110 protein-coding genes (2 of these 110 cut by a window edge) are annotated in these 111,488 nt (G+C 56.9%); 62 read left to right on the top strand and 48 right to left on the bottom strand.

The window, feature by feature from the left end:
• From CPAR_RS10330 to CPAR_RS10305, 6 genes are all read left to right on the top strand, one after another.
• Positions 1–52: the end of a hypothetical protein gene (locus CPAR_RS10330; RefSeq protein WP_012503260.1), read on the top strand. It extends 299 nt beyond the left edge of the window; only the last 52 of its 351 coding nucleotides appear in the window; the start codon falls outside the window, past its left edge; its stop codon occupies positions 50–52.
• 190 nt (positions 53–242) lie between these two features.
• The gene (locus CPAR_RS10325) at positions 243–1,595 is read left to right on the top strand and encodes an FAD-dependent oxidoreductase (protein ID WP_012503259.1); all 1,353 of its coding nucleotides are present in this window, start codon (positions 243–245) and stop codon (positions 1,593–1,595) included.
• 110 nt (positions 1,596–1,705) lie between these two features.
• Positions 1,706–2,785 (top strand): radical SAM protein, encoded by a 1,080-nt coding sequence (locus tag CPAR_RS10320; protein WP_012503258.1) that lies wholly within the window; start codon positions 1,706–1,708, stop codon positions 2,783–2,785.
• 195 nt (positions 2,786–2,980) lie between these two features.
• Positions 2,981–3,772, top strand: a complete 792-nt coding sequence (locus CPAR_RS10315; protein ID WP_232203908.1) for a methyltransferase domain-containing protein — start codon at positions 2,981–2,983, stop codon at positions 3,770–3,772.
• A gap of 67 nt (positions 3,773–3,839) precedes the next feature.
• Complete coding sequence (locus CPAR_RS10310; protein WP_012503256.1) at positions 3,840–5,171, top strand: APC family permease; 1,332 nt, start codon at positions 3,840–3,842, stop codon at positions 5,169–5,171.
• An 80-nt stretch (positions 5,172–5,251) separates the two neighbouring features.
• On the top strand, positions 5,252–6,226 hold the full coding sequence (locus CPAR_RS10305) for a calcium/sodium antiporter (protein ID WP_012503255.1): 975 nt from the start codon (positions 5,252–5,254) through the stop codon (positions 6,224–6,226).
• A 53-nt stretch (positions 6,227–6,279) separates the two neighbouring features.
• On the opposite strand, the gene CPAR_RS10300 is transcribed toward CPAR_RS10305, so the two are convergent.
• Positions 6,280–7,023: a hypothetical protein gene (locus tag CPAR_RS10300; RefSeq protein ID WP_012503254.1), complete on the bottom strand. Its 744-nt coding sequence runs from the start codon at positions 7,021–7,023 to the stop codon at positions 6,280–6,282.
• A gap of 158 nt (positions 7,024–7,181) precedes the next feature.
• On the opposite strand from CPAR_RS10300, the gene CPAR_RS10295 reads away from it, so the two are divergent.
• Together CPAR_RS10295 and CPAR_RS10290 are read left to right on the top strand one after the other, a co-directional pair.
• Positions 7,182–8,090, top strand: a complete 909-nt coding sequence (locus CPAR_RS10295; protein WP_012503253.1) for a damage-control phosphatase ARMT1 family protein — start codon at positions 7,182–7,184, stop codon at positions 8,088–8,090.
• Between the two features lie 51 nt (positions 8,091–8,141).
• Entirely contained in the window at positions 8,142–8,663 is a 522-nt protein-coding gene (locus CPAR_RS10290; protein WP_012503252.1) for a GNAT family N-acetyltransferase, read from the top strand.
• Positions 8,664–8,666: 3 nt separating this feature from the next.
• Here CPAR_RS10290 and CPAR_RS10285 read toward each other — a convergent pair whose 3' ends face one another.
• Entirely contained in the window at positions 8,667–9,182 is a 516-nt protein-coding gene (locus CPAR_RS10285) for a septal ring lytic transglycosylase RlpA family protein (protein WP_012503251.1), read from the bottom strand.
• Positions 9,183–9,391: 209 nt separating this feature from the next.
• Here CPAR_RS10285 and CPAR_RS10280 point away from each other — a divergent pair, with 209 nt between their 5' ends.
• The 6 genes from CPAR_RS10280 to CPAR_RS10255 all read left to right on the top strand — a co-directional run bounded on the left by CPAR_RS10280 (position 9,392) and on the right by CPAR_RS10255 (position 14,983).
• Positions 9,392–10,159, top strand: a complete 768-nt coding sequence (locus CPAR_RS10280) for an alpha/beta hydrolase (protein WP_012503250.1) — start codon at positions 9,392–9,394, stop codon at positions 10,157–10,159.
• A 54-nt stretch (positions 10,160–10,213) separates the two neighbouring features.
• The gene (locus tag CPAR_RS10275; RefSeq protein ID WP_012503249.1) at positions 10,214–10,792 is read left to right on the top strand and encodes an acyloxyacyl hydrolase; all 579 of its coding nucleotides are present in this window, start codon (positions 10,214–10,216) and stop codon (positions 10,790–10,792) included.
• 22 nt (positions 10,793–10,814) lie between these two features.
• Positions 10,815–11,468, top strand: coding sequence for a cyclase family protein (locus tag CPAR_RS10270; RefSeq protein WP_012503248.1), 654 nt, complete (start codon positions 10,815–10,817; stop codon positions 11,466–11,468).
• A 95-nt stretch (positions 11,469–11,563) separates the two neighbouring features.
• Positions 11,564–12,232, top strand: a complete 669-nt coding sequence (locus tag CPAR_RS10265) for a succinate dehydrogenase (RefSeq protein WP_012503247.1) — start codon at positions 11,564–11,566, stop codon at positions 12,230–12,232.
• Positions 12,233–12,260: 28 nt separating this feature from the next.
• Positions 12,261–14,201, top strand: coding sequence for a fumarate reductase/succinate dehydrogenase flavoprotein subunit (locus CPAR_RS10260; protein ID WP_012503246.1), 1,941 nt, complete (start codon positions 12,261–12,263; stop codon positions 14,199–14,201).
• A gap of 8 nt (positions 14,202–14,209) precedes the next feature.
• Complete coding sequence (locus tag CPAR_RS10255; protein WP_012503245.1) at positions 14,210–14,983, top strand: succinate dehydrogenase/fumarate reductase iron-sulfur subunit; 774 nt, start codon at positions 14,210–14,212, stop codon at positions 14,981–14,983.
• Positions 14,984–15,064: 81 nt separating this feature from the next.
• Here CPAR_RS10255 and CPAR_RS10250 read toward each other — a convergent pair whose 3' ends face one another.
• Positions 15,065–15,736: a fibrobacter succinogenes major paralogous domain-containing protein gene (locus CPAR_RS10250; protein ID WP_041466198.1), complete on the bottom strand. Its 672-nt coding sequence runs from the start codon at positions 15,734–15,736 to the stop codon at positions 15,065–15,067.
• Positions 15,737–15,925: 189 nt separating this feature from the next.
• Between CPAR_RS10250 and CPAR_RS10245 the strand changes: the two genes are divergently transcribed.
• From CPAR_RS10245 to feoB, 4 genes are all read left to right on the top strand, one after another.
• A complete protein-coding gene (locus CPAR_RS10245) occupies positions 15,926–16,429 on the top strand; it encodes a hypothetical protein (RefSeq protein ID WP_012503243.1) in 504 nt (167 codons plus the stop codon).
• 47 nt (positions 16,430–16,476) lie between these two features.
• Positions 16,477–16,863: a histidine triad nucleotide-binding protein gene (locus CPAR_RS10240; protein ID WP_012503242.1), complete on the top strand. Its 387-nt coding sequence runs from the start codon at positions 16,477–16,479 to the stop codon at positions 16,861–16,863.
• Between the two features lie 140 nt (positions 16,864–17,003).
• Positions 17,004–17,297 carry a FeoA family protein gene (locus tag CPAR_RS10235; RefSeq protein ID WP_012503241.1) on the top strand — a complete coding sequence of 98 codons (294 nt, stop codon included), beginning with the start codon at positions 17,004–17,006 and terminating at the stop codon, positions 17,295–17,297.
• On the top strand, positions 17,294–19,432 hold the full coding sequence (gene feoB, locus CPAR_RS10230; RefSeq protein WP_012503240.1) for a ferrous iron transport protein B: 2,139 nt from the start codon (positions 17,294–17,296) through the stop codon (positions 19,430–19,432). Before CPAR_RS10235 ends, feoB begins: the two co-directional genes overlap by 4 nt.
• Positions 19,433–19,544: 112 nt before the next feature.
• On the opposite strand, the gene topA is transcribed toward feoB, so the two are convergent.
• A complete protein-coding gene (gene topA, locus CPAR_RS10225) occupies positions 19,545–21,944 on the bottom strand; it encodes a type I DNA topoisomerase (RefSeq protein ID WP_012503239.1) in 2,400 nt (799 codons plus the stop codon).
• Between the two features lie 394 nt (positions 21,945–22,338).
• On the opposite strand from topA, the gene CPAR_RS10220 reads away from it, so the two are divergent.
• The 12 genes from CPAR_RS10220 to CPAR_RS11385 all read left to right on the top strand — a co-directional run bounded on the left by CPAR_RS10220 (position 22,339) and on the right by CPAR_RS11385 (position 34,781).
• Complete coding sequence (locus CPAR_RS10220; RefSeq protein ID WP_232203907.1) at positions 22,339–24,099, top strand: N-acetylmuramoyl-L-alanine amidase family protein; 1,761 nt, start codon at positions 22,339–22,341, stop codon at positions 24,097–24,099.
• Between the two features lie 222 nt (positions 24,100–24,321).
• Positions 24,322–25,311 carry a biotin--[acetyl-CoA-carboxylase] ligase gene (locus CPAR_RS10215; protein WP_012503237.1) on the top strand — a complete coding sequence of 330 codons (990 nt, stop codon included), beginning with the start codon at positions 24,322–24,324 and terminating at the stop codon, positions 25,309–25,311.
• A 14-nt stretch (positions 25,312–25,325) separates the two neighbouring features.
• On the top strand, positions 25,326–26,330 hold the full coding sequence (gene bioB / locus CPAR_RS10210) for a biotin synthase BioB (protein ID WP_012503236.1): 1,005 nt from the start codon (positions 25,326–25,328) through the stop codon (positions 26,328–26,330).
• On the top strand, positions 26,327–27,541 hold the full coding sequence (locus CPAR_RS10205; protein ID WP_012503235.1) for an aminotransferase class I/II-fold pyridoxal phosphate-dependent enzyme: 1,215 nt from the start codon (positions 26,327–26,329) through the stop codon (positions 27,539–27,541). The genes bioB and CPAR_RS10205 overlap by 4 nt, the downstream gene beginning before the upstream one ends.
• Positions 27,538–28,218 carry a pimeloyl-ACP methyl esterase BioG family protein gene (locus CPAR_RS10200; protein ID WP_012503234.1) on the top strand — a complete coding sequence of 227 codons (681 nt, stop codon included), beginning with the start codon at positions 27,538–27,540 and terminating at the stop codon, positions 28,216–28,218. Before CPAR_RS10205 ends, CPAR_RS10200 begins: the two co-directional genes overlap by 4 nt.
• On the top strand, positions 28,215–29,000 hold the full coding sequence (gene bioC, locus CPAR_RS10195) for a malonyl-ACP O-methyltransferase BioC (RefSeq protein WP_012503233.1): 786 nt from the start codon (positions 28,215–28,217) through the stop codon (positions 28,998–29,000). Before CPAR_RS10200 ends, bioC begins: the two co-directional genes overlap by 4 nt.
• On the top strand, positions 28,997–29,692 hold the full coding sequence (bioD, locus tag CPAR_RS10190) for a dethiobiotin synthase (protein ID WP_012503232.1): 696 nt from the start codon (positions 28,997–28,999) through the stop codon (positions 29,690–29,692). Before bioC ends, bioD begins: the two co-directional genes overlap by 4 nt.
• A 138-nt stretch (positions 29,693–29,830) precedes the next feature.
• The gene (gene bioA, locus CPAR_RS10185; protein ID WP_012503231.1) at positions 29,831–31,105 is read left to right on the top strand and encodes an adenosylmethionine--8-amino-7-oxononanoate transaminase; all 1,275 of its coding nucleotides are present in this window, start codon (positions 29,831–29,833) and stop codon (positions 31,103–31,105) included.
• 101 nt (positions 31,106–31,206) lie between these two features.
• Entirely contained in the window at positions 31,207–32,886 is a 1,680-nt protein-coding gene (locus tag CPAR_RS10180; protein ID WP_012503230.1) for an AMP-binding protein, read from the top strand.
• A gap of 22 nt (positions 32,887–32,908) precedes the next feature.
• Positions 32,909–33,418 carry a hypothetical protein gene (locus CPAR_RS10175; protein WP_156773429.1) on the top strand — a complete coding sequence of 170 codons (510 nt, stop codon included), beginning with the start codon at positions 32,909–32,911 and terminating at the stop codon, positions 33,416–33,418.
• 164 nt (positions 33,419–33,582) lie between these two features.
• Positions 33,583–34,155, top strand: a complete 573-nt coding sequence (locus CPAR_RS11320) for a class I SAM-dependent methyltransferase (RefSeq protein ID WP_232203906.1) — start codon at positions 33,583–33,585, stop codon at positions 34,153–34,155.
• The gene (locus CPAR_RS11385) at positions 34,155–34,781 is read left to right on the top strand and encodes a THUMP-like domain-containing protein (RefSeq protein ID WP_332130398.1); all 627 of its coding nucleotides are present in this window, start codon (positions 34,155–34,157) and stop codon (positions 34,779–34,781) included. The genes CPAR_RS11320 and CPAR_RS11385 overlap by 1 nt, the downstream gene beginning before the upstream one ends.
• A gap of 3 nt (positions 34,782–34,784) precedes the next feature.
• On the opposite strand, the gene CPAR_RS10165 is transcribed toward CPAR_RS11385, so the two are convergent.
• The 3 genes from CPAR_RS10165 to CPAR_RS10155 form a co-directional block, all read right to left on the bottom strand.
• A complete protein-coding gene (locus tag CPAR_RS10165; protein WP_012503228.1) occupies positions 34,785–35,732 on the bottom strand; it encodes a Ppx/GppA phosphatase family protein in 948 nt (315 codons plus the stop codon).
• Between the two features lie 57 nt (positions 35,733–35,789).
• Positions 35,790–36,659 (bottom strand): 50S ribosomal protein L11 methyltransferase, encoded by an 870-nt coding sequence (gene prmA / locus CPAR_RS10160; protein WP_012503227.1) that lies wholly within the window; start codon positions 36,657–36,659, stop codon positions 35,790–35,792.
• Between the two features lie 144 nt (positions 36,660–36,803).
• Positions 36,804–37,397, bottom strand: coding sequence for a C40 family peptidase (locus CPAR_RS10155; RefSeq protein ID WP_198002623.1), 594 nt, complete (start codon positions 37,395–37,397; stop codon positions 36,804–36,806).
• A 138-nt stretch (positions 37,398–37,535) separates the two neighbouring features.
• Here CPAR_RS10155 and lysC point away from each other — a divergent pair, with 138 nt between their 5' ends.
• From lysC to CPAR_RS10135, 4 genes are all read left to right on the top strand, one after another.
• Entirely contained in the window at positions 37,536–38,948 is a 1,413-nt protein-coding gene (gene lysC / locus CPAR_RS10150; protein ID WP_041466196.1) for a lysine-sensitive aspartokinase 3, read from the top strand.
• 191 nt (positions 38,949–39,139) lie between these two features.
• The gene (gene purM, locus CPAR_RS10145; protein ID WP_012503224.1) at positions 39,140–40,129 is read left to right on the top strand and encodes a phosphoribosylformylglycinamidine cyclo-ligase; all 990 of its coding nucleotides are present in this window, start codon (positions 39,140–39,142) and stop codon (positions 40,127–40,129) included.
• 42 nt (positions 40,130–40,171) lie between these two features.
• Complete coding sequence (plsY, locus tag CPAR_RS10140) at positions 40,172–40,870, top strand: glycerol-3-phosphate 1-O-acyltransferase PlsY (RefSeq protein ID WP_012503223.1); 699 nt, start codon at positions 40,172–40,174, stop codon at positions 40,868–40,870.
• Between the two features lie 16 nt (positions 40,871–40,886).
• Positions 40,887–41,888 carry an NAD(P)H-dependent glycerol-3-phosphate dehydrogenase gene (locus tag CPAR_RS10135; protein WP_041466371.1) on the top strand — a complete coding sequence of 334 codons (1,002 nt, stop codon included), beginning with the start codon at positions 40,887–40,889 and terminating at the stop codon, positions 41,886–41,888.
• A gap of 46 nt (positions 41,889–41,934) precedes the next feature.
• Here CPAR_RS10135 and CPAR_RS10130 read toward each other — a convergent pair whose 3' ends face one another.
• From CPAR_RS10130 to CPAR_RS10120, 3 genes are all read right to left on the bottom strand, one after another.
• Positions 41,935–42,426: a SixA phosphatase family protein gene (locus tag CPAR_RS10130; RefSeq protein WP_012503221.1), complete on the bottom strand. Its 492-nt coding sequence runs from the start codon at positions 42,424–42,426 to the stop codon at positions 41,935–41,937.
• Positions 42,423–43,544: a glycoside hydrolase family 3 N-terminal domain-containing protein gene (locus CPAR_RS10125; protein ID WP_012503220.1), complete on the bottom strand. Its 1,122-nt coding sequence runs from the start codon at positions 43,542–43,544 to the stop codon at positions 42,423–42,425. Before CPAR_RS10125 ends, CPAR_RS10130 begins: the two co-directional genes overlap by 4 nt.
• A gap of 65 nt (positions 43,545–43,609) precedes the next feature.
• Complete coding sequence (locus CPAR_RS10120) at positions 43,610–44,926, bottom strand: AAA family ATPase (protein ID WP_012503219.1); 1,317 nt, start codon at positions 44,924–44,926, stop codon at positions 43,610–43,612.
• A 129-nt stretch (positions 44,927–45,055) separates the two neighbouring features.
• Here CPAR_RS10120 and kdsA point away from each other — a divergent pair, with 129 nt between their 5' ends.
• Both kdsA and CPAR_RS10110 read left to right on the top strand, forming a co-directional pair.
• Positions 45,056–45,916 carry a 3-deoxy-8-phosphooctulonate synthase gene (gene kdsA / locus CPAR_RS10115; RefSeq protein WP_012503218.1) on the top strand — a complete coding sequence of 287 codons (861 nt, stop codon included), beginning with the start codon at positions 45,056–45,058 and terminating at the stop codon, positions 45,914–45,916.
• Positions 45,913–46,485 (top strand): KdsC family phosphatase, encoded by a 573-nt coding sequence (locus CPAR_RS10110; protein WP_156773428.1) that lies wholly within the window; start codon positions 45,913–45,915, stop codon positions 46,483–46,485. Before kdsA ends, CPAR_RS10110 begins: the two co-directional genes overlap by 4 nt.
• Before the next feature lie 218 nt (positions 46,486–46,703).
• Here CPAR_RS10110 and CPAR_RS10105 read toward each other — a convergent pair whose 3' ends face one another.
• The 5 genes from CPAR_RS10105 to ruvX form a co-directional block, all read right to left on the bottom strand.
• Positions 46,704–48,155, bottom strand: coding sequence for a hypothetical protein (locus CPAR_RS10105; RefSeq protein WP_012503216.1), 1,452 nt, complete (start codon positions 48,153–48,155; stop codon positions 46,704–46,706).
• A gap of 42 nt (positions 48,156–48,197) precedes the next feature.
• Positions 48,198–49,049, bottom strand: coding sequence for an NAD(+)/NADH kinase (locus tag CPAR_RS10100; RefSeq protein WP_012503215.1), 852 nt, complete (start codon positions 49,047–49,049; stop codon positions 48,198–48,200).
• Complete coding sequence (locus CPAR_RS10095) at positions 49,046–49,912, bottom strand: prephenate dehydrogenase (RefSeq protein ID WP_012503214.1); 867 nt, start codon at positions 49,910–49,912, stop codon at positions 49,046–49,048. The genes CPAR_RS10100 and CPAR_RS10095 overlap by 4 nt, the downstream gene beginning before the upstream one ends.
• Positions 49,913–49,920: 8 nt before the next feature.
• Positions 49,921–50,502, bottom strand: a complete 582-nt coding sequence (gene pyrE / locus CPAR_RS10090; RefSeq protein WP_012503213.1) for an orotate phosphoribosyltransferase — start codon at positions 50,500–50,502, stop codon at positions 49,921–49,923.
• A 134-nt stretch (positions 50,503–50,636) separates the two neighbouring features.
• Positions 50,637–51,062, bottom strand: coding sequence for a Holliday junction resolvase RuvX (gene ruvX / locus CPAR_RS10085; RefSeq protein WP_012503212.1), 426 nt, complete (start codon positions 51,060–51,062; stop codon positions 50,637–50,639).
• A 288-nt stretch (positions 51,063–51,350) separates the two neighbouring features.
• Between ruvX and CPAR_RS10080 the strand changes: the two genes are divergently transcribed.
• Positions 51,351–52,211: a TIR domain-containing protein gene (locus CPAR_RS10080; protein ID WP_012503211.1), complete on the top strand. Its 861-nt coding sequence runs from the start codon at positions 51,351–51,353 to the stop codon at positions 52,209–52,211.
• 206 nt (positions 52,212–52,417) lie between these two features.
• Here CPAR_RS10080 and CPAR_RS10850 read toward each other — a convergent pair whose 3' ends face one another.
• A complete protein-coding gene (locus tag CPAR_RS10850; RefSeq protein WP_012503210.1) occupies positions 52,418–52,594 on the bottom strand; it encodes a YqaE/Pmp3 family membrane protein in 177 nt (58 codons plus the stop codon).
• A 229-nt stretch (positions 52,595–52,823) separates the two neighbouring features.
• Between CPAR_RS10850 and CPAR_RS10075 the strand changes: the two genes are divergently transcribed.
• Both CPAR_RS10075 and CPAR_RS10070 read left to right on the top strand, forming a co-directional pair.
• A complete protein-coding gene (locus tag CPAR_RS10075) occupies positions 52,824–53,147 on the top strand; it encodes a hypothetical protein (RefSeq protein WP_012503209.1) in 324 nt (107 codons plus the stop codon).
• 146 nt (positions 53,148–53,293) lie between these two features.
• Positions 53,294–54,097, top strand: a complete 804-nt coding sequence (locus CPAR_RS10070) for a glycerophosphodiester phosphodiesterase family protein (protein ID WP_012503208.1) — start codon at positions 53,294–53,296, stop codon at positions 54,095–54,097.
• Positions 54,098–54,131: 34 nt separating this feature from the next.
• Here CPAR_RS10070 and proC read toward each other — a convergent pair whose 3' ends face one another.
• The 12 genes from proC to tsaD all read right to left on the bottom strand — a co-directional run bounded on the left by proC (position 54,132) and on the right by tsaD (position 64,820).
• Complete coding sequence (proC, locus tag CPAR_RS10065) at positions 54,132–54,932, bottom strand: pyrroline-5-carboxylate reductase (protein WP_012503207.1); 801 nt, start codon at positions 54,930–54,932, stop codon at positions 54,132–54,134.
• A gap of 23 nt (positions 54,933–54,955) precedes the next feature.
• The gene (locus CPAR_RS10060; protein ID WP_012503206.1) at positions 54,956–55,231 is read right to left on the bottom strand and encodes a SemiSWEET transporter; all 276 of its coding nucleotides are present in this window, start codon (positions 55,229–55,231) and stop codon (positions 54,956–54,958) included.
• Positions 55,232–55,367: 136 nt separating this feature from the next.
• A complete protein-coding gene (locus CPAR_RS10055) occupies positions 55,368–55,694 on the bottom strand; it encodes a c-type cytochrome (protein WP_012503205.1) in 327 nt (108 codons plus the stop codon).
• Positions 55,695–55,859: 165 nt separating this feature from the next.
• Positions 55,860–56,276 (bottom strand): c-type cytochrome, encoded by a 417-nt coding sequence (locus CPAR_RS10050; RefSeq protein ID WP_012503204.1) that lies wholly within the window; start codon positions 56,274–56,276, stop codon positions 55,860–55,862.
• Between the two features lie 177 nt (positions 56,277–56,453).
• Complete coding sequence (locus CPAR_RS10045) at positions 56,454–57,875, bottom strand: B12-binding domain-containing radical SAM protein (RefSeq protein ID WP_012503203.1); 1,422 nt, start codon at positions 57,873–57,875, stop codon at positions 56,454–56,456.
• Positions 57,876–57,950: 75 nt separating this feature from the next.
• A complete protein-coding gene (locus CPAR_RS10040; RefSeq protein ID WP_012503202.1) occupies positions 57,951–59,090 on the bottom strand; it encodes a pyridoxal-phosphate-dependent aminotransferase family protein in 1,140 nt (379 codons plus the stop codon).
• Positions 59,091–59,363: 273 nt separating this feature from the next.
• Entirely contained in the window at positions 59,364–60,053 is a 690-nt protein-coding gene (locus tag CPAR_RS10035) for an outer membrane protein (RefSeq protein WP_012503201.1), read from the bottom strand.
• Between the two features lie 244 nt (positions 60,054–60,297).
• Entirely contained in the window at positions 60,298–60,963 is a 666-nt protein-coding gene (locus tag CPAR_RS10030) for an outer membrane protein (protein WP_012503200.1), read from the bottom strand.
• Positions 60,964–61,216: 253 nt separating this feature from the next.
• Positions 61,217–61,864, bottom strand: coding sequence for an outer membrane protein (locus CPAR_RS10025; protein ID WP_041466370.1), 648 nt, complete (start codon positions 61,862–61,864; stop codon positions 61,217–61,219).
• 325 nt (positions 61,865–62,189) lie between these two features.
• On the bottom strand, positions 62,190–63,290 hold the full coding sequence (gene carA / locus CPAR_RS10020) for a glutamine-hydrolyzing carbamoyl-phosphate synthase small subunit (protein ID WP_012503198.1): 1,101 nt from the start codon (positions 63,288–63,290) through the stop codon (positions 62,190–62,192).
• Between the two features lie 9 nt (positions 63,291–63,299).
• Positions 63,300–63,656, bottom strand: coding sequence for a preprotein translocase subunit YajC (yajC, locus tag CPAR_RS10015; RefSeq protein ID WP_012503197.1), 357 nt, complete (start codon positions 63,654–63,656; stop codon positions 63,300–63,302).
• Between the two features lie 108 nt (positions 63,657–63,764).
• Positions 63,765–64,820, bottom strand: a complete 1,056-nt coding sequence (gene tsaD, locus CPAR_RS10010) for a tRNA (adenosine(37)-N6)-threonylcarbamoyltransferase complex transferase subunit TsaD (protein WP_012503196.1) — start codon at positions 64,818–64,820, stop codon at positions 63,765–63,767.
• 21 nt (positions 64,821–64,841) lie between these two features.
• On the opposite strand from tsaD, the gene CPAR_RS10005 reads away from it, so the two are divergent.
• The 3 genes from CPAR_RS10005 to CPAR_RS09995 all read left to right on the top strand — a co-directional run bounded on the left by CPAR_RS10005 (position 64,842) and on the right by CPAR_RS09995 (position 66,998).
• On the top strand, positions 64,842–65,069 hold the full coding sequence (locus CPAR_RS10005) for a hypothetical protein (RefSeq protein WP_012503195.1): 228 nt from the start codon (positions 64,842–64,844) through the stop codon (positions 65,067–65,069).
• 180 nt (positions 65,070–65,249) lie between these two features.
• Positions 65,250–65,537 (top strand): hypothetical protein, encoded by a 288-nt coding sequence (locus CPAR_RS10000; protein ID WP_012503194.1) that lies wholly within the window; start codon positions 65,250–65,252, stop codon positions 65,535–65,537.
• 135 nt (positions 65,538–65,672) lie between these two features.
• Entirely contained in the window at positions 65,673–66,998 is a 1,326-nt protein-coding gene (locus CPAR_RS09995; RefSeq protein WP_012503193.1) for a Clp protease N-terminal domain-containing protein, read from the top strand.
• A 287-nt stretch (positions 66,999–67,285) separates the two neighbouring features.
• Here CPAR_RS09995 and CPAR_RS09990 read toward each other — a convergent pair whose 3' ends face one another.
• Positions 67,286–68,215, bottom strand: a complete 930-nt coding sequence (locus tag CPAR_RS09990) for an OstA-like protein (RefSeq protein ID WP_232203905.1) — start codon at positions 68,213–68,215, stop codon at positions 67,286–67,288.
• Between the two features lie 87 nt (positions 68,216–68,302).
• Between CPAR_RS09990 and CPAR_RS09985 the strand changes: the two genes are divergently transcribed.
• The 3 genes from CPAR_RS09985 to CPAR_RS09975 all read left to right on the top strand — a co-directional run bounded on the left by CPAR_RS09985 (position 68,303) and on the right by CPAR_RS09975 (position 71,699).
• The gene (locus CPAR_RS09985) at positions 68,303–69,370 is read left to right on the top strand and encodes a UDP-N-acetyl glucosamine 2-epimerase (protein WP_012503191.1); all 1,068 of its coding nucleotides are present in this window, start codon (positions 68,303–68,305) and stop codon (positions 69,368–69,370) included.
• Between the two features lie 312 nt (positions 69,371–69,682).
• On the top strand, positions 69,683–70,384 hold the full coding sequence (locus CPAR_RS09980) for a response regulator transcription factor (protein ID WP_198002622.1): 702 nt from the start codon (positions 69,683–69,685) through the stop codon (positions 70,382–70,384).
• A 127-nt stretch (positions 70,385–70,511) separates the two neighbouring features.
• The gene (locus CPAR_RS09975) at positions 70,512–71,699 is read left to right on the top strand and encodes an enterotoxin (HBL) (protein WP_198002621.1); all 1,188 of its coding nucleotides are present in this window, start codon (positions 70,512–70,514) and stop codon (positions 71,697–71,699) included.
• A gap of 627 nt (positions 71,700–72,326) precedes the next feature.
• Here the strand turns inward: CPAR_RS09975 and CPAR_RS09970 are convergent.
• A complete protein-coding gene (locus tag CPAR_RS09970) occupies positions 72,327–73,148 on the bottom strand; it encodes a metallophosphoesterase (protein WP_012503188.1) in 822 nt (273 codons plus the stop codon).
• 11 nt (positions 73,149–73,159) lie between these two features.
• Positions 73,160–74,258, bottom strand: a protein-coding gene (gene prfB, locus CPAR_RS09965; RefSeq protein ID WP_198002620.1) for a peptide chain release factor 2 whose coding sequence is annotated in 2 segments (ribosomal slippage) — positions 73,160–74,188 and positions 74,190–74,258 — 1,098 coding nt in all. Because the reading frame shifts where the segments join, the coding sequence is not laid out codon by codon here.
• A 256-nt stretch (positions 74,259–74,514) separates the two neighbouring features.
• Here prfB and CPAR_RS09960 point away from each other — a divergent pair.
• The 6 genes from CPAR_RS09960 (at position 74,515) to CPAR_RS09940 (ending at position 83,133) form a co-directional block, all read left to right on the top strand.
• Positions 74,515–75,465, top strand: coding sequence for a cache domain-containing protein (locus CPAR_RS09960; protein ID WP_041466368.1), 951 nt, complete (start codon positions 74,515–74,517; stop codon positions 75,463–75,465).
• A gap of 13 nt (positions 75,466–75,478) precedes the next feature.
• Positions 75,479–76,078, top strand: a complete 600-nt coding sequence (locus CPAR_RS11360) for a solute carrier family 23 protein (protein ID WP_049755871.1) — start codon at positions 75,479–75,481, stop codon at positions 76,076–76,078.
• The gene (locus tag CPAR_RS11355; RefSeq protein ID WP_269478991.1) at positions 76,024–76,851 is read left to right on the top strand and encodes a solute carrier family 23 protein; all 828 of its coding nucleotides are present in this window, start codon (positions 76,024–76,026) and stop codon (positions 76,849–76,851) included. The genes CPAR_RS11360 and CPAR_RS11355 overlap by 55 nt, the downstream gene beginning before the upstream one ends.
• Positions 76,852–77,051: 200 nt before the next feature.
• Complete coding sequence (locus tag CPAR_RS09950) at positions 77,052–79,064, top strand: alpha-1,4-glucan--maltose-1-phosphate maltosyltransferase (protein ID WP_012503186.1); 2,013 nt, start codon at positions 77,052–77,054, stop codon at positions 79,062–79,064.
• 24 nt (positions 79,065–79,088) lie between these two features.
• Positions 79,089–82,418 (top strand): maltose alpha-D-glucosyltransferase, encoded by a 3,330-nt coding sequence (gene treS, locus CPAR_RS09945; protein WP_012503185.1) that lies wholly within the window; start codon positions 79,089–79,091, stop codon positions 82,416–82,418.
• 73 nt (positions 82,419–82,491) lie between these two features.
• Positions 82,492–83,133, top strand: a complete 642-nt coding sequence (locus CPAR_RS09940) for an alpha/beta hydrolase (protein WP_012503184.1) — start codon at positions 82,492–82,494, stop codon at positions 83,131–83,133.
• Between the two features lie 165 nt (positions 83,134–83,298).
• Here the strand turns inward: CPAR_RS09940 and CPAR_RS09935 are convergent, their stop codons facing one another.
• Both CPAR_RS09935 and mazG read right to left on the bottom strand, forming a co-directional pair.
• Complete coding sequence (locus CPAR_RS09935) at positions 83,299–84,840, bottom strand: hypothetical protein (protein ID WP_156773427.1); 1,542 nt, start codon at positions 84,838–84,840, stop codon at positions 83,299–83,301.
• Positions 84,841–85,111: 271 nt separating this feature from the next.
• A complete protein-coding gene (mazG, locus tag CPAR_RS09930; protein WP_012503182.1) occupies positions 85,112–85,927 on the bottom strand; it encodes a nucleoside triphosphate pyrophosphohydrolase in 816 nt (271 codons plus the stop codon).
• Positions 85,928–86,211: 284 nt separating this feature from the next.
• Here mazG and CPAR_RS09925 point away from each other — a divergent pair, with 284 nt between their 5' ends.
• The 3 genes from CPAR_RS09925 (at position 86,212) to CPAR_RS09915 (ending at position 88,942) form a co-directional block, all read left to right on the top strand.
• Positions 86,212–86,883, top strand: a complete 672-nt coding sequence (locus CPAR_RS09925; protein ID WP_012503181.1) for an SDR family oxidoreductase — start codon at positions 86,212–86,214, stop codon at positions 86,881–86,883.
• Between the two features lie 21 nt (positions 86,884–86,904).
• Positions 86,905–88,326 carry a tRNA uridine-5-carboxymethylaminomethyl(34) synthesis GTPase MnmE gene (gene mnmE / locus CPAR_RS09920; RefSeq protein ID WP_012503180.1) on the top strand — a complete coding sequence of 474 codons (1,422 nt, stop codon included), beginning with the start codon at positions 86,905–86,907 and terminating at the stop codon, positions 88,324–88,326.
• Between the two features lie 325 nt (positions 88,327–88,651).
• The gene (locus tag CPAR_RS09915; protein ID WP_012503179.1) at positions 88,652–88,942 is read left to right on the top strand and encodes a GIY-YIG nuclease family protein; all 291 of its coding nucleotides are present in this window, start codon (positions 88,652–88,654) and stop codon (positions 88,940–88,942) included.
• A gap of 147 nt (positions 88,943–89,089) precedes the next feature.
• Here CPAR_RS09915 and CPAR_RS09910 read toward each other — a convergent pair whose 3' ends face one another.
• Entirely contained in the window at positions 89,090–90,004 is a 915-nt protein-coding gene (locus CPAR_RS09910) for a prohibitin family protein (protein ID WP_012503178.1), read from the bottom strand.
• Positions 90,005–90,203: 199 nt separating this feature from the next.
• On the opposite strand from CPAR_RS09910, the gene CPAR_RS09905 reads away from it, so the two are divergent.
• Complete coding sequence (locus CPAR_RS09905) at positions 90,204–90,689, top strand: CIA30 family protein (protein ID WP_012503177.1); 486 nt, start codon at positions 90,204–90,206, stop codon at positions 90,687–90,689.
• Between the two features lie 41 nt (positions 90,690–90,730).
• Here the strand turns inward: CPAR_RS09905 and CPAR_RS09900 are convergent, their stop codons facing one another.
• The 5 genes from CPAR_RS09900 to CPAR_RS09880 form a co-directional block, all read right to left on the bottom strand.
• The gene (locus tag CPAR_RS09900; RefSeq protein WP_012503176.1) at positions 90,731–91,423 is read right to left on the bottom strand and encodes a methyltransferase domain-containing protein; all 693 of its coding nucleotides are present in this window, start codon (positions 91,421–91,423) and stop codon (positions 90,731–90,733) included.
• 140 nt (positions 91,424–91,563) lie between these two features.
• The gene (locus tag CPAR_RS09895) at positions 91,564–91,968 is read right to left on the bottom strand and encodes a hypothetical protein (protein WP_012503175.1); all 405 of its coding nucleotides are present in this window, start codon (positions 91,966–91,968) and stop codon (positions 91,564–91,566) included.
• A gap of 122 nt (positions 91,969–92,090) precedes the next feature.
• Complete coding sequence (locus CPAR_RS09890) at positions 92,091–92,960, bottom strand: hypothetical protein (RefSeq protein WP_012503174.1); 870 nt, start codon at positions 92,958–92,960, stop codon at positions 92,091–92,093.
• A gap of 46 nt (positions 92,961–93,006) precedes the next feature.
• Positions 93,007–93,711 (bottom strand): PHP domain-containing protein, encoded by a 705-nt coding sequence (locus CPAR_RS09885; RefSeq protein WP_012503173.1) that lies wholly within the window; start codon positions 93,709–93,711, stop codon positions 93,007–93,009.
• Between the two features lie 170 nt (positions 93,712–93,881).
• Positions 93,882–94,322, bottom strand: coding sequence for a septal ring lytic transglycosylase RlpA family protein (locus tag CPAR_RS09880; protein ID WP_012503172.1), 441 nt, complete (start codon positions 94,320–94,322; stop codon positions 93,882–93,884).
• Between the two features lie 283 nt (positions 94,323–94,605).
• On the opposite strand from CPAR_RS09880, the gene CPAR_RS09875 reads away from it, so the two are divergent.
• From CPAR_RS09875 to CPAR_RS11310, 6 genes are all read left to right on the top strand, one after another.
• Complete coding sequence (locus tag CPAR_RS09875; RefSeq protein WP_232203903.1) at positions 94,606–95,568, top strand: tetratricopeptide repeat protein; 963 nt, start codon at positions 94,606–94,608, stop codon at positions 95,566–95,568.
• Positions 95,569–95,781: 213 nt separating this feature from the next.
• Positions 95,782–97,695, top strand: a complete 1,914-nt coding sequence (locus CPAR_RS09870; RefSeq protein WP_012503170.1) for a potassium transporter Kup — start codon at positions 95,782–95,784, stop codon at positions 97,693–97,695.
• Positions 97,696–97,759: 64 nt separating this feature from the next.
• Positions 97,760–99,673 (top strand): potassium transporter Kup, encoded by a 1,914-nt coding sequence (locus CPAR_RS09865; protein WP_012503169.1) that lies wholly within the window; start codon positions 97,760–97,762, stop codon positions 99,671–99,673.
• 514 nt (positions 99,674–100,187) lie between these two features.
• Positions 100,188–100,847, top strand: coding sequence for a PAS domain-containing protein (locus CPAR_RS09860; RefSeq protein ID WP_012503168.1), 660 nt, complete (start codon positions 100,188–100,190; stop codon positions 100,845–100,847).
• Positions 100,848–100,943: 96 nt separating this feature from the next.
• Positions 100,944–102,128: a TRC40/GET3/ArsA family transport-energizing ATPase gene (locus tag CPAR_RS09855; RefSeq protein WP_012503167.1), complete on the top strand. Its 1,185-nt coding sequence runs from the start codon at positions 100,944–100,946 to the stop codon at positions 102,126–102,128.
• Between the two features lie 154 nt (positions 102,129–102,282).
• A complete protein-coding gene (locus CPAR_RS11310) occupies positions 102,283–102,561 on the top strand; it encodes a hypothetical protein (protein WP_012503166.1) in 279 nt (92 codons plus the stop codon).
• 22 nt (positions 102,562–102,583) lie between these two features.
• On the opposite strand, the gene CPAR_RS09845 is transcribed toward CPAR_RS11310, so the two are convergent.
• Entirely contained in the window at positions 102,584–102,817 is a 234-nt protein-coding gene (locus tag CPAR_RS09845; RefSeq protein WP_012503165.1) for a hypothetical protein, read from the bottom strand.
• 49 nt (positions 102,818–102,866) lie between these two features.
• Positions 102,867–104,186, bottom strand: coding sequence for a pentapeptide repeat-containing protein (locus CPAR_RS09840; RefSeq protein ID WP_012503164.1), 1,320 nt, complete (start codon positions 104,184–104,186; stop codon positions 102,867–102,869).
• A gap of 207 nt (positions 104,187–104,393) precedes the next feature.
• Between CPAR_RS09840 and CPAR_RS09835 the strand changes: the two genes are divergently transcribed.
• Entirely contained in the window at positions 104,394–105,041 is a 648-nt protein-coding gene (locus CPAR_RS09835; protein ID WP_012503163.1) for an SDR family oxidoreductase, read from the top strand.
• A gap of 153 nt (positions 105,042–105,194) precedes the next feature.
• Here CPAR_RS09835 and CPAR_RS09830 read toward each other — a convergent pair whose 3' ends face one another.
• From CPAR_RS09830 to CPAR_RS09805, 7 genes are all read right to left on the bottom strand, one after another.
• Positions 105,195–105,641 carry a hypothetical protein gene (locus tag CPAR_RS09830; protein ID WP_012503162.1) on the bottom strand — a complete coding sequence of 149 codons (447 nt, stop codon included), beginning with the start codon at positions 105,639–105,641 and terminating at the stop codon, positions 105,195–105,197.
• A 220-nt stretch (positions 105,642–105,861) separates the two neighbouring features.
• The gene (locus CPAR_RS10840; protein ID WP_012503161.1) at positions 105,862–106,119 is read right to left on the bottom strand and encodes a bacteriochlorophyll c-binding family protein; all 258 of its coding nucleotides are present in this window, start codon (positions 106,117–106,119) and stop codon (positions 105,862–105,864) included.
• 90 nt (positions 106,120–106,209) lie between these two features.
• Positions 106,210–106,572, bottom strand: coding sequence for a response regulator (locus tag CPAR_RS09825; protein WP_012503160.1), 363 nt, complete (start codon positions 106,570–106,572; stop codon positions 106,210–106,212).
• Positions 106,569–108,347 (bottom strand): ATP-binding protein, encoded by a 1,779-nt coding sequence (locus CPAR_RS09820; protein ID WP_012503159.1) that lies wholly within the window; start codon positions 108,345–108,347, stop codon positions 106,569–106,571. Before CPAR_RS09820 ends, CPAR_RS09825 begins: the two co-directional genes overlap by 4 nt.
• Positions 108,348–108,614: 267 nt before the next feature.
• Complete coding sequence (locus CPAR_RS09815; RefSeq protein ID WP_012503158.1) at positions 108,615–108,992, bottom strand: response regulator transcription factor; 378 nt, start codon at positions 108,990–108,992, stop codon at positions 108,615–108,617.
• Positions 108,993–109,150: 158 nt separating this feature from the next.
• A complete protein-coding gene (locus CPAR_RS09810) occupies positions 109,151–110,560 on the bottom strand; it encodes a sodium:solute symporter (protein WP_012503157.1) in 1,410 nt (469 codons plus the stop codon).
• A 13-nt stretch (positions 110,561–110,573) separates the two neighbouring features.
• Positions 110,574–111,488: the 3' portion of an exo-beta-N-acetylmuramidase NamZ family protein gene (locus tag CPAR_RS09805; protein WP_012503156.1), read on the bottom strand. Its footprint extends 252 nt past the window's final position; only the last 915 of its 1,167 coding nucleotides appear in the window; its start codon lies beyond the right edge, outside the window — the gene reads right to left on this strand; it ends in the stop codon at positions 110,574–110,576.

The following is a 111,488-nucleotide window of genomic DNA, read 5'->3' as shown; positions in this document are numbered from 1 at the left end:
TCCCGACTACGCCCGGCAAACCCGCTACCGCCTGATTCCCGGAATCTGGTGATTCGCTGGCCTGGTCTGTTGACCTCCGGCAATCGTCGACAGCCATGGCACTCTGCGATTCCTTACTCGGACACCAGCTCTCCTTCCATGTCACCTCCGTGTGAAATATCTGCGCTTTGCTCTTGTTTAAGGGGGTTAATCGAATATCTTGGCTGACGAATTGTTCATCCAATAAACCCCTATAAAAAATAATGCAGAAACAGGTTGATATTCTGGTGATTGGCGGCAGTGCTGCAGGTATTGTGGCTGCTACGACGGCTCGGGCGTTTTATCCCGATAAAGAGGTGATGATCGTGCGAAAGGAGCAGGATGCCGTCGTGCCTTGCGGAATTCCCTACATCTACGGAACGCTGAAAGGGGTCGATCAGGATATTATTCCGACCGGTCACATTACCGAGGCTGGCGTGGAGCTGATGATCGACGAGGTGAAGAGCATCGACAAGGAGTCGAAAACTGCGACGACTTCGTCGGGCACGGTCATTTCGTGGGACAAGCTGGTGATTGCGACCGGGTCGGTGCCGAAGGTGCCGGAGTGGCTGCCGGGCACCGGGCTTGAGAATGTGTTCACGATTCCCAAGGATTCTCACTATCTCGAACAGGTGCAGCACGCGCTGGAGAAGAGCAAGAAGGTGGTGATTATCGGCGGTGGCTTTATCGGCGTCGAGATCGCCGACGAGCTGAGCAAGAAGGGGTTCGACATCACGCTGGTCGAGCTGTTGCCGCATCTGTTGCAGATGGCTTTTGACGAGGAGCTTTCGGTGCGCGCCGAGGAGATTCTCGCCGATGAAGGGGTGAAGCTCCGGCTTGGCTGCAAGGTCGAGCGGATCGAGGGCGATGGCGCGGTGTCCGCTGTGCGGCTCGAAGGCGGCGAAGTGCTGGAAGCCGATCTGGTGGTGCTTTCGACCGGCTACCTGCCCAACACGACGCTGGCCGCCGATGCCGGAATCAAGCTCAACGAACTTGATGCGATCCGCGTGGACGAGTACATGCGCACCGAGGACAAGGATATTTTCGCCGTCGGTGATTGCGCCGAGAAGTTCAGCTTCTTCACCCGCATCGTCAAGGGTTTGATGCTCGCCTCGACGGCCTGCTCGGAGGCGCGTATCGCCGGAATGAACCTCTACAAGCTCTCCCGCCTGCGCACCTTCGGCGGCACGATGTCGATCTTTTCGACCGCGATCGGCGGAACCACCTTTGCCGCCGCTGGCGTGACCGAGCAGGTGGCCATCGAGCGCGGCTTCGACATCGTCAGCGCTTTTGCGCAGGGCATCGACAAGCATCCGAAGTCGCTGCCGAACGTGCACAGCCAGTGGGTGAAGCTGATCGTCAACCGTGAGTCCGGCCTGGTGCTCGGTGGCTCGGTGATGGGCGGCGCGAGCGCGGGCGAGCTGATTAACGTGATCGGGGTGATTATCGAAAACAAGATGACCATCCACGAAGTGCTGACCTTGCAATTCGGCACCCACCCGCTCCTGACTGGCCCGCCGACCGGCTATCCGCTGCTGAAAGCCGCCGAAAACGTGGCGCGGAAGTTGCGGGCGTAAACGTAGCGTGACTCGCATTTTGGTCGCTCGCCATCAAGTCGGGAACCTGCAACAAGCTCTCCCGGTTTTGTAGTTACGAACTGTAATCACAAGACCGGGAGCTTTGCGTTATGGCATCCTGTATCAACGATCATCTGAACCGGTACGGCGGCCTGGCTGTCGGGCGCGAGGAGGAGCAGAAGCGCTATTTCGACGAGAAGCGACTCTACGCACTGCAAATCGAAACGACCGACGCCTGCCAGCAGGGGTGCATTTTCTGCTATGCCGGATCGACGCCGCGCGAACGCAACGGGCTGAACTCCGATGAAATCCGTGGCCTGCTCCGTGATGCGGCCGCGCTGGAAATCCGCGCCATCGACTGGCTCGGCGGCGATCCGCTCGTGCGTCCGGACTGGTATGAGCTGATGCAGTACGCGCAGTCGCTGGGGCTGGTGAACAACGTCTGGACGAGCGGTTTGCCGCTGAAAAGCAAAGATGTTGCCGCCAAAGTGCACGAGGTGAGCGAGGGGGGCTTCGTGTCGGTGCACGTCGATTCCATCACGCCCGAGGTTTATGCGAAGCTGCATCGCGGCGGCAATCCGCACTTCATCGATGCCATCGTCGAAGGGGTGGACAACCTGCTCTCGCTCGGCAAGCCTGCCGACATGATGATTAACTGCATCACCTACACGTCGTTGCAAGGCCCGGACGACGCGATCAAGACCATGCGCTGGTGGTTCCGCGAGAAGGGGCTGCGCACCTGCCTCACCATGTTCAATCCCGCCGGCATGGGCGCGGAGTGGCGCTCGCTGGAGCCGGGCCTCGACGAGGTACAGCGGGTCTATACCGAGCGCGACCGCATCAACTACGGCGACGACAAAATCTCCATCGCGGCGATGGATACCGACAAATACTACTGCGGCACGATGGCTACCGTCACCTTTACCGGCGACGTCACGCCATGCTCGGTCATCCGCGACGGCGTGGCCAACATTCGCGAGATGCCGTTCCGCGACATCGTCGCCCGGCATCGCGACACGCTCGTGCACGCCGCTCTGCACGATGTCCACAACCTGCCCGCGCCCTGCGATTCGTGCGTCAATAACGCCCATTGCTGGGGCTGCCGGGCCAGTGCCTACCACTACAACGGCGACGCGGACGGCCTCGATCCGAAGTGCTGGCTGATCCGCTCAGGGCAATCATCAGACTGATTTCATTTCTAAAACAACTATGCATCATCATGGGGCTCTTGGCATTTCGGTCCGTCATCCCCGCGAAAGCGGGAATCCATGTGCTCCAGTTTCTGGTTTCCCGCCTGCGCGGGAATGACGAGGAAACAGCATTTTATTGATGCATGAATGAGCTGGAATTGGAATAACTTCAACAATCAGGAAAGAGAGGTTCAGATGACCAGAAAACTCGATGTCACGATCGGAAGCGTCAACGAAGTGTATGACGGCGCGGGCGGTATTCTCTGGGAGATGCTGATGGGCGAGCAGATTCACGTCGGCTCAGAAGCGGAAACCGACCTGCTTGCTGAAAAAGCCGGGGTCGGCGAGGACTCGCACCTTCTCGACGTCTGCAGTGCACTCGGTGGCCCGGCTCGGTATCTCGCCAAAAAGTACGGCTGCCGCGTGACCGGCCTCGACGCAACCCGTCGGATGGATGAAGAGGCCCGGCGTCGCACCGAGGAGGCAGGGTTGTCGGACAAGATCGATTACCGTTTGGGCAACGCGCTCGATATGCCGTTTCAGGCCGGAACCTTCGACATGGTGTGGGGGCAGGACGCCTGGTGCTACATCACCGACAAGCAGCGGCTCATCGAGGAGTGCGCCCGCGTGCTGAAGCCGGGCGGCACGCTCGCCTTCACCGATTGGCTGGAGACTGGCCCGATGTCCGACGACGAGTGGCAGGCGCTCAACACCTTCATGGTGTTCCCGTACATGGAGACGCTCGACGGCTACGCCGCGCTCGCCGAAGCCGCCGGGCTGACGGTCATCGAAAAGGAAGACCTCTCGGCCAGCTTTGCGCCGTCGATTCAGGGCTACCTCGACATGGTGCAGAATGACTTCCGTCAGGCGATTGTCGACAACTACGGCCAGGAGATGTACGACGCGGTCGAGCAGGGGATCACCCTCTGGCGCGACGCTTCGGTAGCCGGCAAGGTTGGCCGGGGACGATTGATTGCGAAGAAATGAGCCGGACGTAAAACACGAATTTCATGACAAGATTAAAGGTCAGCGGTTTGTCCGGTTGCATGAGGTGATGGCCGGGGAGAGCAAAAACAAAAAAGCCGTCGGCCTTGTCGGCGCAATTGCCATTGGCATCGGCGGCATGGTGGGCGGCGGAATCTTCGCCGTGCTCGGGGAGGCGGTGTCGCTTGCGCGGAAGGCCACGCCCATCGCCTTCCTCTTTTCGGGCATCATCGCGCTGCTGACTTCGTATGCCTACGCGAAGCTCTCCGTGCGGTTCCAGAGCCGGGGTGGCACAGTGCTTTTTGTCGATCAGGCGTTTGGCAGCAACATCGCGTCGGGCAGTGTCAACCTGATGCTGTGGTTGAGCTATCTCGTGACCATCGCGCTCTATGCCGCGGCGTTTGCGTCGTACGCCGGAACCTTTTTCCCGCAAATTCATTCGAGCCTTTTCCGGCACGCGCTCATCAGCATCGCCATCGTTTTGCCGACGCTCATCAATCTGGTCAGCGCGTCGTTCGTCAGCAAATCCGAGACGGCGATTGTGGCGCTCAAGCTGCTGCTGTTGCTGGTCATTCTCGGCTTCAGTCTTCCAGCGCTTGCCAGTGCGCCCGTTACCCTTCCCGCGCCCGGAGCCGTGCCGTCGATCTTCATGGCAGGCATGGTCATTTTCGTCGCCTACGAGGGGTTCGAGCTGATCGCGAACGCTTCAGAGGAGATCACCAATCCGGAACGGAACCTGCCGCTGGCGTTTTACATCTCGGTGGTTGTGGTGATTGTGCTCTACGTGCTGATCGGATTCGTGACCGTGCAGGCGGTGCCGGAGGCGCAGCTCATGCGTGCGAAGGATTACGCGCTTGCCGTGGCTGCCAAACCGGCGCTGGGGCAGACCGGGTTCGTGATCGTTTCCGTGGCGGCGCTGCTGGCAACCTTTTCAGCGATCAACGCCACGATTTACGGCAATGCGCGGCTCGGCTATTTTCTGGCGCGGGACGGCGAGCTTCCGGAGATTTTCGACCGGCAGGCGTGGAACGAGCCGGTGATGGGCGTGGTGATGACCGCCGCAATCAGCCTCGTGATTGCCAATGCGATTTCGCTGACCGAAATCGCCGTGATCGCGAGTGCGAGCTTCCTGCTCATTTTTGCGCTCATCAACGCCAGTGCGTTCAGGCTCCGCAAGGAGATCGGCGGGAACGGAGCTGTTTTCGTGGCCGGATTGCTCCTCTGTTTGGCAGCGTTGGTTGCGCTGCTTGTGCAGGCATCGTCAGCCTCCCCCAGAGCGGTTCCGGTGTTTCTTGCCTTTATTGCGGTGTCCGTCCTGTTCGAACTGCTCTACGGCTGCCGGGTGAGAAAATGTTTTCTCGGGCGCATCTTCGGTCAGGATCAGCAAGACACTTCGAAATAACACTGCCAGCGCCTCTGCTTTCTGTCTTTCCGCTTCAGTGTTGTATCTTCCGCCATTGCCAATCCATTGATCTGTTGTTTATGCTGCTGTTTTCACTTTCGGTTGTTATCGGGCTCGTTGTGCTGGTCTGGAGTGCGGGGCTTTTTGTTGATGGCTCCGCCGCCGCCGCGCGCTATTTCAGGCTTCCTCCGCTGCTTATCGGTATGCTCATCATCGGTTTCGGCACGTCGGCTCCCGAAATTGCCGTATCGACGCTCTCCTCCATGCAAGGCAATTCGGACCTCGCGCTGGGTAACGCACTGGGCTCCAACATCACCAATATCGCGCTTATCCTCGGCGTGACGGCGCTCATCAACCCGATTGCCGTGCAGTCCAGAATTCTACGAAAGGAGCTGCCGATCCTGACCGTCGTAACGGCCATCACCGCTTATTTCCTTTCCGACGGTGTTCTTGATCGGCATGACGGGATCATTTTGCTGCTCATGTTCGCCCTGTTTACCGGCTGGTCGATCTGGGAGGGCATCACGAAATCGACCGACGAGTTTGGCGAGGAGATGGAGCAGGAGCTTGAGCTGCATGAAATGCCGATCGGCAAGTCGTTTTTCCTGATCGTTGCAGGCTTCGTGCTGTTGCTGGTCAGTTCACGGATGCTGGTCTGGGGCGCGGTCGGGATTGCCGAGGGGCTGGGTGTGAGCAATCTGGTGATCGGCCTGACGGTGGTGGCCATCGGCACCTCGCTGCCGGAGCTTGCCTCTTCAGTGGTGGCCGCGCGCAAGGGGGAGGACGATCTGGCCCTTGGCAACGTGCTCGGCTCGAACCTGTTCAACACCCTGATCGTTGCCGGCATTGCCGGAGTGATCCATCCCGCAGCCATAGGTGCGACCTCATTTCACCGCGATGTGCTGGTGATGTCGCTGTTGACCGTATCGCTTTTCGTGCTCGGCTACGGTTTCCGCGGCGCGGGAACCGGGCGCATCACCAGACTCGGTGGCGCCGTGCTGCTTGGTTGCTACGTTACCTACACAGCTTATCTGCTGATGACGGCAATCGGGTGAGGGAAAAGGACGAAGGGGAAGACAGCAGTTCTTCCCCCTCATTTTGTATTTCTTTAATACTTGGCCAGCGTGATGACTGACGAGTTGCCTGAGTGCGCCTCGTGTTCAGCTGCCCATTCCTTGTCACTTGGGTAGTAGCCTTCAAAGAAATCAACGTAATCATCGCCATTTGACTTCAGGATTGTTCCTATAGCATTGCCTAATTCAACTGCCGCGTTTTTGATAAGGGTCAAAGCTCCAGCACTTGGTCCCGCCAGCGCGATTGCCGAGATCAGTGATGACAAAGAAGAGTTATTGATAGCCTCAGCGGTTTCCGTCATAGCTTTTCCAAACTTCCTCGTCTCCTCATCGGACTCCCATAACTGTATCCGGATAGCCATGCCGCCGGTAATGGTGCGTTTTGGAAACAGATTGATACCTTCGCCGATAAACTCCCGAACCTTGCCAACTCTCATGGGGATGATGACGCTTTTGGGGTCTGCATCTGCTCCCGGGTACTGGCATATGGGCTCTCCGCTCAAATCCCAGGCCCAAGCCACGAAGTACACATTGTTTTTGGAACTGAACACATTCCCGAGAAATCCGTTGAATCCTTCTGTCAGCTTTATATTTTTTAACGCAAGGCCTCTGGGCTCAGGCGACTGTGTGTACTCAAACGATTTTGGGGTAGAGGTTCGTGAAAGTTCGCTTAATTCCGAGAAGGTGGAAATTCCTTTCAGAGAGGCAAATGACTCGATAGCCTTTTTCTTTGCTGTAACAGCAAAACGGTCGATAGCGCCTGTTTGAATGAGTGCCATGGTAGTAAAGTTTTAGTTTGACCGAAAAACGCGTGAACCTTTATGGACTCTGTTTTGGTGAGATATCACCCTTTCTAAAGTAGCGTATAAAAAGCTTGTTTTCGTGCTTTTATTTATCTTTTAAAGTATTTTTAACAAAAAACAACACTTTTCATTGCATGAACAGCAAAAATAGATCGATCCCCGTAGAGTGTTATCCGTGCCTTTTTGAGCAGTTGCTTTCGCTGACGAAGATTACCGGCATGGAAGATGGGCAGGGCAAGGCGCTGTTCGAGCATTCGATGCAGCAGTTGCTTGAGAGCAATGGTGAGGGGATCGTGGTGCAGCATGTGATCCGGAGCGCCACGGACGATGCGATTGCGCTGTCGGGCCGCGATGCGGATTTCGATCCGTACTGTGACATCAAGCAGCGCTCGAACGATGTCGCGCTGGCGTTCGCCGACGAGTTTCGCGCCAGAATTCTCGACTCCCCCAAACCGCTGGAGGAGGCCGTTCGGGTTGCCGCGGCGGGCAATATCATCGATTTCGGCGCAAAACGGCACGGCTCGCTCGATGTCGAACATGAGGTGCGAACCATCGGTGAGCGGACGTTCGGGCGCTTCGATTTCGAGGCATTCTTGTCGCATCTGCAATCGGCGAAGCGCTTGCTCTACATTTGCGACAACGCCGGTGAGATCGTCTTCGACCGGCTCTTCATCGAAGAGATCAGGCGGCACTTCCCGCAACTCGACGTCACCTGCGCGGTGCGCGAGCGCCCGGTCATCAACGACGCGGTGATGGCTGACGCACGTTACGCCGGTCTCGACAAGGTGGCCACGGTGATCTCCTCCGGCAGCGTCTATCCCGGTACGCTGCTCGAAGCGGTTTCGGACGAGTTCCGTCGCCTGTTCGACGAGGCGGATCTGATTGTTTCGAAAGGGCAGGGTAATTTCGAGACCCTGCTCGACGACGCCGACGAGCGACTCTTTTTCATCCTTCGCATCAAGTGCGACCAGATGTCGAGGCTCTCGGGTATCGCCAAAGGCGAGCTGGTGCTGATGCAGGGCGGCACGCACCGGAGGGGATGACCTGATGGATTTGTCTTTTTAATGGGCGAAAGCCTGAATTTCTGAGTTGCCATGCACTCATCTTTGGTCATCAGACCCGAAATGCCCGGCGATGTTGAGGCTATCACCGCCCTCACCATCGCTGCTTTCGCAACGCTGGAGGTCAGCAATCACACCGCGCAGTTTGTCATCGAAGCGCTCCGCAACGCCGGGGCGCTGACCATTTCGCTGGTGGCAGAGCTTGATGGGCGCGTGGTCGGGCACATCGCCTTTTCGCCGGTTGTCATGTCGGATGGCACGGCTGGCTGGTATGGCCTCGGGCCGGTCTCCGTGCTGCCGGATTTCCAGCGGCAGGGTATCGGCAAGGCGCTGATCCGCGAAGGTCTCGAACGGTTGCAAGCGATTGGGGCAACGGGGTGCTGCCTGGTTGGGCATCCCGAATACTACCGTCAGTTCGGTTTCGTCAACCCAGAGGGACTGGGGCATGAGGGCGTGCCGCCGGAGGTCTTTTTTGCGCTTGTGTTCGATGGGCCGGAACCAACGGGCACTGTTTCATTTCACGAAGCCTTCATGGTCTCCGGGCCGTGCGGCTAATCGCTATCGGTAAACGGATTCGATCTTTACCCTGGCTGTCCCTTTTTCATAGAAGCCAAGCTCTTTGGCGGCTTGGGCGCTCAGGTCGATCACGCGGCCATCGACGAACGGGCCGCGGTCGTTGACGCGAACGATAATCGAGCGGTTGTTGTCGAGGTTGGTGACCCTGACGAGCATGGGGAGTGGCAGGTATTTGTGCGCGGCGCTGGGCTGGCCGGGGTCGAAGATTTCGCCGTAAGCGGTCGGCTGGCTGTTGTTTTTTTCAAGCGTTTCCCGGCCGTACCACGACGCGATGCCGGTCTCTTCGTAGGCATACACCTGCTCAAAGCTCATGGGGACGTAGAGCTTGTTGTCGATAAGATAGGGGGTGTTCTTGAGCTTGCCCAGCCGGTACGCCTCCTCGGGTGAGATTCCGGGGACGTATCGCCGTGAAGTGTAAGGCCCTTTCGAGGTCGAGCAGGCTCCGAGGGCAAGAAACAGAGCGAGCAGAAGAAGAGGAAACCGCTTGAATATCATCATGGCTTGGCGTTTTTCTGTTGACCGGATGAGCCGCGTGTGATCACTCGACGGGGTCTGTCGCGTAGGTAAAAAATAGCTATTTGAAAAAAATATTCATGAGCTGCTTTTATATTTCTGGTCATGATCTTCTCTTCGCGCGGCTTGAGAGCGGGTTATGGCATGAATTTTTTGGCAAATAGACGTTCCTTTGCATGACAGATCCCAGAGGTATGAATGAGTGTGAGGACAGGCGATTATCGGGTGTATTGATCATTCACGGCTTTACGGCAAACCTCGAAAGCGTCAGGTCGCTGTTCGAGCCGCTCGAAAGACTCGGCCTCAGCCTTTCCGCGCCGTTGCTTCGGGGGCACGGTGGCGCGTCGCCTGATGATTTGCGCGGCGTGACCTGGCAGGATTGGGTTGCCGATACCGAGGCGGAGCTCAAAAAACTTGCCGGACACGGAGGCAAAGTTGTGGTGATCGGCCACAGCATGGGGGCGCTGCTTGCCTTGCAGCTTGCCGAACGCCAACCTGAGCTGGTTGATTCGATCGTGCTTGCCACCCCGCCAATCAGGCTTGTCTCTTTGCTCGCCCCGGGTCGCCCGCTGCATTTTTTTGCTCCCTTGGTCAGCCGTGTGGTTGATCGCTGGGGCTTCTTCCCGACCTTTGCCGATCCTGCCAACGCCCTGATGCCAGAGCAATACGACTGGGCGCCGACGCGAACGATTCTGTCGATGTTCGAGCTGATTCAAGAGACCGAGCGTGTCATGAACCGTGTCCTGAAGCCGGCGCTGATTCTTCATGCCAGGCATGAAACCGTCGTTCGACCCGAGAGCGCCGAGATCATCTATCGGGCCATCGCTACGCCGCCGGAGCAGAAGTCGATTATCTGGTTCGAAAAAACCGATCATCAGATTTTCTGTGATTGCGAGCGCCAACGGGCCATCGAGTCGGTGGTCAGCTTCGTGGCGGACCGTCAGGTCGTTGACGATCGGTAGTCAGCGCCATAGCTTCGCCGCAGCTTTTATCTTTCAACCGTAAACCATCTCATCATGAAAAAGCAGTTGTTTCATGTTTTAAGCGTTCTGATGCTCGTACTCATGTCGTTTCCCTCTCACGTTAAGGCCGAGGGCGTTCACGTCGATGAAATCGGCTTCGGTTCGGGTTACGCCTGGGGGCATATGAAGTTTACCGATGCCACCAACAAGGTCATGCCTATTTTTGTGCGAGTCGGCTTCGACATGAACTCCGTGTTCGGCATGCAGGAGAGCAAAGGCACGCTTCAGCTCGCGCTCGAACCGTTCTGCAATCCGGTTTTCGAGCCGGAGTCAGGTGTCGAGACTGGCCTCAATGTCTTTTTCCGCTATCTGCACCCGATTGCTCCGTCGGTCAAAGTTGTGGCCGAGGTGGGTTCCGGGCCGATGTACCTGAGCATCGACAGCGCCGAGCAGGGTGACGGTGGCTTCAACTTTTTGAACCAGTTCGGCCTCGGCGCGCGGTTCGATCTCTCCGATCACGACGCCCTGACGCTGGGCTACCGTTTTCGCCACATTTCGAATGCCGGCACCAGCCAGCCGAACCGCGGCATCAACACCAACGCTTTGGTGCTGAGCTATTCGCTGCTGTACTGACGGACAGGCGGGCCGAAACGTCATGCGCATCGTTGATCTGAGCCATCCGATTTCGCCCGCCATGCCGGTGTGGCCGGGAACGCCTGCGCCGGAGTTTTCCGATCTCTGCACGGTAGGGCGCGATGGCTTCGGCGAGCGCTGGATGCAACTCTCGTCGCACACCGGCACGCACCTTGATGCTCCGGCGCACCTTTTCGAGGGCGCTGCTTCGCTCGACCGGATGTCGGTGGAGCGCTTCATCGGCAAGGGTGCGCTGCTCGATCTGCGGGGGGCGTCCTCCGGTCTCGTTTCGCTCGATCAACTGCGTGTCATCCAACCAAGCATCGAAAAGGCTGACTTTCTCCTGCTGCACGTTGGCTGGAGCCGATTCTGGGGAACGGCGGAGTACGACCGGAACTATCCGGTACTCTCGTCGGAAGCGGCGACGTGGCTTGCCGGGCTTGGGCTGAAGGGCGTCGGCATCGATGCGCCATCGTTCGACGATCCGGATTCGGAAGCGCTGCCCATCCATCGCTGTCTACTTGGTTCTGGGCTCCTCCTCATCGAAAATCTCACTGCGCTCGACCAGCTTGGCGACAGCGATTTCCTCCTTTCGGTGCTGCCGTTGCCCATCTCCGGTGCGGAAGCGAGCCCCGTGCGGGCTGTTGCCGTAATTCCTTCTTTCGAGATAAAATAGACGATTCGGCTTGTCATTTCGGGAGGAGGACGTTAGCTTTTGGAAGCGTTTCACAGGTTGTGTGGCCTGTCTTCTGTCACCGAACTTCACGATTTATGGATACCACCGGGCAGAGAGCATTGTCGTCCATTGCCAGCAAGGTGATTATGGCAGTTGCGGGAGTGTTTCTGCTCGTGTTTCTTTCCTTGCATCTTGGCATCAACCTGCTGTTGCTGGCCGATGACGGAGGCGTGGCTTTTTCGGCAGCAGCGGGCTTCATGGGCACCAATCCGGTGATACGGATGATGGAGCTGGTTCTCTTCGGCGGCTTCGCGCTGCACATCGCTTTCGGGGTGATTGTCAGCATCCGCAACCGCAAGTCGCGCCCGATTCGCTACCAGCACCGGAGCCTTTCCGAAACTTCGCCCTTCTCGAAGTACATGATGCACACCGGCATGATCGTGCTGCTTTTCCTCGCGCTCCATCTGATCGATTTCTACTTCATCAAGCTCGGCATCGTCGCTCCGCCTCCTGGCATCGAGCGGCACGACTTTTATCACCGCGCGGTGCTTTTGTTTTCCGATCCGACCTACTCTGCGATCTACCTGGTTTCGTTTCTCGTGCTTGGATTTCACCTGAACCATGCGCTTCAGGCTGCTGCCCAGACGCTCGGCCTGAACCATCCGCGCTACACGCCGCTCATCAAGGGGGCGAGCGCCTTGTATGCGATGATTATTGCGGGCGGCTTCATGGCGATTCCGTTGCGCTTCACCCTTTTCAACTAACGCCGCGCCGCATGGAGACCGATTGCCGATGATCAAACTCAAAGCCAACGCGCCGGGCGTGCCGCTCGCCGACCAGTGGGACGCCTACAAGGCCGGCTGCAAGCTGGTCAGCCCGAACAACAAGCGCAAGCTCGACATCATCGTGGTCGGCACGGGGCTTGCGGGCGCTTCGGCAGCGGCAACGCTCGGCCAGCTCGGCTACAACGTCAAGTCGTTCTGCTATCAGGACACGCCTCGCCGGGCGCACAGCATCGCGGCGCAGGGGGGCATCAACGCCGCGAAGAACTACCAGAACGACGGCGACAACGTCTTCCGGCTCTTTTACGACACCATCAAGGGCGGCGACTACCGGTCGCGCGAATCGAACGTCTATCGGCTCGCCTCGATCAGCCCGGAGATCATCGATCTCTGCGTGGCGCAGGGCGTGCCCTTCGCCCGCGAGTATGGCGGTCTGCTCGCCAACCGCTCGTTCGGCGGCGCGCAGGTATCGCGCACCTTTTACGCGCGTGGACAGACCGGCCAGCAGCTCCTGATCGGCGCGTACAGCGCGATGAGCCGTCAGATCGCGGCAGGCACGGTGAAGCTCTACAACCGACGCGACGTGCTCGACATCGTCATCGTCGATGGCAAGGCGCGGGGCATCATTGCGCGCAACCTCGTGACCGGCGAAATCGAACGCTATTCGGCGCACGCCGTAGTGCTGGCGACGGGCGGCTACGGCAACGTCTTCTACCTTTCGACCAACGCGATGGGCTCGAACGTCACGCCGGTCTGGAGCGCCTACAAAAAGGGGGCGGCGTTCGCCAACCCCTGCTTTACGCAGATTCACCCCACCTGCATTCCGGTGCACGGCGAGTTCCAGTCCAAGCTGACGCTGATGAGCGAGAGTTTGCGCAACGACGGGCGCATCTGGGTGCCGAAAGAGAAGGAGGATGCCGAGCTGATCCGGCAGAAAAAGCTGCGTCCGGAGCAGATTCACGAGTCGAAGCGCGACTACTACCTCGAACGCCGCTACCCGGCCTTTGGCAATCTGGTTCCGCGTGACGTCGCCTCGCGGGCGGCCAAGGAGCGTTGCGACGCGGGCTACGGCGTCGATGGCCACGGTCGCGCGGTCTACCTCGATTTCAGCGATGCCATCGAGCGGCTGGGCCGCGCCGAAATCTCCGCGCGGTACGGCAACCTGTTCCAGATGTACCAGCGCATCGTCGATGACAATCCCTACCGCACGCCGATGATGATCTACCCGGCGGTGCACTACACGATGGGCGGCCTGTGGGTCGATTATGAATTGATGACCACCGTGCCCGGCCTCTACTCGATCGGCGAGTGCAACTTCTCCGACCACGGCGCGAACCGCCTCGGCGCGTCGGCGCTGATGCAGGGGCTCGCTGACGGCTACTTCGTCTTGCCCTACACCATCTCGGGCTACCTCTCGCACGAAATCAACACGCCGCCGATTCCGACCACCCTGCCGGAGTTCCACCTCGCCGAGCGCGACGTGATCGACCGGCTCTCCCGTCTCAAAAAGAGCGGCGGCAATGAGTCAGTCGATCACCTTCACCGCAAGCTTGGCAAGATCATGTGGGAGTATTGCGGCATGTCGCGCAACGAGGATGGGCTGACCAAGGCGCTCGGCCTGATCGCAGAGCTGAAGGCGGAATTCGAAGCGGGCGTCAAAATTCCGGGCGGACTGAAGGAGTACAATCCCGAACTCGAAAAGGCGTGCCGCGTTGAGGATTTCATCGAACTTGGCGACCTGATGGTGCGAGACGCCCTGCATCGCAAAGAGTCGTGCGGCGGCCACTTCCGCGAGGAGTACCAGACCCCTGACCACGAAGCGCTGCGAAACGATGATGACTTTGCCTACGTCGCCGCGTGGGAGCACAAAGGCCGCGACGCCGCGCCGGAGATGCACCGCGAAGAGCTGCACTTCGAGACGGTGAAGCTCACGCAACGATCCTACAAATAACGCTGCCCATGAAGTTCACCCTCAAAATCTGGCGACAGAAAAACGCCACGGATAAAGGCGGCATGGTGACCTACAAGGTCGATGCGGTCTCACCCGACAGCTCGTTCTTCGAGATGCTCGACCAGCTCAACCAGCAGCTTATCGGCAAGGGCGAAGACCCGGTCGCCTTCGACCACGACTGCCGCGAAGGCATCTGCGGCACGTGCAGCCTCTATATCAACGGGCGCCCGCACGGCCCGATCAGGGGCGCGACCACCTGTCAGCTCCACATGCGCTCTTTCCGCGACGGCGAGACCATCTACGTCGAACCGTGGCGCTGCGGCGCGTTTCCTGTCGTTAAAGATTTGATCGTGGATCGCAGCGCGCTCGACACCATCATCCAGGCCGGAGGCTACATCTCGATCAACTCCGGTGGTGTGCCCGACGCCAACGCCATCCCCGTGCCCAAACCCAATGCCGACTCGGCCTTCGACGCCGCCGCCTGCATCGGCTGCGGAGCCTGCGTGGCCGCCTGCCCCAACGCCTCGCCGATGCTCTTCGTCGGCGCCAAAGTCTCCCACCTCGCCCTCCTTCCGCAAGGCCGCATCGAAGCAGAGCGCCGCGTCCAGCAGATGGTTGCCGCCATGGACAGCCTCGGTTTCGGTTTCTGCAGCAACACCTACGCCTGCGAAGCGGAATGTCCCAAAGAGATCAAAATCGCCAACATCACCCGCCTCAACCGCGAATTCCTCGCCGCCAAACTCGCCGCCGAGAAGGAGAAGAACGGAGGATTTACGATTTAGAGGGGATTTTTGATTGTGGCAGATCAATCCCCTTCAGGAGGCGACAACCGTAAGCAGTCGCCTCACGAAAAGCTCCCGTATTCAATCCTTCACACACCGGACGGCAAAGCCGTTGTTCGGGCCTACTTCGCCGCCGCGCAGGGTATTGTCGTAAAAACCGAGGGCTCGGCCGTAGGGTTTGCCGTTGGGGGCTTGAGAGCTTGTCCAGAAACGGGCGAATTTGCCGAGCATCAGAAAACCTCCGTCGGCGTCGCGGCGAGCGCCGGAGGGCAAAGCGTCGAAGCCGTTGCTTTCAGTTTCGTCGTCGGTCGAGCCTTCCCATTTTTCCGAAGATTTCAGGACTTTGCCTGCCTGTTCAGCTCCGCCGACCGCATCGGCTAAAGCCTGCCACTCCTCGTCGGTGGCGACGTGCCAGCCTTCGGGTGCGAGGCCTCGCGGGTCGTTGACCGCGAACCAGTTGTAGAGAAAGCCGAAGGTTTTGCCGTTTTCGGGGTTGTTTTCATAGCTGCATCGCGCGCCGCTTTCGAGCTTCGGCCACTTGGCAGCATCGGCTACCTCCGGGATGGGGTCGCCGTTCCGGTAGCGGGTGACCTTCAGGTTTTCGGTCATCCAGACCTTGTTGCCGATTTTGACGGTGTCGTAGGTGTTGCCGTCGATGTCGGTGACCGGGCCGCTTGTGTTGGCGTTGCAGCCGACCATGAGCAGGGTGACAAAAAAGAGCGACAGCATCGAAACTAAAGTGTGTCTGTTCATCGTTCGTTTGCTTGATTGTTTAAGGGGCGCTTTCCGGAACGCATCTCTCGAAAAGTAGGTTAACGGGCTTACGATGGTAATGTAGTGATCGTAACGCCGTTATGCTACTCCTGAGTTGCTACGGCCAGCCCTCTTTTTTTGTACATTTGCAGAAGAGAAACGGTTATCAGCCACCAATCACCACCGATCATGAGCCGGCAGGGTTTTTTCAGATTCACAGGGCGCATCGCGCTCATCACTCTTGCGGGCCTTCTCGGAGCCTGCGGTCACAAGACGGAGTCCGAGACGCCGCCTGTTGCGCCTGCGGCTGCACCGGCTCCTGCCGATTCGACCGAGTCCGATGTGACCATCGATTCCGGTGATCGTTCTTTCGAAATCACCGATAAAGTTCAGCCCTGGCCGTCGGAGATGCCTGCCGAGGTGCCCCATTTTGCAGCCGGCACGATCCGGAAGATCATCAGAACCGAGACGCCAGAGGGTAGAAGCTGGGATATGGCCATCGACGGCATCCCTTCAAATTCGGTCAAAGCGTTCGTTGATGCGCTGAAAGAGGCCGGATTCGAGACCTCTTCGCTCATCGTTCCTGAAAAGGAGGGCGACCGGGGCAGCGTGACCGGGTTGAAAGGTGAGCTTACCGTGGTGCTTATCGCTTCCGGAGGCAATGCCACGCTGTCGGTCATCCTCAAAGAGTAGCGGTGGCACTGTGCCCGGTTAACCAAGAACTAAAAAAGGACGAGCTTATGTCACGTTACGACCCCGACTGCATTTTCTGCAAGATCGCTGCCGGTCATATTCCGGCCAACCTGATCTACAAAAATGACCACGTGGCTGCGTTCCACGATCTCAATCCGGTTGCGCCGGTTCATATTCTCATCATTCCGCTGGAGCACATCTCGTCGCTGAGTGAGCTGACCGATAGCGATTCGGAGATTGCCGGGCAGATCTTGCTCACCGCGCGCGTTGTGGCCGAGAAGATGGGGGTACTGGGATCAGGCTATCGACTGGTGTTCAACAACGGAGCCGATGCTCTGCAGAGCGTCGGGCATATTCACGCGCATCTGATCGGTGGCAAAACGATGGGGTGGCCGCCGTTTGCCGGTCGTGAGGTGGCGCACGGAGATGGTTGAGCCGGTGCGCTGAGGCCCTTTTTTACAAAAAACAGCCGCTCTTCTTCAGAAAGAAATCTTTTTGCTTGGATTGTTTGTTATTTGTAATTAGTCTATTTAAGAAAATTTTTTGCCGATCTGTTATCAGGGGTTGAAGAGATATGAAGTTATCGGAATTGAAAGTCGGCGATCGTGCATTAGTGACTGCGGTTCAGGCTGAACCGGCTGTCAGGCGCAGGCTCATGGATATGGGCCTTGTGAGGGGTACGGAGCTTGAGGTACTGCGGTTTGCGCCGCTCGGCGACCCGATCGAGGTCAGTTGCAATGGCTTGCTGTTGACGATGCGGCGGAACGAGGCCGAGGGCATCACGGTCAACAAGATTGAATTGTGTAACGTACCGCAGGGTGTCGGGCCGGGACTCCGTAAACGCCATCGTTTCGGACGGCGCGCATGAGTACGAAAAAGAAGATTACCGTTGCTCTTGCCGGCAACCCGAATGCCGGCAAATCCTCACTTTTCAATGCGTTGACCGGTGCTCACCAGCGGGTGGGCAACTTCCCCGGCGTGACGATCGAGAAGCACGAAGGCTATCTCGATTATCGCGACTACCGCATCAATGTGGTGGATCTGCCCGGCACCTATTCGCTGACTCCCTACTCCCCCGAAGAGATCGTTACCCGCCGTTTCATCATCGACGAGCAGCCCGATGTGGTGGTCAATGTGGTCGAGGGCACCAACCTCGAACGCAACATGATGCTGACCGTGCAGCTCATGGAGATGGAGGTTGATCTGCTTGTGGCGCTGAACATGATGGACGAGGTCGAGGAGAAGGGATTCAAAATCGATATCGACCAGCTTGAGCTCCTGCTCGGCAGTCACATCGTTCCCACCTCGGCGCGTCAGCGCAAGGGGCTCGACGACTTGCTCGACCATATCATCCGCGTGGTTGACGGGCGCATCGAGATCAAAAAGAACAAGATCTCCTTCAGCCTTGAGGTCGAGAAGGCCATCGACAAAATTGCCGATCTGCTCTGCCATGAGCCGGAGCTGGATGAGGCCGCGAATCACCGCTGGATGGCGATCAAGCTGCTCGAAAACGACCGCGAGATCTACAGCCAGGTGCAGAAGTATCCGGTGTGGGTCAAGATCGAGTTGGCCTTGCAGGAGGCGATTACGGAGTGCGAGTTTCTGCACGGTACCGATCCGGAGGCGCTGATTACCGAGGATCGTCACGCCTTCGTGCGCGGCGCGATGCAGGAGTGTGTGCGCAAGCCGAAAGCCGCGCGTGCCACGGTGAGCGACTACATCGACTCGGTGGTGCTGAACCGGGCGCTCGGCCTGCCGGTCTTTTTCCTTGTCGTCTGGGCGATTTTTCAGCTCACTTTCACGCTCGGTGCTCCCCTTATGGAGGCGCTCGATTACTCGTTCGGCTTGCTCTCCGACACAGTTGCGCCGCATCTGCCCGCGGGCATTATTCGCTCGATCTTTGTCGAGGGGGTGATTTCCGGCGTGGGCAGCGTGGTGGTGTTCCTGCCGAACATCGTGCTGCTCTTCATGGGTCTTTCGTTCCTCGAGGCGTCGGGCTACATGGCGCGAGCGGCGTTTGTCATCGACAAAGTGATGCACCGTTTCGGGCTGCACGGCAAGTCGTTTATTCCGATGATTACCGGCTTCGGCTGCTCGATTCCGGCCATCATGGCCACGCGTACGCTGAAGAGCCGCTCTGACCGGCTGGCCACCATCATGACGATTCCCTTCATGAGCTGCGGTGCGAAGCTGCCGGTCTATGTACTGCTGGCGGGGGCATTTTTCCCTCCGACGATGGCAGCCAACGTCATGTTCGCGATCTATTTTCTTGGCATCATCATGGGGCTCTGGACGGCGTGGCTGCTCAAGTCCACTGTGCTGAAGAGCGACTCGGAGCCGTTTGTGATGGAGCTGCCGCCGTACCGCTGGCCAACCTTTTCGTCGGTCATTTTCCAGTCGAAGATGAAGGCGGTAATGTACCTCAAAAAGGCGGGCACCTTGATTCTCGGCGCGGTGATCCTGATCTGGGTGGCAAGCAACTATCCGCGCAGCGCCGAGCTCGATGCGCAGCTTGCGCGCGAATCAGCGAAGATCGAGGCTTCGGCGGTTGCGTCGGAAATCAAAGCTGAGCAGTTGCAGAAGCTCGAAGCGAAGATCGAGGCCGGTCAACTCGAATACTCGTTTGCGGGACGAAGTGGCAAGCTGCTCGAACCGCTCATTCGTCCTCTCGGTTTCGACTGGCGGATCGGCATCTCGCTGGTGACAGGACTTGCCGCCAAGGAGGTGGTGGTTTCGACACTCGGCACCATTTTCTCGATCGGTCACGCTGCCGGAGAGACGAGCTTGTCGGAGATTCTGCGCAGCGAGCCGGGCTTCAGCCGGGCAACGGCGCTGAGCCTGATGGTGTTCGTGCTGCTCTACATTCCCTGCGTGGCGGCGGTCGGTGTGATGAAAAAAGAGATTGGCGCGTGGAAGCCTGTGTTACTCTACTCAGCCTACGTGCTGGCGGTGGCGTGGGTGGCTTCGTTCATCACCTATCATCTCGCCCTGCTGTTTACGTAAAGCATCCCCGTGCCTGAAAGCAACATCGCCATCGAATCATGATCGGATTCGATGGCGATACTTTTTTGACGGGCTTTTGCTTCAGTTGCGTTATCGGTGTCAGTCCCAACTCCTACGCTGAGGCTTCGCTCTCCACCTCTTCGCTCGGGGCGTTGATGAGCCCGGCGTCTTCTGCGCGGATGATGATGTCGTCGATGGGCAGATTCATCGGCGCGGGCGTACCGTCGAGCATGGTGATCGCCACGGAGGGGTGGGCGGCCAGATGTTCGTCCATGGTCTTCTCAAGGCGCGTTTGGGTCGCTTCGTCAAGCGAGTTCCACGAGAGCCGTCCGCGGCATTTGGGGAATTTCGAGCAGCCAAGCCACAGGCCGCGCTTGCCGGTTCTGAGGTACATCGGCGCGCCGCACTTCGGGCATTCGAGGTCGGTGGTGAACGGTGGCGTTTTGATCGGTTCGATGTGGCGCTGCTTGCTGAGGTTGAGCAGGGTGTTGCACTTCGGATAGTTCGAACAGGCCAGGAACGGGCCGAATCGGCCGTTGCGCAATAGCATGTGTCCTTCGCCGCACACCGGGCATTTGACGCCGGTTTCTTTCGGTTTGGCCTTGTTGGTGGCGAGCGCCTTGATGTTTTTGCACTTCGGGTAGTTCGAGCAGCCGAGGAACTTGCCGCTGCTGGTCCATTTGACGATCATGTGTCCCTCGCCGCACTTGTCGCACCGTTCCGCTTCGCGGTTCTGCGGAATGAGCGGATCGCTTTTGCGGTGGCTCAGCACCGTTTCGAGCGGACGGTAGAAGCTGTCGAGCACCTTTTCGTACTCATCATCTCCCGATGCGACCTTGTCCAGCTCGTCCTCCATTTCGGCGGTGAACTTCACGTTGAACAGGTCGGGGAAGTTGGCCACGAGGATGGTCGAAACGTCCCGACCCAGCTCGGTCGGCACGATCTTCTTCTTCTGAAGCTCGACGTAGCGGCGCTCCTGCAGGGTCGAGAAGATTGCCGCATAGGTTGACGGGCGGCCGATGCCGTAGTTGTCCAGCTCTTTGACCAGGCTTGCTTCGGTGAAGCGGGCGGGCGGACGGGTGAAGCTCTGCTTGCGGTCGAGCTCCGACATCCTGAGTTGCTCTTCGACCGAGAGCTTTTCGGGCAGCTTGACCATCTGCTCTTTTTCAACCTCGTCGCGGGTCGATTTCTGCGCCTCGTATTCGAGCTCCTGCTGATCGTTATAGACCTTGAAAAAGCCGGGGAAGAGCACCTTGTTGCCGGTGGCGCGGAACACGAACTCCTTCTGGTGATCTTCCACGTCAACGCGCGTCTGCTCGATTTTGGCCGGAGCCATCATCGAGGCCACGAAGCGCTTCCAGATCAGCTCGTAGAGCTTGAACTGGTCTGCGGATAGATGCTTGCGCAGCGATTCAGGCGTGCGATAGACCGAGGTCGGGCGGATCGCTTCGTGCGCGTCCTGCGCGTTCTTGCCAGCCTTGCCCTGCCCGCCGAACCCTTTGTACTCTTCGCCGAACTGCTGCGAAATGTAGTCATGCGCCTGCGCGATCGCTTCTCCGCTGACGCGGGTCGAGTCGGTACGCATGTAGGTGATGAGGCCGGTCGCGCCCTCCGAACCGAGGTCGATGCCTTCGTAAAGCTGCTGCGCGGCGCGCATCGTCTTTTTCGAACCGAAGCCGAGCTGGTTGGATGCCGCCTGCTGCAAGAGTGAGGTGGTGAACGGCAGTGGCTGCTTGCGCTGAAGCACCTTTGGCACGATCTCGCTCACCGCGAACAGGCGGTCCCTGATCGCTGATACGATGGCTTCGGCCTGTTCGCCGGAGCCGATCTCCGGTTTCTTGCCTTTGACCTTGACGAGCTTCGTGCGGAAGGTTTCGCCAGATTCCGTGGTGAAGTCGGCATAAATCGTCCAGTACTCCTGCGGCTCGAACGCCTCGATCTCGTTCTCCCGCTCGCAGATCAGCCGAAGTGCTACCGACTGTACACGGCCAGCCGAAAGTCCGCGATAGACCACATTCCACAGGAACGGGCTGATCTTGTAGCCTACGATCTTGTCGAGCCCCTGCCGGGTCTGCTGCGAACGCACGAGCCGGTAGTCGATCTGCTTCGGATTGTTGACCGACTCGATGATGGCGTTTTTGGTGATTTCGTTGAAGAGCACGCGATAGACCGGTTTTTTGGCGAACTCGATCTCGTTGGAGATGTGCCAGGCAATCGCCTCGCCTTCGCGGTCGGGGTCAGTGGCGATCAGCACTTCGTTGGCTTCTCCGGCAAGTTTCTTGAGCTGCCGCACCACCTTCTCCTTTCCGGCGATCACCTCGTAACGGGGCTCGTAGTGGTTGTCGAAATCGATGCCGATCTCTTTTTTCGGCAAATCCTTGATGTGGCCGACCGAGGCGTAAACCGTGTAGTTGTCGCCCAGGTACTTGTTGATGGTTCTGGCCTTGGATGGTGACTCGACAACGATGAGCGTCCTGTTTTTGGCCGATGGAGTAGCGCTTTTTGAAGCCATGGGGTTTTGATCCCTTTTGCGTTGGGATTTGGACAGAGGGCATCGCTGCAACCTGCCGCTCGTTTCGGGCGCCGTATTGGCCCCGTCGCGAAAACTGTTGGAGCGGAACCGCGTTTCAGCGCCGCCCGTGAATGAACGAAAAGATAGGGCTTGCTTGCCAAAAAACAAATTTGGCCTTGTTGCGGTGCTTTTGCAACAGTGACGCTTGATTTACGTAACTTGGGCGCAAACGGCACTGGATGGTGACCTATTTATTGCTTATTATTCAGGGCAATTCTCTTTCTTTGTTCCGGATTTCCGGCAACAAAGAAGAGTGCTTATCATCGAATCGAAGAATAACGGGGGCAGCCGGTTTCGTGCACCGCAGCTCCAATGATCCATTGTGATACTATCAATGCCTGAACGCATATCCTTTCCGCAATTGCGCCTTCTCGGCGTGCTGGTTCTGACACTTCTTTTCGCTTCAAAGGCTTCGGCGGAGTCTTCAGGTCAGGACGACCTATTCATGCATGTTTCCAATGCTCCGGGGCAGAGCTATACCATCAAGGTGCAGGGCTACCCGTCAGAGGGTGAGTTCATGGCCGATATGGCCTCATTTGCCCGCGCCTTGCGACTCGGCAGCGTGTTCGACGGCTCGAAGATGCAGATCGACGAAGCGTTCGGCAAGTCGGTGACAAGCAGCATTCTCCGGAGTGGCAGCGAGTTTGTGGTGATCGACTCGGCGGCCGGTTCTACCCCGAAACGGGTCATTCAGCTTGCCGCTGCGCCGTCAGTGCGCGATGGCCGGATGTATCTGCCGGTCACTCAGGCTTGCCGGATGTTCTCTTTGTGGCTCGGACGTTCGGTGCGCTACGATTCCGGTGCCAACAAGATCGACGCATCTCTGGCCGGGCGCTCCATGCCGGGCGGTGGCCGTATCGGCGTTTTGCCCGCCCGCGAATCCGCGAGCTCGACTGACAACAAGCCACCGTCGTCCTCATACATACCGATACAGCCGGGTGCGGGCAGCTCGGTCGCCGGTAAAACTACGGTGAACGATATTCGAGTTGAAACGCTGGCGAACGGTGTGGTCATCCGCTTTTCGGCATCCGGCTCGAAGCGCCCGGCGTCGTTTCTCAGGCCTGATAAACAAGGCACAGCCTATTTGACCATCGAAGATGTTCAGGGCGATCCGAAAGGCCTTGCGCGTACCTTCCAGGGCGGTGTGGTCAAGTCGGTGAATCCGGTTTCGCTCGGCAATGGCGCCATGCAGTTCAACATCGCGCTTGATACCGCGGCCTTCGTTGTCAAGTCATCATCGTTCCGCTACGATGCGTCCAATAATGACTACGTGGTCTCCATCATGAGCGATGTCGACGTCGATGCGATCCATCGCACTGAAAAGGAGCGGCTGATTCAGGCGCGCCTGAGCCATGACATCGACAAGTGGAAGCTCGATGCTGTGGTGATCGATGCCGGTCATGGCGGCAAAGACCCCGGAGCGATCGGCACGCGGGGCACTCGGGAAAAGGATGTGGTGCTGAACGTTGCCCTCGATCTCGGCCGGTTTATCAAGCAAAAGTGGCCCGATGTCAAAGTGATCTATACCCGCAAGGACGACCGTTTCATTCCGCTGAAAGAGCGGGGAAAAATCGCCAACCGTTACGGCGGGAAGCTGTTCATCAGCATCCATTGCAACGCGATTGCCGGCGATCGGAAAGAGAAAGTCCGCGGTCCGGAGGTCTACATTCTCGGCCCCCACAAGACCGATTCGGCGCTCAAGGTGGCTATGCTTGAAAACTCGGTCATCACTGAGGAGGAGAACTACAAGGAGAGCTACAAAGGCTTTTCCGACGAGTACCTCATCATGAGCAGCATGGCGCAGAGCGCTTTCGCGATGCAGTCGACCGAGCTGGCACAGGCGGTGCTCGGGCGTTTTGACCGCAGGGGAAGCACGATCAGCAACGGCGTACGGCAGGCCGGTTTCATGGTGCTCTGGACGCCTTCGATGCCGAGCATTCTGGTCGAGACCGGCTACCTCTCCAATCCGTCCGAGGAAAAAATGCTTCGTGACCGCAAGTCCCAGACCTCCATCGCCTGGGCCATTTTTCAGGGTCTCCAGCAGTACCGCTCCAGCTACGAAAGCCGCATGATGGCTTCCGGCTACACCAAGTAAGGAGCGCTCTCAGCAAATCCGACGAGCGACAGTATTCAATCGTTACCGATTGGCGGGCTGTTGCTGCGTTTGTAAAGTTGTCAACCGCTAACTACATTCCGGTTGACAATTGTGCCGTCTGCTTGCTGGCGTTTTGCCTGAATCACCGACTTTTTGAAGCATGAAGCTCCCGTTCAAGAGCCATCGTGGTCTATTGCTTCGCGCAGCCCGGGAGGTGATGTCGTGAATCCGGTGGCGTCAAACATCCTTCAGCGGCTGATCGACGAGGGCGGGTTTGTTTCCGGCGAGGCGCTCTGCGCCGAACTCCGGATGAGCCGCAGCGCCGTGTGGAAGCACATCGGCGCGCTTCGAAATGCCGGATACGCAATTGAAGCGGTCAGTGGCCGGGGTTACCGGCTGGAACGGCTGACCGGTGCGCCGGTGGCGGGAGAAGTTTCGCCGCTGCTCGATACCGTGTCGTTCGGGCGCACCTTTATCGGCTTGGAGCAGGTCGATTCGACCAACGTCAAGGCGCTGGCTCTTGCCCGCGAAGGGGCGGCGGAGGGTACGGTGGTGGTGGCCGACAGTCAGACCGGTGGCCGGGGGCGGATGCGCCGCGCGTGGGTTTCGCCGCCGGGGGTGAACCTCTACTGCTCGATTGTGCTGCGTCCGCCTCTGCCGTCGGTTCGCGTACCGGAGATTCCGCTGGTGGCCGCCGCGGCGATTCATGGCGCGGTGACGCAGGAGTGCCCGGAGCTGCAAGCATTCATCAAGTGGCCGAACGACCTCATTGTCGCCGGGCGCAAAGTGTGCGGCATCCTCTGCGAAATGGAGTCCGAACCTGATTTCACGCACTTTGTGGTGGTCGGTTTCGGCCTGAACGTCAATCTCGATCCCGTACCGGATGAGTTGCAGGGCATCGCCACTTCGCTGGCCATTGAAACCGGACGGCAGGTATCGCGCGCCCGACTGCTGGCTGCCATCCTCAACCGCTTCGAGCGCCTCTACCGCGAGTGGCTCGACGAAGAGGATCTCGGCTCTCTGCTGCCTGCGCTGGAAGAGCACGCATGGCTGAAAGGTCGAGCATTGCAGATCGAGCAGTTCAACCGCGTGCTGACCGGTACCGAGGCCGGGCTGTCGCCGCAGGGGCACCTGCTCTTGCGCCAGGAGGATGGCACGGTGGTTCCGGTAGCCTCCGGCGAGGCCCATCTGCGCCCAGTCAATCATCAATAAAAAACCGGAGCGACATGAGTTCCCGATTGCATCCAGATATAGAGCGAGCCTACCGCGTACTCGAAACCGGCGAGCCCGTTTCGCTTGAACTCGCCTCGGCGCTGGGGCGGCTTCCCGAAAGCGAGGTGCTCGATCTGGTGTCGCTGGCCAACAAGGTCAAAAACCTGTACGCACCGGGGGAGGGCGGCGGTGTGCACGCCTGTTCGATCATGAACGCCAAGTCGGGCGTCTGCGGCGAGAACTGCCGTTTCTGCGCGCAGTCGAAGCACAACAGCGCCGAGGTCGATGTGTACGGACTGGTCGATGAAGCGAAAGTGCTCGATCAGGCTCGTGCGTTGCATGAACAGGGCGTCGGCCATTTCGGTATCGTCACCAGCGGGTACGGCTACCGGAAGGTAACGCCCGAATTCGAGCGGATTCTGGGGATGATCGACCTCTTGCATCGCGAATTGCCTGACCTCAAGGTGTGCGCCTCGCTCGGTATGCTTGGTGACGAGCCTGCCGCCGAACTGGCTCGCCACGGCATTGCGCACTACAACATCAACATCCAGGTCGATCCGGGTCGCTACGGCGAGCTGATCGCTGACACGCACTCGGTTGACGAGCGGATCGACACCATCCGGCGACTCCGTGCGCATGGCATCGCGGTTTGCTGCGGCGGTATTATCGGCACCGGCGAAACCATGCAGGAGCGTATCGGCATGATCTTCGCGCTGCAGAAGCTCGATGTGACGGTCATTCCGCTGAACGTGCTGGTGCCGATCGATGGCACGCCGCTGGAAGGAGCCGCGCCGGTCTCCGTGCCTGAAATCGCCAAAACCTTCGCCATCTGCCGCCTCGCCCATCCTTCGAAAATCATCAAGTTCGCCGCCGGACGCGAGACGGTCATGAAGGATTTTCAGGGATTGCTGATGCTGGCCGGGGCGAATGGTTTCCTGACTGGAGGTTACCTGACAACCCGTGGCCGAGACATGGAGGCCGACCGGCAGCTTGCCGGGCAGATCGCGCGCTTCTCATGAGCGGGATGGAGATGCAGAGCCCCCGACCGACGATGCCCATCGAAGAGCACATCGCACGGGAGCAGGAAAGGCTTCGGGCGAAGCAACGGTACCGCACCCTGCCCGAAACCGGAGCAAGGCGCGGGCCGTACATCACGGTTGGCGGGCGCGAGCTGCTGAACCTCTCCTCCAACGACTATCTCGGTCTCGGTTCGGAGCCTAAACTTCTCGCTTCGTGGATGGCGCAGGTTGAATGCGGCGGTGCAGATGGGCGGTTCGCCATGACCAGCTCCTCGTCGCGGTTGCTGACGGGCAATTTCCCGGTCGGCGGCGAGCTTGAGTCAGCCATAGCCAAAGCCTACGGCAGTGAAGCCGCGCTGGTGTTCAACAGCGGCTACCATGCCAACACCGGGATCCTGCCCTCGCTGAGCACCCGGCACGACCTGATCCTCTCCGACCGCCTCAACCACGCAAGCATCATCGACGGCCTCCGCATTGCCGAAGCCGAGTATCGCCGCTACCGCCACGCCGACTACGATCATCTCGAAGAGCTGCTCGCTTCCGCTGCCGGAAAGTACCGCCAGGTGTTCATCGTCACCGAGTCGGTTTTCAGCATGGATGGCGACCTTGCTGACCTGCGGCGCCTGGTTGATCTCAAAAAGCGCTACGGCGCGATGTTGATTGTCGATGAAGCACATGGCGTCGGCGTCTATGGCCAGCGCGGGCTTGGTCTCTGCGAAGCGCTCGGAGTGCTTGAGAATATTGATATTCTCATCGGCACTTTCGGCAAGGCGCTTGCCTCGACCGGCGCGTATGCTGTCATGAGCGGGCTGTTCCGCGAGTATCTCGTCAACACGATGCGCACGCTCATCTTCACCACCGCCCTGCCGCCGATGATGCTTTCGTGGAGTCTCGCGACCTTCACCCGTCAGCTTGAGATGCGTCGTGAGCGTGAGCACCTGCTCGGCTTGGCCGCGCGCCTGCGCGAGACGCTCGGCGATGCCGGGTTCGAGACGCCCGGTGAGAGCCACATCGTGCCGGTGGTGCTCGGCGAAGACCGCGCGGCAGTGGCGATGGCCGCGGCTTTGCGCGAGGCGGGCTACCACGCGCTGCCGGTGCGTCCGCCGACGGTGCCTGAAAACAGCGCCCGCCTGCGCCTCTCCCTGCGCGCCGACCTCGCTGTCGAGCAGATTGATGCACTGGCTTCAACCATGCAATCGTTGCGATCATGAAGGCGGAGTGGATTATCCGTCGGGGGAGCCGGAAGTTGCTGCTTTTCTTTAACGGCTGGGGCATGGATCGGCGCGTGGCCGACTGGGTTGTTTCGGCCTCGGCCGCATTCGACGGGCGGGACATCGCCGTGGTGTACGACTATCGCGACCTCACGCTTCCCGACTGGCTTGGCGAGGCGGTGGCCGGAGTGGATTCGGTCGAGCTGCTGGCCTGGTCGATGGGGGTCTGGGCGGCGGCTCGTGCAGGTCTCGAAAAGGTTGATCGCGCCGTGGCGCTGAACGGCACGCCGTGGCCGCGCGATGCGGAGAGGGGCATTTCGCCGGAAGTGTTCATGGGGACGCTCGAAGGGTGGAACGATGCCAACCGCCAGCGCTTCGAGCGCCGGATGATGACCGGCGTTCCGCAAGATGTCGTCGAGAACGTCCGCTCGGAACGTAGCTCAGCCGAGCAGAAGGGCGAGTTGCAGGCGATTGCCGATTCGCTCTCCTCCGGGCAGCGGCACTCCGTTCCCACATGGAATTATTCGAAGGCGATTGTTGGCGGCCGCGATCAGATTTTTCGTGCTGAAAACCAGCTTCGTGCATGGCGGGAGGCCGGGGTGCAGGTCGTCGACTATCCGGCGATGCCTCACTTCCCCTTTCATTACCCCGAAGTTTTGACGGAGCTGTTGGCATGAGTGGACGGGTTGACAAGCAGCTCGTTGGTCGCCGTTTCCGGCGAGCGTTGCCCTCCTACGAGCGGAATGCGGAGGTGCAGGCGTACATGGCCGGGTGTTTGCTTGATATGGTTGAACGTGCCAGAGGCCTGCCGGATCACATCGGCCGGGTGTTGGAGTTCGGGGCCGGGGCGGGGATGCTCACCTCTCGGCTCTTCGAACGCTGCTCGGCGGACGAATTTTTCGCCAATGATCTGGTTGCCGAAAGCCGCAGCTTTGTCGAACAAGCTGTTTCGGGTTGTCAAATCGGACGGACGGAGTTTCTGCCGGGCGACATCGAGCAGCTCGATCCGCTGCCCGGCAATCTCGATCTGCTCGTCTCGAACGCCACCGTGCAGTGGCTTCACGACCCGGCACGCCTGTTCGAACGGCTCGCTTCATCGGTCAGGCCGGGTGGCATCGTGGCGTTCAGCACCTTCGGCACGGAGAACATGCGCGAAATCGCCGCGCTCGGCGAGACGGCCCTTGGCTACCGGAGTCTTGACGAACTCGCGGCTCTGGCGGGCGAGGCGTTCGAGGTGGTCGAAATCCACGACGAACTGCGCCGGCAAGAGTTCGAATCGCCCGAAGCCGTCCTGCGCCACATCCGCGAAACCGGCGTGAACGGCGTTGCCCGGCGCACCTGGACGCGCACGCAACACCGCGAGTTCCTGCAACGCTACCGAGCGTCGTACTCCACCGGACGTGGCGTCGTGCTTACCTGGCATCCGGTCTGGTGCTGCTTCCGGAGGCGGGAGTCATGAGAGGTGTGGTCATTGCTGTGGGCGGCATTGACACCGGAATCGGCAAAACTGCTGCTACCGGCCAGCTGGCGCGCTACTTCGCTGAAAAGGGTCTGCAAGTGATCACCCAAAAGATCGTGCAGACCGGGTGTGAGGGCATTTCGGAGGACATTGTCGAGCATCGTCGCATCATGGGGAGCGACCTGCAGGAGGTCGACCTCGATGGCAGCACCTGTCCTTACGTCTTCCGCTTTCCGGCCTCGCCGCACCTGGCAGCCGCGCTTGAAGGAAGCGAGATCGATTTCATGGAAATTCGGCGTCGCACCTTCCGGTTGCAGTTGCGCTACGACCTCGTGTTGCTCGAAGGGGTCGGCGGGCTGCTCGTGCCGCTCACGCCGGAGCTGCTCTTCGCCGATTATGTGCGCGACGCAGGATACGGCCTCGTTCTGGTCAGCTCCTCGCGGCTCGGCAGCATCAACCACACGCTGCTCTCGCTCGAAGCGTGTGCGTCGCGAGGCATCGAGGTGCGAGGTGTGGTGTACAACCGCTTCTTCGAGGCCGACGAACTCATCGCCAGCGACACGCGCAAGGTAATTGCCGCCGCCTTGAAACGCTACGGCTTCGGCAACGCTCCGCTCGTCGATCTCGACGCGGAGGGTCGCTTGTCCGATCCAGAGGCGCTCGTCCGCATCATCAATCCGCAGAACGATTAGTGCTTTGGATACAATGCCTCGCAAATGACGGCGGAGAAAGAAATTGGGCTAAAGCCCTGATATATTTTTTGTTATGCATACACCCCGGACTAAAGTCCTGGGCAATTATCAAGCGTTTTAATTGCCGAAGTAGTAATCATGGATATGGATTTCGACCGCCACCACCTCTGGCACCCTTACACCTCGATGGCCGATCCCTTGCCGGTCTATCCGGTCAAAAGCGCCAGCGGCGTGATGATCGAACTTGAAGATGGGCGTCAACTGATCGACGGCATGTCGTCGTGGTGGGCGGCGATTCATGGCTACAACCATCCAGTGCTGAACCGCGCTGCAACGGAGCAGCTCGAGCGCATGAGCCACGTGATGTTCGGTGGCCTGACGCACGAACCGGCCATCGAGCTGGGCAAAATTCTGATCAGCCTGTTGCCCGATCCGCTCGACAGTGTCTTTTTCTGCGACTCCGGCTCGGTGTCGGTCGAAGTAGCGATCAAGATGGCGCTGCAATACTGGCGGGCGGCTGGCAAGCCGGACAAAAAGCGGTTGCTGACGGTGCGCTCCGGATACCATGGCGATACCTTCATGGCGATGTCGGTCTGCGATCCGGTGACGGGAATGCACAGCCTTTTCAGCGGCGCGGTACCGGAGCAGCTCTTCGTCGAGTCGCCGTCGTGCGGTTTCGGCGAGCCGTGGCGCGAAGAGGCGATTGAAGAGATGCGGCAGGCGCTCGAAGATCATGCGGACACCATCGCGGCGGTGATTATCGAACCCATCGTGCAGGGCGCGGGCGGAATGCGCTTCTACTCGCCGGTCTATCTGCAACGGCTGCGCGAGCTGTGCACGGAGCACGGCGTGCTGCTCATCTTCGACGAAATCGCTACCGGCTTCGGGCGCACGGGCAAGCTCTTCGCGATGGAGCGCGCGGGCGTTACCCCCGATATCGTCTGCCTTGGCAAGGCGCTTACCGGTGGCTACATGACCCTCGCCGCCACGATCGCCACCGGCCACGTCGCTGACACCATCTCCGGCGGCGATCCCGGACTCTTCATGCACGGTCCCACCTTCATGGCCAACCCGCTCGCCTGCGCGGTCGCCGTGGCGAGTCTCCGCCTGCTGCTCTCCGGCGACTGGCGGGCCACCGTCCAGCGCATCGAGCGCCAGCTCGCCGAAGGGCTCGCCCCATGCGTGAAGCTCAGTGCCGTGCGTGATGTCCGGGTGCTCGGTGCAATCGGCGTGGTCGAACTCTACCACCCGGTCGATATGGCGAGCATCCAGAAGCGCTTCGTCGAGTATGGCGTTTGGGTCAGGCCCTTTGGCAGGTTGGTCTATCTCATGCCGCCGTTTATCATCAGCGAGGCCGAGCTGGTTCGTCTCACTTCAGCGGTTTGTGAGGTTCTTGTCGAGGAATATGGATAAAATCTCTCTATATTTGAGGGAAAATTGACCGTATATATTATCGGGTCATTTTGTCCAGCCGTAACGAATCCAATCCTGCGATAACCCACAGCTGATTTATTATGACTGAAGCTCCCTGGCTCAGCCATTACGACGAGGGTGTCCCACATTCCCTCGCGCCTTACCCTCAAGTAACGCTGCCTGACCTGCTTCGTCAGAGCGCATTGGAGTTTCCAGAAGACCCCGCGCTGCTCTTTCTGGGCAACACCATTTCCTACCGGCGCCTTGAACAGGAGAGCGATGCCTTTGCCGCTGCCCTGTTTGGCTGTGGCGTGCGTAAGGGTGATCGGGTGGCGGTGCTTCTGCCCAACTCGCCCCAGATGATTATCGCCGAATTCGGCATCTGGAAATGTGGCGGCATTGCGGTAATGCTTAACCCGCTCTTCACGGAGCCCGAACTCGAACGAACGCTCGATAACTGCGAAGCCGAAGTCGCTGTCGTGTTTGCCCCGTTCTATGAAAAGGTCAATCATCTCCGGCTGAAAACTTCGTTGAAGCGGTTGATCGTCACGGGCTTGCAGGACTATCTGCCCGAAGCGGCGCGAGAGGCCTTTGTCGCCAAGAACGGAGGTGAGTCCATCCTTCCGCTGCCCGGTGACCTTGAGATGCAGGCTATGATCGAAGCTTATCGTGATGCTGTGCCGCCCGGAATCGAGCTGTCGCCGAAAGACCCGGCGCTTTTTCTTTTTTCCGGCGGCACGACCGGCAAGCCGAAATGCGCCATCGGACGGCATGAAGCGCCGGTCATCACCGGTATGCAGGTGAACGCCTGGTTCAGACCCGTTTTTGGCGATCAGCGGGTTCCATTCATGCTCAATCTCCCGCTGTATCATGTTTACCCGCAAGTTGCCATCATGAGCAGCGGTTTTATCAGGCGCTCCCCTTTGGTGCTTATTCCCGATCCTCGGAATTTCGAGCTCCTCATTACAACGATCAAGCAGCTCAAGGTGGGGGTGTTGCCGGGTGTGCCGACGCTTTTCAATGCTCTGGCTGCCCATCCGCTGCTCCAGAGTGACCCGCAAGCCCTCAGTTCACTCAAGCTGATCATCTCGGCGGCCGCACCGCTGCATCTCGAAACCCAGAGCCGTTTCGAGGCGTTGACCGGCGCCACGATCATCGACGCGTACGGCTTGACCGAAACGATGGTTTCGCCGGTCTGTTCTCCGCTGCTTGGCCGCAAGAAATACGGCTCGGTTGGCCTGCCGGCTCCGGATGTGGAGGTGCGCATCGTCGATGCCGAAACAGGCGCGGAGCCGGTTGCTGTCGGCGAGGTCGGCGAGATTGTCATCCGTTCACCCCAGCGCATGACCGCTTACTGGCGTGAGCCGGAAGAGACCGAAGCCGTTTTGCGCGATGGCTGGGTTTTTTCAGGCGATCTGGGTTATCTCGACGACGATGGCTACCTCTATATTGTCGATCGCAAAAAGGATGTCATCAAGCCTGGAGGTTTTCAGGTCTGGCCGCGTGAAGTCGAGGAGGTCATTGCCAGTCATCCCGACGTGCTCGAAACCGGTGTGGCCGGTGTGCCGGACGATTATCAGGGCGAAGCTGTCAAGGCATGGGTGGTGCTGTGCGAGGGGAGCTCTCTGGATTATAGCGAGCTGAAAGCCTGGTGTCGTAAGGAGCTGGCGGCTTACAAAGTGCCGAAGCACATCGAGTTTTGCGATTCCCTGCCGAAGTCGCCGGTTGGCAAAGTGCTCCGCCGGGTGCTTGTGGAGCGGCACAATGCAGGAGGATGTTGACTGCCAGGGAACAAACGGCGACATGAAGAGTTATGCCGAGACGACAACGAAAGGTATGCTCTTCAATTTCGAAAAGGGCTTGCAAAACAATTCATTGACGAGGCGTTGCCGCTGGACTAAGTTTGCATTTCGGCACTATCAGGGTTCCAGCGAGGTATCAGTAACCCATATTTTCGGTAATCAGAACTATGATGCTGAGATATTAGACAACCGACAACACAAGTCACCTTTTTCGTTTATCGAAGTTACGCAGGCCTGCGAAGGCGAAAATGATCATTACAGGCCGCTAGCTCTGAAAAGAGATGGTCATGTAAGCGCTTATGGACCAGTGAATAAATCCGGCACGAAAGCGACAAAAATTCATGTGGATGTAGAATCTATTGCCACTTCTCCTTCTTGCCTTTACAAAAAAGCCTGTCAATTTATTGAGGATGCTATACAACGTAAACTAGTCAAGCCATATCCGCAGGAAACAGCTGTACTGGTTTATTTTGACGATTGGGGTTTTATGTATGCAAGAAGAAGATTATAACGATAATCTACGTAGCCGTATTTACCCGACTCTTCACCAGATAACACAATTTCGATGGCTTGCTATTCTCGGTTGGTCTGGTCGGACGTTTGTGGAATTTGATCTTGAAAAAGATCTCGCATGAGCTTTAAAGTATCGCCCTTGCCGCCCCTGATTTTCCCCCCATGACTCTCGACGAACTCCACAGCCTGCTCGACCCGCAAGTGCTTGCGCTGATCGATGCTCACGCGGGCGATGACCCAGCGGATTTTGCGATGCGCTTTCATGGGCGAAGCGATTTGCCCGTGCGGGCGATGGCCGAGCAGATCGCGTGCCGCAAGAAGGCCGCCGTGAAGCTGCCGTCGTTGTCGCGGTTTCCATTGCTCTACACCAAACTCGCGCTCGAACAGGCTTCGGGCGAGCGGGCGGCGGAGTGGAAGGCGTCACTCATGCAGGGGCGGCGGGCGATTGACCTGACGGGCGGCCTCGGCATCGACACGCTGTTTCTCGCCCGGCGCTTCGAGCACGTCGTGTCGTGCGAGCGGAACGAGGCGCTGGCGCGGCTGGCGGAGGCGAACCGGCGCGTGATGGGCGTCACCAATGTCGAGACGCGCATCGGCGACAGCGCGAGCTGCTTGCAGGGTACGCCGACGATTCGTTCGACTGGCTGCTGGTCGATCCGGCGCGGCGGGAGCATGGCGGACGTTCGGCGGGCCTCGTGGCGTCGAGTCCCGACGTGGTGCGGCTGCACGACCTGATGCTGCGCAAGGCGCGGCGGGTTTGCATCAAGGCCTCGCCCGCGCTGGAGTTCAGCGGGCTTGAGCGTGCGCTTCCGGTTCTATCGGAAGTTATCATCGTCTCTGTTGATGGCGAGTGCAAGGAGGTGTTGCTATTGCTGGATCGCGAGCATGAGACGGGCCGCAAACCGGAAATTCGTGCGGTGTGCCTCGGAAGCGAGACGTTCGAGATCGCGTCATCCGGGGACGAGCCGCCTGATCGCGTGGTTGCGGAAGCCCCCGGCGCGTGGCTCTACGAGCCGGATGCGGCGATCATCAAGGCGCGGCTCACCGGCGAGCTTGCCCGTCAAATGGAGCTCGAATTTCTCAATCGCACGGTCGATTATCTCACGTCTGAACGGTTGGTCGAGCGTTTTCCCGGCAGGTGTTTCCGGATCGAGGAGTGCCACCCGTTCAGACCGAAGAGTTTCCGGAAGGAGCTTGCCGAGCTGGGGATTAAGAAGGCCGCCATCCAGCGGCGCGATTTTCCGCTCTCTGTCGAGGAGCTGCGCAAGTGCTACAAAATCGGCGAGAGCAGCGAGCGCTATCTCTTTTTCACGAAGGATGCGTTGGGCGGCCTCATCTTGCTTTCGTGCCGCAAGCCGTGAGCTTCAGCTCCGGTCGCGCAGCTTCTGAAGCTCTTGCTGCGCCACGCCGTAGCGCAGTCCCTGGATGCTGACTGTCAGGCTGCCGACACCGAGCATCAGCATGAACTGGTGCAGGATCAGCACGCCCATTGTGAAGACGTCGGCGCGTCCCTCCGGAATGCCGAACGCCACGATTTCGTCGAGCGTCATTGCGCGGAGCCGTTCGAGCAGCTCGTGCACCGCATCATACTCCAGTCTGAAGCCCTGCACCCGCATCGGGTCGAACTGCTTGTCTCCCAAGCACACCTGCGCTATAGTGGTCAATGTGCCCGCAACACCGAACACCTGCTGGCGGCCCGCGAAAAAGGGCGGCAGCGTGGCGGCGAGATGGTTGTCGATCTCCTGCCGCGCCGCCTCGAACTCCTCCGGCGACGGGGGTTGCGCGGTGCAGAAGCGTTCGGTCATCCTCACCGAACCGATGTTCATGCTGATCGCCTCTTCGACCGTGCTTGTCGTGCCCATGATGATTTCGGTGCTGCCACCGCCGATATCGATCACCGTGAAAGGCTCCGGTACCTCCGGCAGCCCGGCCACCGCGCCGAAGAAGGTGAGGGCCGCCTCCTTTTCTCCGCTGATGCAGCTGATTTCGATGCCGGTCGCATTTTTCACCGCCGCGATGATGTCGTCACGGTTTGCTGCGTCGCGCAAAGCGCTGGTGCCGACGGCGAGGATGCGCTGCACGCCAAGCTCGTCGCACAGCTTCCGGTACTCCGTCATGCAGGCGGTCAGCCGGTCGAGCGCCTCCGAATGGATCAGCCGCTGCTCATCGACCTTCTGGCCAAGTCGCACGATGGTCTGGCGGTGATCGACGGTCACGATCTTGCCGGTGGCGGGTTCGAGGTCGGCGATCAGAAGAAGCGCGGTGTTGGTGCCGACGTCGATGCAGGCGATGCGTTCGGTTGCGTTGGGCATGGTGTTAAGAATAGGTCTTATAGGTCAGATAGGACTTATAGGACGAATAGGTGAATATCAGTTTTTTGGTTCGATCAATGCTGACAGCCACTCGTCTTCGTAGATCGTCTTGACGTTCGTGTAGTCGATGCGCTTGAGCAGCTTTTTGAGCCACGGCTCGTCGTAAACCAGCACGCCGGAGAGCAGTACCTGAGCGTTTGGTGCGTGGCGGCGGATGACCGGCAGGATTCGGTCAAGCACATTTTTGTTGATGTTGGCCAGAATCAGGTCGTAGCCCTCCTTGAGGTTGGCTACCATCTCCTCTTCGGCGTCGAGCAACTCTACCTGGATGTCGGCCACGTCATTTTCCGCGACGTTCTCGACGGCGTTCTCCGCCGCCCAAGCGTTGTTGTCGAACGCGAGGATCGGGTTGCGGTTGCCGAGCTTGCGGGCTGCGATGGCCAGCACGCCGGTGCCGGTGCCGATGTCCATGATCTTTTTGTCGGCCAGGTCAAGCTCCTCCATCTGGCGCAGCATCAGGCGCGTGGTGGCGTGGTAGCCGGTGCCGAAGGACATCTTCGGGTTGATCGCGATGACGATCTGGTCCGGTTTGACGTCGTACTCCTTCTGGTGCTGGATGATGAGGAAGCGGTTGGAAATTTCCACCGGCTGCAAGTGCGCCTCCCACTCGGCGTTCCAGTTTCGGTCGGCCATGAACGAGGCCGTGAAGTGCGGCGCGGAGCCGAAGGTCTCCCGCAAGAGCGTTTTGATGGACTCTTCCTTTTCAGCGTTCCACTCGCTTTCGGGCAGGTAGGCGAGCAGCTTTTTGTCCTCTTCGAGGAAATATTCGATGCCCTCCTGCGAGAGCACGGCGATGTAGAGTTCGTAAAGGTCGCTGTCGATTTCGAACGCCAGCTCGATATGGTTATGGGTTTTGGGCGGCTGCATCGGTGATGGTGTTGCTGTGAATGAGTGTTGTGATCAAAGATAGCAAAAGTGGTAACAGGTCGTACAGGGGAAGCGGCTTTCCGGCTGTTTTCGCGTGTCCCTTCCGGAGAGCGGGATGCACCTCTGCAAAGCCATCGTGCATCGTTACTCCTGCACCTTGATAATCCTTGCACCAAAGGCGAAGTGTTTGGCGTAGCTTCTTTCCTTCAAAGAGCTTATGGTGACTTTTTTTGCGACCGATGAGGCGTGGGCGAAGCGCCCGTCACCAAGGTAGACGCCGACATGGCTGACGTCGCCTTCGAACGCGAAAAAGAGCAGGTCACCTCGCTCAAGCTGCTCGCGCGGCACCATCGAACCGACCAGTGCCATATTGTAGGAAACTCGTGGAAGCGCGAGGTTAAATGCCTTGGCATAGAGGTATTGCACGAAGCCCGAGCAGTCGAATCCCTTGCGAGTGGTTCCACCATAATGGAATTTGATGCCCTTCAACTGCTCGATCGATTTGAGCATTGTTTCGTATGAGCGTTCGGAAACCTTGACCGGCAGTGCACACCGTTCACGCCCCACGGAGCGGAGGCAGGAGATAGAATTTTTTCTCTTTTTTAAGCTATATTTGCTCTCCATGCGCTCGGAGATCGGCCGTGAGCTTTGGCAAGCGCTAAGCGCAAGCATGACGAATGATAGCGTTGCGAGCAGTGCGATTCTGAGTGCGCGTTGCGCGGTTACGGGCGTTGACATGATTCGGTAGATTTCTTTCATGGGCCGGTGTGGCAACGGTTTTCCGTTGTTTCGGGTTCATGCGTGATCCCGATCATAGGCATTATACTGAAAATATGAACCTGAAACGATCAGTATCACATTCATTCGATTGCGGTTATGGTAGTTATGAAATTCGGCGGCACCTCTGTCGGCACGGCAGCAGCCATGCGGCAGGTGATCGCCAACATTGCTGAAAAGAAAAAAACAAGTGCGCCGCTGGTCGTCCTGAGTGCATGCAGCGGCATTACCAACAAATTGATCCAGATCGCCGACGAGGCCGGTTCGGGTCGCCTCAAGGAGGCGTTGAAGCTGGTTGGTGAGGTCCGCCAGTTCCATCTCGATCTGATCGGCGAGCTGATTGGCAACGAGGAACTCAGAGCTGCGGTGATCGAAAAGATCGGTGTCTATCTCACCCGCCTCGAACGCCTGACCGAAGGCATCGAGATCGTCGGCGAGCTGACCGAGCGCTCCAGAGACCGCTTCTGCTCCTTCGGCGAGCTGCTTTCGACCAGCGTCTTCGCCGCTGCGCTGAACGAAGCGGGCGTGCCTTGCGAATGGCTCGATGTCAGGACCGTGATGATTACCGACGACCGCTACGGTTTTGCCCGTCCGCTCGCCGAGACCTGCCGGAAGAACACCACCGAAATCATCAAACCGCTGCTCGATGCGGGCACGGTTGTAGTGACGCAGGGCTACATCGGCTCGACCGAATCTGGCCGTACCACCACGCTTGGCCGTGGCGGTTCCGACCTGTCGGCGGCGCTCTTCGGCGCATGGCTGCATTCGGAGTCCATCGAAATCTGGACCGACGTTGACGGCGTGATGACCACCGATCCCCGGATGGTTCCGGAGGCCCGCAGCATCAGGGTCATGACCTTCTCCGAAGCTGCCGAGCTGGCTTACCTCGGCGCGAAGGTGCTCCATCCCGACACCATCGCTCCGGCAGTCGAGAAGAACATCCCGGTCTTTGTGCTCAACACCTGGCACCCGGACTCCAAAGGCACGCTGATTACCAACGATCCCGAGCTGCTTGCCGGCAAGAGCCACGGCGGCCTGGTCAAGTCGATCGCCGTCAAAAAGGGGCAGGCCATTCTCAACATCCGCTCCAACCGGATGTTCGGGCGTCACGGCTTCATGAGCGAATTGTTCGACGTGTTCGAGCGTTTCGCCATTTCGGTCGAGATGATTTCGACCAGCGAAGTGTCGGTCTCCCTGACCGTTGACGATGGCTCGGTGGGCGAGACTTTCATCAAGGCGCTGAGCTCGCTCGGCGAGGTCGAGATCGAGCACAAGGTGGCCACGGTGAGCGTGGTTGGTGACAACCTCCGTATGTCGAGGGGTGTGGCGGGTCGGATTTTCAATTCGCTGCGCAACGTCAACCTGCGCATGATTTCGCAGGGCGCTTCAGAGATCAACGTTGGTGTCGTGGTCGATGAGAGCGATGTAGCTCCGGCGGTCGCGGCACTGCACTGCGAATTCTTTACCGCCGACCGCTGCGCCGGCATCTTCGAGAAACCGGCCGGAAGCTGAAAAATTTGCGGCAGACCGAGAAAAGAGTTATAAATCCGGCAACAATGAATCGCAAAGGCTGCCGCAGAAAGAAATTGGGCTAAAGCCCTCATTTATTTTGCTTTATCGGCATACCCCGGACTAAAGTCCGGGGCAATTGCAAAGAGTTTTATTGGCCGGAGCATAAACAGGATAATCACGGAAAAAGAGTTATGGATTACAAGAAAGCCGGAGTCGATATTTCAGCGGGCGAGGAGTTTGTTCGCCTCATCAAGCCGCATGTCCGCCAGACCTTTACCCCGCAGGTGATGACCGATATCGGTGCGTTCGGTGGATTTTTCCAGCCCGATTTCGCGAAGTACGAAAAGCCGGTGCTGGTCAGCAGCATCGACGGCGTGGGCACCAAGCTCAAGATCGCTATCGAGCTGGGCAAGTACGACACGGTCGGCTCTTGCCTGGTCAACCACTGCGTGAACGATATTCTGGTCTGCGGCGCGCGTCCGCTCTTTTTCCTGGACTACTATGCCTGCGGCAAGCTGAAGCCGGAGATCGCCGCTGCCGTCGTCACCGGGATGGTGAAGGCTTGCCGCGAGAACGGCGCCGCTCTCATCGGTGGTGAAACAGCCGAGATGCCGGGTGTGTACGACGTGGAGGATTTCGATCTTGCCGGAACGATTGTCGGCATGGTCGATCAGCCGCACATCATCAACGGCTCGAAGATCGAAGCGGGTGACGTGATGATCGGCCTGCCCTCGACCGGCCTGCACACTAACGGCTACTCGCTGGCTCGCAAGGTGTTCGAGGGGCGGATGAACGAGACGTTCGCCGGGCTTGACGGCACGGTCGGCGAGGAGCTGCTGAAGGTGCACCGCTCCTACCTGCCGGTTATCGAACCGCTGCTCGGCACCGGTGATCTTCGCGGCATGTCGCACGTTACCGGCGGTGGCCTGATGGGCAACACCATGCGCATCGTGCCGGAAGGACTTACGCTGTCGGTGGACTGGTCGTCCTGGCCGGAGCCGCTGATTTTCGACCTGATCCGCAAGGAGGGCTCGGTGCCCGAAGAGGACATGCGCCGCACCTTCAACCTCGGCCTCGGCCTGGTGATGATCGTCGCCAAAGAGCGGGTCGATCACATCATGGCCTACTTGAAGTCCAGAGAGGAAAATGCCTACATTGTAGGTGAGGTCGTCAAGGCCTGACCCTTTTCGAGTGTTTGTTGATCATTCAATCAGGATCGTTCTATGCTGACCTTTCTTGCTATCATCACTGTTGCCTACCTCATCGGCTCTATTCCGACCAGCATCATCGCAGGCCGAATGCTCAAGGGTATCGATATTCGTGAGTTCGGGAGTGGTAACGCTGGAGGAACCAACGCATTCAGGGTGCTCGGCTGGAAGGCCGGGCTTGCTGTGACGCTTATCGACATCGCCAAAGGGACGATTGCCGCTGTGCCGGTCGTGGCCTTTTTCAAAGCCCATCCGCTCGGCGCGTTTCCTGACATGAACGAAATCGCCCTCAACCTGATCGCCGGCATGAGTGCCGTGATCGGCCACGTTTTCACGGTGTTTGCCGGATTCAAGGGGGGAAAAGGTGTCAGTACCGCCGCCGGAATGCTGATCGGTATCGCCCCGATCAGTATGCTGATGGTGATCGGCGTGTTCATCCTCGCCATTACGTTGACGCGCTACGTGTCGGTCGGCTCGATTCTGGCGGCTATCGCCTTTCCGCTGATCATTGCAATCCGCAAGTATCTCTTCGATCTCGGCACCGGGCTCGACTACCACTTTTTCGGCAAATGGCTCGTGCATGACAGCCTCGACTACCACCTGCTCATTTTCGGCGGCATCGTTGCGGCAGCCATCATTTACACCCACCGGGCCAACATCAAACGCCTCTTTTCCGGAACCGAAAATCGCCTGACCTTCGGGCGGCGCTCATGACATGGCAGAGTCTCCGATGACCATCACCGTGCTCGGCGCGGGAAGCTGGGGTACCACGCTTGCCGTTCTGCTGGCTCACAAAGGCTACGATGTCCGGCTGTGGGCTCACCGTCCCGAGTTTGCTGCGGCGCTGGAGTCCGACCGGGAGAACAAACGCTACCTCAGCGGCACGCTTTTTCCCGATAATCTGCACGTGGTCGCCGATCTTCACGATGCTGTGCGTCCAGCCAGGATTATCGTCACCGCCGTGCCTTCGCAGGCGTTGCGCCAGACTGCGCAAGGGTTTGCAGACCTGCCGCTCAGTGACAAGATCATTGTCAACGTCGCCAAGGGCATCGAGCTGGAAACCGGGAAGCGGATGTCGGAGGTACTGCTGGAAACGCTGCCGGGCCTCAAGCCTGAACAGGTCGCCGCTCTCTACGGGCCCAGCCATGCAGAGGAGGTTGCCCAGCACCAGCCAACCACCGTCGTGGCCTGTTCACCCTCCGAAGAGACCGCTCTTCTGGTTCAGGAGGTGTTCCACACCCAGAGCTTCCGCGTGTATGTAAACACCGATCTGGTCGGCGTCGAAATTGCCGGTTCGGTGAAAAACATCATCGCCATCGCTGCGGGAATCTCTGACGGACTAGGGTTTGGTGATAACGCCAAAGCGGCGATTATTACGAGGGGGGTGGCTGAAATCTCGCGCCTCAGCGCAAAGCTCGGTGCTGATTCGCTCACCATGTCCGGCCTCTCCGGTATCGGCGACCTCGTCGTCACCTGCCTGAGTCGTCACAGTCGCAACCGTGCTGTCGGCGAGCAGATTGGCAAGGGGCTCAAGCTCGACGAAATTCTCAGTGAGATGAGCATGGTGGCCGAAGGGGTGCTCAGTTCGAAAGCTGTAGTCAAATTGGCAGACCGGCTTGGCGTTGAAATGCCGATTTCGCAAGCTGTCTATGAGATGCTTTTCGAAGATAAACCCGCTCCGCAGGCGATCCTCGATCTGATGACCCGCGATCCCAAGCCCGAGCATTATTGAGGTCATTCAGGCCTTCAAAACAGATCCAGACCTCTTTTCTTCTTCCTTACTCCTTTTCCGGATACCTGTACCAGTCAAGCGTGCCGCAGCCGGTGGCAGTTTCCTTCCAGTGCGGAATCTCCAGATCGATTTTTGCGATGCCGCAGGTGTTCATATCCCCGGCGGGTTTGCCGGTGAGCCAATCGACAAAGGCGCTGATGACCGGATTATGCCCGAACAGCATCGCCGTGCCATATTCGTCGGGCAGTGTTTGGACGATGGCGACGAGCGCCCCGACCTGCCCTTCATAGATTTCAATCTTCTGCATGATCTGCTCGCGCTCGATGCTGAGAGTGTCGGCGAAGATTTCGGCGGTTTCAATCGCTCGGCTTGCCGGGCTTGAAATGAGCAGTTCAGGCGTGATTTTTTTCTTTCGAAGCAGCTCGCTCATTTCTTCAGCCTGCTTGTGGCCACGTTTGGTGAGCATGCGGTCGAAGTCGGCCATCGCCGGGTCGTGCCAGCCGGCTTTTGCGTGGCGGACGAGGTAAAGGGTTTTCATGGTGCTGGGGTGATGGTTCGTTGTTTCAGGGCTATGATCCGCCGGTACGAGGCGTCGATCCGTTCGGGCGTGACGTCGCCTTTTTCAACGAGACGGCGGATGATGGCGTTGGCTTTTTCGGCGATTTCAGGATCATAGATGCCTACGTTGTTGCCGAAGAGCAGCACATCGACGCCTGCGTCAATCGCCAGCCGGATCGCCTGTTCGAGGCCGTAGCGGTCGGCGATGGCTTTCATCTGCATGTCATCGCTGATGACCACGCCCCGGAAGCCGAGCTGCTTGCGCAGGAGGCCGTCAATCGTGGCTTTCGAGAGCGTCGCCGGGTAGCTGCTGTCGAGCTTTGCGTTGAAGACGTGGGCGGTCATGACCGGGTCGCTGTAGCCGTTGCCGATTAGCGTCCGGTAGGGTTCGAGTTCGGTTTTTGACCAGGTGGTGGTAACGTCGGTGAAGTCTTTGTGGGTGTCGGTTGTCGAACTGCCGTGGCCAGGAAAGTGCTTCAAGGCAGCGATGATTCCTTGCTGGTGGAACGTATCGACGAAGATTCTTGCCTGCCGGGCGACCACCGCCGGATTGCTGGAGAAGCTCCGGTCGAGCTTGCCGATAACCGGGTTTTCCGGATTGACGTTCAGATCGACCACCGGTGCGAGGTTCATGTTGATACCGAGGCTCTTGAGCAGCTTCGCCGTGGTTCCAGCGGCCTGCCGGGTGCTGTCGGCGTTGTCCAGCCTGCCAAGGTAAGCGGCGGAGACGGTTGGCGGAAAGCCGCGCGACGGTTTGAGGCGACAGACGCGTCCGCCCTCCTGATCGACAGCGATGAAGAGCGGCATTGGCGCGAGGCTTTGCAGCTCTTCGGTAAGCCGACGAACCTGCTTCGGCGACTCGATGTTGCGCACGGGAGATTTGGAGGGGACGTCGTAATCGAAGAGCACCACGCCGCCGATCTGGCCAGCTCGAAGCGCCTTCTCGAATGCCGGATCGCTGCTGGCGTCGAGCCCCCTGAAGCCGACCATGAGCATCTGGCCGATCTTGATTGACAGGCTGTCGGGCGTCGATGGCGCGGCCAGCGCGGTGGTGAAGCTCAGCAAAAGCAGCAGCGCCGCGAGGAGGCTCTTTTTCATGGTGGGTGGGAAAGTGACAAGCCGGATGGAACTTCGGAAAGCCCCGTCCGGCTTGCGGTTCGGTGTTATCGTTTCTTCATCACGATGGTGTCGTTTTCAAGGCTGATCTCGACGGTGTCGTCTTCGCCAATCTGACCGGCGAGGATCATCTCCGACAGTCGGTTGGTGATCTGCCGCTGCATGACGCGTTTGAGAGGACGCGCGCCGAATGCAGGGTCGAAGCCGGTGCGGGCGAGCCACATCAGCGCCTCGTCGGTGATTTCGAGCGTGATGCGCTGGCGGGCGGCCATCGCCTTGATGATGTTGAACTGGATGGTCACGATCTCGCGCAGGTTCTCCTGGGTCAGCGGCGTGAACAGAATCACCTCGTCGATGCGGTTCAGGAACTCGGGTCGCACCTGCTGCTTGAGCAGCTGGAAGAGCTTTTCCTGCAACCCTTCGAGCACCGCTTCGGAAGCTTCGCCGTCGATCCGCTCCATCTCGCTCTGGATGAGCTGGGCGCCGATGTTCGAGGTCATGATGATGATGGTGTTCTTGAAGTTCACGGTGCGGCCCTTGCTGTCCGTCAGCCGCCCGTCATCGAGAATCTGGAGCAGGATGTTGAACACATCCGGGTGCGCTTTTTCGATTTCGTCGAGCAGCACCACCGAGAAAGGTTTGCGCCGCACTGCTTCGGTAAGCTGGCCGCCCTCTTCGTAGCCGACGTAGCCGGGAGGCGCGCCGACAAGGCGGCTCACCGTGTGCGCCTCCATGTACTCGCTCATGTCGATGCGGATCAGCGCGTCCTCGTCGTCGAACAGGTATTCGGCCAGCGTGCGGGCCAGCTCGGTCTTGCCGACGCCGGTGGGGCCGAGGAAGATGAACGAGCCGATTGGCCGCTTTTCGTCGCCCATACCCGCCCGCGAGCGCTTGACCGCGTCGCTGACCGCGCGCACAGCTTCGTCTTGACCGACGACGCGGCGGTGCAGTTCAGCCTCGATGCCGAGCAGCTTCTGGCGTTCGGACTGAAGCATCTTGCTGACCGGAATTCCCGTCCAGCGGGAGACGATGTCGGCGATGTCGTCCGAGTCGATCTCCTCTTTCATGATGAGGTCGCCGGAGGCCTGCCGGGCTTCGATTTTGCGATTGTTCTCTTCGAGCTGTTTTTCTATCTCGGCAATCTTGCCGTAGCGGATTTCGGCCACCTTGCCGTAATCGCCGCTTCGTTCGTAATTTTCGGCCTCTACCCTGAGGTTTTCGATCTGCTCCTTGAGCTTGCGTGAGCCGTGAATCAGCTCTTTTTCAGAATCCCACTGCGCCTTGACGGTCGCCTGCTCCTCCTTAAGGCTCGCGATCTGCTTTTCAATATCGGCCAGCCTTTGTCTGGTATCTGCGTTATTCATAAACAGCTATCGTTGATGGAGAGTGAAAAGAAAAAATATTGATTAAATTGGCTGTTCCAATGTGCGAATCCTGACGCTTCGGCTGTTCTTCTGACCGCCGTTACGTCTTAAAGCATAACAGTATAACGTATGCAAAAGTTCTCGATCGGCCCTGTGTCGCTCCCCGGGCCCACGGGACTGTTTCTCGTTGCCGGCCCCTGCCTGATTGAAAACCGTCAGATGGCTGTGGCTGTCGCTACCGAGCTCGACCGGATTCGGCAGGAGGAGGGGATTTCGGTCATTTTCAAGGGTTCTTATCGCAAGGCGAACCGCTCATCGGCTTCGTCATACACCGGCATCGGCGATCGCGAGGCGCTGGAAATTCTGTGCGAAATCCGGGATGTGTTCGATATGCCCGTGCTGACCGACGTCCACGAGACTTCGGATGTCGAGCTTGCTGCATCCTACGTTGATGTGCTCCAGATTCCGGCATTTCTTTCCCGGCAGACCGAGCTGATTGTGGCGGCGGCTTCGACCGGTCTTGCTATCAACATCAAGAAGGGGCAGTTCATGGCTCCTGAGGATATGGCGCTGGCCGCCGAAAAGGCGGCTTCGACCGGGAACCGCAAAATTATGCTGACCGAGCGCGGGACTACCTTCGGCTACCATAATCTTGTTGTCGATTACCGGGGACTGCCGATCATGGCCGACTCCGGCTGGCCGGTCATTTTCGACGCCACGCACAGCGTGCAGTTGCCGAGCGCCTCGTCAGGCGTTTCCGGCGGGGATCGCCGCTTTCTCATGCCGCTGGCCCGTGCGGCGGTTGCTGCGGGGGTTGACGGACTCTTTTTCGAAGTGCATCCGGAGCCGTCGAACGCCATGTCCGACGCTGCCACCCAGGTGCCGCTCGACCAGTTCCACGCCATGGTGCGGGAGCTGATGCAGCTGCAGGGCTGCATGCAGTCGATCCGCGAAGCTTTTCATTCACCTAACCAATCAGAAGAATCTTGAGCTCTTTCCAGTTTTTCGGCATGCAGCCTTACCAGGCTGATCCATCCTCGCAGATCACTGCTGCCCTTGGCGGCATCAAGGCCCTGGTCTGCTCTCTTGACGGCGTTCTCAATAGCGGCACACTCACCTTCGACGCCGAGGGGCGAGAGATGCCTTCGCTGTTCGCTCGCGATCTGGTCGCCATCCGTGAGGCGCTTCAGCTCGGCATGAAGGTTGCGGTCATCGCCGGGCGCCAGGCCAGCGCGTACCGCCCGATGCTCGAAGCGGCCGGGGCGGTCGATCTGTTCCTCGATGGCGAGGATCGGCTCGAAGCCTACGAGCTGTTCAAAAGCCGCCACGGTTTGCAGGACGACGAGTGCGCCTGCATTGCCGACGACATCGACGATCTTGAGATCATGAAGCTTGCCGGGTTGCCGATTACCCCCATCAACGGCGTCGAATACCTGCGCGCCCGCGTTGGCTACGTCTCGGTCTATGAAGGAGGCAAAGGGTGTGTCCGGGAGGTCGTCGAGATGATTCTCGAACATCAGGGGCGCTGGGCTTACAGCGAAAAGCAGGCGCAGGGGTAATAGATAGTTGATAATGGGTAATGGTGGGATCGCCAATTTTCTGTAGGGGTAAGCCTTGCGCCTACCCTTGTGGGGAATTCAAAAATCCTGTGAGGGCAGCCGCGAGGGCTGCCCCTACAAATCTTCCGTCGTTGTCCCCTTCACCTGTTGACGATCTGCTGTTTGGGTTGATTTGAAACCTTCCTCTACCGAACTATCGATTTCGATTCCAATCCCCTTCACCACTCTTTTCGCGCACAGGCGCATTGCTCTGAATTCAGGAACATCGCCATACCGCTCAGTGACCTCGTGCCGACGATGTTGGTGCCATGGCCGGGCTCGATGTGCACGTCTCCGAGATAGTCGATGCCCGCTTCCAGCGCGAGTTCCAGGGCGTCGAGCTTCCCGAGGAGGCTGTAGGCCGCCGATTGCGGCGTCGAGCAGGAGACAGGCGGATTTTCCCTTCCATGTTTGACATACCCTTTCGGAATCATGTCGTCGTTGGGGTAGTGGTGCCAGTGGGTCATGCCGCTGCCGAAGCGTTCGAGCAGCTTGGGAAAGCGGCTTGCCGGGCGGACCGTGCGCAAAATGCTGGCGATCACGGCGTTGCCGACGGCGTGGGCGATGATGGTGAGCGTGTCGAACGATGGTCGGGTGACGAAGTCCGCAGGCAGTCCCGCCGGAGTGGCGAGCCACGGTTTCCCGCCCGCATCAAGGCCGATTTCCACCAGATCGCGCTCCGGATCGATGGCCGTTTTGCGGCAGCCCGAACGGGTCGTCAAGATGCGCACATCCGGTACGGGCACCAGCAGGCGTTTGCCTGCAACCGTGACCGGCACGAGGCTCTCCTTTACTTCATCAGTATCGTTCGCCTCACGCGCCGGTTTGACGGCAACCGGGAGCTGGCGGGCGAAGAAGCCGTAGCTCATGCCGCTGCGGTCGTCGAGATAGCGCGAGACGATCTTGCGGTAAAAGTCGTTCCGGTAGTCGAGCGATTCGCGCGAGGTGTGGTTCATGAATCGTGGGTTGGCTGCCCAGCGCCGACCGCACTCCACGAAATCCTCCGCAATCTTCCGAAACTCCGGCGTCGATGTATCCAGCGCTTCGTGGCGCAGCTCAAGGTCGCCGTCGCGTGGCGGCACCACCTGTGCGGTGATTTTGGGAATCAGCGATTCCAGCACGTCTTCCGGCTCCGGCAGCGGTGTGTCGAAGGTGGTGATGCCTCCGTTCATGCTGCACACCGTCCAGCTCTCGTCGGTGACGTAGATCAGCAAATGCACCATCTCCCACGCCAGTCGCCCGATCACTGCGTCGAGCGTCTCCTGCGGCGTCTGGCCGTCGCGCACCGGTGGCGGTTCGTCGTAGACGCCCACGATGAGGTTGTTGTAGAGCGTCGAGACCCGGTTGATCGGCAGCAGCCTGTCGGGAAAGCTCCCTGGTGCGATCACCGCCGTGCCCGCCTCGAAGCGCGCCGGCCGACCGTTCTCCGTAACCTCGTCGGCTATCGACACACCGCATTGCCGGAACGCCTCTCGCAGCGCTGCGGTGAACTCGCTCAGGCGCGGGCTCAGCCCCGGAGCCGGGCAGATGGCCACGCGGAGCTGCGCGCTCATCGAAGCGGGATTGAGCGGCGTTGAGGTTGGAATGCCGAGAAGCCGGTTCAGCCAGAAGGCGCTGATGCGTTCAGTCATGAAAAACAGAGGCTCGTGGGTTTGTCAATGGTCTCGGTGCGGTTACTGGCCTGTGGGGTGTTCGTGGCTCCAGAGCAGCTTTTTGCGAAGGATTTCGCAGTAGCTTCTTTTCTGATTGGCCACCAGATTGACGTGATGCGGCGACTTTTTGACCGTCACCACCTCTCCCGGAGCGAGCAGTTTTTTCTGGATGCCGTCCATTTTCAGCGGAAACTCTCCGGATTGTGAATCGACCGAAACCTTGATGGTTTTGTCGTCGCTGATGACAATTGGCCGCACGGTCAGCATGTGCGGGCAGATCGGCGTGATGACGAACACGTTCGACTTCGGCGCGATGATCGGGCCACCTGCGGAGAGCGAGTAGGCCGTCGAGCCGGTCGAGGTTGCGATGACGATGCCGTCGGCGCGGTAGGAGCCGAGAATTTCGTCGTCCAGCCGGATGACGAACGCCGGCAGCCGTCGTGTTGCCGTGCCCTTTTCAATGATGACGTCGTTGAGTGCTGTCATCGGTTCTTCCGATTCAAGCGTTGCTTCGAGCTGCGAGCGGGTATGCTTTGAATAATTTCCGCTGACCAGATGCTCCATCGCCGTCCACATCTCGTCGGGACTGAACTCGGTCAAAAAGCCGAGGTCGCCCACGTTGATGCCGAGCACGGGTTTGGAGCGGGAGTAGTGCGAGGCGAGCAGCAGCGTGCCGTCACCACCAAGGGAGACGAAGGCGTCGCAGTGCTGGTTGAGGTCAGCCTTCTCTTCCCACTTGCCGCTGCCGATAGCTTTGGCCGACTGGCGATCGAACACGTAGTCGATCGAACGCTCATCCAGCCAGGCGACAAGTTCGCATGCCAGTTCCAGCGCCTTGTCGCGCGTGATGTTGACGATGATGGCCAGTTTCATGAGCAGCCCCTTTCCTGAAGGCGTTGATAGAGCTCGTTCGCTTCCCGGAACCTCGCATCGAGTGCCTCGATATTGTCGTTGCGCACCTCTTCGGCGAGGTTCGCCAGCAGTGAAGAGAAGGCTGCCAGGTTGTCTGCGATGTTGTCTCGGTTGGTTCGAACAATATCGCACCAGACCGGCCAGGGGCTGCCTGCGAGCCGCGTTGCCGAGGCGAATCCCGGTCCCGAATGTTCGACGTTGTCCCGGCAGTGCTGCATCAGGGCCGTCGAGACGAGCTGAGGCAGGTGGCTGATGTTGGCGTAGATTCGGTCGTGATCCGCCGGGCTCATGGCGGCCACGTTGCAGCTGGCGGTGCGAAGCAGTTCGACCAGCTCGGCAGCATGGCCCGATTCGGGCAGTCTGTCGCCGGAGCAGAGGATGACCATGCGCTCGCAGAGCAGCTCCGGAGAAGCGGCGCAGTAGCCTTGCTGTTCACGCCCGGCGATGGGGTGCATCCCGATGAAGTTCAGCTCCAGCTTCTCGGCACGGGTGGCGATTTCGGCTTTGGTGCTCGACACGTCGGTGATCAGTGCATCGGCCGGAGCATGTTGCTTGACGGTTTCGAGCAGGGCGATATTTGCAAGCACCGGCGCGCAGAGTACGATCAGATCGGCTGCATAGAGCTGCGCCGGATCGGTCTCGAAACGATCCAGACCGAAGTTGTCGGTGATGGCTGCGATGTCTTTCTCGTTGAACCCGGGATCGAAGCCGACCATCTCGATGTTCCGGCCCGTTGCTTCACCGGCGTGTTTGAGCGCCTGCATCAACGAGGTGCCGATTAGGCCGAGGCCGATGAACGAAATGGTGTGGATGCCTTGCCGCATATCGCGTGTCAGCCTTGCGCGTTGCTTCGACTGCCCGGTGCGTCAATCGGCAGGCCCTCCTTGCAGAGCGGGCACTCCTCGGGCGCATAGCTCACCACCTCCATCATGAGCAGCGAAAACTGCTTATCGGCGAGCTTCACCTTGCCGTTGCTGCGGTCAACCACCGAAGCGACACCGGCAACCGTCGCGCCGGCAGCCTTGACTTGCTCCATCACTTCGACGACCGAACCGCCGGTGGTGATCACATCCTCGACCACGAGTACCTGCTCGGACGGGTCGATGGAAAAGCCGCGCCGGATCATCATCGTCCCCTCCTTGCGCTCGGCAAAGATGGTTTTGACGCCGAGTTGACGCCCGACCTCCGTGCCGACGACAATGCCGCCGATGGCCGGCGAAATGACTGTCGTGATACCGGAATCCCTGAAGTGTGCGGCAATTTCGCCACAGATCGCCGACAGGTACTCCGGGTACTGCAACACCTTGGCGCACTGGAAGTAAGAGTTGCTGTGGCGGCCCGAGGTGAGTTTGAAATGGCCATCGAGCAAAGCGCCGCTCGATTTGAACATCGCGAGGGTTTCCGAATTGGTCATGGAGGAACAGTGGTCAGTTATGCGTGAGAAGGATAATGAAGGGCAACTGCCTATCGGGATGCCCAAAAGTAAAGATACAGAAGCCTGCTTGAAAAGTTAAACCTAAAATCTCGCAGAGGCGCTGCGAATGCCCGTCAGGCGCGGCTGTCCAGCCAGCTTTGCAGAATCAGGCAGGCCGCTGCCGTGTCGAGCCGTCCCTTCTCGTTGCGTTTTTTTCGGCTCGCTCCCGAACCGGCCAGAAGCTTCATCGCCGAGCGCGACGAGCGGTACTCATCGATGGTCTCGACCGGCACCTCCGGCAGTGCCACCCGAAGCTCCTCGGCGAAGCGATCCACGACCGACGTCATGCGATTCTCTTCCCCCTTGTCGCTCAGCGGATAGCCCACTACGATCCGTTCAATTCCCTCCTCATTCCGAATCTTCGACAGTGCCCCGAGCAAGCCTTCCATATCGAACGTCCCCACCGGCTGGGCAAACATCCCCAACGGATCGCTTTTCGCAACGCCAATACGCTTGGTGCCAAAATCGATGCCGATGATACGTTTGTGGGAATGGGGCATAATTGATAATGGACAGTTAGATAATGGATAATGTAACAACAAGGTATGATGAATAGGTCGGCTTGAAAAATTCTGTTGGCTCAGTCGGATCGGTTGGCGATTTCGTACGAATTCCATAGGGGTATCGAGAGGTTACGTGACCTTCAATGATTTTGTAGGGGCAAGCCTCGCGTAAGCCCGCAGTGCGAAACCGATAATCGCAGTAGCTTTTACGGAAAAGAAGGCTCTCGTTGCCGTATATTCGATAAAAGTATTGAATTCAAGACACTGCGAATGTCCTCAACTCCTATGGCAAAAGAACAGCCCCTGCAGAGAAAACCTGCTAACCTTAAGGCCGAGCAGATGAAACGTGGAATCGCGAGACTTGAGCAGCGCATCGCTGAATTTGAGGAGATTGACGTAAATACCATTGAAAATGAAGATGACTCTCCATTAGAGGGGCTTATACTTAAAGCGAACAGCACCCTTCAGGATATACTTGGCTATGACAGTATTGAATATTTTGATTACAAATTATTTGAATCGATATCTATTAGTCATTTTATTCCTAGCGCAGATATAACACTTATTAAGTCACTTATTCAAAAAGAGTTAACAAGTGCAGTCCGTCAGTTAAAAACGCTCAAAGAGTTGTTCGAGGAGAGAATTGCTGATGCGGAGGCACTTCCGGAGAATCCAACCGCCCAATCATTATCGCCAATCAATACCGGTAAAGTCTTTATCGTTCATGGTCACGACCATGGCGTGAAGGAGACCGTCGCTCGTTTTATCGAAAAGCTCGGTTTAGAACCGATCATCCTGCACGAGCAGCCCAACGAGGGAAAGACGGTGATTGAAAAGATCGAGAGGCATGCCACTGCTGACTTTGCTGTGGTGCTGTTTACTCCAGACGATACTGGTTATCCATCAAAAAAGCCAGATGATGCCAAACCGCGAGCGCGGCAAAATGTTGTGCTTGAGCTGGGTTATTTCATGGCAAGACTCGGTCGGAATCGTGTTGCTTTGCTTCAAGTCGGCGATGACATAGAGATTCCTTCTGATTTTTCCGGAGTTCTCTATCTGACCTTTGATAATGGGGGTGGCTGGAAATACCAGCTTGCCAGTGAGATGAAGGCCCGGGGGATGGCAATCGACATGAATAATGTTTGATTGTTGTTAAACCGGTAACCGCATTCCAAGAGGTAATCGGATAAAAAAGAAAAGCCCCGAAGAGCCGAGGGCTTTTGATGCTTATGAATGGAGGCAGGATAAAGCTACTTCACCAACCCGTACACTTCCAGTGGATCGGAAACATACGGGCTGGTGGAGAAACTTATGGGTGTGGCGGTGTAGTTGTAACCGGTAAGGAATGGATTTCAGGCTTCAGCTTTTTTCTTGAGCTGTTCCTGTGAGATCATGACAAGGGCGGCGACGACGCCGGGGATCCAGCCCCAGAGGGTGAGAATACCGGTGAGCATGATCGTGCCGGCTTCTTTGTTCATAACAGCGGCAGGCGGCAGAATGAAGGCCAGGATCAGACGGCGAATGTCCATGATGATCTCCAGGTTTAAGGTGATATTATTGCTATCCTTAAATTTACAATTTCAGCGGCAACAATCAATGGAAAAGCGGCAGGTGGTTGCCCGGCTTGTATCGGGGGACAGAGCTGAAAAACGCCATCTTGCTTTTTTTTGCCGAAATCGTAAATTGTAGGCCCTTGCTGCAAACACCTCGAATGCTGTTTTACCGCTCAAGGATTTGTAAACTAAACGATAGACCAACTTGTACAATAAGATCCATCCTGACGTGGTCCTGGATGAGGTTGACGAGGCTCTTGACGAGCCTAACTACAATAATTTCAACACGTCGCCGGACCCTCCGAGTCCTTACGCCGACCTTGAAAAGAAGTACCGTAAGAACAAATTCAACAAAACTCGCAAAAACGCTCCCGCCGAACTGTACGGTACTCACGGGCTCACCCCGGTCAATGGCTCCGCGCCAAATGGCAACTCCAAGCCGAATGGCAAGAAATTTCAGAAGAAACGAAACAAAAAGGCTCCTGCCCACAAGCCATACAGAAATGGCAACGGTAAAAAGAGCGCCTGAGTGCTTATGTCCGGTCAAGCCGGATCCGTTCCTTGCATTCAGTCTGAAAATGGCTTTTTGGTCGATAAGCCGTTAACTCCGGGATTTCGATTTCGACGAAGTGCTTTCCGGTCTGTAATGGGATAATTCTGTCTCGTTCCTATCATATGTCCATTGAAATTCAGGCTCATCGCGGGGCGCGGGCGTTCTTTGCCGAGAACACGCTCCTGGCCTTCTGCAAGGCTGCCGATCTCGGATGTTGCGTCATCGAACTCGATCTGTGCGTGTCGCAGGACCGCAGGATTGTTGTTTCGCACGACCCTTGGATCGAGGTCGTTTCGGACGCCGGTTTGACGCGGCGCTGGCTTTATTCGATGAGTTATGAGGAGATCGTCCGCTACGATTGCGGCGCAGCGTCGCCTGCGTTTCCGCATCAGCAGAGTGTAAGGGCGTCGCGTCCGCTGTTGCCGGAGGTGTTCGATGAGGTTGAGGCCCATCTTCAGCGCATCGGGCGTCCGGGGGCGATGATCTACAATCTCGAAGTGAAGTCCTGGGCGTATCGCGACGGCATTGCACATCCCTCGCCTGCGGAGTATGCCGCGCTGGTGTTGCGCGACATTGCGGCTTCGGGAATCGAAACTCGCGTCCGGCTACAGTCGTTTGATGAGCGCATGGTGAGCGAGGCAAGAGCGCTGATGCCCGAGCTGACTCTCGGGCTTCTCGTCGAGGAGCCCTCGGTGCTCGATACTTTTCCGGATCGCTTGGGGTTCGTGCCGGAGTATGTAAATCCACGCTTTGACCTTGTCGATGAGGCGCTGGTCGAGCGGTTGCACGGCATGGGTGCCAAAGTGGTGGTCTGGACGGTCAATGCTCCGGAAGAGATGCTCAGAATGCATCGTCTTGGGGTTGACGGCATCATTACCGACCATCCGGAAATTGCGCTTCACCTGTCAGGGCTTGCTGGCGCGTGACAGGTCGTTTTCTCTCCCCTTTTTTCAGCTCAACCTATTTCATCAACTCTTTCGAGCGGCTGGCCGCGGCCTTGACGGTTTCGACGAGCGCCTGGCGCACTTCGTGCTCATCCATCGCTTTCAGTCCGGCCTCGGTCGTTCCGCCCGGCGTGGTTACTTCGCGAACCAGATCCTCCGGGCTTTTGCGGCCAGACAGAACCATCTTCGCTGCGCCAAGCATGGTCTGGGCAGCGAGCAGTTGCGCGGTCTGGCGATCCAGTCCGCACTCCTCGCCACCTTCGGCCAGCGAGTCGATAATGCGGAACATGTAAGCCGGTCCGCTGCCCGAGACGGCCGTTGCCGCATCCATGCCACTTTCGTCGATGACGGCGGTTTTGCCGATGGCGTTGAAAATCTGTTCCGCAGCAAGCAGGTCGTCCGCGGTCGCATGCGCGCCTTTGCAGAGGGCAGTCATGCCTTCGCCGACAAAGGCCGGGGTGTTGGGCATCACCCTGATGACGCGCGAGCCTTCAGGCGCATTCGCTTCGATGAAGCCTGTCGAAATACCTGCAGCCACGCTGATGATGAGGTGTTCCCCGTGCAGCGCATGCTTCAACTCGCCCATCACTTCAGCCACCTGATAGGGTTTGACCGAAAGGATGATGATGCTCACATCGCGTGCCAACCCCTCGATCGACTCTTCGGCCTGAACGTTGTATTGCAGGGCGACTGAGTGCAGGGCATCGTGCGATTTGTCGTAGCCGCAGATGACGATGTTCGGGTCGTGAGAGAGTCCGGAAATCAGGGCCTGGGCGATGCGTCCGGTGCCGATGAAGCCGATGGAGAGTCGTGACATGACTGGGGATATTGCAGATTGGGTTATTTCTCGCCGGTATCGGTGCTGTCCTGATACCGGAGTTTGATAAAGAGAATGACCAGCAGCAGGAGCAGCGTGATGCCGTTGGCTGAAATCATGGGAACACTTTGCTTGGCGACGCCGTAACAGAGCCAGAAGAAGACGCCAGCAGTCATAGTTGCCGCCCAGGTCAGGCTGATGTCACGGGCCTGGCGTGTACGGATCAGTTGCATTGCCTGGGGAAGAAAGGCTACGGTGGTGAGGATGCCTGCCGCGTAGCCGAGATATTCACTGTCCATGAATCGTTCCGCTTGGTGAGCTCTTTGTGTTCGATGAGAATGAAGATAAAAAATAATCGGCTCACCGGAGGGGCAAGCGCTTGAAAACAAAAAACGGGAGTTGCCTCCCGTTTTCTGCTCTATACAGAGATATGGCTTATTTGCTCTGGCCGACCATGTAGGCCACAGCGTTGCCGACCTGAGCGTCGGTCAGTTTCGGGTTGCCGCCTTTAGCCGGCATCATGCCTTTGGTGCCTTTGTAGCCTTTGATCGAATTGGCAACCATGACATTCATTCCTTTGGCGATGTGAGGTGCCCATGCAGCTTTATCGCCGACTTTAGGAGCGCCCATCATGCCGGTTTTGTGGCACATGGCGCAGCTTGCATCATAGGTGGCTTTGCCTGCAGCAGCATCGTAAGCGAAAGCATTGCCCGAGATCAGGAGCGCAGCTCCGACGAGGGCGGCGGAAACAAAACGGGACATAGTTCTTTCTCCGTTGAGGATTTGTTATATGAGCGAATAGTTATCTATCGATACCTATTTTATCAATTTGATCGCAGACCTCCAAATTTATTCGATAAGGGGGCTGGCGCTCAAAATGCGTGAAGCCGGGCTTGCCGGCTTCACATAACGTATGGAAGCATCCGTTTACTGGACCCCGTGCACCATGTAATCCACGGCGCTCTTGATCTGTTCGTCGGTCAGCTCCGGATGTCCGCCTTTTGCGGGCATACCGCCGAATCCTTCGATGGTGTTCTTCATGACGGCATCCATGCCCTGTGCAAGGCGGGGTTCCCAGGCGGTCTTGTCGCCCGGTTTCGGGGCATTCATCATGCCGCTGTCGTGGCACATGGCACAGTTGGCAGTATAAATCTCTTTGCCGGCAGCCAGTTCGGGAGAGAGCTCTTCAGCCGGGGCAGCAGCCTCTTCAGCCGGAGCAGCAGCTTCTTCCTTGGGATTCTGGGCTTCTTTGATCTCGTCGGCTAATTTTGCCGGTGGTTTTTCCAGGCCGCAGCCGCCGAGGACGATGAACCCGAGCGTAAGTAGGGGCAGAAAACGTTTCATGTTGACCTCCTTGAAAATTTATCGGTGTTGACTTTGGGGTATGTCGAGTAAAATAAATCAAACTTCATTTTAATCATAATCCATCGCCGCTCAAAATGTTCAGCATCGTTTTTTGTGTCGCATTATCGTTTTGTTTGTGAGATTGATAAGTGACGTCATTTCCGTAAGCGACCTCCGTCACGCGCTGCGCAGGATTTCGAGTTGCTTTCGCAGGTCATTTCTCGACAGGCGATAAAGGTGCGTGTAGAAGAGGTTGAAGAAGAGCACGGCGGCGTTGATGCCCGGCGCGTCGATGCCCCGCCGGATGGCGTTGCCAATGTTGAACACTTTGCGGGTCAGCTCGGAGTAGCTTTCGATGAACTCCGGTAGCGGGATGTTTTTCGGGCGATAGAGCATCTCCTGACCGAAGGTGTAACGGAACGCCGTCAGGTCGTCGGCGTCGAAGAGCAACCGACCCTCCTCCCGGAGCCGATCGAACACTTTCGTGCCGGGAATGGGGCGCAAGGTGTTGATGCCGGGCACGTCGAGCCGGGTTTCCTGGATGAAGTCGAGAATGGCTGCGGGGGTGGCGAGCGTGTCGCCGTCGAGGCCGTAGATGAAGCTTCCGTAAAGACAGATGCCGCTCTGTCGGATCGCGCGGATGTTGCCCGCCAGCTCTTCCGTGCGGTTTTGCGTTTTGCGGTGTGCGCTACGACTCGACGGTTCGATGCTTTCGATGCCGACGAGGAGCGCCCGGCAGCCGGAGCGGGCGAAGGTGTCGAGCAGTTCCGGTTGCTGGCCGAGCGCCGTGGTCGCCTGGCCGAACCAGGAGATGTTGAGGGGAATCAGCTTGCTGAACAGCTCCTGCGCGAAGAGCGGATCGCCGTTGATGGAGTCGTCAACGAAAAAGAAAATGCGCTTGTCGTCGCGACTGAAGCGACGCACCTCATCGACGATGTGTTCGATTTTCCGCTGACGGAGCACGCGGCCGTTGAGCACGTGCACGTTGCAGAAGTCGCACTGATAGGGGCAACCGCGGCCGGTTTGCACGAGGTTGGTGGTGAAGTAGCGACTCTGTTTCAGGGATGCGCGGCTGACCGGGCGGTGGAGCGAAAGGTCGGGAACGGTGTCGGCGCGGTACTCCGGTTTCAGTGTTCCGGCGGTCAGGTCTCGGAGCACGTCGGCCCAGAGGTCGTCCGCTTCGCCGTGCACGAGTGAGTCGGCATGAGGTCGGCATGAGTCGGGGAACATGGTGACGTGCGGCCCGCCGAGAACTACCGGAATACCGTGCTTTCGCAGGCGGTCGGCCAGCTCGAATGCCTTGGCAACCATGCCGGTCTGGACGCTGATGCCGACCAGGTCCCACTTGCGGTCAAAGGGGAACTCCTCGAAGCGGAGATCGCAGATGGTCTGCTCCACGCCGGGTACTTCGATCGAGGCGAGAATCATCAGGGCCAACGGGGGAATGGCGAACTGCGTCCGCTTGATGAGACTTCCGATGCCCTTGTCGAGCAACCGCTTCAGACTGGATGGCTCGGCGTCACCGTAGATCGACTTTGCTCCATCAACGCCGCCTTCGGAGGCCAGAAAGACCAGCGCAACCTGTTTGTTCATTGCCATCAGGGCACCTCTGTTTTTCTCGTGAGCGGTTCTCCGGCAAATGTGCGCCGGAGAACGAACGTTCGACTCTGGTGCTTAAGCTTCGAGGAAGGCCTGCTGCACAGCAGTGATGCCAGCTCCGTGCTCGAAGGGAATGCCCATCATGCTGAACGTGCGTTCCAGCCCGCCAAGCATGGTAAGCATGTCGAGCTCGTCGTAATAGCCCAGATGGGAAATCCGGAAGATTTTGCCCTTGAAGTCGTCCTGTCCGGCGGCCACCGTGATGCCGTTTTCAATCTTCAGGGTGTTGTTGAACTGCTTCCAGTCCGCCCCTTCGGGCAGCCACACCGCCGTAACGGCGTAAGACGGCGACTCACTGAACAGCTCCATGCCGAGTGCCTGGCAGCCGAGCCGGCACGCTTCTGCAAGCTGCTCGTGCCGTTTCCAGACGTTTTCGATGCCTTCGGCGCGCACCATCTGCAATGCTTCGTCGAGGCCGATGATGAGCGACACTGCCGGGGTGAACGGGGTGTCGTTGCCCGCGTGCGACTTGAGCGCTTTTTTCAGGCTCAGGTAGTACTGCGGCAGCCCCTTGCGGTTGTTGATCACGTCCTGCGCGCGCTCCGAAATGGCCACCAGCGCCAGGCCCGGCGGCATCATCAGCCCCTTCTGCGAGCCGGTGATGCAGATGTCCGCACCCCAGTCGTCGAAACGGAACTCGTGCGCGCCGATCGCCGTGATGCCATCGACGAGAATCAGTGCGTCGGAGTGCTCGTGGATAGCGGCGCAGAGCGCTTTCACATCCGAAGCCGTGCCGGTCGAGGTCTCCGAGTGGGTGATGCATACGCCCATCGCACCCGGATGTTCCTTCAGCAGCTCGACCATGCGTTCCGTCGTAATGGCCGAACCCCACGCGACCTTCTCTTCGACGCAGTTGCCGGTGAAGATGCGCGCCAGCTCGCCCCACCGTTCACCGAACTTGCCACCGTTGACAGTGATGACCTTGTCGCCTCGGGTGAACAGGCTCGAAATGGCTGCTTCCATGCCGCCTGTGCCGGAACAGGTCATCACCACGACCGGCTGGGTGGTTCTGAACAGGTACTGCAAGTCCTGGTGCACCCGCTCAAGAATCTCCATGAATTCAGGATTCCGGTGGTGGATGATCGGCGCAGCCATGCGAAGCATGACGTTTTCCGGTACCGGCGTCGGCCCCGGCGTGAAGAGTCGTTTTTTCATGAACCAAGCGTTGCCAGTGAGGCGTCTTTGTGTTTGATGGTGAAACCCGGTCGCAGCGAACCGCTCGAAGTGGCGGCAATGCAATCGAAAATCGATCGGAAACAAGATCGCAATATAAACATTTGAGCCGTTAAACCGGTGGGCTGGTTTGGGCTGATTCTGATGGCCGTGCTGTGCTGGCCGGTGATTTGAGAGGGGGATGATCGGGATGTGCATAAAAAAGCCGGAAGCGTAATGCTCCCGGCTTTTGCTTTTCATGTTGGGTTTTCCAGCTCAGAAGTTAAATCTGAGGCCAAGCATGACGTTGTGAACCGCCCACTTGTAAACATCGTTACCATCAGGACCGAATTTATTCGGCTTCAGGTAGCGGTATCCCAGATCGAGCGTCGTGCATTCGGAGACTTTGACGCCAAGTCCTGCGCCGACCTGCCACGCGAAGACGTCATCACTCTCATCGCTTGGCATGCCAACATGTGCCCAACCGGCACCAGCCATGATGTATGGCGAGACGTCCGAACCGGTGTTGATATCGTAGTAGGCATTAGCCATCACGGTCAGCAGGGAGATATCGATATCATCTTCGCTATCGGCAATATCGTGGCTCTGGTATCCGACGGCCGCTTCAAGCCTGGCATCACCGAAATCGTAACCGATCGCGCCATTCAGGGCAAGGCCGTTCTCCATATCGATTTTGCCGTCTGTGGGGTAGCCATTCGTTGGCTGGCTAATCACCGGAGCCTTAATATCTTCAGGAATGCCAATGCCAGCGGAGATGCTGATGTACGGGCCAGGTTCACAGGTGTCTACCACTGGCGCAGGAGCCGGAGCCGGTGGCGGCGGCGGAGGTGGCGTGTAGCGGATCGGTGCAGGTTCGGGAGCACTGGTGCCGTTGGCGAAAGCGGTCCCGCTGGCGCCAGCAAGCAGCAACACACCAAGCGTTGCCATTCTTGTGATCTGTTTCATTGTTGTTTCCATTTGGTTGTGATTGATGGTACGGGAAGCACTGAAAATCTGCTTTCAAAAAGAACACTCTTTTATTTTATCGAAACTTATCAAAAAAAAGCATTTCAAAGAAGCTGTAATGTGGTTGACTGTAAGCAGAATGAAACTCAGCATTCTGATCGGGGAAAATCTTGAGAGGACGTAAACAAAAAAAACCGGAAGCAACGATTGCTTCCGGTTTTTTGTCGATGATCGATTTGTTGGGTCAGAAGTTAAATCTGAGACCGAGCATGATGTTATGGACAGCCCATTTCACATCTCCAATGTTACGCTCATTGGTCTCGAATTTATTCGGCCTCAGGTAGCGGTATCCGAGATCAAGCGTTGTGCAGTCGGCGATTTTAAAGCCAAGTCCTGCGCCGACCTGCCATGCAAAGACGTCATCACTCTCATCGGACGGCATGCCGATATGAGCCCATCCGGCACCAGCCATGAGATACGGTGTGATGTCCGAGCCAGTGTCGATGTCATAATAAGCGTTGGCCATAACGGTCAGCAGAGAAAGATCGTCATCACCATACTTAAAGTCATGTTTCTGATAGCCGACAGCGGCCTCAAGTCTGGCGTCTCCGAAATCGTAACCAAGCGCGCCATTCAGGGCAATGCCGTTATCCATTTCATCTTCACCGCTGTATTGGGTTTCGGCATTTTCGGGAATACCAAGGCCCGCTGATATACTGATGTACGCGCCAGGCTCACAGGTGTCCACCACTGGGGCTGGTGCAGGAGCTGGGGCCGGCGGTGGCGGCGGTGGTGGCATGTAACGGATTGGCTCAGGCTCAGGGGCACTGGTGCCATTAGCAAATGCGGTGCCGGTGGCACCAGCCAGCAGCAACACGCCAAGCGTTGCCATTCTTGTGATCTGTTTCATTGTTGTTTCCGTTTGGTTGTGGTGGACGGTACTGCGTAAATCACTGCAAATCAGGTTTTAAAAACGAGTACTGCTGGAATGGCTTCTACTGAAACTTATCAAAAAAAAGAGTTCAAGAAAAAACCGTAATGTGCCGGATTTGACAGAAGAGTGGCACTCATCATTCAGGTCGCGAAAACGCGTAGAGGGCGTAACAAAAAACCGGAAGCAATCGCTGCCTCCGGTTTTTTTGCGATGATCGATTTTGCTTGCATCAGAAGTTATACCTGAGCCCAAGCATGATGTTGTGAACAGCCCATTTGGTATTATCACCTTCACCAAGATCGAATTTATTCGGCCTCAGGTAGCGGTATCCCAAGTCAAGCGTTGTGCAGTCGGCGACTTTAAAGCCAAGCCCTGCACCGACCTGCCATGCAAAGACGTCATCACTCTCATCCCAGGAAGAGTCGACATGTGCCCAGCCAGCACCAGCCATCAGGTAAGGTGTGATGTCTGAACCTGTGTCGATGTCATAATAGGCGTTAGCCATGACGGTTAGCAGAGAAAGATCGTCATCATAGTTCTTAAAATCATGTTTCTGATAGCCTACAGCGGCTTCAAGTCTGGTATCTCCGAAATCATACCCGATTGCACCATTCAGTGCGAGGCCGGTCTCCATCTCATACTTGTAGCCGTCAAAATTGGACTTTTCAGGGATGCCGATGCCGATCGATCCACTGATATACGCTCCAGGCTCGCAGGTGTCTACAACTGGTGCAGGAGCGGGAGCCGGTGGTGGCGGAGGAGGCATGTAGCGCATTGGTTCGGGCTCAGGGGCGCTCGTTCCGTTGGCAAGTGCTGTGCCGCTAACGCCTGCGAGCAGGAACACGCCAAGCGTTGCCATTCTTGTGATCTTTTTCATAGCTGTTTCCATTTGGTTGTGGTGGATTGGTACTACGTAAATCATTGAGAATCTGTTGTAAGAGGTCTCTGTGTTCTTTTGAGCACTTTTTGAAAACAGGTTCTTTTGTAATGGTTTAGTAAAAATGACAGGGTGTTTTCAATGAAACTCATCAACAAACTTAGAACAAGGTAAATGTCGCCAGAGTTCCCTGATGTGTTTTTTTTGAGTGTTATGTGGATATATAAAATAATCTCTTGAAATGCGGAACCGGGCGTTCGTAGAAGAATATGGGGGATTTACCGGTGGGGATTGTCTGGATGGAATCCCCACCGGTAAGTACAGGTCAGTTTTTTGCAGCGTCCATCAGTTCGGTGAACTCCTTGAACAGGTAGTGCGAGTCGTGCGGGCCGGGGGCGGCTTCGGGGTGATATTGCACCGAGAAGCAGGGTAACTCCCGATGCCTGACTCCCTCGACGGTGAGGTCGTAGAGGTTCTTGTGGGTCAGTTCAAGGTCGCCGGGAAGCGTGTCCATCTCGACCGCAAACCCGTGGTTCTGCGAGGTGATTTCGATGGTGCTGTTCATGAGGTTCTTGACCGGATGGTTCGCGCCGTGGTGGCCGAACTTGAGCTTGTAGGTCTTCGCGCCAAAGGCCAGCGACAGCAGCTGGTGGCCGAGGCAGATGCCGAAGATCGGCAGCTTGCTGTTGCGAGCGGCCAGCTCTCGGATGGTGTCGATGGCGTAGGTTACGGCGAACGGATCGCCGGGGCCGTTGGAGAGGAAGACCCCGTCGGGATTCAGTGCGAGTACCTCTTCGGCGGTGGTTTTAGCGGTGACCACCGTGACGCGGCATCCCTCGGCTTTGAGCTGGCGAAGGATGTTGGTCTTGATGCCGTAGTCGAAAGCGACGACGTGGTAGCTCGCCTCTTCGTTGTCCACCGTGTAGCTCGCGTCGGTCGTGACGGTGCTCACCAGATCGAGACCGGTCATTTCGGGGATGGCGAGCGCTTTTGCTTTCAGCGCCTCGACATCGTCGGTCAGGGTTGAGATGACGCCGCGCATGGCGCCCTTCTCGCGAATCTCCCGTACCAGCTTGCGGGTATCGATGCCAGCAAGACCCATCACCCCGGCCTCTTTGAGCGTTTCGTCGAGGCTGCGGGTCGATTCGAAGTTGCTGTAGACGTTCGAGGCTTCGCGCACGATGAGCGCTGATGCCCAGATTTTTGATGACTCGTTATCGTTCGGCGTGATGCCGTAGTTGCCGATGAGCGGGTAGGTCATAACGACCATCTGCCCGGCGTAGGACGGATCGGTAAGAATCTCCTGATACCCGGTCAGCGAAGTGTTGAAGACCACCTCACCGGAGGCCTCGGAGGTGTGCCCGAAGGCGGTTCCGCGATAGATCGAACCGTTTTCGAGAACCAGAATTGCGGGTGTTTCCTGCATCGATTCCTGTTACTCCTTTGGGGCGAGCTTGTCGCCGGTTTCCTGTTTTTCAGTGTTGGCGATTGCCGAACGCTCGAACTTGATCTTGAGATTATCGGCAACCTGTACAAGAACCGTTTTTTTCTCCGTATCGATCCCGGCAACCGTACCGTGAATGCCCCCGATGGTAACGATTTTGTCGCCGCGCTTGATATCATCAAGCAGCTTTTCACGCTCTTTCTGTTTTTTCTGCTGCGGGCGGATCATGAAGAAGTAGAAAACAACGAAAATCAGAACGAGCGGTACGAGTTGAACAAAGGGATTCGGAGCAGGTCCACCGGTCGTTGGCGGAGCGAAGAGCATCAGGGCAAGGATGGTGTCGTACATGGCTAATGGCTTGCGGTTGGTAATCGTGACTTGGCCTTCAGGACAGCGTTTCGGCTGTTCCCGGGCACTTTTTTTCGACTTTCAAGATAATTTATTTCCCGAACTATTTCAACGAGTGCCTTTGCCTGCCGCTTTGAAGCGAGCAAAGGGGGCGACGCCGTAAGAGTTTTCCCTGTAACGGCCACGCGCCATCATCAGTTGCGCCATGGTGGCGATCATGGCGGCGTTGTCGGTCGAGTAGGTCGCTTTGGGAATGAACAGGTCGAGACCGTGCTTGTTGCAGGCCGCCTGCATCGCCGAACGCAGGCCGGAGTTGGCGCTCACGCCGCCCGCCACTGAAACCGCGCCGACTTTGTGCAGCAGCGCAGCGGCGATAGTTTTTTCGACCAGCACGCTCACGATGGCGTCCTGAATCGAGGCGGCGAGGTCGGTTTGATGCTGCCGGGCGAACTCCGCGTCATGACCTTCGAGCCAGGTGCGCACCGAGGTCTTGAGGCCGGAGAAGCTGAAATCGAAGTTGCCGCGGTAGCTTTTGCTGGTTTGCGAGCTGGAGGTCAGTGCGCGCGGGAAGCGGTGGAACTTCGGATCGCCGTCGCGTGCGAGCCGGTCGATCACCGGGCCGGCGGGATAGCCGAGGCCAAGCATCTTGCCGGTCTTGTCGAACGCCTCGCCCGCCGCGTCGTCGATCGTGCGGCCGATCACCTCGTAATCGAGATTCTGACGGACGACCGACAGGAGCGTGTGCCCGCCCGAAACAGTCAGCGAAACAAAGTCGCCATCCGGCGATTTATGGCCGGGTTCGTCGCTGATGAAGGGGGAGAAGATGTGCGCTTCGACGTGGTTGACCGGCACGAACGGCTTGCCGAGCGCAAAGGCCATTCCCTCGGCGAAGCAGAGGCCCACCATTACCGCACCGATCAGCCCCGGGCCGGCGGTGGCGGCTATGACATCGAGGTCGTTTTTTGCTATATTTGCTTCGGTTATGGCGGCTTCGACAATCGAAACGATCAGCCGCTCATGCTCGCGTGAAGCCAGTTCGGGCACCACGCCGCCGAAATCGGTGTGGCAGCGTTGAGAGCTGACGACATTCGACCGAACCGTTCCGTCGCTAAGGACGGCGGCCGAGGTTTCGTCACAACTGGTTTCTATCCCTAAAATGTTCATCGCACAAAGAATGAGAATCTTATGGCCAAAAGTAAGAAAGAGGAGAAGAATAGCAAACCGCGCGTTAAGATCAGCTTTTTAAAGGCGTTGTTCATCCTGATCGGGGCGGATCTCATTCTGCTGTTTGCGCCGAAGTACGGGATGCTCAACGGCGCCTTCATCATCGGCGATGCGATTGGCTGGTCGGCGCTTGTTATCGGTCTGGTTCTGCTGGTGCTTGGCTTCAAAGGTGTGTATCGGAAAGAGTGACAAGGTGGGGCATTGTTATCAGCATCGCACCGTGAGCTGATTTCCGCTTGTCGGGCCGAAAAAGCTCCTGGGGCTTGCGTATGGCAACTTGATCGAAAGATTCTTAAATTACCGCATGATGGGGCCGTAGTTGCCTCACCACTTTTTTTATCCAATTTACCAGAAGCAAATCGGAGCGATATGGAGCAGCACGAAACGGGACAGAAGATCCTCGACCCACTCGAACGGGCCAAACTTGGCCTGAAGGTTTTCAATCTGCCCTACAGCCAGGCCGAAGCCCTCATTGATGAGTACGTTCGGGGCAAGAACTACGACCAGGCCAGCGTTGATTATTTCAAGGATCAGGTGGCAACCCAGATCCATATTCGCGAGAAGGGGGCCGACCTTCTGGTTACGGGCGGTGAGATCGTCAAACTCATTGCGGGTTCGGTTATGAAGAACCTGCCGAAGAGCATCGATCGCAGCTGACCGGTTCCGGATTGCCTGCGGGTAACGTTTTGACTTTTTTTGTGGTTATAGGTAACACGTGGTGGCATAGGGGCTTGCGCCCTGTTGCCGCCGGAGTGAAGGCATAACCGAACAAAAAGCAAGACACGATTCACCATGCATTTCGATCCGAATAAATTCACTGTCAAGGCACAGGAAGCGCTTCAGGCTGCAGCCGTGATGGCTGGCAGCAAGCAGAACCAGCAGGTCGAGCCGGAACATCTGCTTAGCGTCATGCTTGGCGACAACGATAACATCGCCTGCCAGATCGCCCGAAAACTCGAAGCTCCCATCGATATGCTGCTCGATGTTATCGACCGGGAAATCGACCGCATTCCCAAAGTGACCGGTGCTTCTGCGTCCGGCCAGTACATCTCCGCTGATCTCGGCAAGGTGTTCGATGTGGCGCTCAAGGAGGCCGAGCAGCTCAAAGACGAGTACATCAGCTCCGAGCACCTCTTCATCGCCATGAGCGAGGCGGGGGTCAAGGTCTCCAAAATGCTGAAGGACGCGGGTGTCGACCGCAACGCCATTCTCAAGGTGCTGACCTCCTTCCGCGGCTCGCAGCGAGTGACCAGCCAGACCGCCGAAGATCAGTACAACTCCCTCAAGAAATATTCCCGCAACCTGAACGACCTGGTGCGCAAGGGCAAGCTCGATCCGGTCATCGGCCGTGACGACGAAATCCGTCGCGTGCTCCAGATTCTGAGCCGCCGCACCAAGAACAATCCGGTGCTGATCGGCGAGCCGGGCGTCGGCAAGACGGCCATCGTCGAAGGCATCGCACAGCGCATCGTGGGCGGCGACGTGCCGGAAAACCTCAAGTCCAAGCAGATCGCCGCGCTTGACATCGCTGCGCTGGTGGCGGGCACCAAGTTCCGTGGCGAGTTCGAGGAGCGCCTGAAGGCACTGGTCAAGGAGGTGCAGGCCTCCGATGGCGAGGTGATCCTTTTCATCGACGAACTGCATCTGCTCGTAGGCGCGGGTTCCGCCGAAGGCTCGATGGACGCGGCCAACATTCTCAAGCCGGCGCTGGCCCGCGGCGAGTTGCGCTGCATCGGCGCGACCACGCTCGACGAGTACCGCAAGCACATCGAAAAGGATGCGGCGCTCGAACGGCGCTTCCAGACGGTCATCGTCGATCAGCCGAGCGTTGAGGACACGGTATCGATTCTGCGCGGCCTGAAGGAGAAGTACGAAATTCACCACGGCGTGCGTATCAAGGACGCCGCGCTGGTGGCTGCCGCGGAGCTGTCGAACCGTTACATCGCAGACCGCTTTTTGCCCGACAAGGCGATCGACCTGATCGACGAGGCATCCTCGCGCCTGAGGCTTGAAATCGACAGCGAACCGGAAGAGCTCGACCGCATCAATCGCGAACTTCGCCGCCTCGAAATCGAACGCGAAGCACTCAAGCGCGAACTCGAAGCCAGCGGCGGGTGAAAATCTTTGTTGCTGCTCTCGCCATGGGAGCGCGAACCTTTGAGATAACTATGACAGCAAGTTGGAGCTCGTTCTGACTTGCTGTCATAGTTATGATCTAAAGTTACATGTGGGAATGTACTGACTCGATGTTCTTTTGATCTTTGGTGGTATGGTGGATTTGGGCGCCTATGGAAAAGCACTTCCGTATCGATTAGAGCAAGAGTGGGTTCGCAAAGGTGTCAACGATACCTAAAAAGCTTTGGGGAAGGCCCAGCCGACTTGCATCTCAGAATGGGAGCTATGTTCTAATCTTGACCTTTTTGGTCGCTATGGGGCTCGAAAACCGGACGCTCCTTGTCGCGCAGCCTGAAGCCCGGCAGGTCGATCTCCCGACTTTCCCGCATCGAGTTCGGATACTCCTTACCGAGCGGGTTTCCGGTGGTCAGAATCCGGCTCAACTTGCCTTCGACAAAGAACATCCGAATTTTAGCGCCGGAGGTGTAGTTCGCTCCCGTGGGCTGCTGCTTTTCGTCGTAGAGGTGGTACAGGCTCTGCGCCTTCTCCGTCGCCGTGACGTTCTTCAGGCGAGAGCGCTCGTCAAGCCGGGCCAGCAGCCGCCGGGCCGAGAGCTGGTCGTAGGTTAAGGGGGAGGTTGCGAGCGTGTCTTTAGTGGCAAGGAAGGCGTGGCCGCGCACCTCGAGTTCGTCCGCCCGCTTCCTGCCGTCAATTTCGCGCAGGTGCACCCGGATGGTATCGCCGCTGAGCTGGCGGCCCGGTTGCCACACCACCGCATCGCCGAACAGCCAGAGATTGTCACCAGTCAAATCAACGGTTGCCCGCACCGATTTTGCCGTCAGACTGTCCTCGACCACCCGTCCGCGCACGTTGCCGGAAAGCTCTCCGATCTCTCGACGGGTGTCGTACGTTCCGGTATCGCTACGGGTTTCGAGCGTGTTGTCCCGAATGACGATATGGCCATTCAGGTCGATTCGTTCGTTTTCAAGCCAGTCGGTTGCCCGGTCGCACTCCAGAATTGTCTTGCCGTGCAGGAAGCGCACATTGCCGACCGCCGAGCGGTAGGGGATTACCGCGCCGGATGGACCGCTGGTTTCGCCGCCTTCGATAAAGTCGGCATGTTCGAGGATTGTTTTCTTTTTCCCCGCTGAGGCCGTATTATCCGTCAGGAGCGTTCCCCAGACGGCAAGGGGCAGCATCAGCCACCACGCGGTTTTCACGATCGATCGTTTTGTGTTGTTCATGCGGCTGGGCTTGCGTTTCCTGCGGTTAACGTTCAATCGTTTAATGTACTAAAGCTACCCGGTGTGAAAAAAATTGTCTTGATTGCCCAGGAACGCGCAGCGTTTCTCCATGCGGCTCCGCTTGCCACTGCGCTCAGAAAAAATGGCGTCTTCGAACCGGTGCTCGTAAGGGTTCTCCCTGACGAAGGACGAGCCGAGCATGAAGCCCTCGCCACCGCGCTCGGCCTGTCTGATGCGGTTCGCACGATTTCGGCCAAGCCGGGCTCTCCAGTTGCCGAAACAGCCTCGCTCATGGCTGAGTTCGAGCAAATATTTAAGGAAGTCGAGCCAGATTTCGTGATTCCCGGTGGTCACGACAATGCGTCACTTGCCGGCGCGCTGGTAGCCGCAAAGATGACCATTCCGGTAGTAAGCCTCGATGCTGGCCTGCGCAGTTACGACCGGGCCGAGTCCGAAGAGATCAATCGTCTGGTCATTGATTCGGTCGCTGTGCTCCATTTTGTGAGTGAACACAGCGGCGTTTACAATCTGATGAACGAAGGCTTCGCCGACGAGCGCATTCTTTTTGCAGGCAACACGGCCATCGATAGCCTCGTAACCCTGATTAGTCAGGTCGATGTTGCCGATGTGCTCAAAGCGCACTCCCTTGAACAGAAAAAGTTTGTTACGGTGCTACTCGATATGCCGTTCAGTTCCGAAACCGTTGCCAATCGCGAACTGCTCGGCCGGTTGCTCGAATCGATTGCCACGACTTCGACCATTATCCTTCCAGCTGGTGAACTGAGCGAAGCGTTCGAAGGCGTTCCGGGGCTCAGGGTTATCCCACAACTCGGCTACCTCGAACTATTACAACTGCTTAAAGCTTCAGCTTTTGTGCTGACCGACAGCGCCGAGTTCGAGTCCGAACTGACCGTCATGAACGTTCCGTGCCTCACCATGCGCAAGAGCACAGCAAGACCATCGACCATCGAAATCGGTACCAACGTGCTGGTCGGCAACGACGAGCAGGAAATTCTCGAACGCGCGTCGACCATTCTCTCCGGCAACCCGTCTGTCAGGACGCTGATTCCTGAAAAATGGGATGGTGCAGCCGCTACTCGCGTGGTCGAGGTGCTCGAACAGGCGGTGTGAACCTTTTGAATTAGCTGTCGCTTGCGGTTCCGGATGTTAAGAGCCCGCAAGCCTTTCTCTCTCAGTGCCTTGCTTTTGTAAGATTATATTACAAAGGCACTTCCTCCGTTTTCTGGTTATCGGGATGGCGTCTGCTTTCCTGATTTGTGCTCCCCCCCCAAAAAAAGCGAGAAAATATCAGAAAAAGTGTTCTCGTGAGCTGGTTGAATATCGCTTTATTATTACTTAAATAAGTACTTTTTCCTTGAATTTATTCTTGGGAGACAGTGCAAAATGTTTCGATCTGGTACATCGTTCAATCAGATTATTTTCGTGGACGACGATGCGTCGTTTCGTTCTTTCATACTTAAATACCTTGAACAAAGCGGTTATCCAGTTATCGGAGCCGGCTCCGCTATTGATTTTTACAGGGAATTTGACCGGCAGCCGTACCCCCTTGCCATTATCGATGTCGGTCTGCCCGATCAAAGCGGTCTGGTGATTACAAAGTATATTCGTGAAAATTCTTCGACCCGAATCCTCCTGCTGTCCGGCGATACATCTCAAGAAACTATGATCGCAGGGTACGAGGCGGGGGCCGATCAGGTTCTGACAAAACCTGTTAACTTTCGATTGCTGGATGCTGCGCTTGGTAACCTGATGAAGCGGGCTGTCGGGCAAACGGCCGGTTTATCTGAAGAACTAACAAGCAAAACGGAAGAAGTAAGCAGTTCGCATATCTGGAGACTGCTTACTGAAGGCTGGGCGCTTGTTACTCCCGCTGGGGAAAAGCTGCATCTTACAGGAAAGGAATATGTTTTTATTCACAAACTGGTCGAAACGCCGAGTGTACCGGTATCCCGGACTATTCTGCTTAAAGAGCTCAGCTATCCCCTCGACCAGCATGGCCACCGCTCGCTTGAATCGCTGATCTATCGCCTCCGCAAAAAAATCTCTCCGCTTCTCAATACTCCCATAAAAACGCTCAATGGCGAAGGCTATACATTTACTTCCAGGATTGAAGTCGTAATCTGATATTTTCTGATTGTTCTTTTTTGCTGGGTAATATTGGAAAATGTTAATGAAATTAATTTGAAACATGTGTTTTATTCTAGTGTTATAGCTTTGATATGATTGTTCTTTTTTAGGGATTTTCATTAACATGAAAAATAAGGAGCAAACAATGAGGCTACTCTCAAATGCATTTCGGAATAACGCAATCAAGCTTGCTGGCGCGCAAAACACATACAAATCAAATGTTGTAGCCGTGAATACGGTTATCAATAGTGTTTTGACCTCCCAGCTACCTACTCTCAAGCACTATCCTCCGGACTGGTCAGATTTTTCAACGGCCTACGAGAAAGCAAATGCAGATGCACTGGGATGGGTCAACAACGTTATGGGGCGTTTGTTGGAAGTCCCTGATGATGTCAGAAACTACAATGACATTATTATCGCGCTTCTTGGCGATGCTTCGAGTCAGGCTGCATACTTAACCAAGAATCCTGGCGATAAGACAGCCTTGGCTATCCTGAACAACGATCTTGACCGCCTCACCAGCCAGATGAACCTTGTGACAACCTTCATTGCCGGAGCGATTAACAGTCTGAAAAACTTTCAGGATGTTTTGCCAGATATGGCGACCCAGCTGCAGACCATTGCGACAAAGTCTACAGCTGACTCTCAAGCTGACCAGAAACAGATCGATCAATTGAGGGCCGATATCAAGAAACTTCAGGACGACATCGACTCGCTTACGGCTGAAATTATTGCGATGGGTATTGCTGATGCTGCCGCTATTACGCTCGGAGTCGTAGCGACAATTGTTGCATGGCCGGTGGGTGCTGTGGTGTGGCTTTTCACCGGTCCGGCGATTGCCGTAGCGACAACGGTTATTGCGCTTGATGCTATCCAGATCGACAACGACAAGAACAAGATGGCTGCTGATCAGAAAATGATGAGCGAACTCACGGCCGATGTCGCTACACTGCATTTGCTCACCGATAACTACACCAAGCTGGCCAATCAGTCAAAGGCGATACAGGAGAATCTTCAGGCGGTCCTCGATGCGTGGTTGGTTTTGGAGGACGATGTAAATAATGCTGTGGCCGACATTAAAAAAGCGACTGTTGACGCGAGTACGGCCGACTTCCAGAAAGTGCAGGATGAGCTTAATGATGCCACGATTGAATGGAATGCAGCGTACCAGCAGGCGGGTAATCTTCAGCTCGACCTGAATGTGAACAATGCGCAATTGCAGTTCGGCATGTCTTCCGATCAGGTCAAGAATGCGATGCAAAGTGGTCAGACGATGACGGTCATGGAGTACTATAACAAGGTCGCAGCCTGATTATGCCAAATGGTTGTTTAATATGATAACCTTGACAAATAGCGCATCAAAAGGTGCGCTATTTGTTATTATGGCATTATGGCAAAAAGAGCTTTTTTTGAAGACAAAATGATTTCCCGCTGATGTGTATAAAAAACATAAAAAGCAAAGAGTTTCTATGTTATAAAATATATAACGATAGCCCTCCGGAGACGGGAAGGCTATAGGGAAATCCTCAAGAGAGAAATGTCAAAATGTTGTATTTAGAAAAAAGCCACAATTGTTTTCCCGATTCGTTGATAAATTTTATACCGCTTATGATTTTTGTTATAAGCTGGTGACTGTGTAACCGTTTCTGGTGGAGCCAGGTGTGTTCTGCGAAATTGACGGTTATGTACAGGCTCGTCGTCAAAGGGCCTTGGATACGCGAAGCCATAACGTCGAAAAGCCTGATTCGATAACGTTGGTGCCCCGAATATGTTGCAAATACTATGGTGGAAGGTGAAAGAAGATAAACCGTAAAGCCACATTTTTCAGAAGCGTTTCAGGCGCTTTTGGGTGTTTGATCTCATGGCTATCCTGAAAGCGTTCACAGGTGACGTCAAAATCTTGGGGGCATTGTTCTTCTTTGCGGAAAATTTCTAAAAGCTACAGCTTGTCGTCAATCATGCTTATAACGAACTCGAAAAGCTTTTTTCCTGAAAATTCCCCCATAAAACAGCAGCCATTCAGCTCTTCAAAGCAATCCCTGAACGCTGGTAGAACGGCAAAGTGAGTGCCGTTACGCATGGCTTGGGCAGCGGAGTGGTAGTGCCCGCTCAAGCAGGCGTGGACGTTCGGGTATCGTGACAAGATCGCGACGACCTCTTCGTGATTCCATAGCAGGCCGTGCTTTTCGTCGGTGGTCTCTCCGAGAAGCGGCAGGTGGTTGAAGATGATGACTGGTTCTTCGTTTTTCAGGGCGAGGTCGAGCTCTTTCACGAGCCAGTCGAGCTGGCGGGTGCCGATGGCTCCGCAGTAGAAGGGGGCTTTGACGACGTCTCGGTAGTATTCCAAAAGGTGGCGGTCGGCTTTGTTCTGCGGCTCGTTCACAATTGAAACGTCCATGCCGTCGAGAACGATGAAACGGGTGCCGTGCGAGCTGAAGGTGTAGTAGAGGCTGTCGAGGCCCATGATCGCTTTGTAGCGTTCCGGCGGCACGGCGAGGCAGTGGTTGCCTGCGACGTGATAGACTTTGCCGCTGAAGCGGGCGAGCATGTCGCGCACGGCGATGAGGTCGGCCTCGGCTTCGGGGCCTTCGCGGCTGATGAGGTCGCCAAGCTGGATGACGAACTCCACGCCTTCGCTCGTCCACTTTTCAATGCAGCGTTCGAGACCGGCTTCCGTCTGGTTGCCGGTCTCGGTTTCGGGGTTGTAGTGAATGTCGGTGACGATGCCGAACCGGAGCGTGTCGTGTTTCGTCTCGCTCATGGCATCCTCGTTTATGCGTCGCCGAATTCGGAGAGGTACTTCTGGATGTAGTCGTCGATGTCGCCGTCAAGCACGTTTTCGACATCGAACCGCTCGTAGTTGGTGCGGTGATCCTTGATGCGGCGGTCGTCGAGCACGTAGCTGCGAATCTGGCTGCCCCACTCGATCTTCTTCTTCTTGCCCTCGACCTCGCGCTTCTTTGCTTCTTCCTCTTCGCGCCTGCGCTGGTAGAGCTGCGCCATGAGCATCTTCATCGCCCGTTCGCGGTTCTGAAGCTGCGAGCGCTCCTCCTGGCAGCCGACCACGATGCCCGACGGAATGTGCTTGATGCGCACGGCGGTTTCGACCTTGTTGACGTTCTGGCCGCCCTTGCCGCCGCTGCGGAAGGTGGAGAGTTCGAGATCCTCCTTACGCACTTCGATGTCAACGTCCGGCGGCGCTTCGGGGTAGGTGAAGACGCTGGCGAACGAGGTGTGGCGGCGGGCGTTCGAGTCGTAGGGCGAGACCCGGACGAGCCGGTGCACGCCGTTCTCCGCTTTGAGATAGCCGTAAGCGTAAGGGCCTATAATTTCAAGCGTTGCGGTTTTGATGCCCGCGCCTTCGCCCTCCTGATAGTCGTCGGTGAAGACCTTGAAGCCCTTGCGTTCGGCCCAGCGCATGTACATGCGGTAGAGCATCTCGGCCCAGTCCTGCGCCTCGGTGCCGCCCGCGCCCGCGTGGATGACGATCATGGCGTTGCCCGCGTCGTCCTTGCCGGAGAGCATTTTGCGGAACTCCATTTTGCCCAGCTCCTCCTCGATGCGGTCGAGCGTGGCGTCCAGATCGGATACGAGCGATTCATCCTCAAGCTCGATGGCGATCTCGATCTCCTCGCCTGCATTGTGCGCGGCGGTTTCGACCTCGTCGAATTCGTCAATCCACGACTTGTGCTCTTTCAGCTCCTGAATCAGGGCGTTGGCCGTTTTCTGGTCGTTCCAGAAGTCGGGCGCTGCCGAAATCTTCTCCAGGTCGCTTATTTTCTCTTTGCGTTCATCGATGTTAAAGATACCCCCGTAACTGGTTCAGGCGGTGCTCGATGGCGTGGAGGCGATCTTTTTCGGGGTCAAACATGGTCGTCAAATCAAGATTTGTATAAAAAATGGTTTACCGAATGGTCTTGGAAGGGGCATGGTGCCGGTCGTTTCAAGACACTTCAGCGTGGAGTGAATATAAGCATTTCAGCTACTCATGGAAGGAGCTGGTTGAAAGCTGCATTTCGATGGGTGATTCCAGAACGGCAGCGGTTGGTGGGTTTGCAGGGATGAATCGCCGGATGCATATTGAATTATGGATGGAACATGCGCTGGCAACGCTTAGCCTTTTGCTCATGAATGGCATCTTGAACGCTCGACTCCGTTTTTCGAAAACCTCGGCACCGATGCTGTTCGCCGTGCTGATAGCGACGTTTCTTTTGCTGGCCGGTTGCAGTTCGGATGAGAGCGATGCCCCCGATCTTTCGGCATACGAGTATCGCGACACCCGTGATCTGGTCCGGTTCACCTATGATGCCGCGCAGATACTCAAAAGCGACGGTCTCAAAAGCCTGGACTATTTCCGCGCCAATCGAAGCCATTACCGCACCCCCGATTTTTACCTCTACATCTACGACGAGCAGGGCAACAACCTGTTTCACGCAGGGATGCCCTGGCTTGAGGGTCGGAATCTCTCCGACTTGAGCGACATCAACGGCAAGCAAGTCTCCCGGCTTATCATGCAGGCGCTCGACGACCCCGACAATCCGCACGGGTGGGTGCATTACTCATGGTGGGAGCCGGGCAAATTCTACCCTGTGCCGAAATCCTCCTGCAACTTCAGGGTGAAAACCCCGGAGGGCAAGGTGCTCTTTGCCGGCGCGGGTATCGACTATCCTCACGAGGAGAAAGAGTTTGTCCGGATAGTCGTTGACGGCGCCGTATCGCTGATCGAAAAAAAAGGCCCGGAGACCATCTCCGAAATTGCCGACCCGACCTCCTCGTTCAATTTCCGTGATGTCAGGGTGTTCGCCTTTTACCCCGACGGCTCGCTGCTGATCTCACCGGTTCTCAACGAAAGCGCTGTGCCTATCCAGTTGCTGGAGTGCCGTGACGAGGTCGGCAACCCTACCTTTGCCAATGCGGTAAAGCGCCTCGAAACCAGTGAGAGCGATTGGTCGGTCTTCATGGCCAAGAGCCGTTATCAGCGGGGACTTGTAAAAAAATGCCTCTACCTGCGCAAAACGCATTTAGAGGGAAAACTCCTCTATGTCGGCGCTGTTACCGACCTTCCCCAGCCACCATAGACTGCCCGGCACTATGAAGTCTGAAAATGCAAAACACATCGAATACGGGTTCAATGAAATGCCGCCGCCCGGACAGCTGGTGATTCTTTCGCTGCAGCATGTCATGCTCATGTTCGTCTCGATCGGCCTGGCCATCATCTTCGCCGGGCAGATCAACGCTTCGACCGAGTTTACCGCGACGCTGGTAATGCTCTCTATGATTGCCGCGGGCATCGGCTCCATCATCCAGTCGGCAGGCTTTCCCTACATCGGCTCCGGGTATCTCTGCCCCAACATTTGCGGCCCGTCCTACCTCAGCCTCTCCCTTTCTGCCGCGTGGGTCGGCGGCATGCCGCTGGTCAGGGGGATGATCTTTCTTGCCGGTCTGGTCGAAATGGCCTTTGCTCCGGTGGTTCATAAACTCAAGAACGTGTTTCCGCAGTTCATCGTCGGTCTTGTGGTCGCCATGGTCGGGGTGAGCGTCATCAGGATGTCGGTCATCTCCTTTTTCGGTCTTGAATTCAGGGCGGATGTGGTCAGGGGGGGGATATCGCGATTGGCGTCATTTCACTGCTCGTCATGGTATTCGCCAATATCTGGGGGCGCGGGCTGGTGCGGATCTATTGCCTCTTGATCGGCATTATCGCCGGCTGGATCGCCTCGTTTTTCATCATGCCGGAGTATTTCCTCGGACTCCGCATCCTGAAGAGTTGTCCCATGTTCGCGCTGCCGGTGATCGGGCCGGAGTTCAGGCACATCAGCGTCCGGGGAGACATGCTGCTGCCGTTTCTGGTTATCGCACTCAGCGGTTCGCTCAAGTCGTTCGGCAATCTGCTCGCTGCGCAGAAGGCTTCGCAGCCGGAACTGAAAGAGGTCGATTATACTCGCATCCGCAAGGGGATTCTTGCCGACGGCGTCGCCACGGCTCTGGCCGGGCTGCTCGGTGGGCTGGCCGTCGACACCTCATCGAGCAACATTGGCCTTGCGGGCAGCACCAAAGTGCTGAGCCGGTGGATCAGCGTCGGCGCGGGGGTGATTTTTATTCTCCTGGCCTTCTGCCCAAAGATCACCTGGGCTATGTCGCTCATGCCCAAACCGGTACTTGGAGCTTCGATGATTTTCGCCGGGTGCTTCATGATCAGCGCCGGTCTGCAGGAGATGTTTCAGGAAACGTGGGATTCACGGAAAACCTTTACCGTCGGAATCGCGCTCTTTTTCGGGCTGAGCACGGCATTTCTTCCTGGCCTCTATGCCCGTACGCCAGCGTACATCCAGGCGGTCTTCACCGATCCGCTTCCGACCTCGACCGTTCTGGCCATCATCCTGCACCTGATGATCAACCTCGATCGCACCGTTCCGAAAATGCTCCGGCGCATCGGACTTTCCACGGCAGGCAGTGATGAGTGAGCTGCGAACGGTGTGAAAAAGTTTTTGTCCCGCAGGTAAATTAGCCTTTTCATACCGGTGGAAAGAGTTCGACATTTCATATTTTGCAGGTTCATGCGCCCGTCTGTTCCGCTTTATGCTCAGGCCCGGCCGCTCAATACTGCTAACGCAGATTGCGCCTTGTTTTGCAACGCGATCTGAAGTTCTCATCACTATCGCTTATGAAATCAGAGTTTGTTCTGCCAGCCCCAATCCGGCCTGATCGCCCCTTCGATGGTCGCCGGAGAGCCGTGATCGACCGCGTGTTTCCTGAAATCGACGGAGGCCGTTTTCCCGCCAAAAAGGTCGAAGGCGACCGGATGGTTGTCGAAGCTGATATTTTCACCGATGGCGCCGATACGATTGTGGCCGAGCTGCTGCATCGCCGGAAAGGGGAGACGGAGTGGGCGCGGGTTCCCATGACCTTTCTGGTGAACGACCGCTGGACGGCGGCGTTCGAGGTCGGTGCGCCGGGCATGTATGAATATACCGTCGAAGCCTGGGTCGATCATTTCCAGACCTGGCGCAAGGGGTTGCAGAAAAAGCTCGACGCAGGGCAGGATGTTTCGCTCGACCTGCGCATTGGCGCGACCATCGTGGAGCTTGGCGCGGCGCGGGCAGAGGACGAGGATGCCGGAACGCTGCATCACTACGTGGGCCTGCTGTCGGTCGGCGGGAGCGACAAGGCTGTCGAGGCCGCGCTGAGCGAGGAGCTGCTGGCGGCGATGGAGCGCTGCCCGGAACGGTCGATGGCGAGCCTGTACGAAAAGATTCTTTTGCTCCAGATCGATCAGAAAAAGGCCGGGTTCAGCACCTGGTACGAACTCTTTCCCCGCTCGTGGGCCGAGGAGCCAGGCAAACACGGGACCTTCCGCGACTGCATGAATCTGTTGCCTCGTGTCGCCCGGATGGGTTTCGATGTGCTCTACCTGCCGCCGATCCACCCCATCGGCGTGACGAAGCGCAAGGGCAAGAACAACGCGCTCGTCGCCGGGCCGGACGATCCGGGTAGTTGCTGGGCGATTGGCGGCGCGGATGGCGGCCACACCTCGGTGCATCCCGAGCTCGGCACGATGGAGGAGTTCGAGGCGTTCGTGCAGGAGGCCGAAGCACAGGGCATTTCGGTGGCGCTCGACATCGCCTTCCAGTGCTCGCCCGACCATCCGTGGGTCAAGGAGCATCCGCAGTGGTTCCGCTGGCGTCCGGACGGCACGGTGCAGTTCGCCGAGAATCCGCCGAAGAAGTACGAAGACATCCTGCCCATCGACTTCGAGTCCGAGGACTGGCAGAACCTCTGGATTGCCCTGCGCGACGTGTTTCTCTTCTGGATCGGCAAAGGCGTCAAGATTTTCCGTGTTGACAATCCGCACACCAAGGGCTTCGCCTTCTGGGAGTGGGCACTCGGCTCGATCCGCGAGCAGCACCCCGACACGATGTTCCTCGCCGAGGCCTTCACCCGCCCGAAGCTCATGGCACGGCTGGCCAAGGGTGGCTACACTCATTCTTACACCTACTTCACCTGGCGCAATACCAAGCACGACCTGCAGGAGTACCTGATCGAGCTGACCCAGACCGAGCTGAAAGACTACATGCGCCCGAACTTCTGGCCCAACACGCCGGACATCCTGCACGAAGAGTTGCAGGGCGGCAGCCGCCCGAGGTTCATCATCCGCATGGTGCTGGCTGCGACGCTCTCGTCGAACTACGGCATGTATGGCCCGGCCTACGAGCTGCTGGAGCACGTGCCGTACCCCGGCAAGGAGGAGTATGTCGATTCGGAGAAATACGAAATCAAGCAGTGGGATTTGGATCGCCCCGGCAACATCCGCGCCGAAATCACGGCGGTCAACCGCATCCGTCACGAAAATACCGCGCTTCAGCAGACCAACGACGTCACCTTCGTGCGCATTGACGCCGGAGAGGGCCGGGAGCACGACCAGCTCATGGGCTACGTCAAGTGCTCGCCCGACGGCGCGAACATCATCCTCACCGTGGTCACGCTCGACGACCGGAACACGCAGGGCGGCTGGCTGCGCTTCCCGCTTGAAAAGTTCGGGCGCCCGCACACCGAGCGCTTCACGGTCGAAGACCTGATTTCGGGCCGCACTTTCGAGTGGAACGGCGAGTGGAACTACGTCGAGCTGAATCCGCACCAGATGCCGGCACATATTTTCAGGGTTAATCTACCATTATAAATCAACGCACTTTTTTAACCACCAATGCCCAAAAAACAAGCTGTAACAAGCTATCAGCCGGAGCCGCTCTGGTACAAGGATGCCATTATTTATGAACTGCATGTCAAAACCTTCTGCGACAGCGATAACGATGGCGTCGGGGATTTTCGCGGCCTGAAGAGCCGCCTCGGCTACCTCGAAAGCCTCGGAGTGACGGCGATCTGGATTCTGCCGTTCTACCCTTCGCCACTGCGCGACGACGGCTACGACATCGCCGATTACAAGTCGGTCAATCCCGACTACGGCACGATCGAAGATTTCCGCGACTTCCTCGAAGAGGCGCACCAGCGGGGCATGAAGGTGATTACCGAACTGGTGGTCAACCACACCTCCGATCAGCACGAGTGGTTCAAAAAGGCGCGCAAGGCTCCGAAGGGCTCGCCCGAGCGCAATTTCTACGTCTGGAACGACGACGATGAAAAATATGGCGAGACCCGCATCATCTTCCAGGATTTCGAGACTTCGAACTGGACGTGGGACGAAGTGGCCGGGCAGTACTACTGGCACCGCTTTTTCCACCACCAGCCCGACCTGAACTTCGAGAATCCCGCTGTGCATGAAGCACTGTTCGACGTGCTCGATTTCTGGCTCGGCATGGGCGTGGATGGCCTTCGCCTCGACGCTGTGCCGTACCTTTACGAGGCCGAAGGCACCAACTGCGAGAACCTGCCGAAGACTTTCGACTTCCTGCGCAAGCTGCGCACCTACGTGGACAAGAACTATCCCAACCGGATGCTCTTGGCCGAAGCCAACCAGTGGCCGGAGGATTCCGCGGCCTACCTCGGCGAGGGGGACATGTGCCACATGAACTTCCATTTCCCGCTCATGCCGCGCATGTACATGGCGCTGGCCGCCGAAGACCGTTTCCCGATCATCGATATTCTCGACCAGACGCCGGAGATTCCGGAGAGCTGCCAGTGGGCCTCGTTCCTGCGCAACCACGACGAGCTGACGCTTGAAATGGTGACCGACGAGGAGCGCGACTACATGCGCCGCGTCTATGCGCACGACCAGCGGGCGCGTATCAACCTCGGCATCCGCCGACGTCTGGCGCCGCTGATGTCGAACGACCGCCGCCGCATCGAGCTGATGAACATCATGCTGCTCTCACTGCCCGGCACGCCGGTGCTCTACTACGGCGACGAAATCGGCATGGGCGACAACTTCTACCTCGGCGACCGCGACGGCGTGCGCACGCCGATGCAGTGGAACGCCGACCGCAACGCCGGCTTTTCGCGCGCCAATCCGCAGAAGCTGCTTCTGCCGGTGATCATCGATCCCGAGTACCACTACGAGGCGGTCAACGTGGAGCTGCAGGAGTCGAACCCCAACTCGCTGCTCTGGTGGATGCGCCACACCCTGGCCACCTCCCGCCGCTTCAAGGCATTCAGCCGCGGCAGCATCGAGTTCCTGAACGCGAACAACCACAAGGTGCTCATGTTTACCCGCACCTTCGAGGACGAGACCATCCTCACGATCATCAACCTGTCGCGCAACGCGCAGGCGGTCAGCGTTGATCTGTCCGCTTACGAAGGGTGCGTACCGGAAGAAATTTTCAGCATGAACCGCTTCCCGAAGGTGCGCAAAGTTCCCTACATGGTGGCTCTCGCACCGTACGGCTACTTCTGGCTCCGGCTGCTCAAGGCTGACGTTGAAGTCGGGCGTGGTGACCTGCTCGAAAAGGCTACCCTGCGTGCCGCGAAATGGCAGGGGCTGCTGGCCGGTCGCAATCTCGACAAGCTCGAAGCCGATCTGCTCCCGCTCTTTTACAAGGCCGTCCGCTGGTTTGGCGGCAAGGCCCGGAACATCATCAGGGTGAAAGTGCTCGATACGGTGCCGGTGACGGGCATGGAGAACACGGCTTTTGCCATCACCGAGGTGAACTACCCGAGCGGCGAAAACGAGCGCTATCAGCTCCCGCTGACCTTCGTGCCGCTGGAGCTTGGCGACCTGAACGACGACTCGTTCAAACGTCACGCCATCGCACGCATCGAACTTGGCGGCGAGGAAGGCTTCCTCGTCGATGCTTCGATCGATGCCGGGTTCCGTTCGAAGCTGCTCGACCTCATCCTGAACGCGGAACGCTGGACGGGTTCATCCGGCAAGATCACCGCCGAGGCCGGCAAGCTGATCGGCGCCTTCAGCGAAAGTGATGCCGAAGCCGGGGAACCGCTCGCATCGCGCCTGATGGGACTGGAGCAGAGCAACACCTCGATTATGTACGGCGAGGAGCTTTGCCTGAAGCTTTACCGCAAGATCGACAGCGGCATGTCGCCGGAGATCGAAATTTCCCGAATGCTCAGCGAGCAGACCGATTACCGGAACACGCCGGTCTATCTCGGCTCGTTCGATTACGCGAAGAGCCATCGGGAGCGCTACTCGCTCGGCATTCTGCAGAACTTCGTGCCCAACGAGTGCGACGGCTGGCGCCTGAGCCTCGACCATGCGCAGCGCTATTTCGAAGAGGTGCTCTCGCACCGGTCGCAGGGCAACATGCCGCCGCCTCTGCCTTCGAACGAGGATCTGGAGCACGAAATGCCGGAGATCATGCACGAGCTGGTCGGCGGATTCTACTACCACATGGTGGGCCAGCTCGCCGAACGCACGGCTGGCATGCACATCGCGCTCGGTTCGATCGACACCGATCCGGCGTTCGCCCCGGAGCCGTTCACGACGCTCTACCAGCGCTCGATCTACCAGGCGATGACCGACCAGGTCAAGCGCGCAATGATCTTTTTGCGCGAATCGATGCACTCGGTGCCGAAAGCCTCAAAAGCGCTTGCAAAGGAGCTGCTCGGCATGGAGAAGGAGATTCTCAAGCAGTTCGAGCCCATGCGCAAGGAGAAGATCGATACGGTCAAGATCAGGATTCACGGCGACTACCATCTCGGCCAGGTGCTCTTCACAGGCAACGACTTCATGATTCTCGATTTCGAAGGCGAACCCGCACGCTCGCTGTCGGAGCGCAAGATCAAGCGCTCGGTCTATCGCGACCTTGCCGGCATGCTGCGCTCGTTCGACTACGCGGCTTTCAACGTGCTGATGCAGGAGCATCACATCCGCCCCGAAGAGCGCAAGGCGATGGAGCCGTGGGCCGAGCTGTGGAGCTACTACATGGGTCAGCGCTTTATCGAGGTCTACACGCAGCACACCGAAGGCAAGGGGCTGATTCCCGATGAACCCCGCCAGCGCGAACTGCTGTTGCGCAGCTACCTGATGAACAAGGCGATTTACGAGTTGCTCTACGAACTGAACAACCGCCCCGAGTGGTTGGAGATCCCGATCAACGGCATCATGCGCCTCATCAAAAACTGAGCCTTCCAGCCATCCAGCGCCGGTCTCTCACTTACCGCGGAGAGACCGGCCTTTTGTTTTTTCCCTCGGAATAATGAGCGAACACCATCTCGAAACCACCATCAGCGGACGCTACCTTGTTGAAGTGCCGGATGGCGACGGCCCTTTTCCATTGCTTGCCGGATTCCACGGCTACGGCCAGACCGCTGAAGACGAACTCGAACTGCTTCGGAAAATTCCCTGTTCGGAGCCCTTCGTACTCTGCGCCATAGAAGCGCAGCACTCCTTCATCAACTCGAAAGGCCAGCCCGGCGCAAGCTGGATGACCCGCCGCGACCGCGAGCTGCGCATCGCCGAAAACGTGCGCTACGTTGATGCTGTTATCGGCAGGGTGATGGCGGAGCTGCCTGTCGACGGTCGCCTCGTACTGCACGGCTTTTCGCAAGGCGCGGGCATGGCCTGCCGCGCAGCCGTGCTCGGACGCCACGCGGTCAGTGCGGTGATGTTGCTCGGTGGTGACATCCCGCCCGAACTCAACGATCTCGCAAAGCTGCACGCCGTGCAAATCGGATGTGGAAGCAACGACCATTTTTATCGGAAGCAACAGCTTGATTCGGATGTCACCCGCTTGCGAGAGGCTGGGATCGATCCAACGGTTTGCGAGTACGCAGGAGGCCACGTACCGACTGACGATTATTTCAAAGCTGCGGGTCGGTTTCTAACAATGATGAGGTGAAAATTCAAAAAGGGCACCGCTAAAAAGAGAGAGTTTCAATGGAATTATCCCCGCAAATCCGGAACATCACTCCAGATTTGCAGGGATAATTTTACAGATGGCGGAATGTGGATTGGTTCAGCTTTTTTCTTCGTTTCAGAGCCCGTCCGGCCTCTTTTCCCCTGTTTACCGCTTGATTAACACCTGTTCGTTGTTGCCCGGAAAGATCTGGAGCAGCGCGGGTTTTTCCATCATCTTGTTCCAGTCGCTCATCAGCATGCCCTTGCCGTTATTGCACTGAACATTGTTCGGTCTGAGCAGGACGGGAATGCGGAGCGTCTGGCCCGGTTTGATCGGGGGAATGGAGATGAAATAGTTCTTCTTGTCGAACGGGAAATAGAAGACCTCTTTGCTCTGGCGGATACAGCAACTGATCTTGTCGGTGACCTTACCCGTGGGGTTGGAGACCTCGAGCATCAGCACGGCATCGTGGTACTGGAACCTCGGGTTCAGCTTCAGCCACTTGCTGCCATCCGCACCGTTATCGGCGGTTTTGCGCACCTCGGATTCGAGGTAGTTGACCGCCTTGCGGACATCGTTTTCCGACAGGTAAGGCGAGGCTTCCGAAGCGATCTCGGCGATAAGGTAATCCTTGCCCATGCTCATCATCGCATCGAAATCCGGCAGTGACGGCGGCATACCCATGGCGGCCAGGCCGTAATCCAGTCCGAAGGTGAAGGCCTGCTGGCATGTCTTCCCGCACCCGACGGTGTTTTTCGCCAGGGAGATGGCGAGATTGAGAGCCTTTTGCTTCAGGCTGTTGTAGGCGTTGGCCACCCTGTTGATGCTCTCAGTGACGAATCCAACCACGCTGCCGACGGCATCCTTGACCGCTTCCCAGCCACCTTTCGAGCCGTCGTCACGCGGGAAGAAGAGCTCCTGCCCCTTTGTGTAGCCGAACATCGGCATATCTTTGGTGACGATGTAGTTGCGGTCCCAGTCGCTCATCGCGGGCTGGAACGGCTCGTAGCTGGCGATTTTTATTGCCGGCGCATGGATTTCAGGCGTAGCCACATTGGGATTGGGGTCGCCGTACCAGACGAAGTTCGATTCTCCCGGAGTGCTCAGGTGCAGCGTCGCGGCTTTCGATGGCGTGGCGACTGGCTTGCCCGCAGCGTTGAGGGTGATGATGCGCACATAAAAGGTGACAGCGAAAGGCTCTTTCCGGGCAAGATTGTGCAGGACAGGCTTTGTCGGCGCCTGCTTCAGCTCCGGCCTTTTGAGCTGAACGACTCGGGCGGCAGCCGGACTCAGCGGCTTGGCCGCAATCGACGGGGAGGCTGGTGATGACGAAAATCGGGGTTGCAGCATCTTTTGCGGAGCGATCTTTTTGATCGAGGCAGAGCCCATTTTACCAGGCATAAGCGCCGCAAGATCTATCGAGAACAACGGCTGGTTCCCGGCTCCGCTGATTTTCTGAATGGTTCCCGTCTTGAGCAGACCAGGAGGGGTCTTCCAGTTCTCAACCGATTCGGGGAAGGGGAAGAGCGAAACCTGATAGACCGCCTTCGAAAATCCGGCATCATTGGTTGACCACTGCACCCACCACTGCTTCATCTTCTCGACCGAAGGCACTGACGTAACCACATTATTGAGGCACTGGAAATGCTCCTTGCCGAGTTCTCCCAGGCCATCCCACAGGCGAACTGTTGTTGTGGATTTCCGCATCAGCATGGGGCGTGGTGATGTTTTTTGCACCTGAGAGGGCTTCTTCACCTGCAGCATGGAGGGCCGGAAGTCAGCCCGTGCACTCTCCGAGAACAGAGTGAGAAGGATGAAGGCAAGCAGAATGCCCGTCAGCAAAGGACGCGAAAAGGAGGAGCGGGCTGTCATGGATGAACGAAAGCATTGTACCATGGCCGTGTTGGTTTTGGTGAGCGAATGCAAGATGGCTCGGTGACATATCCTGCGGGAAGCTGATGCAGGCTATAAAAGATTATCATGATTTTTTCGCCTCGTTCCAAAGCGAGTCCAGCTCCTCGGCTGAAAACTCCTGCCAGCTTTTTCCCGACGCCTGCACGGACTCTTCGACTTTGCGGAAACGATCCATGAATTTGTTGGTCGCCTTGCGTAGAGCGTCTTCGGGGTTGGTGTCGATGAAGCGGCTGTAGTTGACGATGGTGAAGAGCAGGTCGCCGAACTCCTCCTCACGCTCGCTCTTGTCCGCCGCATGACGCAATTCGCCGATCTCCTCGGTGAGCTTGTCGAGCACGCCTTCGTCACTTGGCCAATCGAAGCCGACGCCCGCCACCTTTTTCTGCACCCGGTAGGCCCGCAGCAGTTCGGACATCGCGTTCGGCACCCCTTCCAGCAGGCTCTTGCGCCCCTCCTTCATTTTCAGATTTTCCCAGTTGCCGAGTACCGCCTGCTCCGTGTCGGCCTTCACATCCCCAAACACGTGCGGGTGGCGGCTGATGAGCTTGTGGCAAAGCGCCTCGAAGACATCGACGAACGAGAATTTGCCCGCCTCGTCGGCCAGCAGCACCTGAAAGCAGACGTGCAGGAAGAGATCGCCCAGCTCCTTTTTCAGCTCCGGATCGTCGCCCGTGTCGATGGCGTGCACCAGCTCATAGCTCTCTTCGAGCAAGAGATGCGCCAGCGACTCCGGCGTCTGCTTGCGATCCCACGGGCACTCCGAACGCAGCACCCGCACGAGGTTCACCACCCGCTCGAAGTGCTCGGCAGGCGTGACGGCGTTGTGGTTGAGAACGGACTCCTTGAGGATTTCGATGGACGGGTTCGCTTCGTGCTTCATGATGTCGGGGGGCTTGTTGTGATGTGCCGAAAGTTACTATTTAGGCCGGAGAATCCGTACTATTGAAATGAGGCTCTTTTGTCCCGTAAACAACAAGGAATTGGGCTAAAGCCCTGATTTATTTTGTGTTGTCAGGCATCCCCGGCTTAAAAGCCGGGGCAATTGTCAAGAGTTATAATTCCTGAAGCCATAATTGCCCCGGACTTCAGTCCGGGGTATGTGTGGTTTTATAAAAAAATCCGGGCTTCAGCCCAATATCTCAGCAGTCAGAAAATCACTATCTCATGAACTTCGCAGATTCAACCGCCGTCGTGACTGGCTCCAGCTCCGGCATCGGTCTGGCCACTTGCCGCGCCCTGCTCGACACCGGAGCTTCAGTGTTCGGCCTCAGCCGCCGCGAGACGCCCATCGCGCACGAGCGCTTCCGCTGGTTGCCGACCGACGTGACCATCGAGGCCGAAATCGACCGGGCGTTCGAGGCGGTGTTCGCCGAACGCGGGCGCGTTGATCTGCTGGTCAACAACGCCGGGTTCGGCTTTTTCCGCGACATCGAATCCATCGATCCGGCGGAGTGGCGGCGGCTGATCGACACCAACCTGACCGCCATGTTTCTCTGCACGCGCAAGGTGGTGCCGTCGATGAAAAAGGCCGGGCGCGGCATGATCGTCAACATCGGCTCGGTCGCGGGCAAGCGCGGCATCAGGGGCGGCACGGCCTACAGCGCCTCCAAATTCGCGGTCAACGGCTTTTCCGAATCGCTCATGGAGGAGCTGCGCGGCTTCGGCATCCGCGTGTCGTGCCTCAATCCCGGCTCGGTTATGACGGAGTTTTTCGATCAAGCCGGTATCGAACCGAAAAAGCATATGCAACCGGATGACCTCGCCCGGCTGATCGTCTCGCTTGTCCAATTGCCAGACGGAATGCTTCCCGACGAAATGACCGTCCGCCCTTTGTAACTCATAATCTCGTTTTGACTTATGTCATCCTCCGATCTTCATCTTCCCGTTCCCGGCCATCCCATTGCCGCCATCGCTACTCCGGTTGGCGTCGGGGCGCTCGCCATCGTGCGCATCAGCGGCGCGGGCGTGCTCGACCTGGCCGACCGCGTTTTCCGCAAGGCGCACGGCAGCGAAAAGCTCGCCGATGCCGCCGGATACACTGCGCACTTCGGGCGTCTCTACGACGGCGAAGAGATGGTCGATGAGGTGATCGCGCTGGTGTTCCGCGCGCCGCGCTCTTTTACCGCCGAGGAGATGGTGGAGTTCACCTGCCACGGCGGGCCGGTGGTGGTCGGGCGCGTGCTGCGGTTGATGCTCGACAAGGGTTGCCGCCTCGCCGAACCGGGCGAGTTCACGCGCCGCGCCTTCCTCAACGGGCGCATCGATCTCTTGCAGGCCGAAGCGATCGGTGAGATGATCCATGCCCGCACCGAATCGGCGTATCGCACGGCGATCAGCCAGATGAAAGGCGACCTCTCGGCGCAGCTCGGCGCACTGCGCGAACAGCTCATCCGCTCGCGGGCACTCATCGAACTCGAACTCGACTTCAGCGAGGAGGATGTCGAGTTCCAGAGCCGCGACGAACTGACCGCGCAGGTCGAAACGCTCCGGATCGAAGTGAACCGGCTCATCGACTCCTACCAGCACGGACGGCTCGTCAGTGAGGGTGTCGCCACGGTTATCGCCGGAAAGCCGAACGCCGGTAAATCAACGCTGCTCAACACGTTACTCGGCCAGGAGCGCGCCATCGTCAGCCACATGCCCGGCACCACGCGCGACTACATCGAGGAGTGTTTCATCCACGACAAGACAATGTTTCGCCTCACCGACACCGCCGGACTGCGCGAAGCGGGCGAGGAGATCGAGCACGAAGGCATCCGCCGAAGCCGCATGAAGATGGCCGAAGCCGACCTGATTCTCTACCTGCTCGACCTCGGCACGGAGCGGCTCGACGACGAACTCACGGAAATCCGCGAGCTGAAGGCGGTGCATCCCGAAGCGAAATTCCTCACCGTCGCCAACAAGCTCGACCGCGCCGACAACTCGGGCGATCTCATCCGCGCCATCACCGATGGCACCGGCACGGAAGTCATCGGCATTTCCGCGCTCAACGGCGACGGCATCGCCAAGCTCAAGCAGCACATGGGCGAGCTTACCAAAGGCCTCGACAAACTCCACGAAGCGAGCGTGCTCGTCACCAGCCTCCGCCACTACGAAGCGCTGCGCAACGCCTCCGACGCCCTGCAGAACGCCCTCGAACTTATCGAACACCAGAGCGAAACCGAACTCATCGCCTTCGAACTCCGAGCCGCCCTCGACTACGTCGGAGAAATCACCGGAAAGGTGGTGAACGAAGAGGTACTGAATACGATTTTTGACAAGTTTTGTATCGGGAAATAGGGGGAGGGATTCTAAAACAACTAAGCATCATCATCGGGCTCGTGGCATTTCAGTCCGTCATTCCCGCGAAGGCGGGAATCCACGAGCTTATTCCAGGTTCTGGATTCCCGCATGCGCGGGAATGACGAGGAAGCGGTTGCATGAATGAACTGGAATTCGAATAAGGGGGAGCGTGATAAATGTTTATGTGGTTGTTAATGTTCCCTATGTGCCTACTCGATTTTCAGTTCACCATTACCGATCAACATTCTATTCTGTCATTCCCGCGAAGGCGGGAATCCATCTGAATGCGTAAATCCAGGGAATCCATTCAAGGATCAGAAAGATGAGAGAGCCAGCCGTTTACATTCTCGCCAGCAAGCCCAACGGCACACTTTACATTGGCGTGACTAGCGACCTGGTCAAGCGAGTCTGGGAGCACAAAAATCAGCTGCTCGAAGGATTTACCAAAAAATACCACGTTCATCACTTAGTATACTTCGAGCAACACAATGATATGCCCTCAGCTTTCACCAGAGAAAAACAGCTCAAGAAATGGAATCGCGCCTGGAAAATTGCACTGATCGAGAAGGAGAATCCCGACTGGCGCGATTTGTGGGAAGATATTTGCCACTAATCAACTCTTCAGGTTCGCACATGGATTCCCGCCTCCGCGGGAATGACGGGTAAGAGCGTGAGGGGCATGAGCTTGGATGGACAACCACAAACTGCCAAGGATTGAATCACTGCCGAACCGGGTTTCTCCCGGTTCGGCAGTGATTTTTTACTTGTCGCCGATGAGCATCGAGGCGTTTTTGCTGTCGCCGAGGATGATGACTTTTGAGTTCTCGGTCTTGACAAGGTTCTGCATCACCTTGATCTGTTCGTACTTCAGCAGCCTGTCGTTCAGCGATTCCGAGATGATTCGCTGGTAGTCGGAGATACCTTTCGCCTCGACGCGCTTGCGTTCGGCTTCCTGGGTCTCTTTCTGAAGGACGAACTGCATTTTCTGAGCCTCCTGCTCGGCGTTGATTTTGGCCTCGATAGCCATCTTCACCGACTCCGGAAGCGAGATGTTGCGTACCAGCAGGTTCTCCAGAATAATGCCGCGTTTTTCGAAATCCTTCCTGATGCTCTCGAAAATGTTCACCTGAAACTCTTCGCGTTTTTTCGAGTACAGATCGATGGCGTTATACATCACAGCGTTATCGCGAATTCTGGTACGGGCGGTCGGGCGGATGATCTTGTCGATATAGGCATATCCCGGTCCGATCTCACGGCGGATGGCAGGCGCCTGCGTCGGGTTGACCCTGTAGAGCACGGTCATGTCGATGGTGACCTCAAGGCCGTCAGCGCTCAGTACCCTGATCGGGCCGTCGCTCCGTTGCGAGGGCTCTTTTTCCGAGCCGGACATGGTATAGCTCTGGGTCGTAACGTCGAAGAACTCGACTTTTTCGAGGGGATTGATAATGTTGAGGCCGCTGGTCAGAATGGTGGGCTGGACCTTTCCGAAAAGGCTTTTGACGCCAACTTTACCGGGCTCTACAATCCTGAAAACAGACGACAGCAGGCCAAGAATAACGATCACGATTCCCGCTATCTTTAACACGCCAGAAACCCTTTTGCCGGGCTTGTTTGTTGACCTGTTGGCCACGCCAATAACCAAAAGGATGACTCCGAGAAAGACAAGAAAGTTCATAAAGCGCAGATGGGTTGAGGTTGAAAAGATGTGCGCCTGATGAGGGGCAGGTTTGGTTACATTTAATGTACCTGTTTTTCCCTCCGGGCAATGCTCATGGAGGCCGATGTTACGTTTTGTTTTATCAAAATAACTTACTCGCTTTGCTGCATATTCAGTGTCGGGCAGCGAGTGCTTGCTACAAATAAAAGATAAAACCATGCTTGTTTGTGATTTCAAAACCACGTGCCTGAACTGGATGAACGTCGATGATGTCGTGATGGGTGGCGTTTCGGACAGCGCGATGCAGTTGACTCCAGACGGAACCGCTTTGTTTGCCGGGAATCTGTCGCTGGAAAACTCCGGTGGTTTCGCTTCGGTGCGTACGGTGCTTGCGCAGCGGAATTATGCGGATTTCGACGGGTTCCGGATCAGGGTGAAAGGCGATGGCAAGCGTTACAGCTTCAGGGCGAGGAACGACGAGCGGTTCGATGGCGTCGTCTATAAATCCGATTTCGAGACCGTGCCGGGCGAATGGATGGAGATCGATCTTCCCTTTGCAGGGTTTGTTCCCAGCTTTCGCGGCAGAACGCTCAACGACGCTCCGCCGCTTGACAACGCCAACATTGTGCAGATCGGATTGCTTATTTCGAACAAACAGGAGGGGGCGTTCCGCCTGGAGATCGTGCAGATCGAGGCGTATTGAAAAAAGCTGGATTGAAGCGGGGAGGGCATTCCTCTCTTATCTCATTTCTCGTAGCACCAGGCTTCGTGCCAGGTCTGTTTTTCAAGCCTCCGGCATTTCGTGAATCCTGCGTTTCGGGCAAGTTGTTCAAGCGTTGAGGCCGTTTCGGGGAAGTCGCAGCTCCGGATGTGCTCCTGCACCTGGTTGCGTTCGTCGGGCGTGAGTGCCTCCCATTGCGTCCGCACTGCCTTGTTGTAGCTGTAAAGATACTCCTGTCGTGCCTGCCCCTCGTCGCGCATCACATCCACAAGAATCATGCTGCCGTTGTCGCGAAGGGCGCGGTGGCATTCGGTGAAGACCTCCAGCTTGCCTTCAGCGGGCAGATGGTGCAGGGCGTAGCTGGAATAGACGATGTCGAAGTGGCTTGCGGGCGCTTCCTTCAGCGCGGAGAGCATGTCCTTGCAGCACAGGTTGATGGCGGCGCCGAACGGTTCGAGGTTTTTGCGGGCTTCGTCGAGGGCGTATTGCGAGAGGTCGCATCCGCAGTATTCTGCAAGCTCGCCGGGTTCGAGGAGCTTCAGAATGTGCGATGCGTCGCCGCAGCCGAGGTCGATGAGGCGGAGCGGTTCACCGTTTGCCTTGAACAGTTGCGAGACCGCAGCCGAGATCTCCCGGTGGAACATGAGGTTGTTGCTGATGACTTTCTGGTAGGTTGCCCAGGTTTTGCGGAAGATCGTGATGGGATCTGTACTCATGATAACTGCGCGGGAAGATCGGCGAGGCTTGAAATAATTTGACAAGTTACAAAAATGTAACGAGCTCGGCACACGTTTTTGTCATCAGCAATCAGATGCCCGGGTCTCTCGCTCCAGATTCAAATCTCACCCTGATGGCTTTACGCTTCGTCGATCTGGCGGAGGATTTCGCGCAGCGCCCCGGCGGCGGTGAGCTTCTCTTTGTCGGTCGCGGCGTTGTAGAAGCGGATGATCGCCTGCCCGCCGATGCCGATCGGGGGATACTCCTTGTGAGCGAGCATGGGCATGACGGAGAGAAATTGCGCAACGATCTCCTGCTCCATGCCGTTGATCCGGGCGAGAACATCTCCGGCGATGTCGGTGCAGCTCTGTTCGTCGAGTCCGGCAACGTAGGCGGCGCTCTGCACGGCGCCGAACTGGAAGCCGACCACGGCGAAAATCACATCCTGATTGGTGCTTTTTTCAAGTCCGGCCGGGCATTGGCCGATCGCTTCGGCCAGGAATTGCAGTGCCATTTTGGTGACCGATTCCTGATTTTTCTCCATAGCTCTTTTGCTTTGTGTGTTCATCAGTTCCGCTCTAAAGAAACGGAAATATCCCGATGAAGCGAAGCTTTTTTAAGCCGTCGCCAACCGCGATTTCCGGTTCGTGCAGCAGGATTCAGCGTTTATTCGCAGAGTGAATTGTCGGCCATGTCCGGTTTCTCGAAGCGGTTGTAGGCGTAGGTGATGCCGATGGCGAACACAACAGCCCCGATGCCGATGAGCACGTTGAAGTAGGCCGGTGCGGTGAGGGCGAGCCGGATGAGCACCGTGGCGAAGGCGAAGCCCGAGTTGCGGAACACGATCGGGTAGTCGGAGCTGTAGCGCAACGAAATCAGCACGATCAGCACGTCGCTGAAGACCAGAATCGTGTAGAACAGCGAGAAGAAGTTCTCGAGCGAGGTGCCCGACAGGTAGCGGATTCCGTCGATCACGCCGATGATGCTGAAGAGCACCAGCAGCAGCAGCGAGACCACCTTTTTCGAGGCGATGAAGTGGGTTGCGGCCTCGATGTCGCAGGTGATGGCGCGATGCTTCTGCATTTTGTAATAGACGCCGAGCAGCACAAAGATCACCAGTCCGCCGCTGGCGTTGGAGAGCATGTGCAGCACAGCCTCCGTAGAGCTGTCCCAGTGGAGCGGTTCGCTGAAATGGACCAGCTCCTTGAAGGAGTGGCGGAGCAGGATGAGCGACAGAATCTCGAACTGTTTACCGACTGACACGGAGACCGAGCTGGCGAGGCTGAAGACCAGTCCGAACACTTCGAGGCCGAGCAGCATGGAGAAGGCGACGTTGATGGCGTAGAAGTGGCTGTGCGGCAGTAAAGCGGCCAGTTGCGCGGGCAGCAATCCCTGTCGTGAAAGCTCGATAAGAATGAGCAAGGCGAGGAAGACGGTGATCAGCAGGCGCGCGATGATGCGCTCCGTACGTTTATGCTCCCAGAGATGCTCAAGAAAATCGTACAAGCCAACAAGCTGTCGGGAAATGGCGGTCATATTGTTCTCAATCGGTTTCGCTGATAAATGCAGAGGTATTCAGTAATTACTGCCTGATTTTCCCTCCGCGGTAGAGAAACAACGAAACCTGGTCGTTCGTTCTGATGGCCGACTTGACCGACTCGACATTTTTTTCGCATCGCAGGAGCGTTTTCCACGAGAGCAGGTGGCGCTGTTCGTGAAAGTCGGAGTTGGCGATATAGTTGAACTTCTTCAACCCGACCACGTTGAACAGGTCGTCGCGGTTGGCCACCTCCCACGCATCGAACATCGCGGCGAGCCGTTCGTGGTTCTGCCAGAGGTGAGCGGAAGGGTTCTCGCCCGAGTGGTTACGGATGTAGGGGTGGCAGGCGACAGAAATGCCATGCTGCCGTCTGATGGCCTCGATGATCTCCTCGACGGAGAGGTCGGGTGAGATGTACTCCTTGATGTCGAGGGCGAGGATGTGGTAGCGCCCGGTGTTGTTGGTTAGCTCGACGCCCGGAACGAGCAGCATTCCATAGCGTTCCCAAGCTCTTCGCGCACCTTGCCACAAGGCTGCCTGGTACTCGCTGAATTGTGAACTGTCCATGACCTGAAGTTCCGATACCGGTCGTCCGTATCTCGTGATGCTTTCGGTGTCGAGCACGTGGTCGGTGATGGCGATCACGTCGAAGCCCGCATCGCCGTACAGATCGACCACCTCGTCAATCGAGCACGAACCGTCACTCCAGGTCGTATGGATGTGAAAATCGCAATAAAGCCACTGCATAGCCGTTCGGGTAAAGTTTTGCCGAAAGGTACAGTGAAAAGCGGGAACAGGGCGTGAACGGTGTGTGAACTTTCCGGGGACGGGGTGAGGCGGCAGGCTTGCGCTGTCTCATCATGCGACGAGACAGCACAGGCTCATGTCTGGCGATGGTTCGGGAAGAGAGCTGCCGATCAGTTGTAGGCTTCGATCTTGACCCTGCTGACGCCAGCGTCGACCATGTCGAGCTGCTTGGCAGCGGCCTTCGAGAGGTCGATGATGCGCTTGCCGACGTAGGGACCGCGGTCGTTGATGGTCACGAAGACCATTTTACCATTGTTGAGGTTGGTGACCCGGACAATGGTGCCGAAAGGCAGTGAGCGGTGAGCGGCCGTGAAAGTTCTCATGTCAAACTGTTCGCCATTGGCTGTCGTTCTGCCATGGAATTTGCTTCCATAGTAGGAGGCTGTTCCTGTGGCTACGAGAAATTTGTTGCCGTTAGCGACGGGTTGGGCGGTTTTGCTTTTCAGCGCCGGGGTGTTCTGGCGAGCGAAAACGCTGTTTGGTGAGAGTAGGGTGATAAATGAGAGTGCAAGGACGAGAAATCCTGATAAAACGTTGTTTTTATAGTGCATAATCGTATCCCGGTTATTGCGCAGCTACCCCTTCGATGGTTGTGCATGGAGCCTTTTTTCGTACTGAATAAATGTTTCTGGTAGTGCGCCGGTTAGCTTTTATTTTTGAAGCACATCCTCAATTATAAGAAAAAGATTTTCAAAAACGAAATCGTCAGCTATCAGCTTGCCGGTGTTGCCATCATATTGGCCTTGCCTGGTAGCTTCAGGGAAGTGTTTAGGCTTTCGATTCGGTTAATAAACGGTGGGGAGATGATCAACTATTTCTGGAGAGTATTGGCAAGTGAGAACCTATCGAGCAATGCGTTGCAGCGGCTTTGTGCAGGGCGTCGTGGTGTTGACGATCTGCCTTCTCTGCTTTGTGCAGACGGCGATGGCTGGCACTTCTGCCGAAGAGCTGGTTGATCGCGGTATCGAGATTGGCCAGCGTGGGGATTATGATGGTGCGATCGAGTTGTTTTCCCAGGCATTACGGCTCAGCCCGAACAATGCGGAGGCTTATTACAATCGCGGTCTTGCTCGCAGCGTTATCGGCGATCTGAACGGCGCGATTGACGATTATACGCAGACAATTCAACGAAAGCCCCGCTCATTCGAGGCGTATAACAATCGCGGTTTTACCAGAGCAGCGCTCGGTCGGTATGCAGAAGCGCTTGTGGATATCTCCCTTGCCATTGCCATCGAACCGAAGATGGCACAATTGTATAACAACCGCGGTGCGGTGCGCATGTCCATGAGCAATTACCGGGGAGCTATCGCCGATTTCAGCAGTGCCATCGATCTTGATCCGGTGCTCGCCGGAGCGTACAATAATCGGGGACTTGCCAGAGGTCTGGATGGCGATCTGGATGGATCGATCGGGGATTTCACGCTTGCGGTGAGGATCGATCCGCGTTACACGGTCGCCTGGTATAACCGGGGCAATGCGCGTGTTTCCAAGGATGATGTTCAGGGTGCGGTTGAGGATTACACGAAGGTGCTGGTGCTCGATCCCGAGATGGTTGCAGCCCGAAACAACCGCGCTTTTGCCCGACTCACGCTTGGTGATCATGCCGGAGCGTTAAGCGATCTGGACCGGGTTGTGGAGGCTTTTCCGGATGATGCGACAGGCTGGTACAACCGTGGGGTGGTCAGGAAAGTTGCCGGTGATCGCCTGGGAGCGATTGCCGACCTGACGAGGGCGGCGGAGCTGGGGGATTCGCTGGCCGTCACGGTACTTGAAGAGCTGATCGCACCGGAGCATTGAGCCGGAGATTGGCCGTTGATGCGGCCCCGGAGGTCCCGGTTTGCAATTGAGGAGTATTGTGTATATTCCTCGGTTTGGATTAGTATTCCGCAGCCAATGTGCATTGCAACACTGCTCATTCATATCGGCCGGGTTATGTACTTTAGATAACAAGGCAGTATACGGCCGCACCGTGTGTTGAACTGGCTTGCGGTAACAAGACATTTCTGCTCTATGTCAGCAACATCCGAAGATTCCCATTTATCCTCCCCCTCCGGCAAATCTGATTTCAAGCATCTTGCCACGTTGTCACTGGCCGCACTGGGTGTGGTGTTTGGCGATATCGGTACCAGTCCGCTCTATGCGATCCGCGAATGCTTCCATGGTGAGTACAGTATTCCGGTGACCGAGCAGAATGTGCTCGGCGTGCTTTCGCTGCTGGTCTGGTCGTTGCTTCTGATCGTTACCCTCAAGTATCTCACCTTCATCATGAAGGCCGATAACGAAGGCGAGGGCGGCATTCTTGCCCTGACCTCCCTCATTATTTCCCACAGCAAGAAGAACAAGAGCGAACGCTGGTTCCTTGTGGGGATCGGGCTTTTTGGCGCGTCGGTACTGTGCGGTGAGGCGATGATTACGCCGGCAATTTCGGTGCTCAGCGCCGTCGAGGGACTTCAGGTGATCGCTCCGGCCTCATCGAACCTGGTTATTCCGGTGACGGTCGCCATTCTTGCAGGCCTGTTTCTTTTTCAGCATCACGGTACGGCACGGCTCGGGGCGTTGTTCGGTCCCATTATTCTGCTCTGGTTCGCATCGCTTGCTGTGCTCGGGTTGGTTCAGATCTTCCAGTATCCGCAAATCTTTCGGGCCTTCTTCCCTTGGCATGGCATTTCGTTTCTGATGAACAACCAGATCCATGGTTTCATGGTGCTCGGCGCGGTCTTTCTTGCCGTGACCGGCGCAGAGGCGCTGTATGCCGATATGGGCCATTTCGGAAGGCGTCCGATTCGCCTGACCTGGGCAATCTTCGTCCTGCCGGCTCTGCTGCTTAACTATTTCGGTCAGGGAGCTTTGCTTCTCGCGGATCCTTCGGTATCGCACCACCCTTTTTATGCGCTCGTGCCGTCGTGGGCCCTGATTCCGATGGTGTTGCTGGCGACGGTTGCAACGGTCATTGCATCGCAGGCGCTGATTACCGGTCTTTACTCGCTGACCCAACAGGCTATCCAGCTCGGTTACCTACCGCGTCTGACGATCCGGCATACCTCGGCCAGCCATATCGGTCAGATCTACGTTCCGGCGGCTAACTGGGGGCTGATGGTCGCCACGATCAGCCTCGTACTCGGCTTTGGCTCTTCGAGCCGGCTGGCAGCTGCGTACGGTGCTTCGATGACCACCACGATGCTGATTTCGACCATTCTGTTCTTCTTCGTCTCAAGGCACATGTGGAAGTGGAACCCGTTTGCCTCGTTCGGTCTGCTGGTGATGTTTCTGGTGATCGATCTCTCGTTTTTCAGCGCCAGCATGAGCAAACTGTTTCATGGCGCATGGTTCCCGCTTGTGATGGGTCTGAGCCTGTTCATGCTTATGATGACCTGGAAGCAGGGACGGAAATTGCTGTACAAGCAGATCAATGAACGCACGCTCACGGTCAGCGAATTTGTCGAAAGTCTCTCATTGCAGCAGCCGCAGCGCATCAAGGGGCAGGCGATTTACCTGACGGCCAACCCGGACGTGGTGCCGATGGCCCTGTTGCATAACATGCGTCATAACAAGATTCTGCACTCCGAAGTCGGGCTCCTGCACTTTTCCACCGAGCGAGTGCCGAGGGTGCCGAACAGCAAAAAGGTGGAGGTTGTTCAGCTCAATTACGGGTTGTACAAGATTACCGCTCGTTACGGCTTTATGGAGTATCCCAATATCCGGCAGGTGCTTGCACTGGCGAACCAGCAGGGAATGCACTTCAAGATTGAGGCCATCAGCTTCTTCCTCAACCGTGAAAAGATCGTGACGGGAATCAAGTCGAAGATGAGCGTCTGGCGGAAAAAACTGTTTGCCCTTATGAGTCGCAATGCGTTGAGCGCGACGGCTTACTATGATCTGCCTTCCGGTCAGGTGATCGAAATCGGTGTACAGGTGCAGATTTGACGGGTTCTTTTTTGAGCTGTTTTTCCAAACCGAAAAGGCTTGCGTAACGAGATTTTTCTGAGCTATGTCAATCTCATCCGAAGATTCCCTGCCTTCCTCGCAATCAGGCCGTTCCGATTTCAAGCATTTTGCCGCTTTATCGCTTGCTGCGCTCGGCGTGGTGTTCGGTGATATCGGCACCAGCCCGCTGTATGCCATCAGGGAGTGTTTTCACGGAGAGTACAGTATTCCCGTGACCACCCTGAATGTGCTCGGCGTGCTTTCTCTGTTGATCTGGGCGATCCTGCTTATCGTTACGCTCAAATACCTGACCTTCATCATGAAGGCCGATAACGAGGGTGAAGGTGGCATCCTTGCCCTGACCTCCCTCATCATTTCCCACAGCAAGAAGAACAAGAGCGAACGGTGGTTCCTTGTGGGTATCGGGCTGTTCGGCGCGGCGTTGCTCTACGGTGACGGTATGATTACCCCGTCGGTCTCCGTGCTCAGTGCCGTTGAAGGGATCCAGCTCATCGCGCCCAATCTGACTTTTCTGGTGATTCCCATGACGATCGCCATTCTGGCAGGACTGTTTCTGTTTCAGCATAACGGTACGGCCAAGGTGGGTGCTTTTTTCGGGCCGATCATCCTGATCTGGTTCACCTCGATCGGGCTTTTCGGGCTGGTTGAGGTCGTCAAGTATCCCGCCATTCTCAAGGCGGTCTATCCCTGGTACGGCATTGAGTTTCTCCTGCACAATCATGGCCAGGGCTTTCTGGTGCTTGGCGCGGTCTTTCTGGCTGTGACCGGTGCAGAGGCGCTGTATGCCGACATGGGCCATTTTGGACGGCGGCCGATCCGCTTGACCTGGAGCCTCTTGGTGCTGCCGGCTCTGTTGCTGAACTATTTCGGCCAGGGGGCGGTGCTGCTGTCCGAGCCGTCAAAGTCATGGAACCCGTTTTATGCCCTGGTGCCGTCATGGGGGGTCATTCCCATGGTCATTCTCGCGACGTTGGCGACCATCATCGCTTCCCAGGCGCTCATCACTGGTGTGTTTTCCCTGACCCAGCAGGGCATTCAGCTTGGCTACATCCCCCGTCTGACCGTGCGGCACACTTCGGCGAGCCACATCGGTCAGATTTACGTTCCGGCGGCCAACTGGGCGCTTATGTTTTCGACGATCGCGCTGGTTGCGGGGTTCGGTTCTTCGAGCCGTCTGGCATCGGCATACGGCGTTGCCGTGACGGCAACCATGCTGATTTCAGCGGTGCTGTTTTACTATGTTGCCCGTGATCTCTGGAACTGGAATCCTTTTATACTCAACCTGTTGATGGGCTTGTTTATGGTGATTGACCTGGCGTTTTTTGGCGCAAGTGTCAGCAAGCTGTTTCACGGGGCCTGGTTTCCGCTTGTGATCGGTCTGGCGCTTTTTACCTTGATGATTACCTGGAAACAGGGGCGGAAGCTCTTGCTCAAGCAGATCGATGATCGTACGCTTACGGTCAGTGAATTCATCGAGAGCCTCGCTTTGCAGCAACCGCAGCGCGTGAAGGGGCAGGCGGTCTATCTGACGGCCAATCCTGATGTGGTGCCGATCGCGCTGTTGCATAACCTGCGTCACAACAGGGTTCTGCATTCAGAGGTCTGCCTTTTGCATTTTTCCACCGAGCGGGTTCCCCGCGTGCCGAACAGCAAAAAAGTCGAGGTCGTGCAGCTGAACTACGGCCTGTACAAGGTTATCGCCCGATATGGGTACATGGAATACCCCAACATCCGTCAGGTGCTTTCCCTCGCCAACCAGCAGGGAATGCAGTTCAAGGCCGATGCGATCAGTTTTTTCCTTAACCGGGAAAAGATCGTCACCGGAATCAAATCGAAAATGAGCCTTTGGCGGAAAAAGCTGTTTACCCTCATGTCGCGCAATGCGTTGAGTGCCACGGCCTACTATGATCTGCCTTCCGGCCAGGTGATCGAAATCGGTATGCAGGTGCAGATTTGACGGCTTGTACCCCGTTCGGCGATATCTTCTTTTCTTTCATTTAATTAGTGGTTCTATACATTTTGGGGGTACTGTGTCGGATGGTCAAATAATACGCTGAAAGCGCCTCTATAGGCGCTTTCACTCGTTATAGCAATTTTATTGTTTGGTTTTATATATTTGTATGTATATTAGTATAGGGCTTGTGTCGGAAGCCACAGATTGGTCTGTTTTTATTTGAGTCCTGCACTTTAGCTCCAAGTATATAGAGGTGTAGTATCGCCTCAGTGCTATGCTTTGAAGAGGGTGTCGTGAATTTTTTCGGTCTGCTATGGGCAAGGTTCTTGTTTGGATGCTATTCTTCATCTTTTCACTGTTTCCGCAAAAGGATGAGATCGGAGGTATTTGCCGGTTCCAGGTATAGGCTCATATCCTTTGTGATTCCGCATGCGGCGTTTTGACAGGTGGCACTTAGTAGCTTTTGAGCCTGTCGTTCTATTCGATAACGATTAACGGACAATATTCTCTGACGATCATGACAACACAAAGTGGGTTCCATCACCGTCTCAGAAATTACATTCTGAAAAAACATGGTTCAGTAAACGCATTTTGTCGGGCTGTTGGTATTAAATACCCTGCGCAGATGACACCCTATCTCAAAGGGAAGTGTCAGCCGGGGAAAAAGATGATCGAGCGGCTCGAAAAGGATGGTGCCGATGTAGACTGGATTCTTACTGGCCATGCCGTCGGAGAGCAGTCAAGTCCTATAAGTGACGCACTTGCTATTTCACGTTATCGGATGGATATCGACAATCTTCTTCGGCAGGTTCGTGTGCATATCGGGCGTTTCGAAGAGCGCCTCAAACCGGCCATCGAGGCCTATGCCGTGCTTGATGATGAGGAGAAGATTGTTGATCTGAGCAGCTCGATTGAAAAATTCCTTGGTTATGAGCTGGGCGCTCTGGCCTCCGTGCCGCTTTCCGATATTATTCATCCCGAGGATTATGTCCAATTCAAAATGGCGCTTGAACGCCAGAATTCTCAGGATTCGGTGCTTATGTTCTATTCACGTTTCAAGACCGGTACCGGTGAGTGGTTAAACGCGGAGTGGAGCCTTTCGGTAAAGAGAAAGCCAATGACCGATCAGAACGAATATGCGATGATTCTGCGCAAAACAGACGCACAGTTGTACTGATCTAGCGAGCCAAAGTGCTGCCTTAATGACGCAAACTTTTTCCCCCTGACCAATGTTTTTCCTACGGGCGTAGATAAACGAATATAAGGGGGATTTATGCGACTGATTTTGATGACGGGAAAAGGTGGTGTCGGCAAAACTTCGACGGCTGCGGCCACCGGGTTGCGCTGCGCCGAACTCGGGTACAAAACCCTTGTATTGAGTACAGACCCTGCCCATTCACTTGCGGACAGTTTCGATATGCCTCTCGGGCATGAGCCGCGGAAGGTCTGTGAGAACCTCTGGGGCGCGGAGCTGGATGTGCTTGAAGAGCTTGAGCAGAACTGGGGCAGCGTCAAGCGGTACATGACCGAGGTGCTGCAGGCCAGGGGTCTCGAAGGCGTGCAGGCCGAAGAGCTTGCCATTTTGCCAGGCATGGACGAGATTTTTGGCCTGGTCAGGGTATTCCGTCATCACAAGGAGGGGCATTACGATGTGCTGATCATCGATTCGGCTCCGACCGGTACTGCGCTGAGGCTGCTGAGTATTCCGGAGGTCGGCGGTTGGTACATGAGGCGATTGTACAAGCCGCTCGAAAAAATGGCTGTGTACCTGCGTCCGATCGTCGAGCCGATTTTCAGGCCGATTGCCGGCTTTTCGCTTCCCGACAAGGAGATGATGGATCTGCCTTTCGAGTTCTATGAGCAGATCGAGGCGCTCGGCAGAATTCTGACCGACCACAGCGTCACTTCGGTGCGGCTGGTTACCAACCCTGAGAAGATGGTTATCAAGGAGTCGCTTCGCGCACAGGCCTATCTCAGTCTGTACAACATCTCGATCGACATGGTGGTGGCCAATCGCATCATTCCAGATGAGGTGACCGACCCCTATTTTCAGTACTGGAAAGAGAATCAGAAGCTTTACCGCCAGGAAATTATCGACAGCTTCAGTCCGCTCCCGGTCAAGGAGGTGCCGCTGTATTCCCGTGAAATCTGCGGTCTCGAAACGCTCGAAAAGCTCAAGGATATGCTGTATGGTGACGAAGATCCATCACAGGTCTATTACACCCGCAACCCCTATCAGATCCACCAGACAGAAGGCGGCTTCGAACTTGAACTGCTCTTGCCAGGGGTTCCCGACGAAGAGGTTCAGTTAAGCAAAAGCGGCGATGAACTGAACATCAGGATCGGCAACCACCGCCGAAACATGGTGCTTCCCCAGTCACTGGCAACCCTGAAAACCACCGGGGCTCGGCGCGAGGCTGACCGGCTTGTGATCAGTTTCAGGGAGTCTGTCAATTGATGGATTGGCCGTAAAGAGCAGATTACGACGTTGGTTGAAAAGTTTGTTCTGGACAAAGGGTGGTATAATTGCAATTTTTTTTATACAATCAACGGTACAACTTTTTTAATAATCGTTAAGCCCGAAGTTTGTAACGGTAAGAAAGGAGGGCGTAATGTCTCAGTTCAGAGTCGGTGATCCCATTGTTTATCACAAACCCAAAAGCTCGGTATCGCCGGGACCGAGGGCCAGGCAGGTTTATGCGCTCGAGCACGGAGAGCATTACCACTATGTGGTTGACAAGTACTGGAAAGTCTCTTCGGTCAACAATGATGGTACCATAGAAGTTGTTACCAGAACGGGCAAGAAGCACACTCTGCCGGTTAATGACCCCAATCTCAGTAGAGCCCACCCCCTGCAGCAGTTTCTCTACAGAAAGCGTTTCCCCAATTAGCTGCTGCGTACTTCGCTGTCGGTCACATTTCCCACTCGCCTACCGGCTCTGAGCCGGTGCGCAGGTGTTTTGCTTCGGTATCGAACCAGAGCGGTTTTTCATGTCGAAGCATGCTGGCCACGGCCTGGAATTCAGCCGGATCGGCGAACAGATGATTTTCGATAAGCTGGTTGCTTGAGTCGTACAGCGCGATTCGGCCCTTGTGGTGAGTCAGATCCCAGCGGCTGTAATAGCTTGCGACAAGAATGTTTGCCATGATGCGCGTTGTTTTCCGTTAAGTCTCTTTTGGCTGACTGTGCTCCGGGTTACTCCGTGAAGGTTGCGTTGTTGAGTACTGCCCAGCTACGGGTGGCCGGTTTGCCTGAGGGGGTGAGCGTCGAGGACGAGATTGCCGCGCCGGTCAGATTGATGCCGATCAGGTTTGCTCCGGTCAGGTTCGTCCCCTTCAGCGAAGCTTTTTCCAGATTGGCATCGAACAGCGAGGCATTGGTCAGGTCAGCGCCGTCAAGATTGGCTCCGGACAGCATGGCGCCGAACAGGTTTGCATTTCGGAGATTAGCGTTCGACAAGTCGGCCTGTTTCATAAACGCACGGTCCAGCACTGCACCTTCAAGATTAGCTCCTTTCAGGTTTGCCTTTTCCATGTCTGCACGGCTGAAATTGCCGCCCGCCAGGTTGGCTCCGGCAAGATTGGCTTTGTCGAGATCGGCGCTTTCGAAGTCCGATTGCTTCAGATTCGCATTGCTCAGATCAACCTCTTCGAGATTGGCATCCCCAAGCTTTTCCTCGCTCATCTCGATGGGCGCTTCCGGGTGCTTCTCTCTCATCGTATTCCACTCTTCAACCTCACGAACATCGGGAACGGGCTGAGTTGGAACGGCCTGCGAGGTCGCACCATTAGGCAGGTTTTCCGGAATGATGACTGGCGGTGCAACAACCGGCGGGACAAACTCGGCAGGTGCGCTCGGCTCCTCCTGGACGAAGCGGCTGTTGTGCCGCATTGCCCATCCTCTCGATGCAGGTTCTCCGGACGGTATGACGGTATTGTTCGATACTTTGGCATCGTTCATGACTGCGTTTTCAAGAAACCGGGCCTTGGTAAACAGCGTGCCTTTGAGGTTTGCTCTTTCGAAACTGGTTTCAAAAAGGTTGGCGTCTTTCAGATTTGCCTGCCCGAGGTCGGCATCCCAGAGCTTTGCCCATCGCAGATTTGTTCCGGAGAGGTTGGCTCTCGACAGCCGGGCATCTTTGAGGAATGCATCCCTAAGATTTGCGCTCACCATCCATGCCTCGGAAAGATCGGCTTTCTTCAGGTCGGCTCGTTTCAGATAGGTCATCGACAGGTTTGCCTTGCGGAGATTGGCCTGGTCAAGTGAAGCTCCGCTCAGGTCTGCCTTTGAAAGGTTGGCCTCTGAAAGATTGGCTCCATCCAGATTGGCATCCTCCAGATTGGCTTTCGAGAGGTCGATCGGCAGCTCCGGCTGCGCTGCTCGCATGGCATTCCACTTTTCGACATTGCTGCGAAGCAGGTTGAGCTGGTCGCGGTTGTACGCATGAGCCGAAGGCGTCAGCGCGCAAAGGCCTGCAAAAAGCATGGCTGGAATGGCAAGGGTATGAGCTTTCATGATGCAGTAGGGTGGTATGCCTGAAAGAGTGTCAGCTTGTCGGAATGACGTGCGACGGTTTGACTCAAAATTAATGAAAAAGAGAGAGAGTCCATCAGATTCGCAGCCTCTGTCAGGGAAATTCAGTCAAAAACCCGTCGGAAACTGAATGGTGCCAGCTCTGGTTTTGATTTATAGATATCTGAATGAACATAAATAAATGTAATCATGGACGACAAAACGGAATACGGCAAAAAGGTGCTTGTTGCGGGCGCAACCGGAAAAACGGGCAGCTGGGTCGTCAGGCGCTTGCTGCATTACAAGGTTCCGGTGCGGGTTCTTGCCCGTTCGGAACAGAAAGCGCGGGAAATGTTCGGAGATACCGTTGAGGTTGTGGAAGGAAAAATCCAGGATCCCGAGGCGGTCAGACGGGCGGTTAGCGGATGTGATGCTGTCATCTCTGCTCTTGGCTCTTCTGCGGTGAGCGGCGAGGCCTCTCCCTCAGAGGTTGACCGCGATGGCGCGATCAGGCTGATCGATGAAGCCGCGAAAGCTGGGGTGAGGCATATCGCGATGGTCAGCTCTCTGGCCGTGACCAAATGGTTTCATCCGCTCAATCTTTTTGGAGGTGTACTGACAATGAAGCATGCTGCAGAGGAGCATCTTCGGAAGGTTTTTGCTACTGATGGGCGTTCGTACACCATTATCAGACCCGGCGGGCTCAGAGACGGGGAGCCGCTGCAGCACCGGTTGCATGTCGATCAGGGCGATCGACTGTGGAACGGCTGGATGAACCGGTCTGACGTGGCCGAGCTGGCGGTACTTTCGCTTTGGATTGACAAGGCGAAAAACAAAGACCTTCGAGGTGGTGATTGAGGCACCTGAACCTCAGCAGTCACTTGCAGGTTATTTCGACAAGCTTTCCGATTGAGCTAGCCGCAGAGTCGAGGGGAAGATATTCTGTACGCTGTAACCCGGAGTCCTCTTTTGCAGGTCTCCGGGTTTGCTTTTAATGGCGCGTGAGCTGGTTCAGCTCTTTGCTGCGGTCTGGTTTGATCCGGCCGGGTTGGCGGGAGTGCTGTAGGTTGGCTTGGGGGATGCAACAGCTTTTGGCTCGGTGCTGGCCGGTTTGGAGATGGCTTTGCTGACGGTGTCGACACCCGACTGGGCCACCGAAACGGCGGAGTTGGCCACGGCTCCTGCGAGATTGACCACAGCGCCACCAAGTCCGCCCAATGCGCCGGTAATCGAGCCAGCAGCCTCGCTTACCGACTTGACCGATGCCGAAACAGCGTCGGTAATGCCTTGAGCGGCATTGGTAATGGCTGGTACTGCGGACTCAATAGTGTTCGAAATAAGGTTGAGCTGGTTGACTCCTGCTTCCGTTATGCTTTTAACGGCGAAGTCAAAAGACTTCATGGTGTCGATTTTTTCAGTGGTAGGTTCTGCTGCAGCGGTTTTTGCTTCTTCTGCCATGATCTGTTCTCCTTTGATTCAGCTTTAAGAATTTCCGCTCCGTACCTGCTTGGCCGTATCGCTGTAACGCGGGGAATTCGGCGATAGTTTTTTAGCGGGCATTGGATTGGTTTTATTGGTGAAATGTACTCATTCGGCCAGACTCCTTCAATATTCAGCAGGTGTGAAAACAAAAAAGGGGCTATCAAGCCCCTTTTGAGATTCCAATGCCGGTAACCGCTTAGTCTTTGAAACGACTTTTCACCTCTTTGGACGGAGTCGCGAATCCGGAAGCAACAGGTGACGAGCCTCTGAGACCGGATCCAGATCCTGCACCACCATAAAGGTGAGGATAGGCGTTCGCACCAAGCCTTTTTGTTGTTTTGCCGATATTTTCAAGTGCATCACCGACTACCCACCAGTGGCCATCGATAAAAACCTCAAGAAATCTGCCATATGCTGCAGCGCCTTGGACGAATGCTCCTGACGGGTTGTTCATAATAAGATGTTCCTTTTGATGGATTATCAGACTTTGTAACAAGGTAAAAAAAATAATGGATCGTAGCAATAGCCATTCTCAGGGTTGCCGTTACTCAAGTAGTCTCAGGCACATGATTAACTCTTGACCGCTGAATGGTTTTTTGAGTGTTGCATTTGCTCCAACGGCATCGGCCAGAAGAAGGTAGTTCTCAGGGCCAGCTTTTCCACCGCCAGAAATGGCAAGAATTTTTATCGATGGATTGACTTTTCTTATTTCCATGATCGTCTCAATTCCCTCTTTATCGGGCATGAGCAGATCGGTGATGATGATGCCGATATCTCTTTCTTCCTGGAATTTTTTTAACCCATCCTCGCCATTTTCCGCTTCGGTGACTGTATAGTTCTCATTTTTCAGGGTTGTGGCGATAAACTTTCTGACGGATGGATCGTCGTCGATGACTAGTATTTTCATTGCGTTTTACAGTGGTTGGTTTCGTTGAGTACTTCATGGACTGTTGATGCCAATTGATGCAGCTTGACTGGCTTTTTGAGGAGGCGGTTGATGCCGTAATGGTTTAACGGTGTTTCATGACCGATGAGTTTGCCATAGCCGGTCATCAGGATGATCGGGGTTGATGGCATGAGCTTGTGCAGTTTTTCAGCAAGTTGAGTGCCAGTCATTTCCGGCATGGTCAGGTCCGTAATGATCAGGTCGTACTGTTCCGGGTTTTCCCGGAATCGCCTGAGCGCTTCGATGGGTGATTTCTCGGCATGGATCGTATAGCCAAGTTTTTGCATCATAATGGTCATCATCTGAACTGCCGCAGGCTCGTCATCAACAAAAAGAATATTGGCATTATGTTTGTTGAACTGCAGTTTTTGGGGCGGTTCGGGGGCTTTGTTTTCGTTGATAACCGGTAAGTAGACATGGAATGCCGAGCCTTTGCCTCGGCTGCTTTCAGCGATGATCTGTCCGCCAGCACCGGTGACGATACCGTGCACGACCGAAAGCCCGAGCCCGGTGCCTTTTTCGATCGATTTGGTCGTAAAAAAGGGCTCGAAAATACGTTCCATGGTTGCCTCGTCTATGCCGTTTCCCGTATCTGAAACCGTTAGCTTGACGTAGCCGGATTCCAGAAGATCTGGCAGCGAGGCGGCTTGCTGTTCTCCAGGCAGTATTTCTTTCAGGCCGATGGTCAGGGTGCCGCCGGTATGCTCCATGGCATGGAACGCATTGGTGCAGAGGTTGATGATAACCTGATGAATCTGCGACGGATCGGCCAGTACACTCCGGCAGGCCTGATCGATGCGTTGTTCGATTGAGATGGTCGATGGCAGAGATGGCCTGAGCAGCTTGAGCGCTTCGCCGATGATGTCTTGTATAAGCACTGGGGCAGGATTGCCGTCCTGTGCTCGGCTGAAAGTCAGAATCTGTGAAACAAGCTTCTGGGCGCGTTCGGCAGCTTGCATGATTTCGGTGAAGTACTCATACATCGGGTCATCTTCGTCGAGACTGCCAAGGCCCATTTCAGAATATCCGAGGATTGGGGTCAGGATGTTGTTGAAATCGTGGGCTATGCCGCCTGCAAGTGTGCCGATGGTTTCGAGGCGCTGCGATTTCCGTACTTGCGATTCCAATCTGCGGTTTTCTTCAATAGCAGCAATTCGATCGGTGATATCAAACAGAATTCCTCCGATGCTTTTGAAGGTTCCGTTATCCGAGAATGTCGAGGTTTTCTGGTCTTCGAGCCAGCGGATGGCGTTCTCTGGTGTGACAACCCTGTAGGATATCTTGATCGATTGTGGGGCTGATTTGAGTTTTTTGTACGACTCGGCTACCATTTGCCGATCATCAGGGTGTATTATCGAGAGGGTATCGAACAGATGCCTGGTGTACTGCTCAGCAGACGCCTCCTTCAGAAAAGCCGGGGGGCGGGATAGCAGGGTGGTTTTACCTGAAGTGTCGATTTGATAGATCGTCCCCGGGATGTTTTCGATCAAGGAGCGCAATTCCAGGGCGCAGTTTTCCATTGTTGACGTGTTTTCGGTTCTGATTGTATTGATGGGCCGCCGTGATCCGGCAATACTCAGCGGCTTGCTGTTCATGTCGTGATGCAGGATTTTTTCACGATCAAGGATACTGCCCCAGCATCCGCATTTGTGATGCCCCCTCATCGTAGTTCCACAATGAGCTGGATTTTCCAGCCGCTTGTTCTTCGAGAGATTTGATGGCTCGTTCACGATCATCTGGGGGAGCTGTTGTTTCCATCGTTCTATGGTTATGGGGGTAAGACCTTCCCCGGCGTAACCCACTCCCAGTGGGCCATCTTAGCGTCCTTTATTGCTTGCTCAGATGTTAAGGCGCGACGTTCGCGCATGGAACTGTTACCTGCACGATCGTCTCCTTTGCCTTGCTTTTGCGTTTCCATCACTACAGGTCGCTCTTCGAGCTTTGTCGCCGTTTCTTACATTGAGAATGTAATGTTCTGTGGCCTTTTTCGGTAGTGGTTCAGCCTACTGGTTTAACTCGTCAATGATACTAAGTAGTTCTGAGTTTCCAAACGGCTTGCAGAGCGTTGCATCTGCCCCCATGGCCTTTGCGCGATTGAGATAGTTTTCCGGAAAACAGATGCCGCCTCCCGATATGGCTATAATTTTTATCCAGGGAAAGTCCTTGCGTAGTTCGCTGATGGTTGCGATGCCTTCTTTTTTAGGCATCAATAAGTCTGTGATGACTATGTGGATCTCGGGTGTTTTTCTCAAAGACAGGAGCCCTTCGTGCCCATCCGCTGCCTGTATTGTACTGTAGCCATCCTCATTAAGAATATCGCAAATCATCTGCCGGATATCCTCCTCATCCTCGATGACTAGGATGGGAGCTTCAATTTTCATGGTCTTTTCTGTCAATGGTTTTTGAAAAATGCCGGTTTAGCGCTTAGTCTTGGATGGTAATGACAGGAACCAGTGTATAGCGCTAATAAGCGAAGATACAGTTTTCTTCTATAATAACGCCAGACTTTACGCTCATTTTTCTTGGGCGTATTTAACTTTCAGGACAACTTCGTATTGCTCTTTTTCGACTGTAAAGCCTCGATGAGCAAGGTTACCAGCAGGTTCACGATTACCGAGACGGCTATGTACCAGGTCCATGCCAGCCCGAGGAATTTCAGCAGAAACACCACGCCCGTGCTTGCCAGCAATCCGGCGATGAGACTGGTAGAGTGGAACTCCCGACTGCTGCGCGAAAGGAGAAACAGGCCGAGCAGTCCGCCGTAGGTGAACGAGGCGATTTCAAGACCCAGCATCACAATCGATTTGTCGTTTTCGTTGAATACGAGCGCGATGCCGATCAGCACTGCGGCCCAGCCGATGCTGATGAAGCGGGATGCGGTGAGCGAAGCGTTCCCTTTCAGCAGGTCGGTCACGGTTGAGGCGGCGAGCGCATTGATCGAGGAGGAGAGGGTCGACATCGCTGCCGACAAGATGCCGGCCAGCAGCACGCCCTTCAGGCCTGCCGGAAGTACGTTGACGATGAACGAAGTGAATTCGCGGTCTTTGGTCGCCGGCGCTCCGTGCATGAAGAGGTAAATCAGCGATCCGGCGAGCAGGAAGAGCGCGAACTGAAACAGCACGAAGATGCCGCTGCCGATCATCGCCTTTCGCGCCGAACCGAGCCCCTTGCACCCCAGAATCCGCTGCACCATCAGGTAATCGACACCGTGCGAGGAGAGCGATAAGAGTGTCCCACCGACAAAGGCGCTCACAAAGGAGAGCGGGTGGGTGAAAAGGTGGGGATCGGTGTCGATGACCCGCAGCTTTCCGGCCTCATACAGCGAACTGAAAATCTCCGGCAGAGGCATGCCAATGTGCATGAGGACGTAACCGATGGAGATAAACCCACCGGCAAGGTAGAGCCCGAACTGAAAGCTGTCAAGCCAGACGACGGTTCTGAGTCCTCCAGAAATGGTGTAGATCAGCGTAACCATGCCAATGATGAGCACGCACAGCCAGAGCGGCCAGCCGGTGACCACCTGCACGATCACACCGGTGGCGAGGAACCGGATGCCGTCGCCGAGGATGCGGGTAATCAAAAAAATGCCTGACGCGGTTTTCTGGATTCCGGGGCCGAATCTCATGCCGATGACTTCGTAAATCGAGGTGACGCCGTGTTTGAAATAGGCTGGCAGCAGAATGAAGCTGACCAGAATCCGGCCAACGATGTAGCCAAACGAGAGTTGCAGGAAGGTCCAGTCGCCCCGGTAGGCCAGCCCCGGAACACTCACAAAGGTGAGTACCGAGGTTTCGGTAGCCACCACGGAGAGCATGACGGCGAACCATGGCAGCTTGTGGCCGCCGAGAAAGTAGTCGCTGGTCTGCTTGTTGCTGCGACCCTGCCAGAGGCCGAAAAGCGTGCTGGCCGCGAGGAAGCTGATGATGATAGCGTAATCGATCGGTTGCATCGAGATCTGCGGGTTACGAGTCGTACAGATGGAAGTTGGGTTTGATGGCGGCAAACGAGGCTTCGTCCTGCTGCCAGGAGCTGATGATGGTTTCGGCGGGTTTTCCGTCGAGAATCATCGAACGGATTTCACTGCTTCCGGCAAGTAGGTCAAATGCGGGGATGTCATCCCTGAACTCATACACACCGTCCAGAAACGAGAGGCGGTCGCCGTACAGCTCGCGAAGCGCGCAGGTCATGGCTACTCCGGTTGCGAAAGGGCGGAATCGCTCGCGGTCGGTCACGTGCAGGTAGATGCCGCCGACGACTCCACCGGCATACTTGTGGAAGGTCGGTCTGAACCAGGTTGGACGGAAGACAACGCCCTCCAGTGGCATCGAGCTGAGACGTGCGGCAAGCGCTTCCGGATCGACGAATGGCGCGCCGCTCAGCAGGAACGGTGTGGTTGAGCCGCGCCCCTCCGAAACATTGAGACCCTCGAACAGGCACATGCCGGGATAGACCTCCGCGACTTCGAACGTTGGCATGTTCGGCGACGGCGGCACCCACGGCAGTCCGGTTTCCGGAAAGAGCATCCGGCGCGACCAGCCCTGCATCGCAAGCACGCTCAGGTTGAGGTCGAGCTTTTTGTAGTCGCGGTAGAAGTGGGCGATCTCTCCGGCGGTCAGGCCGTGGCGCACCGGCACCGGCATTACCCCGACGAACGAGTGGAACGCCGGGTCGAGCAATGGGCCTTCGATCAGCTCGCCGCCGAGTGGGTTCGGCCGGTCGAGCACCATGATTTCGATGTCGAGCCCCTGCGCAGCCTCCATGAAGAGCGCCAGCGTGTTGACGTAGGTGTAGTAGCGCGAGCCGACATCCTGAATGTCGAACAGCACCAGGTCGAGCCCTTCGAGCAGCTCGCGGGCCGGGGCGAGCGACTGCTCGTT

The sequence above is a fragment of the Chlorobaculum parvum NCIB 8327 genome (assembly GCF_000020505.1).
Taxonomy (GTDB): Bacteria; Bacteroidota; Chlorobiia; order Chlorobiales; family Chlorobiaceae; genus Chlorobaculum; species Chlorobaculum parvum_A.
This window is presented reverse-complemented; position numbering and strand designations above follow the sequence as displayed.

What these genes read in the sequence shown, in the direction of transcription:
- CPAR_RS10325 (WP_012503259.1), top strand. Translation starts at nt 243, where the DNA reads ATGCAGAAACAGGTTGATATTCTGGTGATTGGCGGCAGTGCTGCAGGT.
- CPAR_RS10320 (WP_012503258.1), top strand. Translation starts at nt 1,706, where the DNA reads ATGGCATCCTGTATCAACGATCATCTGAACCGGTACGGCGGCCTGGCT.
- CPAR_RS10315 (WP_232203908.1), top strand. Translation starts at nt 2,981, where the DNA reads ATGACCAGAAAACTCGATGTCACGATCGGAAGCGTCAACGAAGTGTAT.
- CPAR_RS10310 (WP_012503256.1), top strand. Translation starts at nt 3,840, where the DNA reads ATGGCCGGGGAGAGCAAAAACAAAAAAGCCGTCGGCCTTGTCGGCGCA.
- CPAR_RS10305 (WP_012503255.1), top strand. Translation starts at nt 5,252, where the DNA reads ATGCTGCTGTTTTCACTTTCGGTTGTTATCGGGCTCGTTGTGCTGGTC.
- CPAR_RS10300 (WP_012503254.1), bottom strand. Translation starts at nt 7,023, where the DNA reads ATGGCACTCATTCAAACAGGCGCTATCGACCGTTTTGCTGTTACAGCA.
- CPAR_RS10295 (WP_012503253.1), top strand. Translation starts at nt 7,182, where the DNA reads ATGAACAGCAAAAATAGATCGATCCCCGTAGAGTGTTATCCGTGCCTT.
- CPAR_RS10290 (WP_012503252.1), top strand. Translation starts at nt 8,142, where the DNA reads ATGCACTCATCTTTGGTCATCAGACCCGAAATGCCCGGCGATGTTGAG.
- CPAR_RS10285 (WP_012503251.1), bottom strand. Translation starts at nt 9,182, where the DNA reads ATGATGATATTCAAGCGGTTTCCTCTTCTTCTGCTCGCTCTGTTTCTT.
- CPAR_RS10280 (WP_012503250.1), top strand. Translation starts at nt 9,392, where the DNA reads ATGAATGAGTGTGAGGACAGGCGATTATCGGGTGTATTGATCATTCAC.
- CPAR_RS10275 (WP_012503249.1), top strand. Translation starts at nt 10,214, where the DNA reads ATGAAAAAGCAGTTGTTTCATGTTTTAAGCGTTCTGATGCTCGTACTC.
- CPAR_RS10270 (WP_012503248.1), top strand. Translation starts at nt 10,815, where the DNA reads ATGCGCATCGTTGATCTGAGCCATCCGATTTCGCCCGCCATGCCGGTG.
- CPAR_RS10265 (WP_012503247.1), top strand. Translation starts at nt 11,564, where the DNA reads ATGGATACCACCGGGCAGAGAGCATTGTCGTCCATTGCCAGCAAGGTG.
- CPAR_RS10260 (WP_012503246.1), top strand. Translation starts at nt 12,261, where the DNA reads ATGATCAAACTCAAAGCCAACGCGCCGGGCGTGCCGCTCGCCGACCAG.
- CPAR_RS10255 (WP_012503245.1), top strand. Translation starts at nt 14,210, where the DNA reads ATGAAGTTCACCCTCAAAATCTGGCGACAGAAAAACGCCACGGATAAA.
- CPAR_RS10250 (WP_041466198.1), bottom strand. Translation starts at nt 15,736, where the DNA reads ATGAACAGACACACTTTAGTTTCGATGCTGTCGCTCTTTTTTGTCACC.
- CPAR_RS10245 (WP_012503243.1), top strand. Translation starts at nt 15,926, where the DNA reads ATGAGCCGGCAGGGTTTTTTCAGATTCACAGGGCGCATCGCGCTCATC.
- CPAR_RS10240 (WP_012503242.1), top strand. Translation starts at nt 16,477, where the DNA reads ATGTCACGTTACGACCCCGACTGCATTTTCTGCAAGATCGCTGCCGGT.
- CPAR_RS10235 (WP_012503241.1), top strand. Translation starts at nt 17,004, where the DNA reads ATGAAGTTATCGGAATTGAAAGTCGGCGATCGTGCATTAGTGACTGCG.
- feoB (WP_012503240.1), top strand. Translation starts at nt 17,294, where the DNA reads ATGAGTACGAAAAAGAAGATTACCGTTGCTCTTGCCGGCAACCCGAAT.
- topA (WP_012503239.1), bottom strand. Translation starts at nt 21,944, where the DNA reads ATGGCTTCAAAAAGCGCTACTCCATCGGCCAAAAACAGGACGCTCATC.
- CPAR_RS10220 (WP_232203907.1), top strand. Translation starts at nt 22,339, where the DNA reads ATGCCTGAACGCATATCCTTTCCGCAATTGCGCCTTCTCGGCGTGCTG.
- bioB (WP_012503236.1), top strand. Translation starts at nt 25,326, where the DNA reads ATGAGTTCCCGATTGCATCCAGATATAGAGCGAGCCTACCGCGTACTC.
- CPAR_RS10205 (WP_012503235.1), top strand. Translation starts at nt 26,327, where the DNA reads ATGAGCGGGATGGAGATGCAGAGCCCCCGACCGACGATGCCCATCGAA.
- CPAR_RS10200 (WP_012503234.1), top strand. Translation starts at nt 27,538, where the DNA reads ATGAAGGCGGAGTGGATTATCCGTCGGGGGAGCCGGAAGTTGCTGCTT.
- bioC (WP_012503233.1), top strand. Translation starts at nt 28,215, where the DNA reads ATGAGTGGACGGGTTGACAAGCAGCTCGTTGGTCGCCGTTTCCGGCGA.
- bioD (WP_012503232.1), top strand. Translation starts at nt 28,997, where the DNA reads ATGAGAGGTGTGGTCATTGCTGTGGGCGGCATTGACACCGGAATCGGC.
- bioA (WP_012503231.1), top strand. Translation starts at nt 29,831, where the DNA reads ATGGATATGGATTTCGACCGCCACCACCTCTGGCACCCTTACACCTCG.
- CPAR_RS10180 (WP_012503230.1), top strand. Translation starts at nt 31,207, where the DNA reads ATGACTGAAGCTCCCTGGCTCAGCCATTACGACGAGGGTGTCCCACAT.
- CPAR_RS10175 (WP_156773429.1), top strand. Translation starts at nt 32,909, where the DNA reads ATGAAGAGTTATGCCGAGACGACAACGAAAGGTATGCTCTTCAATTTC.
- CPAR_RS11320 (WP_232203906.1), top strand. Translation starts at nt 33,583, where the DNA reads ATGACTCTCGACGAACTCCACAGCCTGCTCGACCCGCAAGTGCTTGCG.
- CPAR_RS11385 (WP_332130398.1), top strand. Translation starts at nt 34,155, where the DNA reads ATGCTGCGCAAGGCGCGGCGGGTTTGCATCAAGGCCTCGCCCGCGCTG.
- CPAR_RS10165 (WP_012503228.1), bottom strand. Translation starts at nt 35,732, where the DNA reads ATGCCCAACGCAACCGAACGCATCGCCTGCATCGACGTCGGCACCAAC.
- prmA (WP_012503227.1), bottom strand. Translation starts at nt 36,659, where the DNA reads ATGCAGCCGCCCAAAACCCATAACCATATCGAGCTGGCGTTCGAAATC.
- CPAR_RS10155 (WP_198002623.1), bottom strand. Translation starts at nt 37,397, where the DNA reads ATGTCAACGCCCGTAACCGCGCAACGCGCACTCAGAATCGCACTGCTC.
- lysC (WP_041466196.1), top strand. Translation starts at nt 37,536, where the DNA reads ATGGTAGTTATGAAATTCGGCGGCACCTCTGTCGGCACGGCAGCAGCC.
- purM (WP_012503224.1), top strand. Translation starts at nt 39,140, where the DNA reads ATGGATTACAAGAAAGCCGGAGTCGATATTTCAGCGGGCGAGGAGTTT.
- plsY (WP_012503223.1), top strand. Translation starts at nt 40,172, where the DNA reads ATGCTGACCTTTCTTGCTATCATCACTGTTGCCTACCTCATCGGCTCT.
- CPAR_RS10135 (WP_041466371.1), top strand. Translation starts at nt 40,887, where the DNA reads ATGACCATCACCGTGCTCGGCGCGGGAAGCTGGGGTACCACGCTTGCC.
- CPAR_RS10130 (WP_012503221.1), bottom strand. Translation starts at nt 42,426, where the DNA reads ATGAAAACCCTTTACCTCGTCCGCCACGCAAAAGCCGGCTGGCACGAC.
- CPAR_RS10125 (WP_012503220.1), bottom strand. Translation starts at nt 43,544, where the DNA reads ATGAAAAAGAGCCTCCTCGCGGCGCTGCTGCTTTTGCTGAGCTTCACC.
- CPAR_RS10120 (WP_012503219.1), bottom strand. Translation starts at nt 44,926, where the DNA reads ATGAATAACGCAGATACCAGACAAAGGCTGGCCGATATTGAAAAGCAG.
- kdsA (WP_012503218.1), top strand. Translation starts at nt 45,056, where the DNA reads ATGCAAAAGTTCTCGATCGGCCCTGTGTCGCTCCCCGGGCCCACGGGA.
- CPAR_RS10105 (WP_012503216.1), bottom strand. Translation starts at nt 48,155, where the DNA reads ATGACTGAACGCATCAGCGCCTTCTGGCTGAACCGGCTTCTCGGCATT.
- CPAR_RS10100 (WP_012503215.1), bottom strand. Translation starts at nt 49,049, where the DNA reads ATGAAACTGGCCATCATCGTCAACATCACGCGCGACAAGGCGCTGGAA.
- CPAR_RS10095 (WP_012503214.1), bottom strand. Translation starts at nt 49,912, where the DNA reads ATGCGGCAAGGCATCCACACCATTTCGTTCATCGGCCTCGGCCTAATC.
- pyrE (WP_012503213.1), bottom strand. Translation starts at nt 50,502, where the DNA reads ATGACCAATTCGGAAACCCTCGCGATGTTCAAATCGAGCGGCGCTTTG.
- ruvX (WP_012503212.1), bottom strand. Translation starts at nt 51,062, where the DNA reads ATGCCCCATTCCCACAAACGTATCATCGGCATCGATTTTGGCACCAAG.
- CPAR_RS10080 (WP_012503211.1), top strand. Translation starts at nt 51,351, where the DNA reads ATGGCAAAAGAACAGCCCCTGCAGAGAAAACCTGCTAACCTTAAGGCC.
- CPAR_RS10850 (WP_012503210.1), bottom strand. Translation starts at nt 52,594, where the DNA reads ATGGACATTCGCCGTCTGATCCTGGCCTTCATTCTGCCGCCTGCCGCT.
- CPAR_RS10070 (WP_012503208.1), top strand. Translation starts at nt 53,294, where the DNA reads ATGTCCATTGAAATTCAGGCTCATCGCGGGGCGCGGGCGTTCTTTGCC.
- proC (WP_012503207.1), bottom strand. Translation starts at nt 54,932, where the DNA reads ATGTCACGACTCTCCATCGGCTTCATCGGCACCGGACGCATCGCCCAG.
- CPAR_RS10060 (WP_012503206.1), bottom strand. Translation starts at nt 55,231, where the DNA reads ATGGACAGTGAATATCTCGGCTACGCGGCAGGCATCCTCACCACCGTA.
- CPAR_RS10055 (WP_012503205.1), bottom strand. Translation starts at nt 55,694, where the DNA reads ATGTCCCGTTTTGTTTCCGCCGCCCTCGTCGGAGCTGCGCTCCTGATC.
- CPAR_RS10050 (WP_012503204.1), bottom strand. Translation starts at nt 56,276, where the DNA reads ATGAAACGTTTTCTGCCCCTACTTACGCTCGGGTTCATCGTCCTCGGC.
- CPAR_RS10045 (WP_012503203.1), bottom strand. Translation starts at nt 57,875, where the DNA reads ATGGCAATGAACAAACAGGTTGCGCTGGTCTTTCTGGCCTCCGAAGGC.
- CPAR_RS10040 (WP_012503202.1), bottom strand. Translation starts at nt 59,090, where the DNA reads ATGAAAAAACGACTCTTCACGCCGGGGCCGACGCCGGTACCGGAAAAC.
- CPAR_RS10035 (WP_012503201.1), bottom strand. Translation starts at nt 60,053, where the DNA reads ATGAAACAGATCACAAGAATGGCAACGCTTGGTGTGTTGCTGCTTGCT.
- CPAR_RS10030 (WP_012503200.1), bottom strand. Translation starts at nt 60,963, where the DNA reads ATGAAACAGATCACAAGAATGGCAACGCTTGGCGTGTTGCTGCTGGCT.
- CPAR_RS10025 (WP_041466370.1), bottom strand. Translation starts at nt 61,864, where the DNA reads ATGAAAAAGATCACAAGAATGGCAACGCTTGGCGTGTTCCTGCTCGCA.
- carA (WP_012503198.1), bottom strand. Translation starts at nt 63,290, where the DNA reads ATGCAGGAAACACCCGCAATTCTGGTTCTCGAAAACGGTTCGATCTAT.
- yajC (WP_012503197.1), bottom strand. Translation starts at nt 63,656, where the DNA reads ATGTACGACACCATCCTTGCCCTGATGCTCTTCGCTCCGCCAACGACC.
- tsaD (WP_012503196.1), bottom strand. Translation starts at nt 64,820, where the DNA reads ATGAACATTTTAGGGATAGAAACCAGTTGTGACGAAACCTCGGCCGCC.
- CPAR_RS10005 (WP_012503195.1), top strand. Translation starts at nt 64,842, where the DNA reads ATGGCCAAAAGTAAGAAAGAGGAGAAGAATAGCAAACCGCGCGTTAAG.
- CPAR_RS10000 (WP_012503194.1), top strand. Translation starts at nt 65,250, where the DNA reads ATGGAGCAGCACGAAACGGGACAGAAGATCCTCGACCCACTCGAACGG.
- CPAR_RS09995 (WP_012503193.1), top strand. Translation starts at nt 65,673, where the DNA reads ATGCATTTCGATCCGAATAAATTCACTGTCAAGGCACAGGAAGCGCTT.
- CPAR_RS09975 (WP_198002621.1), top strand. Translation starts at nt 70,512, where the DNA reads ATGAAAAATAAGGAGCAAACAATGAGGCTACTCTCAAATGCATTTCGG.
- CPAR_RS09970 (WP_012503188.1), bottom strand. Translation starts at nt 73,148, where the DNA reads ATGAGCGAGACGAAACACGACACGCTCCGGTTCGGCATCGTCACCGAC.
- CPAR_RS09960 (WP_041466368.1), top strand. Translation starts at nt 74,515, where the DNA reads ATGAATGGCATCTTGAACGCTCGACTCCGTTTTTCGAAAACCTCGGCA.
- CPAR_RS11360 (WP_049755871.1), top strand. Translation starts at nt 75,479, where the DNA reads ATGAAGTCTGAAAATGCAAAACACATCGAATACGGGTTCAATGAAATG.
- CPAR_RS11355 (WP_269478991.1), top strand. Translation starts at nt 76,024, where the DNA reads ATGGTATTCGCCAATATCTGGGGGCGCGGGCTGGTGCGGATCTATTGC.
- CPAR_RS09950 (WP_012503186.1), top strand. Translation starts at nt 77,052, where the DNA reads ATGAAATCAGAGTTTGTTCTGCCAGCCCCAATCCGGCCTGATCGCCCC.
- treS (WP_012503185.1), top strand. Translation starts at nt 79,089, where the DNA reads ATGCCCAAAAAACAAGCTGTAACAAGCTATCAGCCGGAGCCGCTCTGG.
- CPAR_RS09940 (WP_012503184.1), top strand. Translation starts at nt 82,492, where the DNA reads ATGAGCGAACACCATCTCGAAACCACCATCAGCGGACGCTACCTTGTT.
- CPAR_RS09935 (WP_156773427.1), bottom strand. Translation starts at nt 84,840, where the DNA reads ATGCGGAAATCCACAACAACAGTTCGCCTGTGGGATGGCCTGGGAGAA.
- mazG (WP_012503182.1), bottom strand. Translation starts at nt 85,927, where the DNA reads ATGAAGCACGAAGCGAACCCGTCCATCGAAATCCTCAAGGAGTCCGTT.
- CPAR_RS09925 (WP_012503181.1), top strand. Translation starts at nt 86,212, where the DNA reads ATGAACTTCGCAGATTCAACCGCCGTCGTGACTGGCTCCAGCTCCGGC.
- mnmE (WP_012503180.1), top strand. Translation starts at nt 86,905, where the DNA reads ATGTCATCCTCCGATCTTCATCTTCCCGTTCCCGGCCATCCCATTGCC.
- CPAR_RS09915 (WP_012503179.1), top strand. Translation starts at nt 88,652, where the DNA reads ATGAGAGAGCCAGCCGTTTACATTCTCGCCAGCAAGCCCAACGGCACA.
- CPAR_RS09910 (WP_012503178.1), bottom strand. Translation starts at nt 90,004, where the DNA reads ATGAACTTTCTTGTCTTTCTCGGAGTCATCCTTTTGGTTATTGGCGTG.
- CPAR_RS09905 (WP_012503177.1), top strand. Translation starts at nt 90,204, where the DNA reads ATGCTTGTTTGTGATTTCAAAACCACGTGCCTGAACTGGATGAACGTC.
- CPAR_RS09900 (WP_012503176.1), bottom strand. Translation starts at nt 91,423, where the DNA reads ATGAGTACAGATCCCATCACGATCTTCCGCAAAACCTGGGCAACCTAC.
- CPAR_RS09895 (WP_012503175.1), bottom strand. Translation starts at nt 91,968, where the DNA reads ATGGAGAAAAATCAGGAATCGGTCACCAAAATGGCACTGCAATTCCTG.
- CPAR_RS09890 (WP_012503174.1), bottom strand. Translation starts at nt 92,960, where the DNA reads ATGACCGCCATTTCCCGACAGCTTGTTGGCTTGTACGATTTTCTTGAG.
- CPAR_RS09885 (WP_012503173.1), bottom strand. Translation starts at nt 93,711, where the DNA reads ATGCAGTGGCTTTATTGCGATTTTCACATCCATACGACCTGGAGTGAC.
- CPAR_RS09880 (WP_012503172.1), bottom strand. Translation starts at nt 94,322, where the DNA reads ATGCACTATAAAAACAACGTTTTATCAGGATTTCTCGTCCTTGCACTC.
- CPAR_RS09870 (WP_012503170.1), top strand. Translation starts at nt 95,782, where the DNA reads ATGTCAGCAACATCCGAAGATTCCCATTTATCCTCCCCCTCCGGCAAA.
- CPAR_RS09865 (WP_012503169.1), top strand. Translation starts at nt 97,760, where the DNA reads ATGTCAATCTCATCCGAAGATTCCCTGCCTTCCTCGCAATCAGGCCGT.
- CPAR_RS09860 (WP_012503168.1), top strand. Translation starts at nt 100,188, where the DNA reads ATGACAACACAAAGTGGGTTCCATCACCGTCTCAGAAATTACATTCTG.
- CPAR_RS09855 (WP_012503167.1), top strand. Translation starts at nt 100,944, where the DNA reads ATGCGACTGATTTTGATGACGGGAAAAGGTGGTGTCGGCAAAACTTCG.
- CPAR_RS11310 (WP_012503166.1), top strand. Translation starts at nt 102,283, where the DNA reads ATGTCTCAGTTCAGAGTCGGTGATCCCATTGTTTATCACAAACCCAAA.
- CPAR_RS09845 (WP_012503165.1), bottom strand. Translation starts at nt 102,817, where the DNA reads ATGGCAAACATTCTTGTCGCAAGCTATTACAGCCGCTGGGATCTGACT.
- CPAR_RS09840 (WP_012503164.1), bottom strand. Translation starts at nt 104,186, where the DNA reads ATGAAAGCTCATACCCTTGCCATTCCAGCCATGCTTTTTGCAGGCCTT.
- CPAR_RS09835 (WP_012503163.1), top strand. Translation starts at nt 104,394, where the DNA reads ATGGACGACAAAACGGAATACGGCAAAAAGGTGCTTGTTGCGGGCGCA.
- CPAR_RS09830 (WP_012503162.1), bottom strand. Translation starts at nt 105,641, where the DNA reads ATGGCAGAAGAAGCAAAAACCGCTGCAGCAGAACCTACCACTGAAAAA.
- CPAR_RS10840 (WP_012503161.1), bottom strand. Translation starts at nt 106,119, where the DNA reads ATGAACAACCCGTCAGGAGCATTCGTCCAAGGCGCTGCAGCATATGGC.
- CPAR_RS09825 (WP_012503160.1), bottom strand. Translation starts at nt 106,572, where the DNA reads ATGAAAATACTAGTCATCGACGACGATCCATCCGTCAGAAAGTTTATC.
- CPAR_RS09820 (WP_012503159.1), bottom strand. Translation starts at nt 108,347, where the DNA reads ATGATCGTGAACGAGCCATCAAATCTCTCGAAGAACAAGCGGCTGGAA.
- CPAR_RS09815 (WP_012503158.1), bottom strand. Translation starts at nt 108,992, where the DNA reads ATGAAAATTGAAGCTCCCATCCTAGTCATCGAGGATGAGGAGGATATC.
- CPAR_RS09810 (WP_012503157.1), bottom strand. Translation starts at nt 110,560, where the DNA reads ATGCAACCGATCGATTACGCTATCATCATCAGCTTCCTCGCGGCCAGC.